Raw genomic sequence first — 111,195 nt, 5'->3', positions numbered from 1 at the left:
AGTAGGCGTCGATCAGCTTGCCGCCGACCTTTTCCACCAGCTCCGCGTTCTCCGGGGCGAGGGCGCGCACGGCTTCCTTCTTGGCCTCGACGCGCTGTTCGCGGCCGAACTGCGCATGGCCCAGGCGCAGGCGCTCTTCCGAGGCGTTGTAGAGCTCGGCGATGAGCTGGCGCTTCCACGAGTTCCAGGTGCCCGGACCCACCGCGCGGATGTCGACGATGGTGAGCAGCGTCAGCTGGCGCAGGCGGTCGAGCGATTCCATCTTCTCGACGAAATCGAAGATCGTCTTCGCATCGGAAAGGTCGCGCTTGAAGGCAGTGGCCGAGAGCAGCAGGTGCCAGCGCACCAGCCAGGAGACGAGCTCGGTCTCCTCCTCGTCGAAGCCGAAGCGCGGGCACAGCTTGAGCGCGATTTCGGAGCCCAGGATCGAGTGGTCGCCGCCGCGGCCCTTGGCGATGTCGTGGAGCAGCACCGAGGCGTAGAGCGCCCGGCGCGAGCGCACCTTGTGGACGATGTCGTGGGCAAGCGGGTGGTCGTCCTTGAGTTCGCCCCGCTCGATCTTTGCCAAGAGGCCGATGGCGCGGATGGTGTGCTCGTCGACCGTGTAGTGGTGGTACATGTCGAACTGCATCTGCGCGTTGACGCGGCCGAATTCGGTGATGAAGCGCCCGAATACGCCCGCCTCGTTGAACCAGCGCAGCACGGTCTCGGGATCGTTTCGGCTGGTCAGCAGCTCCAGGAACAGCGCGTTGGCGCGCGTGTCCTCGCGCACCTCCTCCTTGATGAGGGCGGCGTCGTGCTGGATCTGGCGCATCGTTTCGGGATGGACCTCAAGGCGCTCCTTGTCGGCGATCACGAAGATCTCGATCATGCGCACCGGGTCCTTGGTGAACCAGTCGTCCGACGGCGCCTTGATGCGCCCGCCAAAGACCTTGTAGCCCTTGACGATACGCTCCTTCGCCTTGAACCCGGCGAGCAGGCCGCGCGGCTGCTTCTTGGCGAACTGCTCGTCGAGCTGGGCGAGGAACACGCCGGTCAGGCTGCCCACCGTCTTCGCCTGAAGGAAGAACATGTGCATGAAGCGCTCGACCGCGCTCTTGCCCGGGCGGTCGGTGTAGTTCATCCGCGCCGCGACCTCGCGCTGGAGGTCGAAGGTCAGGCGGTCCTCGGCGCGATTGGCGATGGTGTGGAGGTGGCAGCGCACCGCCCAGAAGAAGTTTTCCGCGCGGCGGAAGGCGAGGTATTCCTTGCGGGAGAATAGCCCGGCATCGACCAGTTCGCCCGGATCGCGCACGTGGTGCAGGTACTTGCCGATCCAGTAGAGCGTGTGAAGGTCGCGCAGGCCTCCTTTGCCCTCCTTGATATTGGGCTCGACCACGTAGCGGCTGTCGCCCATGCGCTTGTGGCGTTCGTCGCGCTCGGCCAGCTTTTCGACCACGAACTGGCGCTCGGTTCCTTGCGCGACATCGCGCCAGAAGCGGGCCTGCGCCTCCTCGTAGACGTCCTGATCGCCCCAGACGTAGCGCCCCTCCAGCATCGCAGTGCGGATGGTGAGGTCGGATTTCGACATGCGCACCATGTCGTCGAGCGAGCGGCTGGAGTGGCCGACCTTCAGCCCCAGATCCCACATGAAGTAGAGCATCGCCTCGATGACCTGCTCGCACCAGGGCGTGTGCTTCATGGGGGTGAGGAAGGCGATGTCGACGTCCGAGTGCGGCGCCATCTCGCCGCGCCCGTAGCCGCCCACCGCCATGAAGCACAGCCGCTCCCCCTTGGAACGGTTGACCGCGGGGTAGACGTGCTTGACCACGTGGTCGTGCATGACGCGCAGCAGCTGGTCGGTGAGGAAGGCCTGCGCCTCGGCGATCTCGTGCCCGGCAGACGGCTTCTCGGTGAGACGCCTCTCGATCTCCGCACGCCCCTCGGCAAGCGCGGTGCGCATGGTCTCGACCACGAACTGCCGGGACTTGGCCGGACCATAGGCCGCCACCAGCTTGTCGATGGTCTGGACGAGTTCGCGCCGGTCGATCACGGAACGCGGGGAAGGGATACGAATGACACTCATGACGGGAAGCTTCTAAACGTCGCAAACGACAAGAGGAAGTCGGCACAAGGCATCATGTGCGCCGAACTTCTCCCGTGGTGCTGCGATTTTTGCAGGTCTGGTTTCAAATCGCGACTACCATCAAAGGGGCGGCTATGCCAGAAGGCAGCCAAATGGCCCGATCCCGTGCGCTTTTGCGCGGAAGAAAGGGCCCCGCGCTACCTGACGAATCGAAAAAGGGTCCAAGGCACTTGTCTCTGACAACTCTGGCCGCCGCTGTCGCCACGCAGGCGCACGAACCGATCTACTGGGTCAATCTGGGCCTCAAGAATGGCATCGACCTGGGCTTCTTTACCCTGCGCTATTACTCGCTGGCCTATCTCGCCGGTCTGCTGCTGGCCTATTGGCACATCAGCCGCATGATCCGCGAGCCCGGCGCGCCGATGGCGCAGCGCCATGTCGATGACCTGTTCTTCTACTGCACACTGGGTGTGATCCTGGGCGGGCGGCTGGGCTACGCGACGTTCTATACCGGCGGCGATACCGGCATTCCCAGCCTCTGGCTGCACCCGGGCGAGATGGTGAAGCTCTGGCACGGGGGCATGAGCTTCCACGGCGGGCTTATCGGCGTTACGCTGGCCATGGCCTTCGTGGCCTGGCGCAATGCGCTCAGTCTTGTGCGGGTCGCGGACTATGTCTCTGTCTGCGTGCCTTTCGGCATGTTCTTCGGACGTCTTGCGAACTTCGTGAACGGGGAGCTCTGGGGCCGCGTGGCCGGACCCGAGGTGCCCTGGGCGATGGTCTTTCCCGATGCGCCCGACCAGCTCGCGCGCCATCCCAGCCAGCTTTACGAAGCCGGGCTGGAGGGCCTGATGCTGATCCTCATCATGCTGCCGCTGTTCTGGAAGAGCCGCGCGCGGTTCCGTCCGGGGCTCCTTGTCGGGGTCTTCGTGACCGGCATTGCCTGCGCGCGTTTCATTGTCGAGTTCTACCGTGAACCCGATGCGCAGCTGGCCGAATTTGCGCACCAGACCGGCCTTTCGATGGGCCAGTGGCTGACGATCCCGCTCATCCTGCTGGGTCTTGGCCTGGTCGGGCGGGCGCTGGCACGTCCGGCTCTGGGCACGGCACCGAGCACCAAGGCGGGCCAATGACCGGGGGGGCGAACCTGGACGGCGAGAGCTTGGCCAGCATGTTCCAGCGCCTGATCGCCAACTACGGACCGATTACGCTCCAGCACTACATGGGCGAGGCGAACGCGCGCTACTATGCGGGCAAGGACCCGCTGGGCAGCGCTGGCGACTTCATCACCGCGCCCGAGATCAGCCAGATGTTCGGCGAATTGATCGGGCTGTGGCTGGCTGACATCTGGATCCGCGCCGGGCGCGATCCCGACGTCCACTATGTCGAGCTGGGCCCTGGGCGCGGGACACTGGCCAAGGACGCGCTGCGGGCGATGAAGCGCTATGGCCTGGAGCCGCGCGTGCACTTCGTGGAGACATCGACCACGCTCAAGGACATCCAGCTGGCTGGCGTCCCGCAGGCGCGTTTTCACCATGACCTTTCGAGCCTGCCGAACGACGGGCCGCTGCTGGTCGTGGGCAACGAGTTCCTCGACGCGCTGCCTGTACGCCAGCTGGTGCGCATGGCCGATGGCTGGCGCGAGCGCTGCGTCGACTTTCAGGACGGGCGCTTCCTGCCGGTGGCGGGGACCAAGCCGATGGACGCGGCGATCCCGGCGGAGCTCAAGGACAGCCCCGAAGGTACGCTGATCGAGACTTGCCCGGGCGCCGCGGCGGCGGTCTACGAACTGGCCGGACGGCTCGCCCAGCAGGGCGGGGCGGCGCTGCTGATCGACTATGGCTATGATCAGCCGCGCACCGGCTCGACGCTCCAGGCGCTGCGGGCCCACACCAAGGTCGATCCTTTCACGATGCCGGGCGAGGCCGACCTTACCTGCCATGTCGATTTCGTGACCCTTGCCAATGTCGCGCTTTCGCACGGCTGCAAGCATCTGGGCACGGTGCCGCAGGGCCGCTTCCTGCGCGATCTGGGCATTGAGGCACGCGCGGCCGCGCTCGCCAAGGTTGCGCCCCAGCACGAAGCCGCTTTACATGCGTCCAAGGATCGATTGATCGAGGAGGGCCAGATGGGGGCATTGTTCAAGGTCATGGGGCTTGCTTCGCCGGAGTGGCCCGATGGCGCGAGCTTCTGAGGCGCTGCGCGCGCGGGGCGAACTGGTCTCTACCGCGCCCGACAAGCTTGAGAAGCTGCTGGGCGCACTGGCGTTGGTCATGCTCGCCTTCGTTGCTGCGGCAGTCCTGCGCGGCATGGACGAATGGGGTCGGGTTCCCGGCGTCGTCTGGCTGCACCTTGCGACCATCGTCGTCGCGCTGGTCCTGACGCCGGTCCTCCTGTGGCGCACGCGCGGCACGAAAGGGCACCGCGTGCTGGGCTACACCTGGTGTGCGGCGATGCTCGCGACCGCGATCGACAGCTTCTTCATTCGCCTGCAGCAGCCGGGCCAGCTCAGCCCGATCCACGCGCTCTCGCTGCTGACGTTCGTACTGGTGCCGGTGCTGGTCCTCGCGGCCCGGCGCCACGATGTCTACCGCCACCGCCGCACGGTGCGCGGGCTTATCATCGGGGCGCTCTTGATCGCGGGCTTCTTTACCTTCCCCTTCCACCGCCTGCTGGGTCACTGGCTGTTCGGCTAAGCCGACAGGTCGGCCCTACTCGATGACCCGCACGCGCGGTGTCTCGGGGACCGCGCGCACCGGCACGGCGGAAAGCCAGGCTTCGAGCGCGTCGAGATCGAGCCCGCCAACCGTGGGATCGGTGCCTTCAGACAGGCCGACATAGCCGTCCCCGCCCTGATCGAGGAACGAGTTGACGGTAACCCGGTAGCGCGCGGCGAGGTCGAGCGGCTGGCCGTTGAAGGCGAGCTGCGTGATCCGATCTCCGGCGGGGCGCGTATTGTCGATGGTGTAGGTAAGGGTGGAGGAGGGCACCAGAACGCTGGCAGACGGCGTTGCGCCCACGCCGCTTTCGAGGATCGCCTTGATCTGCGCCCCGGTGAAGCTGCGCGTCATCAGCGTGTTGCCAAAGGGCTGGACGGTGAAGATCTGGCCGAAGGTCACCGCGCCGTCGGCGCCGGGCTCAATGGGCGCGCGCACGCCTGCACTGTTCATGAAGGCGATCTGGGCGCCGCTGCGCGGGTGGCGGCCAGCTGCGAATCGGCGATGAGCTGGTCCACCGGGCCACCCTTGCGGTCTTCTGTCGCATCGGGCCAGTCGCGCGGGGCACCGCCCGAGAGATGGCCGACCGTTCGCTCGGAATAGGCGCTGGCGGCATCGAGATAGCGCCCGACGTACTGCGCGATGTCGGCGCGTGCGGGATAGACAGGGACGAGATCGGTCTGGGCAACGTCCCCGCGCGAGGTCGTGTAGCCCTCCGACTGCACGGGAAGATTGCGCGCGTGGGCGGACACGACACGCTCGGAAGCCGGGTCGATGTCGAGCGTCAGGCGCGTCACCATGCGCCCGTAGGACCCCGCACTCGTCAGGAGGAGCGGGGCGGCGCCCTCGCGCGGCATCTCGCAGATGTAGGCCTGGTGGGTGTGCCCGGAAATCACGACATCGACCTTGGGATCAAGCTTGTCGAGGATGGGCTGGATGTCGCCTGTAAAGCCGTCGCAGGCGTTGGGATCGGAGGTGTCGGCCTGCGCGCCGCCCTGGTGGATGAGGACGATGACGGCATCGGCTCCTTCACGGCGCAGGACCGGGACTGCACGGTTGATCGCCTCGGCCTCGTCGCCGAAGGTCAGCCCCGCGATGCCGCCGGGCGAGACCAGCGAGGGCGTGCCCTTGAGCGTCAGTCCGACAAAGCCCAGCGTCACTTTCGCGGCACCTTCGCCAAAGCTCTTGAGGCCGGTCGCGGGGAACAGCGTGGTGCCGTCCTCGGTGTAAGTGCTGGCCGAAAGGTAGCGGAAGTTGGCGCCTGCGAACTGTTCGAGTTGGCAGGGCTCGCGCTGGGTGTTCTTCTCGCAGCCCCCGTTCTGGACGCGCAGGAGTTCAGCCCGGCCCCGGTCGAATTCGTGGTTGCCCACCGCGTTGAAGTCGAGCCCGATGCGGTTCATCACCCCGATGCTCGGCTCGTCGAGGAAGAGCGAGGAGGCAAGCGGCGAGGCCGAGATGAGATCGCCCGCCGAGACGGTGGCGGAATAGCGAAATTCCTCGCGCAGGGCATCGAGCGCACTTGCCAGATGGGCTGCGCCGCCCGCCGGGACCTTGACCGTACCGCCCTGACCGTCGGGCCAGCTGACCGTGGCCTTGGGAGCGGCGATGTTGCCGTGGAAATCGTTGAAGGCGAGGATGCCGACCTCGACCGGGGGCTGCGTCTTCGGGGAGGAGACAGAAGTCCCCTGCGGCGTGGCGCAGGCGGCCAGCAGCGGGGCGAGAAGGGCGGCGGCGCACAGCGCACGCGTGCGCGTCGAAAGGCGGGTCATGGGGCTTCTATCCAGTGGGACGATGACGGGAAAGTGACGAAAATTCAACGCGCGCCGGCTTCGAGCGCGTGCATGTCGTCGTCGGAAAGGCCGAAGTGGTGGCCGACCTCGTGGATGACGACATGGGTGACAAGGTCTTCGAGGTTCACCCCCGTCTCGCACCATTCGGCGAGGAGCGGCTGGCGGTAGAGGGTGATGCGTGGGCGCAGCTCCCCGCCGGTCCAGATGCTCTCATCGCCCAGCGGATGGCCGTGGTAGAGGCCGGTCAGGTCGAACGGCTCGCTAAGGCCGACGGCCTGCAGCGTCTCGGCATCGGCAAACTCCTCGATGTGGACGGTGATGCCCTCGAGGTGCTCTGCGAAGGGGGCGGGGATGCGGGTGAAGGCAGCCAGCGCCATCGCCTCGAACTGCGCGGGGCTCGGGGCGGGTCCGATGCGATGGGGCATGGCCGGTGTCCTTTCCTGTTCGGGCTTACTCGCCGAGGATGCGCGCGATGCCCGCGGCGGTCTCGGGGTGGTAGGTGGGACGCGCCGTCGCGAAGATCGCGCGCGCCTTGTCCGGGCCCCATCCCTCCTGCTGCATCAGGCGCTGGTAGATCGGGTAGACCAGCAGCCCGCGCCCGATCCGCCCGACGAATTCGGCCATGGCCGGGAACGCAGGCTCGTAGCGGTTGACGATGGCCAGCTCGAACCAGGCCGATTGAACGTAGGCGTTCTCCGAATTGGAGAGCGTGAGCCCTTCGTCCAGTTCGCGCAGGCGCTCCTGGCTGAGCTCGCGCGGCAGGCCGTTGAGGAAGCGCAGCCACTGCTGTGTGCTCCACCCCTGTGTGCCGATGGCGCTGACCGGGCCGCCCGCTTCAAAGCCACTCAGCAGCTCGTCGACCTGTGCGAGGGTCGTGCTCTTCACGTGGACCGCGTTGTCGGGAACGCCCGCTCCATAGGCCCAGCGGTCAAGCTGAAGTGCCAGTTCGGTGTCGGGCTTGTCCTTCAGCATCCGTTCGCGCAGGTCGGCGAGGAAGCCGGCGGTCGTCTGCGGCTGGAAGGCGTGGCGGTCGAAGTAGGAGGTGAGGTAGGCGTCCCAGGCCTTCCGGCCGAGGCGGGTTTCCAGCATGCGCAGGAAGTTCGACCCCTTGGTGTAGTCCAGTTCGCCCTCGCCGGGATTGCCGTGGAGGCGCGAAGGCGCCGCCGTCATGCCCGGCTTCATCGCATCGCCCATGGCAGCGATGTCGCGCATCATCGAATCCCAGTCGAGATCGGCGTACATTGCGGCGCGCTCCTTGCCGTAGAGCGCTTCCATGATGCGGTTCTCGAAGTAGGTGGTGAAGCCTTCGTTGAGCCACGAATCCGACCAGGTCGCGTTGGTGACGAGGTTGCCCGACCAGGAGTGCGCCAGTTCGTGCGCGACGACGTCGGTGTTCGAGCGGTCGCCGGTGACGATGGTGGGCGTCAGGAAGGTGAGCATGGGGTTTTCCATGCCGCCGTACGGGAAGGCGGGCGGGAGCAGCAGCATGTCGTAGCGGCCCCAGCGGTAGGGGCCGTAGAGTGCGCTCGCCGCATCGATCATCTTTTCGACATCGGCGAATTCGTAGGCGGCCTTCTCCAGCATCGGCGCCTCGGTCCACACGCCCGAACGGGGCCCAAGCGACTTGAACTTGAGGTCGCCCACGGCAAAGGCGATGAGGTAGGGTGGGACCGGCTTGTCCATGCGAAAACGGAAGGCGCGGCGCCCGTCGGGCAGAGCCTCGCCGGTGTCGCCCGAGAGCTTTTCGGCGCTCATCACCGCGACAAGGTTGCCCGGCACGCGCAGGGTGGCGTCCCAGGTCTGGCGGATGCCGGGGCTGTCCTGGGTAGGCACCCAGGAGCGGTTGTGGATCGCCTGGCCCTGGCTGTAGAGGTAGGGCTGCGTCTTTCCGAAGGTCATCTCGGGCGGCAGCCACTGGAGCGCGGATGCCTTGGGCGAGGTGCGGTAGGTGACGCGCACCTGCTTCGCGCCGTCCAGCTGGACGGTGAGAGCCGCGCCCAGCTCGTCGTTGTCAGGCTTACCCAGCGTATAGGCAAGCGGCGTGCCCTTGCCGTCGGTGACAGAGGCAATCGTCATGTCCTTGACGTCGAGCACGATCTCCCTGGCATCGGCGTCGGCCAGCACGTCGAGCGTGGCCGTTCCGGCGAGCGTCTTGCTGGCGAAATCGACGTCGAGATCGAGCGAGACGTGGGTCACGCGCGCGGCTTCCGGCTCGGCATGGGTCCAGACATCACGCGCCTCGGTCGTGGTCAGGATCGGGGCGGGGGCATTGGCCTCGCGCGCATTCGCCGCCAGGGCCGGGGTACTGAGAAGAGGGGCGGTCCCGGCGAGGAGGACACCGAGCAGGGAGGGGGCAAGAAGTTTACGCATCGCGGCAACTTATTGTCGCGTGTCGGATTGCGCAAGCGGCACGGATACGGGGTTCCCGTTAGGGCGTGACCTGAGGTGCCCGGCTCAGCTGCGGGACCTTTGCGGGACCGTCAGCGTAAAGTGCAGGCCTTCCGGGGCGTAGAGAAGCGCGCTCGTCCCGCCAAAATCGCCCGGAAGCATGCGCTCCAGAATTTGCGTGCCGAACCCGCGCCGGGTGGGTGGGGTAACCTCGGGGCCGCCCCGCTCGTGCCAACTGAGCACGAAGGGCAGGTCCCGGCCTCCGGTCCAGCTGAGCGCCACATGGCCTTCGTCCCGGCTCAAGGCCCCGTACTTGGCGGCGTTGGTCGCGAGCTCATGGATGGCCAGCGCAAGCGAGAGTGTCTGGCGCCCGGTCACGACACGGCGCGGGCCGGACAGCGCGATGCGGCCTGGACGGTCGATGTGGGGCGCCAGGATGTGCTCCAGGATCGTCTTCACATCGGCCTCGCGCCAGTCGGTGCGGATGAGTACGTCGTGGGTGCGAGCCATGGCCTGAAGGCGGCTTTCCAGGCGGATGCGGGCCTCGGCCAGCGAGATGTCGCCGCGCAGCGTCTGGGCGGCGATAGCCTGCGCGACCGAGAGCGCGTTCTTGACGCGGTGGACGAGTTCCTGCGCGACCACCTCGGCCTGTTGGCGCGCGAGTACGGCACCGGTGGTCTCGATCACGGTGTCGAGCATGCCGACCACGGTGCCGCGCTCGTCGCGCACCGGGCCGTAGCAGAAGGTGAACCACGCGTTCTCGGGCGCACCCTGGCGCTCCACCACGAGGGGAAAGTCCTCGATGTAGGTCGGCTCGCCTGCAAAGGCCCGGTCGGCGATGGGGCCGATCGTCGGCCAGGCTTCGGCCCAGACCGTGCTGAAAGGGAGCCCCAGCGCCGGGGGCTTGTTGCCCAGGATCGGCAGGAATGCATCGTTGGGAATGGTGGTGAGGTGCTCACCCCAGACCACGCACTGGGGAAAGCGCGAGGCGAGCACGGTGGCCACTGTGCTCTTGAGCGTGGCGGACCATCCCTCGGGCGGGCCGAGGGGATGGTCTGTCCAGTCGTGGGTGCGTATCGCTTCGGCCATACGGCCGCCGCCTGGCAGGAACTTCAGCATGGCACCGCCCGGAGGGCCAGCACCATGCCGGTGATCGTCCGCCGGATCGGCGGCGGATCAGATATCAAGATTGGCGACGTTGAGCGCGTTTTCCTGGATGAAGTCGCGGCGCGGTTCGACCACGTCGCCCATCAGGCGCGTAAAGATCTCGTCGGTCACGTCGGCATCCTCGACCTTGACCTGGAGCAGGGCGCGGTTCTCGGGGTCGAGCGTGGTTTCCCAGAGCTGCTCGGCGTTCATCTCGCCAAGGCCCTTGTAGCGCTGGATCGAAAGGCCCTTGCGCCCGGCCGCGAGCACCTTTTCGAGGAGCTGGCTGGGGCGCGCGATGGCATCGGCATCGGCGGTGGGGCGCTGGGCTTCCTCCTCGCCCTCGGTCTCGCCATCGTCGGCCGAGACGGCGGTGGCACGCACCAGACGGCTGACCGCGGAATAGACATCGGCGTGCTCGGCCGCGAGCTTGGCCAGCTTGCGCGCTTCGGCGCTGGTGAGGAAGGCGGCTTCGATCTTGTGGTTGTCGGTCACGCCGCGCCACACGCGGTTGATGTCGAGCGCGCCGCCCTCGGTCGGGGTGACGCTCCACCTGGCTTCGCTGTCGGCGAACTCAAGCCATTCGGCGGTCTTCTTGTAGGCTGCGGCGCGTTCCTCGGTCGAAAGATCGGGCGCGAAGGCTCCGGCCAGCGCGAGCGCCTCGATGATCGAGGCGTTGTAGCGGCGCGGCACGAAGGCCATGAGGTTGCGCATGCGGATCGCGTGTTCGACCAGGCTTTCCAGGTCCTGGCCCGTGCGCGCACCGCCGGCGGTCTCCAGCACACGGCCATTGAGGCCGGCCTCGACGAGGTAGCGGTCGAGCGCGGCGTTGTCCTTGAGATAGACCTCGCTGCGGCCCTTGGCGACCTTGTAGAGCGGGGGCTGCGCGATGAAGAGGTGCCCGGAGCGGATGATCTCGGGCATCTGGCGATGGAAGAACGTCAGGAGCAGGGTGCGGATGTGCGCGCCGTCGACGTCGGCGTCGGTCATGATGACGATCTTGTGGTAGCGCAGCTTTTCCAGGTTGAAGTCGTCGCGGATGCCCGTGCCCATGGCCTGGATCAGCGTGCCCACTTCCTTGGAGGAGATGATGCGGTCGAAGCGCGCGCGCTCGACGTTGAGGATCTTGCCCTTCAGGGGAAGGATGGCCTGCGTCTTGCGGTCGCGGCCCTGCTTGGCCGAACCACCTGCGGAATCGCCCTCGACCAGGAACAGTTCGCACAGCGAGGGATCGCGTTCCTGACAGTCGGCAAGCTTGCCGGGCAGGCTGGCAATGTCCATCACGCCCTTGCGGCGGGTCAGTTCACGTGCGCGCTTGGCGGCCTCGCGCGCGGCGGCCGCGTCGATGACCTTCTGGATGATGGCCTTGGCGGTGGCCGGGTTTTCCTCGAGCCATTCGACCATCTTTTCGCTCATCAGGCTTTCGAGCGGCTGGCGCACTTCGGAGGAGACCAGCTTGTCCTTGGTCTGGCTGGAGAACTTTGGGTCGGGCAGCTTGACCGAGACGATCGCGGTGAGGCCCTCGCGCATGTCGTCGCCCGACAGCGTGACCTTCTCCTTCTTCAGCAGCCCCGCGCGCTCGGCATAGCCGTTCAAGGTGCGCGTCAGCGCAGCGCGGAAGGCGGCGAGGTGGGTGCCGCCGTCGCGCTGGGGGATGTTGTTGGTGAAGGTGAGGACGTTCTCGTAGTACGAATCGTTCCACTGCAGCGCGACCTCGATGCCGATGCCGTCCTTGTCCGCGGTGATCGCGATGGGCGCTTCCATCAGCGCGCTCTTGGTGCGGTCGAGGTACTGCACGAAGGCGCCGATGCCGCCTTCATAGTAGAGGTCGTGTTCGCCCACGTCTTCGCCGCGCAGGTCGCGCAGCAGGATGCGCACGCCCGAGTTGAGGAAGGCGAGCTCGCGGTAGCGGCGTTCGAGCTTCTCGAAATCGAACTCGGTGACGTTCTTGAACGTCTCATGGCTGGCCTGGAAGGTCACGCGCGTGCCCTTCTTGAAGCCGTTTTCGTCGGGGTTGCGCTCGACCTTGGGCGCATCGCCCTTGACGATGAGAGGGGCCACCGCGTCGCCATGCTCGAAGCGCATCCAGTGCTCCTTGCCGTCGCGCCAGATGGTGAGTTCGAGCCATTCCGAGAGCGCGTTCACCACCGAGACGCCCACGCCGTGGAGGCCGCCCGAGACCTTGTAGGCGTTGTCGTCCGAGGTGTTCTCGAACTTGCCGCCCGCGTGGAGCTGGGTCATGATGACCTCGGCCGCCGAGACGCCTTCTTCCTTGTGCATGTCGACCGGGATGCCGCGGCCGTTGTCTTCCACCGAAACCGAACCGTCGGCGTTGAGCTCGATCAGGACGAGGTCGCAGTGGCCTGCGAGCGCCTCGTCGATCGCGTTGTCCGAGACCTCGAAGACCATGTGGTGCAGGCCCGAGCCATCGTCGGTGTCGCCGATGTACATGCCCGGACGCTTGCGGACTGCGTCCAGCCCCTTGAGGACCTTGATCGAATCCGCGCCGTAGGCGTTGCTGTTCTTCTGGTTTTCGGGATCGGTAGCCATGTTTCCGGCTATAGCATCGCGGCGGTCAAACCCAAGCAAAACCGCAATCCGGGGGCTGTCCTTATCCACAAGGCAGCGGCGGGGTGTGGGTCAGGTGCCGAGCCATGGCGCCATTCCATGGAAAAAGGGCGGCCCTTGCGAGGCCGCCCGTTGGTGGTTGTGTCCGGCTTTCGCGGCGCGGCGGCCACGTGGTGGCCGGGGCGTGTCCTCAGGCCAGGGTGAGCGCAAATCCCAGCGCACAGATCCCGAGCGCTGCGGCAAAGCCGATCGACTTTTCGACAAGTGTCATGACATCCTCCTCAAGATTTCCCAAAAGTGGCCGGTTTTCCCGGCTCGCCAGCAACACTACGCCACTTGACAGCAACGAACAAGGCGAGGGGCGCATCGCCACGACGTTCTTTGGTCTAATATGCGCGGCATACAATCACTGGCCAATCACTGGGTAATCACGGGACAATCACGAGGTGGCGGCCCGGGTAGCGTGGCCTCGCTCTTCGGCGGCAACCGGCGGTTTGCGGCCTGCAGAAAGTTCCTTTTGCGCGTTCGGAGTGTCTGGACAGCGCGGGCGCGCCCGACTATCGGCCAGCCATGAGCATCCAGACCACTGAATCGGTCCTGATTGTCGATTTCGGCAGCCAGGTGACCCAGCTGATCGCACGCCGCGTCCGCGAAGCGGGCGTCTATTCCGAGATCGCCCCGTTCACCAACGCGGCGGAAGCCTTCGAACGCATGAAGCCGGTGGGGATCATCCTCTCGGGCTCGCCCGCTTCGGTCCTCGATGAGGACGGCCCGCGCATTCCCGATGTGATCCTCGAGAGCGGCCTGCCGATCCTGGGCATCTGCTATGGCCAGCAGTCGCTCACCCACCAGCTTGGCGGCGAAGTGACGCTGGGCGATTCGGGTGAGTTCGGCCGGGCCTTCATCGAAATCCAGGACGAGTGCGCGCTCTTCGACGGTCTCTGGAAGGTCGGCGAGAAGCACCAGGTCTGGATGAGCCACGGCGACAAGGTGACCAAGCTCGCCGACGGCTTCCGCCCGGTGGCCTCTTCGGCCGGCGCGCCCTTCGCGGTGATCGCCAACGACGAGAAGCGCATCTACGCGATGCAGTTCCACCCCGAAGTCGTGCACACGCCCGACGGCGGCAAGCTGCTCAAGAACTTCGTGCGCCACGTGTGCGGCCTCTCGGGCGACTGGACCATGGCGGAATTCCGCAAGGCCAAGATCGACGAGATCCGCGAGCAGGTCGGCGACAAGCGCGTGATCTGCGGGCTTTCGGGCGGCGTCGATTCGGCCGTGGCCGCCGTCCTCATCCACGAGGCGATCGGTGACCAGCTGACCTGTGTCTTCGTCGACCACGGCCTCATGCGCATGGGCGAGGCCGAGCAGGTCGTCTCGCTGTTCCGCGGCGCCTACCAGATCCCGCTGGTCCACGTCGACGCCTCGACGTTGTTCCTCAAGGGCCTCGAGGGCGTCACCGACCCTGAGAAGAAGCGCAAGTTCATCGGCAAGACCTTCATCGACGTCTTCGAGGACGAGGCGAAGAAGATCGGCGGCGCCGAGTTCCTGGCCCAGGGGACGCTCTACCCCGACGTCATCGAATCGGTTTCCTTCACCGGCGGCCCTTCGGTCACGATCAAGAGCCACCACAACGTGGGCGGCCTGCCCGAGCGCATGGACATGAAGCTGGTCGAGCCGCTGCGCGAGCTCTTCAAGGACGAAGTGCGCGAGCTGGGCCGTGAGCTGGGCCTGCCTGAGATCTTCGTGGGCCGTCACCCCTTCCCGGGGCCGGGCCTTGCGATCCGCATCCCGGGCGAAGTCAGCCGCGAGAAGGCCGACATCCTGCGCAAGGCGGATGCGATCTACCTCGAGGAAATCCGCAGCGCGGGTCTCTACGACGCGATCTGGCAGGCCTTCGCCGTGCTGCTTCCAGTCAAGACCGTGGGCGTGATGGGCGACGGGCGCACCTACGACAATGTCTGTGCCCTGCGCGCGGTGACCTCCACCGACGGCATGACCGCCGACATCTACCCCTTCGACGCCGCGTTCCTGAGCCGGGTCGCCACCCGTATCATCAACGAGGTGAAGGGCATCAACCGCGTGGTCTACGACTACACCTCGAAGCCCCCGGGCACGATCGAGTGGGAATGATCGGCAAGGCCGAGCCTGCGCGCTGAAGCGCTTGGGCTTGCCACCGACGACAATTACGAAAAAGGCCGCCGCTGCAGGTTCGCAGCGGCGGCCTTTTTCGTTGGGAGGTAGAGAGAAGGAGGGGCTCAGGCCATCGTCGCTTCGCGGCGGCGCTTCCAGGCGGTCACCGCAAAGGTCGCGATGAGCGTGCCCAGGCCGACCGTGGCGATGAGCGTGCCCATCGGGCGCGGGGTGCCGTCGGCCATCCAGCCAAGGAGGGCGGTGGCAAAGACGCCGCTGCCGAACTGCATTGCGCCCACCAGCGCCGAGGTGGCGCCGGCGCGCTCGGGATGGGCGTCCATGGCACCGGCCACGATGTTGGCGATGAAGATGCCGTTGCCCGACATGAACAGGAGAAGCGCAATGACGAGGCCGGGAAGGCCGCCAAGGTCCGTATAGGTCGTCGCCAGCGTTGCCAGGCTCGCCGCGCCGATGAGGAGCGCGCCCATGCGTGCCATGCGCTCGCTGCCCAGGCGCATCACGAGGCGCGAGTTGGCAAAGCCGAGCGCCATCTGCCCGAAGATGCCAAGCGAGAACAGCAGTCCATAGGCCCGCGCATCGACGTTGTAGTATTCGATGTAGGCGAAGGGCGATCCGCCGACATAGGTGTAGATCCCGGCGTAATAGAACCCGCCCGCAATCCCGTAACCCAGCACCACGGGATCCTTGAGGAGCGTCCAGTAAACCCCGAAGGAACGGGCGAGCGGTGTGTGGTTGCGGCGCTCGGTCGGGAGCGTTTCGGGCAGGCGCAGTACGGCCAGGAACATGGCCGCGCTCACCGCCACGAGCAGCCAGAAGGAGAGGTGCCACGATCCAAAGCGCAGCAGTTGCCCGCCGATCAGCGGCCCCAGCAGCGGCGCCACGCCCATGATGAGCATCAGGATCGAGAGCATCTGTGCGGCCTTGTCGCGGCTGTGCAGGTCGCGCACCATGGCGCGGGCGAGCACGGGCCCCGCGCAGGCACCAAGGGCCTGGACCACGCGCCAGCCCAGCAGCTGGGGAAGCGTATCCGCAAGCGCGCAACCCGCCGATCCCACCATGAACAGGGCAAGCCCGGCCAAGACTGGGCCGCGCCGTCCAAGCCGGTCGCCGATCGGCCCCCACAGGATCTGCCCCAGGCTGAAGCCGATGAGGAAAGTGGAGAGGGTCAGCTCCACCCCGCGTCCGAACTCGCCCTTCATGTCGGGAAGAGCGGGCAGGTAGATGTCGGTGGACAGCGAGGCAAAGGCCATGAGCCCGGCCAGCGTGGCCGTGATCGCGGCGCCGGAGGGGCGGTGAGGCGCGGCGGCCGCAGCGGTGGACTTGGGGGAATCGGGGCGCATGATGGGCAGATAGGGCTTGAGCCCCCTGTTTGTTAAGTCCGCCGCTCTTTCACCGCAACGTTGAGATCACTTCATTTTGCGCGCTCGCGCGCGGGGGGTAGGCGGGTGGAAATTCGCAGGTGACCTTGTTGGTGTGCGGCGAGGGTAAAGCCGCCTTCGATTGTGAGGTGAATTCTTCTCATCGCGCCGTGTACCGGGCTGGGGCGACGTCAGGGGAACCGCAGGCGCCGCCCACGTCTTGGAAAACCTGTGTGCACGGACGCCGCCGTGTCCCGAAACTCTCTCAGCAATTGGAAAGACACAGATCCATGAACGTGAACTATGACTTCGCCGGCAAGGTCGCCCTCGTGACGGGCGCTGGTATGGGCATGGGCTACGCCACCGCCAAGGCCTTCGCCGCTGCGGGCGCGCGTGTCGTCGTCTCCGACGTAAGCGCCGAGCTGGCCGAGAAGGTCGCTGCGGAACTCGTCGAGGGCGGGGCCGAAGCCATCGCCGTGACGTGCGATGTCGCCAACGATGATGCCGTCGCAGCCCTCGTCGCCAAGACCGTGGAGACCTGGGGGCAGCTCGACTTTGCCTACAACAACGCCGGCGTACAGCCGACCCCGGCTGAGATGGCCGACCAGACGGTCGCCGAATTCGACCGCGTGACCGACATCAACCAGCGCGGCGTGTGGTCGTGCATGCGCCACGAACTGGCCCAGATGCGCAAGCAGGGCAACGGCGCGATCGTCAACTGCTCCTCGGTCGGCGGTCTCGTCGGCGGCAAGGCGCTGGGCATCTACTACGGCTCGAAGCACGCGGTCCTGGGCCTCACCAAGAGCGCGGCGATGGACTATGCCGCGCAGGGCATCCGCGTGAATGCGGTGTGCCCGGGCACGATCAACACGCCGATGGTCGCCAAGATGCTGAACGAGCAGCCCGAGGCGATGGACGAATTCATGAAGCTGCAGGTCATCGGCCGCCTTGGCGAAGCCGAGGAAATCGCCCAGGCTGTGCTGTGGCTGTGCAGCGACGGCGCCAGCTTCGTGATCGGGACCGCGCTGACTGTCGACGGCGGCTTCTCGATCAACTGAGCCTTTCGCGCTCCCACTTCGCGCAGGCGGCGCCCGCTCCCGGTACCTGAGGGCCCCGCCTGCGTTCTCCCGATGCCGCTCTGCGACCTCCTCCCATCGTTCGCAGGCGGCATCGGGACCTTCCTTCGTCAAACCGCATCGCGGTCCCGCCTGCCCGGCGGGTGGGGCTGCCGACAGGAGACAGGCCCGATGAACTGGACATCCGATGAACTTGAGGCACTTGCCGCCTCGGACGACTTTCGCATCGCCCCCTACCGCGAAGACGGCGCAACGCCCGGCACGCTGACCTTCATCTGGTCGGTGGTGGTGGACGGCGCGCTCTATGTGCGCGCCTATAGCGGTACGCGCTCGCGCTGGTACCAGGCCGCGCTGCGCGAGAAGGCGGGGCGCATCACCGCGGCCGGAATGGACCGCAGGGTTGCCTTTGCCCCGGTGGACGAGCCCGCCGAGCAGGACCGCATCGATGCGGCCTACCGCGCCAAGTACGGCGCCAGCAGCTACCTGGGCTCCATGATTTCCGAGCGCGCCCGCGCCGCCACGATGCGCGTTACGCCCAAGGACGCCTGACGCCGCGGGAAATCCGCACGGGGGTGGGGAGACTTCCGAAGACAATCCCAACCAAGGAGACCCTGAAATGCAGGACATGCTCAAAGGCAAGACCGCCATCGTCACCGGCGCCAGCAAGGGCATCGGCCGCGCCATCGCCGAACTCTTCGCCGAGGAGGGCGCGAACGTCGTGCTCACCGCGCGCCACCAGGACGCGCTCGACGAGGCGATCGAGGCGATCCGCACGGCGGGTGGCACGGCCATGGGGACCATCGCGGATTCGTCCGATCCCGAGGCCCCTGCGCGTGTTTTTGCCGAGGCCATCGCCGCCTACGGCCAGGTTGATATCATGGTGAACAACGCCGGGACCGGCGACATGGTCGCGGTCGAGGAGTGCTCCGACGCGCACTGGGCCAAGGTCATGGAACTGAACCTGACCGGCGTCTTTCGCTACTGCCGCGAGGCGGTCAAGCACATGATGGAGCGCAACGAAGGGCGCATCATCAACGTCTCCTCGGTCAATGGTGCGCTGCCGATCTGCGGCGTGGCCTATACCTCGACCAAGGGCGGGGTGAACATCATGACCAAGAACATCGCGATCCGTCTCTCGGGCACGAAGATCCGCTGCAACGCGATTGCGCCGGGCGTGACCGACACCGAGGCGGCGGCGGCTTGGGCGGCGGGCGAGCAGGAAGGTGGCGACACCATGCTCGAGTTCTCGGACAAGTACACCAACACCACCGTGCCGATGACCGAGGCGCGCGACCAGGCCTACGCGGCGCTCTATCTCGCCAGCGAGATGGGCAAGGCGGTGACCGGACAGGTCCTCACCGTCGACAACGGTGCCTTCCTCTAACCTTTTCTGTCCCTGGACACGAAAAAGCCCCGCATCTCGACCTGAGATGCGGGGCTTTTCTTTATGCGTGGGGGCTGTGCGTCAGGTCAGCCGGCGAAGACCGGGAACATGCTCGCATCGCCGTAGTCCTTGATGCGTTCCATGGTCTTGAGCGTCTCCATGTCCTCGGCCGAGATCTCGAAATCGACCTGGGCGTTCGATTCGATGTGCGCCTTGGTGGCCGACTTGGGCAGCGGCAGCAGGCCCAGCTGCAGCGCGTAGCGAATGCACAGCTGCGGGATCGAGACGTTGTACTTGCCCGCAAGCTCGCCGATCTTCGCGTTGTCGAGGATCTTGCCGTGGGCGACGGGGGAGTACGCCTCGACGAGGATATCCTGCGACTGGGTGTATTCGATCAGGTCGAAGGGCGTGTTGCTGACATGGGCAAGGACCTGGTTGACCATCGGCTTGACGGTGCCGTTCTCGATCAGGTTCTCAAGGTCGACCTTCTCGAAGTTCGAAACGCCGATGGCGCGCAGCTTGCCCGCCTTGTAGGCCTCTTCCATCGCGCTCCAGGCGGCGAGATTGCCTTCGAAGAAGTGCTCGCCCTTGCGGAATTCGCCCCAAGGCTGCGGTGCGTGGATCAGCAGCATGTCGATGTAGTCGAGGCCGAGCGCTTCGAGCGAGCCCTCGATGGCCGCTTTGGCGCCTTCGTAGTCCTTGATGCCAGCTTCCAGCTTGGTGGTGACGAACAGTTCCTTGCGATCAACGCCGCAGGTGCGGATGCCTTCGCCCACGCCCTTTTCGTTCGCGTAGGCCTGCGCGGTGTCGAAGTGGCGGTAGCCGATCTCGACCGCATCGCGCACGACCTGTGCGACCTTGTCGTCCTCGATCATCCAGGTGCCAAGACCCAGCTTGGGAACAGTGATCTCGTTGGCGAGGGTATAGGTTTCGGTGGTGATCATGGTCTCTCCTGATCTTTCTTTCCGGCCTGCCCCAAACATTGGCGCGCCTTCGGGGCGCGGCCGGGGAGCAAGGCATTTGCAACTGGAGCCAAGGTAGGAAGCAGGGGGCGTTTGGACTAGGTCCCTGCGATTGGACGATGTGCTGAGTAGAATTCACCGCCCCTGGTGAGGAACTTTGCCAGTACGCCCTTGTTGATGCCGGATCGGCACCGGCGATTGGTCATGCATGAATGCTTCTCACCATGGCGCCAAACAATTGCCGGCTTATGCCACGCGCAGCCAGCCTCTAGATGGCATCTTCGCGTTTGCACGGAGCGCATGCGCACCATTCGCCATTCTTCACGACAAGGTAACCCTCCAGATCATGAGCAACACGACCACGCCGGACGCGCGGCAAAGCGCGCTGGCTCTTCTCGCGCTGGGCCTGGGTGCCTTCGCCATTTCGACGTCCGAGTTTGCCAGCATGGGGCTGATGCCTCTGTTCGCGAAGGATCTGGATCTTTCGATTCCGGTCGCAACCAACGGCATTACGGCCTACGCGGTCGGCGTGACGCTGGGGGCCCCTGTGCTGACCATTGCGGCGGCCCGGCTCAACAAGAAGCGTCTTCTGATCGCCCTGATCGGGCTCGCCTTCCTGGCCAATCTTGTCACCGCGATGGCGGGTGATCTCGTCTCGCTGGTGGTGGGGCGCTTCTTCAGCGGCCTGCCCCAGGGCGTCTATTTCGGGGCGGCCTCTGTGGTGGCGACGCGGATCGTCGGTCCCGAGCGGGCAGGGCGCGCGGTGTCGCTCGTCTTTTCGGGCATTTCCGTGGCGACCATCATCGGCGCGCCGGCAGGCACCTGGATCGGGCAGCAGCTCGACTGGCGCGCAGCCTACACCGCCATTGGCCTGCTGGCGCTGGTCGCGGGACTGGTGCTGGCGTTTGCGGTTCCCCAGCGCGAGGACCTGGCCGGAGGCCCGATCCGGCAGGAACTGGCTTCGCTGCGCCGCCTCAACGTCTGGATCATGGTCCTGTTCGGCTCGTTTGCGGTCTCCAGCCTCTTTGCCATCTACACCTTCATCGGCCCTCTCGTGACCGACGTGGCGGGCATGTCGACGGGGATGACGCCGCTGGCCCAGATGCTGATCGGCTTTGGCATCGCGCTGGGCGCGCTGTGGGGTGGCGGGATGGCCGACCGCTATCGTTTCCGGGCGATGATCCTTTCGCTGGCGGGGGCAATGGCGGCCATGCTGGTCATGTATTTTGTCGCGGCGATGCCGGTCGGCCTGATGGCGATGTTCTTCGTGGCCTCGTTCCTGCTCAACGCGGCTGTTCCCTCCATCACCGTGCAGATGATGCGCATGGCGCCGGAATCGCCCACGATGATGGGGGCGCTCAACATGGCCGCCTTCAACATTGCAAACGCGGTGGGCGCCATCGGCGGGGCGCTCACGGTCGAGGCGGGGTGGGGGCTGCGTTCCCCCATCCTCGCCGGGCTGGGGCTGACCGGGGTGGCGCTCGCGATCTTCGCGCTGGCCTGGCCGCGCTTGCGCCGCGGCTGACGTGGCGCAAGCGGTACAGGAATCCGCAATCGGATAGATTTTGTTGCGTGCCTTGCGATTGCGTGGTGGGGATTGATTTCCGGCAGGCGAACACGATTTGCCCGAAACTACCGCTCAGGGAGCGATTTCGCCTCAGTCTGGCATCGGATCTGCCGATGGATCGTGAAATTTTCGAACCCACTATGATGCAAAATATACAAGCAATATTGTTGCTTTTGGATTTGCGATAATTCGGCAGAAGCCTATTTCGCACTCCTGCCGATCGCGACGAAATGCCGCGAGCGAGCGATAAAACGAAAAGCACGAAACGTGTTCGCAGGAGTATCGATTATGGCCATTCTTCACCGCACTGTCGGTGCAGCGGCGGCTCTGGGCACCAGCGCCCTGGTCTTCGCACTGACCCTGGTCTGATCTCGGATCTGACGTCAGAGTCACGCACATACCATTACCAGGCATGGGGCGGTCCTTCGGGGCCGCCCTTTGTCGTTTGGGGGCGGCGGTGTTCGGATCCTGGCAGGCAGCGGGCCGTCGCCATGGAGGGGCTGCGGGGCCTGTTGCTCACGCACATCGCGCAAGGAGCCTTGAAGCCAACACGGCAAAACGGCCACGAGAGGCTCGTGACCGTTTCGGCAAGGGACCGTCGAACAGGTGAGGGGAGGGGCTTACTTGGCCTTCTTGTAGGGCACGAATTCGCGCAGGCCCACAAAGCCGCTCCACATGTTGGGGGTCATCCGATCACGCAGCTGGATCGTATCCACGTTGCACAGCTGCGAGCCGAAGATGCGCGTCACCAGAATATCGTTGTCATCGAGCAGGTCCGCGTTGGTCGGGCGGTTGACGTAGAGCGTGCTGCCGACCTTGTAGACGATCGCGGTCTTCTCGATGATCGTGGCGTTGTTGAGGCGCGAGTAGGAGATGCACTTGACCGGTTCGCCCGCCGTGCGCCCTTCGAGCATCTTGGCGAGTTCCTCCTCGCCGGTGAGCTTCTCCTTGGCCATCGCGGCAGGCGCGGACACAAGGCTGGCGGCTGCGGCGAGGCCAGCGGCGAGTACGGCGAAACGGGCTTTCATGGCTCTGGTCTCCATCACGCATCGTGTGTTGCTGTCCAAGCTTAGCACCTGGTCCTGAACCGGGGCTGACCGTTCGTCGCGGCCCCGGCACTTTTTATCCGCCGGCACTTTTATCCCGTTGTCTCAGGCGGTGCCGCCCACCGTCAGGCCCTCGACCACCAGCGTGGGCTGGCCCACGCCCGCAGGCACGCTCTGCCCGCCCTTGCCGCATACGCCGATACCGCGGTCGAGTTCGAGATCGTTGCCGATGCCGGTCACGCGGGTCAGCACCGAGGGGCCATCGCCGATGATCGTTGCGCCCTTGATGGGCGCGCCCCGCTTGCCGTTCTCGACCATGTAGGCCTCGGTGCACGAGAACACGAACTTGCCCGAGACGATGTCGACCTGGCCGCCGCCGAAGTTCTTGGTGTAGATGCCTTTCTTCACGCCACTCAGCAGTTCGGCGGGGTCCTGCTCGCCCGCGCGCATGAACGTGTTGGTCATGCGCGGCATGGGGGCGTGGGCATAGTTCTCGCGCCGGCCGTTGCCGGTCGGCTCGACGCCCATCAGGCGCGCGTTGAGGCGGTCGTGCATGTAGCCCTTGAGAATGCCGTCCTCGATCAGGACGGTCTCCTGCGTGGGGGTGCCTTCATCGTCGACCGAAAGCGAGCCGCGCCGGTCCGCGATCGAGCCGTCATCGACGATGGTCACGCCAGGGGCCGCCACGCGCTCCCCGATGCGCCCGGCAAAGGCGGAAGTGCCCTTGCGGTTGAAATCCCCCTCGAGGCCGTGGCCGACCGCTTCGTGCAGGATCACGCCCGGCCAGCCCGGCGCCATGATGACGGTCATCTCGCCAGCGGGGGCATCGATGCTTTCGAGGTTGGTGAGAGCCTGGGCCAGTGCACCATCAATGGCGCGGTTCCAGTTCTCGGGGCGGAAGAGATCGTCGTAGAGCCAGCGCCCGCCCATCCCGAACGAGCCGGTCTCGCGCCGCCCGTTGCTTTCCGCGACGATCGAGACCGAGAGGCGCACCAGCGGGCGCACGTCGGTGGCGATGAAGCCATCGGGGCGCACGATCTCGACCACGGACCACGAGCCCGAGAGGCTGGCACTGACCTGCGCGACGCGCGGGTCACGCGCGCGCGCGGCGGCATCGATGGTCTCCAGCAGCTTCACCTTCTCGCCAAAGCCGACGAGGTCGAGCGGGGAGGCGTCGGTGTAGAGGTGGCGGTTGCTTTTCGCAGGTGGGCCAGCCTTGGGCCCGGTTGCTGGGTCCAGAAGTTGCAGCGTTTCGCCCGCGCGTCGGATGGCCTTGGCCGAAATCTCGTTGGCGTGGGCAAAGCCGGTCATCTCGCCCGAGACGCCGCGCAGGCCGAACCCGGCATCGCGCGAATAGTCGGCGGTCTTGAGGCGTCCGTCGTCGAAGCCGAAAGCCTCGCTCGCCATGAACTGCATGTAGAGTTCGCCATCGTCGCACGTGCGCAGCGTTTCGGCGGCCAGGGCTTGCGCGTCCTCGGGCGTGAGGTGGCGGTAGAGGAGCGAGCGGGGATCAACGATGGAAGACATGTCCATCATATAGGCGCCAAGTCCGACGGGCGAAAGCCATTGCGTGCGACCTGGCTGTTCGCACGGACGACGCAACTGGCGGAGCAAGCCCCGCGAGGCCATCAGGCTGGGCGCCCGCGTCCCGGCACGCGCAAGGCTTTGCGCACGGCGCTCTTCAAGGGGAGGAGTTTCGCCCGGACCGGCAAGGGCCGTTCACGGACGGGGCCTGTGGCTCAGGCCGCCTGCTGGTCGGCGGGGCCGCCCTTGAGGACGAAGCGGCGGTCGCAATAGCCGCATTCGACATAGCCCTTCTCGTCGATCTCGAGCCAGACACGCGGATGGCCAAGAGCGGCTCCGGCACGGATGTCGGTGGCTCCATCGCACTTGACGCGGTGGGAATCGGTGAAGACGGTTTCAGGCACGTTGCTCATGGGCGATGCCTTTACCAGCGGGCGTGGACGATTTCCAGCGGCAAACGCGCGCAGGTGCATGCGCAGGACGCAGCGCGCTTGCACGCGGGGCAATCTGGAGAGGGCAAGGCCTGGCTGGCGGTCCTCTTTGCGCTTTGCGCTCTTTACCTTGGGCCAAAGCTGGCCCACATGGGGCGCCATGACTGCCTCTTCTGCCCTCTCGCCCGCCATTTCGATCCGCGATCTCGTCAAGCGCTACGCGCCTGTCGGCAAGGCCGAGGCCAAGCTGGCCCTCAAAGGGGTCAGCTTCGACGTGCCGCAGGGCGAGATCTTCGGCCTGCTCGGCCCCAACGGTGCGGGCAAGTCGACCCTGATCAACATCATGGCCGGGCTCGTGCGCAAGACCTCGGGCTCGGTCGATATCTGGGGGCACGACATCGACCACGATCAGCGCAACGCCAAGCGCGCGATCGGCATCGTGCCGCAGGAGATCGTCTTCGATCCCTTCTTCACGCCGATCGAGGTGCTGGAAAACCAGGCCGGCTTCTACGGGATCGCCAAGCATCTGCGCCGTTCCGAGGACCTGCTGCGCGCGGTGCACCTGGCTGACAAGCGCGACGCCTATGCCCGCAGCCTGTCGGGCGGCATGAAACGGCGTCTGCTGATTGCCAAGGCGCTGGTTCACCAGCCCCCTGTTCTCGTCCTCGACGAGCCGACGGCAGGTGTCGACGTGGAACTGCGCCGCCAGTTGTGGGAACTCGTCACCGAGATGAACCGCGAGGGCGTCACCATCGTCCTTACCACGCACTATCTGGAAGAGGCCGAGGAGCTGTGTGACCGCATCGCGATCATCAACCACGGTGAACTCATCGCCAACAAGCCGACGAGCGAGCTGATCGGCATGGCGCGCGAGAAAGTGCTGATGCTGACGCTCGACCAGCCCGTGGCCCAGCTTCCCGAGCATCCTGGCTTCATCAAGTGCCGTACGGTCGGCGATACGGGGCTCGAGATCACGTACGACAAGGACCGTGCAAATGCAGGAGAGGTCCTCTCGGCCCTTCAGGCGCAGGGGCTTTCTGTTGTCGACGTCACGACGCGCGAGGCGGATCTGGAAGACGTGTTCGTCAGCCTTACGGCGTAACACGCAAGGAAAAGGGAAAGGGGCAGGTCCTCGGTTCGCCCGGCCCGGACTTATTTAAGGCTCGGGAGGGCGTCTTCGGACTGCTCCATCCATTCCTTGTGCCAGACATTCTTCTTGTGGCGGCGAATCGCGGCGCCGCATTGCGTGCAGGTGGAGACGAAGCTGTGCCCGTCCCAGCTGGCGTGCTGGCGGTCGGGTTGGTGGCGATTCAACCAGCAAAAGCGAAAGAGCATAGTTAATAAGCCTTTCCTGGATTTCGTGGTTCTTGTCATGGCCTGAGTGCTCTCAGTAAGCGGGTTGGGCGAAGCATGTTCTCGTGCTGTGGCGCGAAGTGGATCGGCCTTGGCCAGTGTCCTGAAGTCGCGAGAGGCTGCATGCCGGAATGTGCAGTGCCAAATTCCAGGCGAAATTATTTCGTTAGTTATTCGGCTTGACCTGCACGAGCGTGCTTTTTATCGTTAACCCGAAAGCTGAAGCTCTTCTCAACCGCAGTTGAGGGCTCCTCTGACTGCGCGAATCTAAGTATAAATACCTAGCTACTGCATTGCAACAATAGTCTCCTGCTTTCGTGAGATATCTTGCGATTGTTGCGCGCACTCGGCAATGAGGCGCGATGCAGGATAACGCCCCTAGTTCAACTTCGTATGACGTCATTGTCATCGGATCCGGCGCCGCTGGTCTGACCGCGGCTCTTGCCCTCGCCGAGAGGCTCAAGGTCCTCGTACTGGCCAAGGGCAGCCTGACCGGCGGGTCGACAGCCTGGGCCCAGGGCGGCATCGCCGCGGTTCTCGACCAGGGCGATACCTTCGACGAGCATATCCGCGACACGATGGTGGCCGGGGCGGGGCTCAACCGGCGCGAGACGGTCGAATTCGTGATCGAGCGTGCGCCCCATGCCATCGCCCGGCTGCTGGACCTCGGGGTTCCCTTCAACACCGAGGACGGGGAACTGCACCTGACCCGTGAGGGCGGGCACTCGCACCGCCGCATCGTCCACGTGAACGATGCCACGGGCTGGGCGGTGCAGGACGCGCTTCTGCGCGCCGCGCAGGCGAACCCCAACATCACGCTTCTGCCCGGACAGTCCTGCATCGACTTCATTACCGGGCGCCATGAACTGCGTTATTCGGGCTCGGGCCGGGTCTGGGGTGTCTATGCCCTTGATGAGGCGACGGGCCGGGTCGAGGCGCACACCGCGCGCGCGACCATCCTGGCAACCGGCGGGGCAGGGCGCGTCTACCGTTTCAGCACCGCGCCGCGCGGGGCGACGGGCGATGGCATCGCCATGGCCTGGCGCGCAGGCGCGCGGGTCTCCAACATGGAGATGATGCAGTTCCATCCCACCTGCCTCTACAACCTCGACGTCAAGAACTTCCTCATCACCGAGGCCGTGCGCGGCGAGGGGGGCAACTGCGCCACCCGGTGACCGGCCATCGCTTCATGCCGGACTACGACGAACGCGCCGAACTGGCCCCGCGCGACATCGTGGCGCGCGCGATCGACGATCAGATCAAGCGCTACGGCCTTGATTACGTCCACCTCGATATCAGCCACCAGCCCGCCGAATTCGTGCGCGAGCACTTCCCGACCATTCATGAGAAACTGCTCACGCTCGGCATCGACATGACGAAGGAGCCGATCCCGGTCGTGCCCGCCCAGCACTATACCTGCGGGGGCGTGCTCACCGATCTTGATGGCAGGACCGACCTGCCGGGCCTCTACGCGGCGGGCGAGTGCACTGAGAGCGGTCTGCATGGCGCAAACCGCCTCGCCTCGAACTCGCTGCTCGAATGCTTTGTCTTCGGGGATGCGGCGGCGAGCCACATCCTCGACCATTGGGATGCCTTCGATGCGCCGCCCCCGGTGCGCGCGTGGGACGCGAGCCGGGTGACCGATTCGGACGAGGAAGTCGTCATCAAGCAGAACTGGACCGAGATCCGCCGCTTCATGTGGAACTACGTGGGGATCGTGCGCACGACCAAGCGGCTGGAGCGCGCCATGCACCGCATCCAGCTGCTCAACACCGAGATCGAGGAATACTACCGCCACTTCCGCGTCTCGACCGACCTGATCGAGCTGCGCAACCTGCTGCAGTCAGCCGAGCTGATCGTGCGTTCGGCTCTCAAGCGCAATGAAAGCCGCGGGCTGCACTTCACGCTCGATTATCCCGAGACCGAACGCGAGCCGCACGACACCGTGCTCGTGCCCTGACGGGCAGGTCAGGGCAGGGCAGGGCGGCCTGGGGCCGCCCGGTTCGGGCTTGCCTACATCCCGATGCCCAGCGCGCGCCCGATGAAGATCAGCGCCATCGCGCCCAGGATGGAGGCGAGGCAGCCTGCGCGGTTGAAGTCGCGGCTCCCGCGCGAGGTGATGAGGCCGGCGGCCAGCGAGCCGCCGATACCCAGCAGGATTGTCGCGACCCAGGACATGGGCACCTCGCCCGGGTAGATCCAGCGCGCCAGAGCGCCGATGATGAGACCGCCGATGATGGCGCCGATGATATTGAACATGCCTGCTTCCTTGCGAGAACCCGGTGGCGCGCAGGTACCCCTTGCGCGCAGGAACTAAAGCCCTGATCGGCGCAGGGGTTGCACAGGAGCGGGCCACGCGCACGCGCGGCTCGGCGCAGCGCCGATGGCGCTCGACGAAGGGCGCTGCGAAAAGACGCATGGCGGCTGCAGGAAGATCAACATATGGTGTTCCGCTGGGAGCGCGTGGGGCACAGTTTGTGCTTTTTGTGTCTTGACGTTTGAGATGCGGGCCTCAGTTCGTCGTATTCCCGATTCGTTTCGTCGGCAAATTTTGTGGAAAAATAATGGCCCGGACGGCTCCAGATTTCGCTTGCGTTCGAGGAGGGTTCAGGACTTCCCACGCGTCGCGGTGGCTGGGCAATTGTCCAGCGCGGCTTCGGGCCTCGCGGCTTGCGTGTCTCCCCCCTCTTGCGCCGATGCAAAGAAACGGCACTATGGGTTGTGGCGCTTCGGCGGTCGAACCTCTAAACCTTGATGCAGCGCGGGAATGTCCCGCGTCGCCCCCGGAAGCGATTTCGGGGCAGGTTTGGGCGACTCTGCGAGGCACCACAGGGTCGAGAGCAGGGGCAAAGGTCTCCTTTTCGTGCTGAACGTGGTAGTCTGGGATTTCCCCGGCGGCCGCGCTGCGGTGCGCCTTGACCCTGCGCGGAACACTACGCGCTTGCCTGCCTTGGCAGGTGGCGCGGCAACCAATGGGGCGAACGAGTGGATTTCAGGAACGGAAGTGACAGTCGCATCGACAGCGCGGACGCTACGGAAGAAACCGTTGCCAGCCCGTCGGTAAACTCGAACAAGGAGACGGGCGCAGGCCCGGCAATCGGAATGGACAAGGCGGATACGGCCAGCGCGGACCTCGTTGCTGCAGCCGCGGCCTCGGTGGCCGCAGCGGCCCAGGCAAACTCGGCGAAGGAATACGACTCCAAGTCGATCAACCCGCGTCGCTTCACCATCGTCACGGACGACAGCCGTAACGACAAGTTGACCGCGTTCGGCAAGGAAACGCTGGAGGATCGCTACCTCCTCCCCGGTGAGAAGTACCAGGACCTCTTCGCGCGCGTGGCCGATGCCTACGCCGACGATGCCGAGCACGCCCAGCGTCTCTACGACTACATCTCCAAGCTCTGGTTCATGCCCGCCACCCCCGTTCTCTCGAACGGCGGCACTGGCCGCGGCCTGCCTATCTCGTGCTACCTGAACTCGGTCGAAGACAGCCTCGAAGGCATCGTCAACACCTGGAACGAGAACGTCTGGCTGGCCTCGCGCGGCGGCGGCATCGGCACTTACTGGGGCAACGTGCGCGGCATCGGTGAGCCGGTCGGCCTCAACGGCAAGACCAGCGGCATCATCCCCTTCGTGCGCGTGATGGATTCGCTGACCCTGGCGATCTCGCAGGGCTCGCTGCGCCGTGGTTCGGCGGCGTGCTACATCGACGTCTCGCACCCCGAGATCGAGGAATTCCTCGAGATCCGCACCACCACGGGTGACTTCAACCGCAAGGCGCTGAACCTGCACCACGGCGTGCTGCTCTCGGACGAGTTCATGGAAGCTGTGCGCGACGGCGCCGACTTCGACCTGAAGAGCCCGAAGGACGGCGCGGTGCGCAGCACCGTCAACGCCCGCGCGCTGTTCCAGAAGCTGGTCGAAGTGCGCCTGCGCACCGGCGAGCCCTACCTCGTCTTCTCCGACACCGTGAACCGCATGATGCCCAAGCATCACCGCGATCTCGGCCTCAAGGTCTCGACCTCGAACCTGTGCTCGGAAATCACGCTGCCCACGGGCCGCGATCACCTGGGCGAAGACCGCACCGCGGTGTGCTGCCTCTCCTCGCTCAACCTCGAAACCTGGGAAGAGTGGAAGGGCGAAAAGCGTTTCGTCGAAGACGTGCTGCGCTTCCTCGACAATGTCCTCCAGGACTTCATCGACCGCGCGCCCGACGAGATGGCGCGCGCCAAGTACTCGGCCGCGCGTGAGCGTTCGGTGGGCATGGGCGTCATGGGCTTCCACTCCTACCTGCAGAAGAAGAACATCGCCTTTGAAAGCGCGATGGCCAAGGCCCTCAACCTCCAGATGTTCCAGTACGTCAACCAGAAGGCCAACGAGGCCTCGATGATGCTGGCGCACGAGCGTGGCCCGTGCCCCGACGCGGCCGACCAGGGCGTGATGGAGCGTTTCAGCTGCAAGATGGCGATCGCGCCGACCGCGTCGATCTCGATCATCTGCGGTGGCACCTCGGCCTGCATCGAGCCGATCCCGGCCAACATCTACACCCACAAGACGCTCTCGGGCTCGTTCGTGGTGGAGAACCCGTACCTCAAGAAGCTGCTCGCCGAGAAGTCGAAGGACTCCACCAACGTGTGGAACTCGATCCTCGAGCACGGCGGCTCGGTCCAGCACCTCGATTTCCTCTCGCCGGAGGAAAAGGCAGTGTTCAAGACCAGCTTCGAGATCGACCAGCGCTGGCTGCTCGAATTCGCAGGGGACCGTACCCCCTACATCGACCAGGCCCAGTCGCTGAACCTGTTCATCCCGGCCGACGTCGACAAGTGGGACCTCCTGATGCTCCACTACCAGGCGTGGGAAAAGGGCATCAAGTCGCTCTACTACCTGCGCTCCAAGTCGGTGCAGCGCGCCGGTTTCGCAGGCTCGGGCGGCGTCGAGGCGGACAACACCGCCGAAGCGCCCAAGTTCGAGATCGGCGAGACGACCGACTACGACGAATGTCTCGCCTGCCAGTAAGGCTCGGCCAGTTCATATAAAAAGCCCCGGACTTCCACGAAGTCCGGGGCTTTTTTATTTCACGATGACTCCAGCCCGACATTACGCCGGACTACGCCCAAGCCAGATGCAGCAGGTTTATCAATGACTTAGGCGAGTTCAACATATGCCGGTGCTTTCTGAAACCTGACCCGGCTTGTGCTCGCATGGCTCCCATGTGGCTCTTGGAAACCGGGTCGTTCCGAGGAGTCATCATGGCAAAACTCAAGCTCACCAAGTCCGCCGTCGATGCGGCACAACCCCAGGCGCAGGCTGTCGAACTCCGGGACACGATGGTGCCCGGCTTCCTCTGCAAGATCACCCCGGCGGGCCGCAAGGTGTTCATGCTGCAATACCGCACGAATGCCGGAGAGCGGCGCAAGCCCGCCTTGGGCCTGTATGGGGAACTGACCGTCGAGCAGGCCCGCGCCTTGGCCCAGGAGTGGCTGGCCGAGGTGCGCAAGGGCGGTGATCCTGGGGCGGCCAAGGCCGCCGCCCGTGCCGCGCCTACGGTCGCGGAACTGTGCGGCAAGTTCATGGAGGACTACTCCAAGCTGCGCAACAAGCCCAGCACGCAACGCGGCTATCAGGCTGTCATAGACCGCTGCATCGTTCCGATGCTGGGCCGGATGAAGGTGCAGGACGTGAAGCGGCCCGACGTGGCCACGGTGATGAAGAAGATGGCCCACAAGCCGGCCGAGGCCAACAACGCTTTCAGCGTGATGCGCAGGATGTTCAATCTGGCCGAGGTGTGGGGCTACCGGACGGATGGAACCAACCCGTGCCGCCACGTCCCGATGTACCCCAACGGGAAGGCCACGCACCTCATCAGCGACGAGGACATGGCGCGGATCTTCCGCCATCTGGGCAAGCTGGAGGCGGAAGGGCTGGAGCCTTACGTCATTCCCCTGGCGATCCGCTTGCAATTCGAGTTCGCTGCCCGCCGTGGCGAAATCGTCACGCTCCAATGGGATTGGGTGGACTTCGAGAACCGGCGCGTGGTTTGGCCTGACAGCAAGACCGGCGGCATGTCCAAGCCCATGAGTGAGGAAGCCTACCGACTGCTTTCGACCGCGCCGAGGCAGGACGGCATTCCCCATGTGCTGCCGTCCCCAAACCATGAGGGCCAGCACTTGACCACGGGCGAGTATTACAACGGCTGGTGCCGTGCGCTCAAGGCTGCTGGAGCGGCCCACGTCGGTACGCACGGCATCCGGCATCGTTCGGCTACCGACATTGCCAACTCGGGCATCCCGGTCAAGGTCGGCATGGCGCTGACGGCGCACAAGACCGTCGCGATGTTCATGCGCTACGTCCACACCGAGGATGACCCGGTGCGCAAGGCGGCCGAACTGGTGGCGAACCGGCGCAAGACAATCACCGGGGCGCAGCGCCCCGTGAAGGTGACGACATGAACCGGCGCAAAGTATCCGTGGCGTCATCCGCAGCGCCGTCGGCGCTGCTGGGCGATATTCGGGCGCTGATCGAGGCGGCGCACAAGCGCGCTGCCTCGGCCGTCAATGCCGAGCTGACCCTGCTGTTCTGGCGCATCGGCCAGCGTATCCATACGGAAGTGCTGGCCGGTCAGCGGGCCGGGTACGGCGAGGAAATCCTGCCAACCTTGGCCGAGCAGTTGGTACGCGACTACGGGCGCAGCTTCGCGGACAAGAATCTGCGCCGGATGGTGCAGTTCGCCGCCACCTACTCGGACGAGCCAATTGTCGTGACGCTGTCACGACAATTGAGCTGGTCACATTTTCTGGCCCTACTGCCGCTCAAAGACCCGCTCCAGCGGGACTACTACGCGCAGATGGCGAGTGCCGGCCGCTGGAGCGTGCGGACGCTGCGCGAGCGCATCGACTCGATGCTCTACGAGCGCACCGCGCTGTCCCAAAAGCCGGACGAAACCATTGCGCAGGAGCTGGCGACGATGCGCGACGCGCAGCGCATGTCGCCCGCCCTGGTCATGCGCGATCCCTACATCCTCGACTTCCTCGGGCTGCGGGACACCTGGCAGGAAGGCGATTTGGAGGCCGCGATCATCCGTGAAATGGAGTCGTTCCTGCTGGAGCTGGGCGCGGGTTTCTCTTTCGTTGCCCGGCAGAAGCGCATCCAGATCGACGACGAGGATTTCCACCTCGACCTGCTTTTCTACAACCGCAAGCTGCGGCGCCTGGTGGCGGTGGAGTTGAAGGTCGGCGAGTTCAAGGCCGCGTACAAAGGGCAGATGGAGCTTTATCTGCGCTGGCTGGACAAGCATGAGCGCGAGCCGGAGGAAGCCTCGCCGCTGGGGATCATCCTTTGCACCGGCAAGAAGCGCGAACAGATCGAGTTGCTGGAGTTGGACAAGTCGGGCATCCATGTGGCCGAGTACCTGACGAGCTTGCCGCCGCGTGCGGTGTTGGGTGAGCGGTTGCAGCAGGCGACCGAGAGGGCACGTTTGCAGATCGAGCAGCGCAAGACGGATGCCGAGTAGTTCTGCCCCAGGCATTCGGGCGTCCCGGCGTGCCGCCGTCGCGCTCTCGTGCTGCGCATCAAGCCTCGCTGCGCGAGTCTCGCCCCTGCCGGGCTTCCATCACTGACGCCTCCGGCCCTGCTCGTTGATCCGGGCCTACGCGCTCCGCTTGCCCCAAAAGCAAGGTGTGTGCAGTGGGCGGGTGTGGGCGGTCTTGCTGTTCCCATCACCGTATCACGGCGTTCTCGCCGTCAAGGGCAGCGCGCGCCATGCGCGCTTGCGTCCTGGCGGCCGTCTGCGACCCCTGACTGCTTGCGCTGCGCCGTGCTGGCGACGGTTCCGGGCAATTCCGCCCGTGCAACCGGAGCACGCTCATGTCGCAATTTTCCTTTTCCTCGTTCGATGCCTCGCTGATGGTGCGCGATGCGAAGGGTCACTACCAGCCGGCGACGGCCGACCAGATTCTGGACGCTGCGCGCCAGGCCATCGAGCACAAGATGCAGCGCGGTGCATCGTTCACTTCGCCGGCGGCGGTCAAGGAGTACCTGTGCACCAAGTTGGGTGGCTTCGAGCATGAAGTGTTCGCCGTGCTGTTCCTCGATACACGGCATCGCCTGATCGAGTATGCCGAGATGTTCCAGGGCACCATCGACTCGGCCGAAGTGCATCCGCGCGAGGTGGTCAAGGCAGCCCTGCGGCACAACGCGGCCGCGGTCATCGTTTCGCACAATCATCCGAGCGGTAATCCCGAGCCGAGTGCGGCAGACCAAGCGCTGACCCAGCGGCTCAGGGAAGCGCTGGGGCTTGTGGACGTGCGCGTACTCGATCACGTCATCGTCGCCGGCAACGCAACGGCATCGTTCGCCGAGCGTGGGCTGATCTAGCTCAAGGGGCTTCGGCCCCTTTTTGCTGCGCCTGCTGGCAGGGCCTGCGCGCGGCCCTTGCCTGTCCGTGCCTTCGTTCTGAAGTTAATGCTCAAGAAGTCACAACCTGAATCATTTCGTCGTAATGCTTCTTGTCCACTTCTTCAAACCACTGAAAGATGTGTCCGATGACGCTATGGCTTTCGCCAGCCAAGTTTTCTGCCGATTCCTCGGTTATTTCAATTACATCGCTATGCGAGTATTTGTTGATAAAGCGATATATTTTTTCCTTGAGTTCCGGCGTTGTGATGGCGCAGTCTTTCAGACCAACATCCATCAGTTGACTGATGTCGCTTCTCCGCCTGGGATATTTGAAGGTAAAGAACGATTCAATGAGCTTGCGAGCGAGGTTCGCAGTCAAAAAGGCTTCATCTCTATTAAGGATCGTATGCGCCCTGTATTCATAGAGCTTTTTGAAGATGTAGTGATACTCAGAACCGTAATTTTTCAGAGAATCATCGGCATCAACAAGCAGCGAATGGCGGGGTGAACCAGGAGGCGCATCCAGTCGATAGAAGAAACAATTCTCAGCTTTTCCTTTGGCAATCCTGTTCCTGTTCGTTCCAGTGAACCAGTCTCTCACTAGCTTGAAGTAGGTGAAATTATGAGTCAGCACAAAAAGTTGCTTGGCTTCAGTGCATTGAGTTCTCAGGAACGAATAGGCATGAAACAAGTGATTTGAGTCAAAGCTTGAGACGGGATCATCAACAACCACAATCGTGTCCTTGATGTTGTTTCCGTTTTCTTTGAGCTTCGTGATGAAGTAGACGAATGCAATCGCAGTCTTCTCACCTTCGCTCAAATTCCCATCATGCTCACCCACTCCGTTTCTGATGATCTCATAGCCTTTTTTCTTTTGATTAAAGCTCAGGCAAAGCTCAGAGCGACCGATGAAACGATGCAGGATGTCATTGAACTCCTTCGCCCCAACCGTCTCATTTGAGAGCAGCGCCTCTATTGCTCCGACCTCTTGACCAAGTTTTTCAATTTCCTTGTAGTCATTCTTTGCTTCAGCCTCAAGGTCATTGCATTTCTTCTCACTTCCAGCATAGTCAAATTCTTGCACCTCAGCCGCAGCAAAGTGAAGTTCCAGTGCCACCTTGCTTTTGGATGTCTCAGATTTGAAGTTTGAAGTCTTATTGTTGTGCTTTCCGACGAGCGCAACGATCGACTTTAGGATCTCATTGAAATTCGTGACATCCTCTTCAACCACATCCGAAATCTGAATGTCTGTCTTTGCGGGGTCTGTAATTTTGGCTTTCAGAGCTTGCCGCCATCCGTCTATTTGCTGGTTGATCTTCTCAGCAGCAGATGTGTATTCTTTCTGGAGCTTATCTGCGTCAGCCGATAGCTCTTTATAAAACTCCGTCGCTGCGGGCAACTGATTGGCTGGAGCACCTTGAGATTCAATCCAAGTCGCGGCGCTCTGAAGCCGGCTTTGAAAATCCGTGAACTCTTTGCTGAAGTGAGCGGCAAGTGCCTCGGCACGAAGCTGGGTGAATGGAGAGCCGCAGAACTCGCAGGATTGCGAATCATGGTTCTTATGAATTTCCAAGCCTGTTTGAACCCAGTCACGAATGTCCGGATTATCAGTCAGCCGCTGGATAGCTTGATTGACTGCTGTAGTTCCAATCAAGTCTCTGATGCGACCTGCCGCCTTCTTAAAGTAGTCCGGCTCAATGGCCGTTGAGGCGAAAGTGATGCTTGGAAGCTGATCTGGCTTGGCGGCATTCGTAAGGTCGATGACCTTTTCATCTGGAAGAACCGAGTCAGGCTTAATAATGGCATCGCCATTACTCTGAATGAAATTAGAGAGCTTTCGGCGATCATAATTCAAGTAGTAGCTATCGCTCGTATCAATCGCCTGAAGTCCTAGCTTCATTTTCTTGGCAGCATTGGTCAGAAATTTATCCAATGCTTCACGCTGCTTCTTGATGTCACTTTGCTTTTCGTCGTGAGCTTTCTTTTTCGATTGAAGCTCGCCTTTTAGCTTCTCCAGTTTCTGCAAGTCGTCAATCTTCTCTTTCGCAATGAGAAGGATGCTTTTTACGGATTTGTCCCAATCAATGTTCTCATGCACAAAGCGTTGATTGAAGACATGGATATTTAATTGGGATGAAGGGAGTGTGGTTTCCGTGATCGTGGAGCCGTCCTCCAAAACGACTGAAAACTGGCCCGCACTGAAGCGAGGAACCATCGAGCGAAGCTCAAAGCAAGAGAATAGATTCGATAGGGTTGACTTGCCTGTTCCGTTCCAGCCATAGACAAGGTTGTACCGGCCGAACTTCTGGATCTTCGTTCCATTGAAGTCGCTGAAGATGCCGAACTGCTTGAGACGGTTAATGCAGACGATCACTTTTAGCCCCCGTGTTCTTGCTTTAGCAACATTTGCTTGCAAAACAAATAATAAACGAAGAGTTCTTTTGCGTCTCCGCTTCGCGGATCGCGCTGCTCCAGGTTCGCTAGTCGCTCATCCCTGGCGGGACTGGCTTTGCCAGCCTTTCGCATCGCTGACGCCTCCGGCCCGGCTTCCAGCTTCGGGCCTGCGCGCTTCGCTTGCCGTGCGGTCGGCGTGTGGGAGGGCCGTTGCCATGTCCAGCCGTCTCCCCTGACTTCATCACCTTGTCCGCGACTGTAGCCCGCGCCCGTGTGCCGTCAAGGCGCGCAGGGCCGTGTCCTCGGCTGCGCCTGCGGGCCGCACCAACCCTGCGCTTGTCTCCTTGACGGCCCCCGTCCGCGCGCTCCTGACCGTCGCGGGCGATGAACTCAGGAAAGACGGTGGCAACAGGGCCAACCGGGTTCCTCGTGCCGACCGCACCGAACAGCCGAAAGGCTGGGCTCTGAATCTAGGAATCCGGTGTGCGCTTTCTTCAACAGCCAAGTCAGGAGAACGACATGCTTGCAAACCGTTTCGCTTCCCATTCCCCCGCACTGCGCAGCGACACCCCGCTGTCCGATGACCAGATTCACCGGGTAGCGCCGTCCATCTTCGCGGATGCCCCGCACGAGAGCCGTTCGCAGCGATACGCCTATATCCCCACGGCGGCGGTTCTGACCGAGCTTCGCAAGGAAGGGTTTCAGCCTTTCATGGTGACGCAAACCCGCGTGCGCGATGAAGGCAAGCGCGAGCACACGAAACACATGCTGCGCCTGCGCCATACCAGCCAGATCAACGGCACGGAGGCCAATGAAATCATCCTGCTGAACTCGCACGACGGCACGAGCAGCTACCAGATGCTGGCAGGCCAGTTCCGATTTGTTTGCAGCAATGGCCTTGTGTGCGGCGACACCGTGGCGGACGTGCGCGTCCCCCACAAAGGCGACGTGGCGGGCCAAGTCATCGAAGGCGCTTTCGAGGTGCTGCGCGGTTTCGACCGTGTGCGCGATTCCCGCGATGCCATGCGCGCCATCACGCTTGACGACGGCGAGGCCGAAGTGTTCGCCCGCGCCGCGTTGACGCTCAAGTACGACGACCCGAACAAGCCTGCGCCCATCACCGAAAGCCAGATTCTGATGCCGCGCCGGTTTGAAGATCGCCGCCCCGATCTGTGGAGCGTGTTCAACCGCACCCAAGAAAACCTGACCAAAGGCGGATTGCATGGCCGCAGCGCCAACGGACGCCGCCAGCAGACCCGCCCGATACAGGGCATTGATTCCGATGTGCGCCTCAATCGCGCTTTGTGGATGCTGGCCGATGGCCTGCGCCAGTTGAAAGCCTGACCCGTCCCCCGTAGGAGGGGCGGTTTCCCCTCCATTCCTTGTTTCATTCGATTGGAGATACACCATGAACGCCGTTACCACTACCGAAGCCCGCGCCATCCAAGCCCCCGCGCTGGAAGCCGCCGACCCGACCAAGAACCTGATTCTGGTTCCGCTGTCGCGGCTGGTGTCGCGCCCTACGGGCCGCAACGTGCGCAAGACCCCGCGCATGTCCATCCCCGAACTGGCCGCAAGCATCCAGCGCGTGGGTCTGCTGCAAAACCTGATCGTGATTGCATCCGCCCGACATGGAGAAGGTAGCGAGCATTACGAAGTCGTGGCCGGTGGCCGTCGCCTCGCAGCGTTGAAGCTGCTGGCGAAAAAGCACCGCATCAGCAAGGAATGGGAGGTGCCTTGCCTGCAAGTGGCCGATGGCACGGCCCGCACCGCCAGCCTCACCGAGAACGTGCAGCGCGAGGCGATGCACCCCGCAGACCAGTTCGAGGCTTTCGCGGCGCTGGTGGCAGAAGGCCGACCAATTGAGGACATTGCGGCGGATTTCTCCGTCACGCCGCTGGTGGTGCAGCGCCGCTTGAAGCTGGCGAACGTCTCGCCGCGCCTGATGGGCGACTATCGCGCCGATGCCGTCACGCTCGATCAGTTGATGGCCTTGTCCATCACTGACGACCACGCCGCGCAGGAAAACGCCTTCTACGATGCACCGACATGGCAGCGCCAGCCGTCCGCGCTGCGCGACCGTCTCACCGAGCGCGAAATCGACGCCTACCGGCATCCACTGGTGCGTTTCGTCGGGCTGGACACCTACGAGGCCGCAGGCGGCGGCGTGCGCCGTGACCTGTTCGCGGAGGGGGACGCGGGCGTGTATCTGACCGACGCCGCGCTGCTGGAACGGCTGGCGCAAGACCGGCTGGCGGGCATCGCCGCCACGGTTCGCGCCGAGGGCTGGGCTTGGGTGGATGCCACGCCGGGCGTCACCCATGCCGACCTGCACGCCTTCCAGCGTGCGCCGAGGGAACGGCGCGAGCCGAACAAGCGCGAAGCGCAGCGCATCGAAAAGCTGCAAGAGAAGATGCAAGCCATCGGCGAAGCCGTGGATGCGGCGATGGATGCCGACGACGAGGATAAGGCCGACGCCTTGCAGGAGGAAGGCGAAGCCCTGGGCGAGCAGTTGCAGGCGCTGGAAGATGGCTTGCAAGGCTACGGCCCGAACGTGAAGGCCGCAGCCGGTGCCATCATCACCATCGACCGCAACGGCGAGGCCGTGATTCATCGCGGCCTGATGCGCGAGGCCGAGGCGAAGGCGCTACGGACGTTGGAACGGCTGCGCCAAGGTTTCGACAGCGAAGGCGAAGCCGGGAGCGACGAAGACGAGGAAGCCGACGACGCACCCAAGACCGCCGCCATGTCCGACCGGTTGGCGCAACGCTTGAGCGCCCACCGCACCGCCGCGCTGCAAATCGAAGTCGCCCGGCATCCGCAAGCCGCACTGGCTGCTGTGGTGCATGGCATGGTGCAGACCGTCTTGCAGGAACGTTACTACGGCCACGACTTCCCCCTGGGCGTGAGCCTGAAAGTGCAAGACCGGCTGGAAGGCATGGCCCCGGACTGGCCGGAATCGCCCGCCGTCGTGGCGCTGCGCGAACTGCAACAGGTGGCGGACGAAGCCTTGCCGCAGGACAGCGCCGAACTGTTCGCCGCGCTGCTGGCGAAGCCGCAAGACGAACTGGTGCGACTGCTGGCCGTGTGCGTGGCTTCCACGGTGGATGTGGTGACGCCCCGCGCCACGCCGCAGCAACCGGGCGCAGAACTCGCGCAGGCCGTGGGGTTGGACATGGCCGCATGGTGGCAGCCCACCAATGACGGTTATTTCCGGCATGTGCCGAAGGCCGCGATTCTGCAAGCCGTGGGCGAGTACGCGCCCGAGCAGGTTTCCCGGCTGGCGAAATTGAAGAAGGCCGACATTGCCAGCGAAGCCGAACGGCTGGCGGATGGCACGGGGTGGATGCCTGCGATCTTCAAGATCGCAGGCCCACAAGATGCCGCGCAGGAGGAAGGCCCGCAGCGGGACGCACCGGCGGATGCCGAAGCAATGGCGGATGAACCCGCCGAGGCGCTGGCCGCTTGACCCGCGCCGAAGGAAGCGCCCCGGCCTTGACTGGGGCGCTTCGCTGGAAGGAGAACCGCCTATGACCCGCACCACCACCCGCCGCCCGCGCATGGCTGCAATCTACGCCCCCGGCACGGTGCGCGCCCGCCGCTGGCACGGCGATGGCGACGTGCGCGGCTATCGCCCGCCCCTGGGCTGGGCGGCCCGCGCCGACCTCACCGACATTCACCCCATCACAGGCCGCGCCTTGCCGCGTGCCGTGTGGTGGATCATCGAGACGAAGGAATAACCGCGATCAGCACCGCGCCCAGGCCGTTCCGTCCTGGGCGCGGTGGACGCAAAATCCGGGCGCGGCAGTGGCCGCGCCCGGTGACGTCCACGCCTTCAATTTTCACGCTGCTGCTTTAAAATGCCTTGAATTGACCAACGTCGTATCTATCGGCATAAATCAACAAGGGAGCGCAATGGGGACATATCGGGTCGCACAAGTTTGCCCTAATGGGCATGTCGCAACAACAGCCGCTGATCAGAATCCCGAGCTTCGAGAGGCGTTCTGCTCTAAGTGCGGCGAAGCGACCATCCTGCAGTGTCCTTCGTGCAGCGCATCCATTCGCGGCGATTACTACGTTGAAGGCGTTTTTGGCTTTGGGGGTGATTACGAGCCCCCCTCGTTCTGCTACAACTGCGGTGGCCGATTCCCTTGGACTGAACGCAAGATTGCTGGCGCTGTTGAGCTAGTGGAAGCAGGCGCAGAGCTGTCGCCAGAAGAAGTCCAGCAGTTCCGTACTGATTTGACGGAATTGACCAAAGACAGTCCCAAAACTCAAGTTGCATCCCTTCGATTCAAGAAGGTGATGACGAAGGTTGGCACTTCGGTTGCATCTGGTGTGCGCGACATTGTTGTTGATGTACTCAGCGAAGCTGCGAAAAAAGCGATTTGGGGAGCTTAGAAGGAATGGCGATGACTCTCGACGAAATTAAAGCTTGCCTACAGGCCGGTAATCTTCAGATTGCGAATGAGACAGCACTTGCGAACGGCACTGGCACACAGCTTCGTTTGCAAAATGGTGCAATCGTCAATAGCTACCACACCGGTAATTTCAATGTTCAGGGCAAAAACCAAGAGGCAGTAAAGGCTTGCCTTGGCGTACAACCTGCGCAGGCTGCGGCAGCAGCTCCACAGAATGGTGCCGCTGCTAAGCCAATGCTCAGCAAGGTGTTCGTGGTTTATGGACACGATAATGCTGCTCGAACCGAGCTTGAAGCGATGCTGCGCCGCTGGAGGCTTGAGCCGTTGATCTTGGATCAACTTCCTTCGGAAGGGCAGACCATCATCGAGAAATTGGAAAAGTACACGGCAGAGGTAAATTTTGCTGTGGTGCTGGCCACGCCTGATGACGAGGGCTACCGTGCTGGTCACGAAGACGAAAAGGCGTTCCGTGCGCGCCAAAACGTTGTGATGGAATTGGGCATGATGCTCACGCTGCTCGGCCGCAAGAACGTTGCCATTCTCATGAAGCAACAAGACAATATGGAGCGCCCATCCGACATCCAAGGGTTGCTCTATATCCCGTTCAAGGACAATCTGCAAAAAGATGCAGGGCCGCTTCTGGCAAAGGAAATGGCGGCCCAGGGTTATCCCATTTCATTGGCGAATCTGTAGTTATCGGCAAATGAAATCCATTCAAAAATGGGGGTAAATATTACCTGCCATTTCCCCGAATGAACTCCTCGTTGTGCATTTAGACTTTTGAGCGTGACGGCGCAAAGCGCCGCCGTGCTTTCAGACTGCGCCCCGTGCCGCCTTTGCCGTCACGGCCATTCGGCTCCAATCCCTTACGCCTCCGCGCCTGTGGCGCTGCGCTTGCCTCCAGGGGAAGCCCTGCGGGCTATCCCCGCCGCGCGCAGCTTGGCGCCCCTCGATGCCGCCGAACCGGCTGCGCCGGATGGCCGGGCCGCTGGCGAACGCGCTGGAGCTTGCTGCGGCAGGTTGTGCGGATACGTGCCGTCCTCAACGCTGGCGGTTCCTGCCCATCACGTCACGAAGGACGGTTCACAGACAACCCGCCCGGCATCGCTATGGCGCTTCCACAGCACGCCTATAGACCGGCGCCGCACGGTGCGGCGGGTGCGTTCTCGCCTGTCGTCGGGTGGTTGACCTGGCCCGCGTCAGGGGCGAGCCGGTGCAGCCTTCGGGCGGGGATACCGAGTCGGCCCTGTCTCCTTTCGGATGGGGGGTGGTTCGGCCCAAGGCGTCCTTGTGTTGTTGTGAATCCTGGCGGTGGCACGGCTGCGCCTCGGGCTTCATGGCTGCAACCGTCCGGCGAAAACAATTTCCCCTGCTTTGTCACTGCGTTCGGCGCATTCCTCGCGGGACAAATTCTTTTCGCCTCCCGGCCCTCCACTACGTTGCGGCCGCCAGCGGTGCAGCCAGCCCGTCCCCCGCCGGCCGGATCACAACAAGGACGCGATGGGCGCGAACCTTGTTCCACCGATAGGAGAAATCATCATGGCCAACATCGGCACCTTCACCGCAGACAAAGACGGCTTCACCGGCACGCTTCGCACCCTGACGCTCAACGTCAAGGTCAAGCTGATGCCCAACGATAAGGGGGACAACGAGAAGGCCCCGGACTTCCGCCTGCAGGCGGCCGGCCACGACATCGGCGCGGCGTGGAAGAAGATCAGCGAGGCCGGGCGGGAATACATCTCCGTGACCCTCGACGATCCTTCGTTCCCGGCCACGGTCTATGCCCGCCTGATCGAAGGCGAAAACGGCACGCACGACCTGATCTGGTCGCGCAGCAAGCTCCAGGCGGCGTGACCGCCGCCGCGCCCCGCCCACGCGGCGGGGCGCAGTGCTGCTTTCGCGGCACTGTATGGAGGCAGCACCATCGCCTGGGCTGCGCCGTATCGAGTCGCTTCCGTATGCGTTGGGACTGAGGCTGCAAGAACGGCCGGGCGTGTCGGTGCGTCGCACCGCCGGGCTTTGCGGGCTGCGCCCCGTGCCGACTTCGCCGTCACGGCCATCCGGCTCCAATCCCTCACGCCTTCGCGCCTGCAGCACTGCGCGCTTCGCTTGCCCTCTGGGGGAAAGCCCGGAACGCTATCCCCGCCGGGCGTAGCTCGACGCCCCTGAATGCCCCGAACCGGTGGCGTTGACCAGAAGCGATTGGGCAGGCCAAAGAAATCGGCCCCCTCAGGCATCATGTGGAACTTATTTACCTCCTTTGGCTTCCCTCGGAGGTTTGGCTCTTTCTACGTCTCCATTAGACTTCTCGCAGCACGTAAGCTGCGCAAGTCTATTGGCATTCATTTGTAATTTTCCGTTGTGATGGGGGAGATATGGATTTCTACATAGACGAGAGTGGCAATACCGGGGATCTTGCGCGAACTAGCGCAGCGCTTGATTTCGGTGGGCAAGCTGTTTTCAGTTTGGCAGCAGTGGGAATTTCTAATGAGAGCAGCCTTGTAGCAGAGCTTGCCGCCTTAAGGCAGAAGCACAAAATTCAGGCCAACGAACTTAAACTCAGCAAAATTCTGAGGCGCAAGCCTGACTTCGCTCTTGATGCCATCAATCTCTTGGTGAAGAGCGACTTCCCATTCTTCATTGAGATTGTAGACAAAAAGTACCAACTGGCTGTAAGCATTACCAACGGCTTCATCTGGCCTCCGTATTTCAATACTCCAGAATCACAAGATACCGTTTGGATGAAAAACATCTTTGCCGATTACATTTATTACCGAGTTCCCAGCGATGTGGTTTATGAGTTCGTTCAATGCATGAACAATCCATCAAATGAAAAGATTGGCACCTACTTCGATCTTCTCAAAGATTGTGTAAGCCAACATTCCCATGAAGTTGCGCAGGGCATCGCCTCGCAGGTGGAAGAAAGCAAAGATGACTTCCGCATCATGATTGAGAAAGAGGGAGACAAAGCCCATAGACGGTTCTTGCCTCTCCCGGACATCGGCAAGCGCGACCAAGAGATTTGGCTGCTTCCGAATTTCTCATCTTTCACCAACATTTATGCCAGAATGAATCTTTACTTGTCTGGGAGTTTGGAGGGATGTCGAATTTTCCATGATGAGCAAGCCCACTTCGATGAAATCATCGCCGAAGCCAAATTCCAGGCTGAGAACGCTAAGGTAGACCCCGCACAATTCAAATTGCCTTATTCAGACTATAACTTTCAGCAAATGGCTGATTTGTTTTTTAAGGCATCACCAGAAAGCACAGGAATTCAACTCTCCGATATAGTGGCGGGTCTATCAATGCGCTGGTACCAAGCACATTTGCAAGAAGAAGGTGATACACAGGTTCTTGACGAGGCGGTCGATCTACTTTTGCATCACAGCGATAGAGATAGGGGGATAGGAATCAACGTAGTAGGCCCTCATAAAATGGCACACCAGCTATTTGGGGTGGCTGGGTACTGACCTCCCTCTGCGACTGCGACGCGGCGCGCTTCGCTTGCCTCCAGGGAAAGCCCTGCGGGCTATCCCCGCCGCGCGTGGCTTGGCGCCCCTGAACTCCCCGAACCGGCGGCGCCGGATCGGCTGGGCCGTCGCCTACGGCTGGGCCGCTGCTGCGAGCTGGCTTTCAGCCTCGCTCATCAGCACCGCCGTGCTGCATTCGAGCGCGCCGGCGATCTTGAAGATGATCGCCAGCGTGGGCATGTGCTCGCCGCGCTCGATCTTGCCCATGTGGGAACGCTCGATCCCGGCCTGGTGCGCCAGCGATTCCTGCGCGATGCCGCGCTCCATCCGCAGCGCACGCACCGCTGCGCCGAAGGCGTGAGCCAACTCGGCGTCATGGGTGGTGGAGCCGGCCGGTCGGCCGCGCTGGACGGTGCGCTTCTGCATAGACAGAAGCGTCAATTCGCAGCACAATTAAAACCACGTTATCTTTAACTCATTCATACGATTCGATCCTTTTTTGTGGTTCTACGTTTTTACGGAAATCCGCTTTTGCGGCTTCCCACAAAAGCGCAAAGCCGCATCCGTGCATATCTCCAAATCCGCCGAGATGGCTTTACGCTTTCACGTTTCGGCGGATTTGTTCCAAGAAGGGGCCGCCCATGAACCGACTCATCACCGAGGACGAGCGCAGGCAGTTGCTGGCCCACGGCCGGGCCCGTGCCGGTGGCGAGGCCATCGACCCGTTACCCGTCGTGCGGCTGTTCACCCCCGACGCGCACGCCATCTGGCTGCTGACCGCGCTCGATCCCGTTGATGCCGATACGGCCTTCGGCCTGATCGACCTGGGGATCGGTATGCCTGAGCTGGGCACCGTGAAGCTGTCCGATCTGGAGTCCATCGTCGGGCCGCGCAAGCAGCCCGTGATGCGTGATCGGTATTTCCAGGCGGCACGCCCGCTGTCGGAATATCTGCGGCTGGCCCAGGAGAACGGTTCCGTCCTCGATTGAGCGATTCGCCCTGCGGACAAGCGAGGCGTATTGAGACTATTTCCGTCTTACTCCAGACCTGTCCGGTCTGAATTCGCACTCTTGCACCAAAACCGTGCTGGCATGACCGAATCAGTCACGATCTCTGATGCGGGTTCGGGCACGGTGTTTTATGCCGCGCGACGTTTTGAGGTCAGGCGGCCGTCGCATTCGGACGGGATTCGCAATACACCGGAGCCAATCGGTCTTGACACCGCATGTTACAGCTTTGAATTGATGCAAATGATGGTTTTGATCTGGATGCGGTAGCTCCGTTTTGATCTGCCCGTGGCGGCGTTCCTGCGGTTCGACAGGAGCTTTCGCCATGATCCAGCCTCATCATGTTGCGCACTGGTATCCCACTGCCGCCTACCTCTACATCCTGTGGCTGGATGCGCTGGCGCTGGCCTGGGAGTACCTGCGCAGGCATCCCGACTACCGGCTTGACTGGCTGCGCCACCATCGCCGGCCACAGGCCGCACAGCAGGCGGCGCATCGCTGGGGCTTGCGCCTGCTGGAAGACCCGGCGCTGGATGCGCGCGACGCGCATCCGGCCTGGCTGCCCGGCCATACGGCCGTGGTGCAGCTCCATCCCGATGCCGATCCACCGCCGGATGCGGCCGTCTTCGCGTTCTGGCGCATACCCGGACACAAGCAACTGCTGCACGACGGCAAGGGACTGACGCTGATCGCGCGCAGCCCCGGCCATTGCGCGCGCTTCGCGCTCGCTCCAAGCCTTGAAGACGGCATGGCGGTCGCACATGCCCATCGCGGCGGCGCTGCCGCGCCTGCCTGTGGTCATGTGCCCGTGCTGGATGCCGCCCTGGCCCATGCCATGCCCAGGCCACCACCCGCTGCACTGCTGGAGCTGCATACCTTGCAGGCGCTCGACGCGACCCTGGCGGGCGCATCCTTGCGCGAGGTCGGCGAAGGGCTGTTCGGTGCCGACGCCGTGGCCGATTGGTACAGCGACGGCGGCCTGCGCTCCAAGGTGCGCCGCCTGGTGCGGCGCGGCGATGCGTTGATGCGCGGCGGCTATCGCCGCTTAGCACAGCTTTCACCGCTTGAGAAGGGTCGTTTTGAAGGCGACGCAAAACGACCCTGAGCACGCGGGCCGCGTTTTCTGAGACTGCCTCCATCCGGTTGCGCTGTGTGGCCGGAGCTTTGAAAGCTATGGAGGTGTTCACCATGCGTCCTGCTCCCTTGCGGCCTGCCGCTACTGTCTCGACTCCCGCTGCGCAGCCGCAGCGCTATCTCACCAACGACGAAGCCGCCGACTACCTGCGCCTGTCGCCGCGCACGCTGGAGAAGCAGCGCGTGATCGGCGGCGGCCCCAAGTTTCGCAAGTTCGGCCGGCGCGTCATGTACGCCGTGGCCGACCTCGATGCCTGGGCGGCCGACCGCAGCTTCGAGACGACCTCCGATCCCGAATACGCCGAGCACCACTCGGCCGACAGTCGTGCGCGCTGATCGGCGGCGCGCGGCAGGCCATCGCCATGTCCAGCACTGCGCTGCCCATGCGGCAGCGGCCGTTGCAAGAACGCGAACAGCTCGACCTGTTCCGCGCCTTGCCGGGCGACATGGCGCCGCGCGACAGCCAGGACTTGATGGCCTATCCGTTCTTCTCGCTCGGCAAGTCCAAGCGGGTCAAGCCCATCGACTTCCGTGCAGGCAACGTGACGATCCGCGTGGAGGGCACGCAGGAACACGGCATCGCCACGATCTGGGATTCGGACGTGCTGATATGGGCGGCCTCGCAGATCGTGGAGGCGAAGGACGCGGGCCTGCGGCCCTCACGGCTGATGCGCGCCACGCCCTACGAGATCCTGCGCTTCATCGGGCGCGGCAAGTCGCTGCGCGACTACCAGCGCCTCAAAGCCGCGCTGGATCGCTTGCAATCAACCACGGTGGCCACGTCCATCCGCGAGACGAGCGGACGACGCTTGCATCGGTTTTCGTGGATCAACGAATGGAAGGAACTGGCCGATGCCAGCGGCACGCCGCTGGGCATCGAGCTGATCCTGCCGGACTGGTTCTATGCCGGCGTGCTCGACGCCGCCCTGGTGCTGACCATCGACCCGGCGTATTTCCGGCTCACGGGCGGCATCGAGCGCTGGCTGTACCGGCTGGTGCGCAAGCACGGCGGCAAGCAGGAATACGGCTGGCAGTTCGACTTTCGCTACCTGCACCAGAAATCGGGCAGTACCGCCAAGCCCTACGACTTCGCCTGCGACCTGCGCGCGCTGGTCGCGCGGCAGTCGCTGCCCGGCTACGTCCTGGGCATCGAGCGAATGCCGGACAACGGCATGGAGCTGCTGACCTTCCGGCCCGTGCCGCATACGGCACGGGGATAACTTCGGAAAAGCCTGTGGATGGTGTCGTGCTATCAGGCGTGCGGGGTATCGTGCTATCAGGCGTGGGACTATCGTGCTATCAGGCGTGCAGATCGGCCGCAAACCCGCGCCAGCGCTGGGTTTCCTCGCCCTCTAACTTCCCTAACTTAATTTCTCTAACTTTTAGTAGGGAAACGCCGCTGCGGTGGACAACCACCACGCGGCCGCAAACGCAGCGGCAACAGCCGGGCTTTCCAACGCGGAGGGCCAGGCCATGATCGTCGCTCTGCTCAACCAGAAAGGCGGCGTGGGCAAGACCACGCTCGCCACGCACATCGCCGGCGAACTGGCGATGCGCGGCCAGCACGTCGTGCTACTGGACGCCGACCCGCAGTTCATCGCTGGACTGGACGCAGCGCAGAAGCCAGCAAGGCTTGCCACGGCTGTTCGGCGCCGTGGGCCTCGCACGCGAAACGCTGCACCAAGAGGCGCCAGAACTCGCCAGGCGGGCCGATCACGTCGTCATCGACGGGCCGCCGCGCATCGCCGCCTTGGCGCGCTCCGCGCTGCTGGCGGCCGAGCGCGTGCTGATCCCGGTGCAGCCCAGCCCTTACGACCTGTGGGCCAGCGCCGAGATGGTGGCGCTGATCCGCGAGGCGCAGGTGTTCCGGCCTGCGCTGCGCGCGGCCTTCGTCATCAACCGGCGCGTCAGCACCACCGTGATCGGACGCGAAGCACGCCAGGCGCTCGCAGACCAGCCGCTTCCTGCGCTGCGCTCGGAAGTGCATCAACGCATCGTGTTCGCCGACAGCGTGGCCGCTGGCCGGCTTACACGCGAGACGGCGCCGGACAGCGCGGCCGCGCGTGAAATCACTGCGCTGGTAGACGAACTGCTGCGGTGGCCGTCATGACAGAGAAGCCATCACCGAACAGCAAGCGCACGGCCAAGCGCGTCGGCATCGGCGCGCGTCCGCCCGCGAATCCGCATGCCGAGGCGTGGATTCGCCAGGGCGACGCGGATGCGCTGGGCAAGGGCGACCTCTACACCGCCCGCCTGACTCTCGACATCACGTCCGCGATGCGGGCGCGCATCAAGGTGTCGGCCTTCACGCAAGGCGTGACCGTGGCCGACCTGCTGCGCGGCCTGCTGGAACGGGAGTTTCCAGAGCAACGTAGGGAGAACGCACCATGACTGCATCCGCTTCGCCTGCCGCTAGCGCGGCCACGGCTGCGCTCGCAGCACCTTCCGGCCAGCCTGCCAGCGCGCCGCTGACGCGCGTGGCACTGGCCTACATCGAACCGCGCTTCAAGCTCTACCTGCGCTTCGGCGAGCCTGCGCGCACACACCAGCTCGACCGCTGGCGGCGCTGCGCGGTGTTCCAGCCGGGCGCCATGTTGTGCCGCATCCACTGGCAGGCCAACGACTACGGCACTGTGCGTTGGCAGCTCATGGTGATGCAGGCTTGCACGCCGCTGGATGCGGCGCAGCGCATCCCCGGCGTGCAGCCAGGCGCGCGCCTGCTGCTGCACGCCGAGGGCGACAACCAGGTGCGCGCCGTGCTGGAACGCATCGACGCCATCGAGGCGCTGGGCATCGCGCCCGTTGCCGTCTCGCCCGCGTACTGGCGCACGCTGGGCAATCGGCTCGCTGCGCGCCTGCCGCTGCCCGAATACACCGCCGAGCGGCACGCCGCCTGGCTGGCCGGGAGGGCATTGCCATGACCACGATGATGGCAACGCGGCCTCGCTCACGCCTGCGCGCTCGCCTCGTGCTGGCGGGCCTGTCCGCCTGCGGCCTCGCTGCGCTGGCCTGGGCGTCCTTTGTGCATCCGTTGCCGCGTCTGACCTACAACCCGTCCGACAGCGTGGCGGTCGGCTGGTATCGCGTCGATCCGCTTGACCTGCGCACCGGCGCGCTGCCACGTCCATTGGCCGTGGGCAGCATCGTCCTGACCACGCTGCCGCCTGACGCTGCCGCGCTGGCCGCGCAGCGCGGCTACCTGCCGACGCGCGTTCCACTGCTCAAGCGCGTGGGCGCGATAGCACCGCAGGAGGTGTGCATTACTGGCGGCAGCGTTCGCATCGACGGTGTGCCTTCGGCCGCTGTGTTGTCCGCCGACCGCTGGGGCCGGCCGCTGCCATCCTGGCAGCAGTGCCGCCGCCTGCGGCCCGGCGAGCTGTTCCTGCTCAGCGTCACCAACCCGGCGTCATTCGACAGCCGGTATTTCGGGCCCGTGCGCGCGTCCGCCGTGATCGGCGTTGCGCGTCCGGTCTGGCTGGAGGCCCGCCCATGATGGCGGCCAATTCGCTGCACGTTGCCGTGCATCTCATCGTGCCATCGGGCGTGCCGATCCAGTGGCTTTCTGCATGTCGTCGCGCGTGCAATGCCAGCGCATCCGCGCTGCACTTCGCGCTGCCTTCCCATGTGCAGGCGTCTTGCCTCGAACGCGCCCGGCCTATGGCCGTCGCCGCGTTCGCCGGCGCGCTGGCTGCTCACGCAGCAGCGCCGCCGGGCCGCCGCTGCCCGGAGCGCCAGCGAGGGGCAAAGGCGGAAGGCAAGATTGAAGGGCGCGGCACCACGGCGCGCGCAAAGCCAGTCTGCACGTGGGTTGGGGGCGGCACTCGCCACAAGGTGGCTTCGTGCCGCCAGCAGCCCCAAGGCCTTGCGGGCATTGGGAATACCGTGTGCCGCATGCGCTCGGGCGCGATGGGCTTGGTGGGGACTGCATCATGAGCCAGCGCGGAAATCCCGGTGACGATGACCGTTTTCGCGTGCGGCCCAGCAAGCCCAGGCAGCGCGGCGACACCTTCATTGCCCAGGTGCTGCGCCAGACGAGCAAGGCCGCTGGCGTCTCTGGCCGGGGGCGCAAGACCACCGGCAAGCCCCCCGGTTCGCGCCTGGGGCGCGGTCATGTCGCAGCCCGCTTCACGGGCCAGTCGTTGACGGCGCTTTCTCGCCGGGCCACGGTCAAGGTGCGGCTGGTGTATTTGCAGCAGGCCAGCGGCCGCTCCACCGTGCAGCACCTGCGCTACATCGAGCGCGAAGGCGTGGACCGCCAGGGTGGACAGGGCCGTGCCTATGGCGCCATCACCGACGAGGCGGACACGGCCGCCTTCGAGGAGCGTGGCAAGGGCGACCGCCACCAGTTCCGCTTCATCGTCTCGCCCGAGGATGCGGAGCAGCTCGAAGACCTGCGCACCTACACCCGGCACCTGATGCAGCGCATGGAGGCCGACCTGGGCACCCGCCTGGATTGGGTGGCGGTCGATCACTGGAATACCGACAACCCGCACACCCATGTCGTGCTGTGCGGCAAGGACGACACTGGCAAGGATCTCATCATTTCGCAGGAGTACATCACCCGCGGCATGCGCGAGCGGGCGATGGAACTGGCCACCGAATGGCTGGGGCCGCGCACCGAGCTGGAGATCCAGCGCACCCTAGCCCGCGAAGTGGAACAGGAGCGGTGGACGAGCCTGGATCGCACCCTCCAGCGCGAGGCGGTGGACGGCCTGGTGAAGGTCGAGCGCTTCAACGAACCCAAACTGCAACGCCAGCGTCTGCTGCTGGTCGGGCGCTTGCAGCGGCTTCAACGCATGGGGCTTGCCACGCAGACCCAGCCCGGCACTTGGGCCGTGCATGCCGATGCCGAGAAAACCTTGCGGGCCATGGGAGAACGTGGCGACATCATCCGCACCATGCAGCGCGCGATGGGCGGCAAGCAGCGTGACCTGGCCGTGTTCCAACCGGGCGAGGATGGACACTCCATCATCGGCCGCGTGGCGGGCAAAGGACTGGCCGACGAACTGTACGACCGGGGCTATCTGGTGGTCGATGGCATCGACGGCAAGGCCCACTATGTGGCGCTGCCGCCCAGGACGGAACTGGAGCAGTACCCCATGAGCGCAGTGGTCGAGGTGAAAGGCTCCGCCGAGGTGCGCGCAGCGGACAAGACCATCACCGCGCTGGCGACCAATGGGCTGTACCGCACCGACCATCACTTGGCCATTGCACAAGGCCAGGCCAAGGATGGCCGCGACCCGCATGAAGTGGTTGCGGCCCATGTCCGCCGCCTTGAAGCCCTGCGCCGAGCGGGCATCGTGGAGCGCGTCGCTGAGGGACTATGGAAGGTGCCCGGTGACTTGCCTGAGCGTGGCCGCCAGTACGACGCGCAGCGCCTGGGCGGCGTGGCCGTGGAGCTGAAATCGCACCTGCCCATCGAGCGGCAGGCCCGCGTGATCGGTGCCACCTGGCTGGATCAGCAGTTGATCGGCGGCGGCTCCGGTCTGGGTGACCTGGGCTTTGGCGGCGAGGCCAAGCAGGCGCTACAGCAGCGCGCCGATTTCCTGGCCGAACAGGGACTGGCCGAGCGGCGCGGCCAGCGCGTGATCCTGGCGCGCAATCTGCTGGGCGCGTTGCGCAATCGGGAAGTGGCGCAGGCCGCGAAGGACATTGCCGCTGATACGGGCTTGGAGCATCGTCCGGTAGCTGAGGGGCAGCGCGTGGCGGGTATCTACCGCCGCAGCCTCATGCTGGCCAGCGGGCGCTACGCGATGCTGGATGACGGTATGGGGTTCAGCCTGGTGCCGTGGAAGCCGGTCATCGAACAACGACTCGGCATGCTGATTTCTGCACAGATACATGGTGGCACTGTATCCTGGCAAATCCGACGCCAGTTGGGTTTATCCATTACCTGACGCCAACGGCAATTGAACTCCACCAACTGGATGCGTCTACAACCGTTCAGCGTCCGGTAAACTGAGGCACTCGCTTTGCGACGAACGCGTGGACCGCTTCCAGCGAATCCGTGGTTTTCGAGGCCCGATTCATTTCGGCCGCCTCTAACCTCAATGAGGTCACCAGACCGCTCTCGAAGGCAGCAAGTTGCAGGCGCTTGGCGCCCGCATAACCATGCGTAGGACCGGTCGAGAATTGCACCGTCATGCGCTGCGCTTCGTCCAGCAGGCTCTCGCCCGGAACTACTTTCTCGACCAATCCCCAGGCCAAGGCTTCATCCGAACCGACCACGCGGTTGGTCAGGATCATGTCGCGTGCGCGTCGTCCGCCCACTGCGCGCGGCAGGAGCCAGCTGATGCCGAAATCCCCCGCGTATCCAAGGCCGGTGTGGGCCGCCACGAATTTCGTCCCACTTGCGGCAATCAGGTAGTCAGAGGCCAATGCTAGTCCGAGGCCGCCTCCAGCGACCGCGCCTTGTACGGCGCAGACCACCGGGAATGGCAGGCTGGCGAATTGAGGAATCATGCGTTCGACCACCCTCAATTCGTCATCGACCAAGGTAGACAACGCTTCGCCTGCTGCCGCCATTTCGTCGATGTCGCCGCCGCAACTGAACATCCGGCCCTCGCCGCGCAGCAGCAAAGCGCGAATCGAGCCGTCACGTTCGACGTCTGCAATGACGCCAGCTAGCACGTTGACGACAGACGTGCTCAGCGCATTCTTTTTCTGAGGCGCATTGAGTGTGATGGTCGCAACAGCACCATGCTTTTCGAGAATGACAGAATTTTCGGACATGACGCTTCCTGATGGGCCAAGATTTCAGGCGTCAGCGCGGCGCCATGCGAATAGCGCCATCCACCCGAATGGACTCGGCGTTCATGTAGCCGCAGGTGACGAGAAACTCGACGGCCTGCGCGAATTCATCGGGATCGCCCAAACGCTTGGGAAAGGGCACGCTGGCCGCCAGCGCCTGCTTGACGTTGTCCGGCAGGCCCAGCAGCAATGGTGTTCCGAAGATCCCCGGCATGATGGTGTTGACCCGGATCCCTTCGTCCATCATGTCGCGCGCAATCGGCAAGGCCATGCCCACGATGGCAGCCTTACTGGCAGCATAGCTGGCCTGGCCAACCTGGCCATCCTGTGCGGCGGCCGACGCAGTGTTGACGATGGCGCCGCGGTCGCCATCGGCCAGCGGCGCGAGCGTCAACATGCCCGCGGCTGACTTGGCGATGCAGCGGAAGGTGCCCACTAGGTTGATCTGAATGATGCGATTGAAACGATCTGTTGGGCATGGGCGGATTTCGCCGGTTTTCTTGTCGCGGCTGACCGTCTTGACGGCATCGGCAGTACCGGCGCAGTTGACCAGAATGCGTTCCTGTCCAATGGCCGCGCGGGCCTTGGCGAAGGCGGCGTCCACTTGCTCCTCGGACGTCACGTCCACGTTGCAGTAAACACCGTCAAGTTCGCTGGCCAACGCCTGGCCGATGGCTTCGTTCATGTCAAAGATGGCGACTTTGACACCATGGCTGGCCAAGCGCCTGGCCGTGGCAGCTCCTAGGCCGGAAGCGCCCCCGGTGATGACGGCGGAGATGTCGGAATTGAGTTGCATGATTTTTGCTCGATGGATGAGAGACAGGCGCTATTGGCCCGTGAAGTGGGGGAGGCGCTTGCCGAGGAATGCGGCTTGCCCCTCCAGGTTGTCGGCCGAATGCAAAGCGACGAGGAAATTACGCTTCTCATGCTCCAGGCCTTGCGCGAGCGGAGTTTCAAAGCTGGCCAGTGCCGCATCTTTCGCCAGTGCCACGGCCAGCGGCGAATTGGATGCAATCCGGTTGGCCATCGCCAACGCCGTCGGCAGGGCCTGGCCGTCAGCCGTCACCTCGGCGACCATGCCCGCATCGCAGGCTTTGCGGGCGTCGATGAAATCGCCGGTCAGCAGCAGGGCCATAGCCTTGGACTTGCCGATGGCATGGATCAGACGCTGGGTGCCCCCGGCCCCGGGAATGGCGCCCAGCTTGACTTCAGGCACGCCGAACTTGGTGGACTCGCCAGCGATAGCAATGTCACAGGCCAACGCCAGTTCCGTGCCGCCGCCCAGCGCGAGCTTTTCCACGGCTGCGATGACGGGCTTAGGGAAGCGCTCCAGTTCCGCCCAGAAGTGGCCACCTGCCGCCGCACGGTCGCCCAGCAGCGGTTCGGCGCGCAGAGAGTCGAAGGCCGTGATGTCGGCCCCTGCACAAAACACGCCCTCGGCGCCGGTGATGATGACCGCGCGTACGGCATCGTCGTCGCGCAGTTGCACGAGCTGTGCACGCAGGCCATCGAATACTGCGCGGTTCAAGCTGTTCTTCGCGCGCGGGCGGTTGATGATCAAGGTGACGATGGCGCCTTCGCGGCTGACGAGCACTTCGCTGGCTTCGCTCATGGTGGCCTCGTTCATGCCAGGCGCTCGATGATGGTGGTGTTGGCCGTGCCCGAAGCCTCGCAGATGGTCTGCAAGCCATAGCGGCCGCCTCGGCGCTCCAGCTCGCACAGCAGGTCGGTGAGCATGCGCGCGCCAGTGGAGCCCAGCGGATGGCCGATGGCCACCGAGCCGCCATTGACGTTGAGGCGGTCGTCCGGAATGCCGAATTCCTGCTGGAACATCAGCGGCACGCCGCCGAATGCCTCATTGACTTCAAACAGGTCGATGTCGGCCGGGGTCAGCCCCGATTCCTTCAACGCCTTGCGGGTGGCATCGAGCACAGCAGTGAACTGGATGACAGGGTCGGCTGCCGCCACTGCGGTGCTGACGAAGCGCGCACGCGGCTTCAGGCCGTGCTGCTGGGCGTAGGCGCGGCTGGCGATCAGCAGCGCGGCGGCGCCGTCGCTGATCTGCGAGGAGTTAGCAGCCGTTGTAGCGCCGTCTGCGGCAAACACGGGCTTAAGCGTAGCCATCTTCTCGGGGTTGGGGTCGGCGCGCATGCCCTCGTCGGCGGTGACGAGCGGGCTGTCTGGGTCGGTCGGATCCTCATGCAGCCGCACGAGTTGGTCTTGGACACGACCAGCCCGCGAAGCCTCAATGGCGCGCCGATGGCTGCGCACGGCGAAGGCGTCCAGCGCCTCGCGCGTGAGGCCGAAGCGCTTGTTCATCAACTCCGACGAAGCGCCTTGCGGTATCAGCGGGTTGCCCTGGTAGCGCGCCAGCTCACGCGGGCTGTATTGCGCGCCGAGCGGCGCGCCGGGCTTGAATGACGGCGGCATGGGCGCCTGCGACATCGACTCTACCCCGGCGCCGATGGCCAGTTGGTAGGCGCCCGCTTGAATACCGTGCACGACAAAGCTCACCGCCTGCTGGCCGGAGCCGCATTGCCGGTCGACCGTCACCGCCGGGACGGATTCTGGCAGCCCCGCCGCCAGCACGGCATGCCGGCCCAGATTGCCGTGCTGCTGGTCCCACTGCAGCACGCAACCGACGATCACATCGTCCAGATCGGCGGGGTTGATGCCGGAGCGCTCGACCAGCTGACGCAGCGTCTCACCCAGCAGATCAACGGGGTGCCATTTCTGCAAGCGCCCGCCGCGCTTGCCCACGGGGGTGCGCAGCGCACCGACGATGACGGGTTCATGGTCATTCATGTTGTTTTCCTGTAGCAAAAGGTTGGCTCACTCGGCGTAGCGGTCCGCATGCTCAACGCGTATGCGCTTCTTGTCGAGCTTGCCGACGCTGGTCTTGGGGATGGCTTCGACGAACAGAACCTGGTCCGGCAACTGCCACTTGGCGAACGCGCTGCTCAGGTGTTCCTGCAGTTGTTCCTGGGTCGCCTGCTGACCGGGCTTCAGCACCACCAGGGCCAGCGGCCGTTCCTGCCACTTAGCATGCGGAATGCCGACCACTGCGGCGTCACGCACAGCCGGATGGCCCATGAGCAGGTTCTCCATGTCAATGGATGAGATCCATTCACCGCCGCTCTTGATCACGTCCTTGATGCGGTCGGTAACCTTGAGGTAGCCGTTCTCGTCCACCGTGCCGACATCGCCCGAGCGCCACCAGCCGCCCTCCAGGAAGCGGTCGCCTGAATCCGGCATGTCGTGATAGCTGGTCGTGATCCAGGGGCCGCGCAGGCAGATCTCGCCAGCCGACTGTCCGTCGTGCGGGAGGTCCTGGTCGTCTGCATCGAGAATGCGGATGTCCACCCCGGTAAGGATCAGGCCCTGCTTGCGCTTGAGGTTCCACTGCTCGTCCTGGGTCAGGCGCTTCTTGAGCGTGGACTTGAGGCGGTTGACCGCCACCAGCGTCGTGGCTTCGGTGGCGCCGTAGCCGTGCACCACCTCGGCACCCGTCAGTTCGTAAAAGCCGATCATCATCGACAGAGGTGGCTCGGTGGCGCCGGACAGCATGCGCATGCGGCTGAAGTCCGGCTTGACCGGCAACGTCTCGATGTACTGCAGCATAGGCTGGAAGATGGCCGGTGCGCCGTTGGTGATGGTCACGCCCTCGGCGATCATGGTGTCGACCAATGGCTTGGTGTCCTCGGCGGCGTAGCGGCCCGGCAGCACGATCTTGTCGCCCAGCAGCGTGGCCGCCTGCGGCAGGCCCCAGCACTGCCCGTGGAACATGGGCGTGATGAGCATGACGCAGTCGTCCAGCGTCATGCCCATGTTGGTGGCCATGCCCGTGGAATGCAGGTAGATGCCGCGGTGCGAGTAGTACACGCCCTTGGGCTTGCCCGTGGTGCCGGTGGTGTAGCAGGCGCTGTAAGCCGAGGTTTCGTCGATCTCGGGCCAGTCGATCTTGGCGTCGGCGGCGGCCAGCAGGTCTTCGTAGTGCAGCAGCGGCGCCAGCGTGGTCTTGACCTGGTCCAGCGGCTTTTCGGTCATAACGATCCAGCCCTTGATCTGGGGCGAGTTCGCTGCGACGGATTCGGCAATAGGCAGCAATGATTCGTCCACGCAAACGTAGGACACGTCGCTATGGCCGACAACGTAGCCCAGGTCCTCGGGGCCCAGGCGCAGGTTCATCTGCAGCATGACCGCGCCCAGGCCGGGGATGGACCAGTACAGCTCGAAGTGGCGCCGGCTGTTCCAGTCCAGGACGCCGACCCGGTCGCCCGGCTCGACGCCGAGCGCGCGCAGCGCATTGGCGCTGCGGCAGACGCGTGCGTAGCAGTCGGCATAGGTGTAGCGGTCCCAGCCGCCGCCGGGTGTGCGATACACGATCTCCTGATCCCCATGGGTGCGTGCAGCGTGGCGGATCAGCGTCGTGGTGTTCAGTTGGCGCTCGTTGCCCGTGGTGGACGGGCAGCCGCGGACAGGCTTGGTGGGCTGGACGGTTTCGGTCATGTGCTTGTCTCCTAGGTAGTTGTGTCGAGTGCCTGGAACCGTGGGGCCGGGGCCGCTTCGATGGCGCCGGAGGGGGTGATCTGGTAGATGCCCCGTGCCGCGTTATGCGGATGCTGCACCGACTCGGCGAGGCTGAGCACGGGTGCAAAGCAAGCGTCGCTGCCTTCGAGCAGCGCGCACCAGTGCGCTCGGGGCTGGCTGCGGATGAGGGCTGCGATGCGCTCTTTCAGCGCCGGCCACGTTGCCGTGTCGTACTGGTCGGCAGGCTCCACGTCCGCCAGGCCCAGCTTCGACAGCAGCAAGGCGTAGAAAGGCGGCTCGATCGCGCCGAGGCTGATGAAGCCGCCGTCGGCGCAGGCGTACACGTCATAAAACGGCGAATCGTGAAACGGACTCGGCTGCGCGCCATCGATCTGCCCATTGGCGCGAATCCAGTGCACCAGGGTGCCCAGCATTGCCACGATGTCAACGATGGCGGCGTCCACGACCCGGCCGCGGCCGGTGGCGCGCGCATCGACCAGCGCGCAGGCGACGCCGAAAGCCATGCCCAGCGCCCCGGCCGCGTCCCCGAGTACCGTGGGCGGAACGATGGGCGCTTGCCCTTTGTGTGCCGACAGCGACAGCAGGCCGGTCAGCGCGACGTAGTTCATGTCGTGTCCGGCGGCCTGGGCGAGCGGGCCGTCCTGGCCCCAGCCCGTCATGCGGCCGTAGACCAGCCTGGGGTTGCGCGCCGCACACTCGGCGGGGCCGAAGCCCAACCGTTCCATCACACCGGGGCGAAAGCCTTCGATCAAGGCGTCTGCCTGAGCGATCAGGTCCAGGGCACGCGCCTTGCCTTCGGGCGACTTCAGGTCGATGACCTCGACCGTCTTGCCGCGGCGCAGCGGGTTCTCCACCGCCCCGCCCAGCCGCCGCGCCGCAGCGGCCTGCTCGGCGCGTGTCAGCGTAATCACCTCGGCGCCCATGTCAGCTAGCATCCTGGCGGCCAGCGGGCCTGGCCCTATGCCCTCGAACTCCACCACGCGGACGCCGTGCAGCGGCATCTGCAGCGTATGCAACGTGTGCGACATGTTCACAGCTTCCTCGAAACCAGGTCTTTCAGGACCTCGTTGGCGCCGCCATAGATCTTCTGCACTCGCGAAGCGGCATACATCCGCGCGATCGGGTACTCGGCCATGTAGCCGTAGCCGCCGAACAATTGGAGGCATTCGTCCACCACGCGGCACTGCTGCTCGGTGCACCACCACTTGGCCATATAGGCGGCCTCGTTATCCAGCGTGCCGTCCAACAGGCGCTGGGTGCAGTCGTTGACGAAGCTGCGCACCACATGCGCGGTAGTGGCCACCTCAGCCAGTTTCTGGCGCGTGAGCTGCATATCGAAGAGGGGCGCACCGAAGGCCTTGCGCTGCTTCGTGTACTCCACCGTGACGGCCAGTGCCTGCTCGATAGTGGCGGCCGCCGGCACGGCAATGAGCATGCGCTCGTAGGGCAACGCGCCCATCAACTGCCCGAAGCCCTTGCCTTCGACCTCGCCCAGCAGTTGGTCGGCTGGCACGCGCACGCCGTCGAAGAACAACTCCGCCGTGTCCGATGCCTGCATGCCGATCTTCTCCAGTAGTCGGCCAACGCGAAAGCCGGGCAGATTCTCGGTTTCCAGCACAAACAGCGACACCCCCTTGCTGCCCGCGCCGCTGGTGCGCGCCGCGACGATCAGCAGGTTGCCAGTGAAGCCGTTGGTGATGAAGGTTTTGGCGCCGTCGATCACGTAGTGGTCTCCGTCACGGCGGGCCCGGGTGGAAATGGCCTTTAGATCCGAGCCGCAACCCGGCTCGGTCATCGCGATGGCGGCCAGCATCTCGCCGTTCGTCACCTTGGGCAGCCAGCGCTGCTTTTGCGCTTCCGTGCCGAAGTCCAGGATGTAGTGCGAAGCGATGGTGTGCACCGCGATATTGACTGGCATCTCGGCCTTGGCTAGCTCGTCCTGCACCACCAACTGGTAGGCAAGGCTGGCGCCGGCGCCTCCATAGGTCTCGGGCATCTCGGGCAGCAGAAAGCTCATCTCGCCGAATGGACGCCAGACCTCGCGCGGGATGTAGCCCTGACGGCGCCATTCATCGAGCCGGGGCGTGAATTCGGCGGCAACGTAGCGGCGCACCTGCTCGCGAAATGCGTCGATCTCGCCGTCCATCCAGGCGTGGCGATAAAGCTGTGGCAACATGAGAGCGTCTCCTTATATGTTGGCTTCTGTCCCCGCATCGGACGTTCCGCGCAGTGCCACTGCCGAAATGTTTTGGGGATGACACAATCGTAGTAATTGGCCCTTGCAAGGGCGATGGCGGATTACCTCAATCAACTGACAATTAACTTCTTTCGGCCTATGCGACCGGCGTTGGCCCCTTAGATCACACGCCATGCTGGAACCCGTCTTAACCGCTCCCATCTTTGCCGTGCATGGCCTGCTGGACGGTGCGCGCGGCAAGGGGCTGGCCACGCCAGAATGGCTGGTAGGTGTGCTGGGGCGCGCGGGCATCAGTGAATCGCTGCTGGAGTTGGAGGAGTCGCGCGTGACCGTGGAGCAGTTCAACGCGCTGTTCATCGCCGTCAAGGACAGCCTGAACGACGAGTGCCTGGGCTACCTGCATGGGCGGCCGATGCGCCCGGGCAGCTTCGCACTGATGGTGCGCAGTGCGTTCACTGCCCACTCATTGTCGTTCGCCCTGCGCCGCCTGGGTGAATCCTTTGCTTTGCTGCAGGACGATGTGGCGCTAGTCCCCGTGACTGAGGGCAGGCTGACGGGTGTCGCGCTCGATATGCGTGGCGGCCCGGGCGCGCATGCCGACTTCCTGCACGCACATCTGCTGCGCGTGTTCTGGCGACTGCTGGTATGGCTGCACGGCGGCCGACTGGTGCCGCAGCGCTTCGACTTCAACTTTGCGCCGCCACCTCACGCGCAGAACTACCAACGCATCTTTTCCGGCACGTTGTGCTTTGGGCAGCCGCGCACGGCCGCCTGGTTCGACGCCGATGCCTTCAAACAGCCGGTGCGGCGCGATCGGGACGCGCTGCAGTCCTTCCTGCGCGCCACGCCAGGCAACGTGGTGGGGCCGTACCTGAACGAGCGCAGCGCCAGCGCGCGGGTCCGCATGGTGCTGCAGCGGGCCAGTCCCGAATGGCCTGATCTGGCCGTCACTGCGCAGCGCCTGCACATGTCGGTGAGTGCGTTGCAGAGGCACTTGGCCTCCGAGGGCACTTCTTTCCAGGCGCTAAAGGACCAACTGCGGCGCGACATGGCGATCGTACGCCTGACCAGCAGCGAAGCCTCGCTCGCCGCCATCGCCGCTGACCTGGGCTTCACCGACAGCACCGCCTTCCAACGCGCCTTCAAGGTCTGGACCGGCAGCGCGCCGGGAGCCTACCGTGCCCGCTCGCGCACCAAGCAGTACCTTACATAGAGGTATCCGACCAATTTCAGCTTGGCCGCCGAGGAGATCGGCGCCTTCATGGCTACCGGGGCCGTGGCCTGCTTCGGGCGAGGCTCTTGTGCGCTCAAGAGACTGTTGACCGCCGTTGGGGGTTGCACCGACGGCAGCGCAGTGACTGGCTGCGCCAGGACGCAGACGTTTTCCGTCAGCCTATCGAGGTCATTCGTCATTGTCACTTGTCAGTGCTGACCTTAAGCTAAAAATGAACTCGCACAGCATAAGAGTGATGGCTGTGCACCATTGAAGCGGCATTGCCAGAATGTAAACCAAGCATCATGACCGACGCAGCCCCGGCACTCTCGTATCCGTTCTCTCATCTCCCGCTGCCTGGTCAAGCCATTGAAATCAAGCCAGGTGTGCTGTGGCTACGCATGCCGCTGCCGTTTTCCCTGGATCACATCAACCTCTGGGTATTGAGCGATGGTTCTGGTTGGGCGGTCGTGGACACCGGAATTCGTAGCGTGGACGTAATGAACGCATGGTTCGCCTTGTTCGCTCCTCAGGGGCCGCTAGCAGGCCGTCCTGTCTCCCGTGTAATGGCGACGCACATGCACCCGGATCACGTGGGCATGGCGGGATGGTTGACACGTCGCTTCGAATGCGCGCTGTGGATGACACGAGACGAGTATTTAAGCTGTCGGGTGATGCTTGCCGATTCAGGGCGGGAAGCGCCAGTCGATGGTGTTCGCTTCTACCGGAGAGCCGGATGGAGCGACACCGAGGTCGATGAGTATCGCACTCGGTTTGGTGACTTCGGCAAAATGATTCATCCTTTGCCTGACAGCTTTGTACGGCTCACGGATGGTCAGATGTTGCGGATCGGGAATCAGGAATGGGAGGTCATTGTTGGCACAGGACATTCTCCCGAGCACGCGTGCTTTTACTCGCGCGAACTGGATTTGCTGATATCGGGAGATCAGGTTCTTCCCAGGATCAGTTCCAATACCTCCGTGTACGCCACCGAGCCGCATGCTAATCCTTTGCAGGGCTGGCTCGACTCCATCGACCGATTGCTGCAACGCGTACCTGGGAGCGTCTTGGTTCTGCCTGCCCACAACGAACCTTTCTATGGCCTGCACCTACGGTTGGAGCAACTACGTGCGAGCGCCGTGAAAGGCACAGACCGTGTCAGGCAACAACTTGCGCAGCCTTTAAGGGTCATCGACCTAGTTCGCGTCTTGTACCGTTCGTCCACTGTTGCGGAGCAAATGCACCTCAACCTCGCGACCGGAGAGACACTCGCCCACCTGAACTATCTCGACCAGCGTGGGGAAATCGTGTCTGCAGAGGATGAAGACGGCGCCATGCGCTATCGGCTCGCCTGATGCGCTAATTTGCCCTCAAGGATGTAGAAGCAACCCAATCAAGCCCAGTCATTGACTGGGTTCTTTGTGGGGGGGTGTTTCGAGAGCAATGGGTATTTGCACCAGCGCGCCGTGTATGGCCTTCGGTCCTTTGAACACCTTGTTTGCGAACTGGTCTTGAAGTGGCACCTTTCACAGATGCTCGACAGGGTTCATCTCAATTTTGCTTGACGCTTGACCTCTTGGCGCACTTGACGGGGCCCTCAGAAAGGGGCCGTTTGTCATTCGATCGGGGCGCTTCGTCATCGCGGATTGCTGCACCGGCACCTACGATTCCTTGCGTGCGCTGGACGATATGTAGCGGTGCGGCGATGACCGCCGTCCCCACGATCCGGAGCCAAGTTCAAAGGAGACAAACACGTGTGCCAAATCGACATGCAGAAGCTCGCCGACGACGCTCGCTTCAACCGCTTTCATGCCAAGGTGCTTCTATGGTGCCTGTTGATTCTCATCATTGACGGCTATGACATCGCCGTGGTGGGCATCGCCCTGCCGTCCATCATGCAGCAGATGGGCGTGAACGCATCGACTGCCGGTTTCATGGCCAGTTCGGCGCTGTTTGGCATGATGTTCGGTGCTATGGTTCTGGGCACGCTGTCCGACCGGATTGGTCGTCGCTGGGCCCTCTCCATTGGTGTCATGCTGTTCAGTGTGTTCACTGCGGCCGCCGGATTCACCAAGGACCCCATCAGCTTCAGCGTGGTGCGCTTCATTGCTGGCTTGGGGATTGGTGGCGTGCTCCCGGTCATCGTGGCACAGATGGTCGAGTATTCGCCCAAGAAGATCCGCAGCCTGATGACGGCACTGATGACTTCGGGCTACGCACTGGGCGGCATCCTGGCTGCGGTGCTGGGCAAGCAACTGATCGGCGAGTATGGCTGGCAGGCCGTGTTCATCGCGGCGGGGGTGCCCGTGCTGCTAGTTCCGTTCATCCTGAAGTTGGTGCCGGAGTCCATGACCTACCTGATCGCTCAGCGTCGCAATGGTGAGCTAGCCGAAGTGGCACGCCATCTCCAGCCGGGCGGCAAGCACCCGGCGGACGCCCAGTTCTTCGTGCCGGCAGCTGACCGCATGGCAGGTGCACCGGTTACCCGCCTTTTCCAGGACGGGCGGGGCCTGAGCACGGCGCTGTTCTGGGTCGCCTTCTTCTCGGGTCTGTTCATGGTCTATGCGCTCAGTAGCTGGCTGACCAAGCTGATGGCGATGGCTGGCTACAGCCTGGGGTCTGCCCTCAGCTTCGTGATCGCGCTGAATGTTGGCGCGATCATCGGTGCCGTGTGCGGCGGGTGGCTCGCCGACAAGTTCAACATCAAGTGGGTGCTGGTGGCGATGTATGCGCTGGGCGGCGTGCTGCTGTACCTGATGACGTTCCAGACCTTGACCGAGGTGCGCTATCTGATCATTGGCGCGGTCGGCGCCTGCACCACTGGTGCGCAACTGGTGGCCTATGCCTTCTGCGGGCAGTTCTACCCGATGTCCATCCGCTCGACCGGTATCGGCATGGCCTCCGGCGTAGGGCGCCTGGGTGCTATTGCGGCGCCTCTGCTGATCGGCCAGATCGTCGCACTGGAACTACCGCTGGAACAGAACTTCCTGGTGATCGGCGGTTTCGGAGTCCTCGGCGCAATCGCCCTGGCGTTTATCAAGTACGGCGGCCCGACGTCGGCGACTCCGCAAGAGGCCGTGCCAGAACTGCGCCCGTTGCAGCCGACACCGCAAAACGCTTGATCGCTACCATCAAAGGAGTCCGCCATGTCTGTCTATACCGCGCCCTTGCGCGACATGCTGTTCACGATGAAGGAAGTCGGAGGCCTGGAAGCGATCTGCGCCCAGCCCGGCCATGAAGAGACCACACCCGACCTGGTCGAGGCCATCCTGCAGGAGGCAGCCCACTATGCCGCCGGCGTGCTGGATTCACTCAACCGTACGGGCGATGTGCAGGGCGCGCGCTGGCACGATGGCGAGGTCACGCCCGCCGATGGCTTTCGCGAGGCCTGGTCCAGCTTCTGCGAGAACGGCTGGATTGGAATGCCGGCCTCCACAGAGTGGGGCGGTCAAGGACTGCCCACGCTGGTGTCCACCGCCGTGCTGGAGATGTGGAAATCGTCCAACCTGGCCTTCAGCCTGTGCCAGATGCTCACGCTCGGTGCCGTGGAGGCGATTGCCCACCACGGCAGCGAGGCGCTCAAGCAGCGCTTTCTGGAGCCCATGGTCGCCGGCCGCTGGACCGGCACCATGAATCTCACCGAGCCGCAGGCCGGATCCGATCTGGCCGCGCTGCGCAGCCGCGCCGTGCCCGAGGGGGATCACTACCGCATCAGCGGCAACAAGATCTTCATCACCTGGGGCGAGCACGACATGACCGAGAACATCGTGCACTTGGTGCTTGCCCGGCTGCCCGATGCGCCGCCGGGCGTGAAAGGCATCTCGCTGTTTCTGTGCCCGAAGTTCCTGGTCAATGACGACGGCTCCCTGGGCGAACGCAACGACCTGGCCTGCACCTCGATCGAGCACAAGCTGGGCATCCACGGCAGCCCCACGGCCTCTATGACTTTCGGCGACAACGGGGGCGCGATCGGTTATCTCGTCGGCGAGCCGCACCAGGGGCTGGCGTGCATGTTCACCATGATGAACCACGCACGGCTGAACGTCGGGCTGGAGGGCGTGGGCGTTTCCGAGCGTGCCTACCAGCATGCCCGGGCCTATGCGCTCGAGCGCGTGCAGGGCAAGCCGGCGCTGGCCGGCAGCAGCACCATCGCTGGCCACCCCGACGTGCGGCGCATGCTGATGGACATGAAGGCGCGCACCGAGGCCATGCGCGCGCTGGCCTATTTCTGTGCCGGCCAGATGGACCGCGCCGCCGGACACCCCGATGCGCAGGAGCGCGCGCAGGCACAGGCCCTGGTTGGCCTGCTGACGCCTGTGGTCAAAGGCTGGTGCACCGACAGCGCACAGGGCATCACCTCCGATGGCCTGCAGATTCATGGCGGCATGGGCTATATCGAGGAAACCGGGGCCGCGCAGTACTTCCGCGATGCCCGCATCACGACGATCTATGAAGGTACCACCGGCATCCAGGCCAACGACCTGATCGGCCGCAAGCTGGCACGCGAGGGGGGACGCACGCTGAAGGGCTTGTTGACACGTATCGACAGCGATGCGCGCCGGTTGATGGATGCGCGCGACCCGGAGCTCTCGTCCATCGGCGACGCGTTGATGAGAGCAGTTCGGGCTCTGGAGGACGGGGCTGACTGGCAGCTGGCCCACAGTGACGCGCAGCCGCAGGACTGCGCCGCGGGGGCGGTGCCTTTCCTGCGATTGGCGGGCACCGTGATCGGTGGCTGGCTGTCGGCGCGCATGGCCGAAGCCGCCACGGCGCAGTTGGCGGCGGATTCCAGCGATGCGGGCTTTCTGCGGGCCAAGCGCATCACGGCCAGCCACTATGCGACGCACATCCTGGTGGAGGCCTCCGCGCTGCGCGACATCGTGGTCCATGGCGCGGCCAGCACGTTGGCATTGTCGGACGACCAGCTCTGAGAGATATAGACGATGAACGACCTGAATGGCTACGACGTCGAGGATCTGCAGCCGGGCATGAACGCCTGCTTCTCGAAGACCATTACCGAAGCGGACATCGTGATGTTTGCTGGCGTCTCCGGCGATACCAATGCGGTACATCTCAACGAAGAGTTCGCGGCCACGACGCGATTTGGCGCACGCATCGCGCACGGCTTTCTGACGGCCAGCGTGATTTCTGCAGCGGTCGCAAACCGGCTGCCGGGGCCAGGTACGGTCTATCTGGGGCAGCAATTGCGCTTCAAGGTGCCTGTCAAACCGGGCGACACCGTTCATGCCGCGGTCACCGTACTGTCGGTGGAGGTGGCCAAGGCACGGGCAGTGCTGTCCACGGTCTGCCGAGTCAAGGACACCGTAGTCATCGAGGGCGAGGCAACGGTGATGATCACTTCGCGTGCGCAGCGCGCAGCAAGCGAGCTCCAGGCCATGCCCTCGGTGGCCTGAACCTCAATAGGAAATCCTCTCATGAAAATTCTCGTATCCGTAAAACGCGTGGTGGACTACAACGTCAAGGTGCGTGTGAAGTCCGACGGCAGCGGCGTGGACATCGCCAACGTCAAGATGAGCATGAACCCCTTCGACGAGATTGCTGTTGAGGAAGCCGTGCGCCTGAAAGAAAAAGGCGTGGTCACCGAAGTGATCGCCGTCTCCTGCGGCGTGGCCCAGTGCCAGGAAACGCTGCGCACTGCCATGGCCATCGGCGCCGACCGCGGCATCCTGGTCGAGACCAATGAAGAACTGCAGCCGCTGGCCGTGGCCAAGCTGCTCAAGGCTCTGATCGAAAAGGAACAGCCCGGCCTCGTGATCCTGGGCAAGCAGGCCATCGACGACGACTGCAACCAGACGGGTCAGATGCTGGCGGCGCTGGCCGACCTGCCGCAAGCCACCTTCGCCTCCAAGGTCGAGATCGCTGGCGACAAGGTGAACGTGACCCGCGAAGTGGACGGCGGCCTCGAAACCCTGGCGCTGAACATACCTGCGGTCATCACCACCGACCTGCGCCTGAACGAGCCGCGCTACGTCACGCTGCCCAACATCATGAAGGCCAAGAAGAAACAGCTGGACACCTTCAAGCCCGAGGAACTGGGCGTGGACGTGGCACCCCGCATCAAGACGCTGAAGGTCAGCGAGCCGCCCAAGCGCGGCGCCGGAGTCAAGGTGCCCGACGCGGCCACCCTCATTGACAAGCTCAAGAACGAAGCCAAGGTCATCTAAGGCTCATCACAACAACATCGAAAGGACACCAGCCATGACCGCACTCGTTATTGCAGATCACGACAACGCAAGCATCAAGAGCGCCACCCTCAACACCGTCACGGCCGCCAAGGCCTGCGTCGGTGACGTGCACGTGCTCGTCGCCGGCGAGAACGCCGCCGCCGCTGCTGCCGCCGCCGCCCAGATCGCTGGCGTCGCCAAGGTCATCCACGCCGACGGCGCGAGCCTGAAGCACGGCCTGGCCGAGAACATCGCCGCCCAGGTGCTGGCCATCGCGGGCAACTACAGCCACATCCTGTTCCCAGCCACCGCCGGCGGCAAGAACGTGGCCCCCCGCGTGGCCGCCAAGCTCGACGTGGCGCAGATCAGCGACATCACCAAGGTCGACGGCCCCGACACCTTCGAGCGCCCCATCTACGCCGGCAACGCCATCGCCACCGTGCAATCGGGCGACGCCACCAAGGTCATCACCGTGCGCGGCACTGGCTTCGACGCCGCGTCCGCCACCGGTGGCGCAGCAGCGGTCGAGACCGTCGCCGCCGTCGCCGACTCCGGCAAGAGCAGTTTCGTGGGTTCCGAGATCGTCAAGAGCGACCGTCCCGAGCTGACGGCCGCCAAGATCATCGTCTCGGGTGGCCGGGCGCTGGGCAGCGAAGAGAAGTTCAAGGAAGTCATCACCCCGCTGGCCGACAAGCTGGGCGCCGCCATCGGTGCCAGCCGCGCCGCGGTGGACGCGGGCTACGCCCCCAACGACCTGCAGGTCGGCCAGACCGGCAAGATCGTGGCGCCGCAGCTGTACATCGCCTGCGGCATCTCGGGCGCCATCCAGCACCTGGCGGGCATGAAGGACTCCAAGGTGATCGTGGCGATCAACAAGGACCCGGAGGCACCGATCTTCTCGGTGGCCGACTACGGGCTGGAGGCGGACCTGTTTGCCGCCGTGCCGGAGATGACAGCAATTATCTAAATAGGAGCATGACTATGGCCTTGCTGCGCCAGTATTTGTTCGAACTGCGAGCGGCCCTTGAGGCAGGCGCGGCAAGTTGCGATAGCCAAGAAGTGCCGAGTATATTGAATCCCTGTTTTACCGAAATTGCTGCTATCGATCCATCAACCATGGCGGAATCAAATGTGCTATTCAGACCATCTTCGATTGTCAACAAGGTACCACTAGTTCAATGAAGCGGGTCTTGTAGTAATCGCACTCAGTCGCTAACTCGCCGACAACGACTTACAGGCTCGATATATTGGTACATCGGCATTACGACCGGTATTCTCCGCCTTCAAAGTCCCAAGAATCCGGGGGGGGGGCTTGCGTGTCGCAGGAATGGAAAATTTTCCAATGGAGCTTAGACATTTACGCTACTTTCTCACGGTCGCCGAGGAGCTTCACTTTGCTCGGGCTGCAGAAAAACTGCATATGGATCAGTCACCTCTATCCCGTGCCATCAAAGATCTGGAAGACGAACTAGGAGCAAAGCTATTCACCCGTACCACACGCAACATTCGACTGACTCATGCCGGCAAAGTATTTCTGGAGCGGGTTCCACGTATCTTTGAGGCACTGGAACAAGCGCGCGATGGTGCGAAATCGGCCGCCAGTGGGTTTCATGGCCAGTTGCGCATTGCCCTGTCCGACGGTATCACGCCATCGCGGCTGCCTGCCTTGCTGGCCCGTAGCCGCGAGGAAGAGCCCGAAGTAGAAATCCGCCTGTTCGAGGTACCACTGGATCAGCAGATCAGAGGCTTGCAAGAAGACCTGTACGACGCGGGCTTGTCTATGGCGGACGAGGTAGGCGACGGCATCGTGACGACTCCCGCGTGGGATGACGAATTGATGGTGGCGCTGTCTTTGCGCCACCCCTTGCTGGAGCACCGGCGCATTCCGCTGGAGATGGTGTTGCAGCAACGGTTGGTGCTCGGCGACCCGGCCGCATGCCAGGGGCATACTCGCCAGATAGACCGCATCCTGCAGAAGCGGGACGAGGAGTTGCAGATCCTCCAGCGCGTTGCCACCTTCGACGTGATGATGGCCCTGGTATCCGCAGGACTGGCGGTTGGTCTGGCAGGTGCAGCGCATATCGCATCCAGTAAAGAGCCTGGAGTCAAGGCCCGTCAGTTGGCGGGAACGCCACCCATGCTGACAACTTATCTGCTGCGTCGAGATACTGAACCGTCACCGATGCTGACCCGGTTCATTCAACGTGTCGTCACCATGGATTCGGCTGGTGCCGATAACGTGACCGATTCGTGAATCCGAAATCCAAAGGACGCTCGCCATGAACAAAATCGTGATGTCCGTGATTGCCGTTGTGATGACGGCCTGTGGTCCTGCCAATCCTACAGAGACAGTGGATGAGCTGGTGGCGAACCCCGCACGCATCAAGGAAATCCAGCGCCAATGCAAGGAAGATCGCGCGAAGATCGGCGATGAACTTTGCATGCGCGCAGCCGCAGCCGCCGAACGGCGCTTCTTCGGCGACAGGCCGGAGCAGAAGAAAGCCCCGTAGCCCACGCAAGGCGCACCGGCGTCGCGCTTCTGCGACAGCTTGCGCACTGTTACCTCGATACGCCGCAGCGCCTTTGTGCCTGCGGCATTTTTATTGTCTTCGCCACAGCAAGAACTATGGCTTTTTAAGCCTTAATCCCGGCGATTTCAGTCTTTGACCGGTACTCCCTATGGCATTGATCCTGATAGGGGCGGCACGTTGTTGTGCCGTTCTCGGAGGCAGGATCATGCAAGGGACGAACGTGCTGTTCGGTCAGATTGCCGTCGTATTCGGCATCGTGATCGCCGGAGTGTGGAGCGCCACGCAATGGACGGCAGCGGCTCTGGGGTACCAGCTACGCCTGGGATCGCCGTGGTTCGATTTCCTCGGCACGCCGGTCTATCACCCGTGGCGCCTGTTCGAGTGGTGGTTCTTCTTCGATGCCTACGCGCCGCATGTCTTCGACGTGGGCGGGGTCATTGCAGCGGGCAGTGGCCTGTTCGCGGTGCTGGTCGCCATCGGCATGTCGATCTGGCGCTCGCGCCAGTCCAAGCTGGTCACGACCTATGGCTCTGCGCGCTGGGCCAACGCGGAGGACATTCACAAAGCGGGCCTTGACCAGTCCGCGGGCGTGTTCCTCGGCCTGCATCGCCAGCAGTACCTGCGCCATGAAGGCCCGGAACACGTCCTGACCTTCGCGCCCACCCGCTCGGGCAAGGGTGTGGGCCTAGTGGTGCCGACCCTGCTGTCGTGGCCCGCATCCGCCGTCATCCACGACATCAAGGGCGAGAACTGGAGCATTACCGCAGGTTGGCGTTCGCGCTTCTCGCACTGCCTGCTGTTCAACCCGACGGATAGCCAGTCGGCGGCCTACAACCCGCTGCTCGAAGTGCGGCGCGGCGGGCATGAGGTGCGCGACGTGCAGAACATCGCGGACATCCTGGTCGATCCAGAAGGCGCACTGGAGCGGCGCAACCACTGGGAGAAGACTTCGCATGCGCTGCTGGTTGGAGCCATCCTGCATGTGCTCTACGCGGGCGAAGACAAGACGCTGCGCGGCGTGGCGAACTTCCTTTCCGATCCTGCCTGCCCATTCGATCTGACCTTGCACCGCATGATGACCACGCCCCACCTCGTGAATGAGGAGGGTGGTGGCCCGCATCCGGTGGTGGCTTCAGCGGCGCGCGAAGTGCTCAACAAGAGCGACAACGAGCGCTCGGGCGTGCTGTCCACGGCCATGTCGTTCTTGGGCCTCTACCGCGACCCTACGGTGGCCGAAGTCACGTCGCGCTGCGACTGGCGCATCGCTGACCTGATCGCGGCCGAGCATCCGGTGTCGCTGTACTTGGTGGTGCCGCCTTCGGACATTTCGCGGACGAAGCCGCTGATCCGCCTGATCCTCAACCAGATCGGGCGACGCCTCACCGAATCGCTTGACGGCTCCGATGGCATCGAGCGCCGCCACAAGCTGCTGCTGATGCTCGATGAATTCCCCGCGCTCGGGCGGCTGGATTTCTTCGAGACGGCGCTGGCCTTCATGGCGGGCTACGGCATCCGCAGCTTCCTGATCGCGCAGAGCCTGAACCAGATCGATAAGGCCTACGGCCAGAACCATTCGATCCTGGACAACTGCCATGTGCGCGTGACCTTCGCCACCAACGATGAGCGCACCGCCAAGCGGATATCCGAGACACTGGGAACCGCCACCGAACTGCGCGCGCAGCGCAACTATGCCGGCCATCGGCTCGCGCCCTGGCTGGGGCACCTCATGGTGTCACGGCAGGAGACAGCCCGCCCGCTGCTGACGGCCGGCGAAGTCATGCAGCTACCGCCCGACGAGGCGGTGGTGATGGTCTCCAGCGTGGCGCCGATCAAGGCCAGGAAGCTGCGCTACTACGCGGACGCCAACTTCAAGCGACGGGTGCTGCCGCCGCCGGTGCTCGCCGCGGGGCGCTATGCCGACGTGCCGCCGGCCCGTGCGGATGACTGGAGTGGGCTGGCGATTCCCGCCGTGCCCGTCGCACCGGCCGCGGCATCGGCCGATGGCCTGGAGCACCTGGGTTCGACCGATGACGGCGGCCCGCGCCGTCAGCCCGAACTCTCCGAGACCGTCGCCTACGACCCCGACCTGGTTGCGCCCGCAGCCGACCTCGGGCTGCTCGATGACGACGACATGCCTTTGCCTCTTTCGGTCTCCCTCCCGCGCCAGCTCGACCCGGCCCTGCAGCGCACGGCCCGGCTGGCATCCCTCGACCCTGACGACGGAATCGCGCTATGAGTCAGCACCGCTTGAATCTCTTCATCCAGCCCGAGCACGCCAGGCGGCTCGACGAACTGGCCGCCGCCAAGGGCGTGTCCAAGTCCAGCATCGTCGCGGCAGCGCTTGCATCGTGGCTGTCGCCCGACGCTGGCGACCAGCGCGAAGCCGCCATCGCCAAGCGACTGGATCGCCTGTCGCGCCACGCCGAGCGCCTGGAGCGCGACCAGAACATTGCCATCGAAACGCTGGCGCTGTTCATCCGCTACTTCCTGACCGTCAGCACACCTGTTCCCGAGGCCCATCAGGACGCCGCCCGCGCCCAGGGCAAGGCCCGCTTCGAGCAGTTTGTCGAACAGCTTGGCCGCCACCTGCTGCGTGGGCGCAGTCTGGTGCGCGACGTGGTGGACGAACTGAATCCCGATCCGATGCGGATGGCGGACACGGCCGAAGCACAGGAGCGAGCCTCATGAGCGCCGTTCCTTCCTCCTTCACGGCCACATCGCTGGATCGCCGCATCCAGATGCTGCGCACGGCAATGGGGCCGCTGATCGCTGCCGCGCTCGAAGACCCGGACGTGGTGGAAATCATGCTCAATCCCGACCGGACGCTCTGGGTGGATCGCCTGTCCACGGGCCGCGCGCCGATGGGCGTGGAGCTGTCCGAGGCCGATGGCGAACGCATCATCCGCCTCGTGGCTGCCCACGTCGGCGCCGAAGTGCATCGGGGTCAGCCACTGCTGACAGCCGAGCTGCCGGAAACCGGCGAACGCTTCGAGGGCATCCTGCCGCCCGCTGCACCGGGGCCAGCCTTCGCGCTGCGCAAGCGCGCCTTCGGCGTGATCCCGTTGTCGCGCTACATCGAGGACGGGATGATGACCGCCGCACAGGCGGGCCTGCTGGTGCGCGCTGTGCGCGAGCGCCAGAACATCCTGATCGCCGGTGGGACGAGTACCGGCAAGACCACCCTGGCCAATGCGTTGCTGGCCGAGATCGCCGCCACCGGCGACCGCGTGCTGGTGCTCGAAGACACGGTGGAGCTGCAATGCGCAGCCCGCGACCACGTACCGCTGCGCACACGCCAGGGCGTGGTGTCCATGACCGAGCTGGTGCGGTCTTCGATGCGCCTGCGCCCGGATCGTGTCGTCGTCGGCGAGGTGCGCGGCGCCGAGGCGCTGGATCTCATCAAGGTCTGGGGCACCGGCCATCCAGGCGGCGTCGCCACCATCCACGCCGGCTCCGCGCTGGGCGCATTGCTGCGCCTGGAGCAACTGATTCTCGAAGTGGCGGTGAACCCGCCCCGTGCGCTGATCGCGGAAGCGGTCAATGTGGTCATCCACATCGCCGGGCGCGGGCGCAAGCGCCGCATCGAGAGCATCGCCCGCGTCGTCGGCTTCGATGGCGTGGGCTACCAACTGGCGGATGCACTGGAGGCTCCATTCCCGGAGCTGCTGCCGCAGTCCGACCTTTCCTCCCCGTCCCCTGACCACTCTGGAGAACTGCCATGACGCAGATGATCGTTCCTGCTTTCCGTACTTCCGCAAATCCTCTTCGCCGGCCCGCGCGGCTGGATAACCTGGCTCGCCCGGCCATGCAAGGCTTGATGCTCGCGGCGCTGATGCTGCTGCTTGCGGGCACCGCCCAGGCCGCGGGTTCCTCGATGCCCTGGGAAGGGCCGCTGCAATCCATCCTCGAATCCATCCAGGGGCCGGTGGCCCGGATCATCGCGGTCATCATCATCATCGCCACGGGCCTGGCGCTGGCCTTCGGCGATACCTCGGGCGGGTTCCGCAAGCTGATCCAGATCGTCTTCGGTCTGTCGATCGCGTTTGCCGCGTCCTCGTTCTTCCTGTCGTTCTTCAGCTTCTCGGGCGGGGCCGTCGTATGAACGCGGCCCACGATGGCGTGCAGGGCTTCGCTCCCGGCTTTGAGGTGCCGCTGCATCGCTCGCTGACCGAGCCGATTTTGATGGGCGGCGCTCCGCGCACCGTGGCCATCACCAACGGCACCTTGGCCGCTGCCGTGGGCCTGGGCTTGCAGATGTGGATTCCCGGCGTGGTGCTCTGGATCGTCGGTCATGCGCTGGCGGTTTGGGGCGCGCGCGTCGATCCGCAGTTCATGCAGGTCTTCGCCCGCCACATCAAGCACCGGCCGCTGCTGGACGTGTGAGGGGAATGCCATGCTGAACCTTGCCGAATACCGCCAGCGGCCCGCATTGCTGGCCGACTGGCTGCCCTGGGCCGGGCTGGTTGCGCCGGGCGTCGTGCTGAACAAGGATGGCTCGTTCCAGCGCACGGCGCGCTTTCGTGGCCCCGACCTCGACAGTGCCACGCAGGGCGAGCTGATCTCTACGTCAGCACGATTGAACAACGCGTTGCGCAGGCTGGGTTCGGGCTGGGCCTTGTTCATCGAAGCCGAGCGCCGGCCCGCCGCCAACTACCCGCACTCGGAGTTTCCCGAGCCGCTGTCGTGGCTGGTAGACGAGGAACGCCGCGCCGCCTTCCAGGACTCGGGCAACCACTTCGAGAGCGGCTACCACCTGACGCTGATGTATCTGCCGCCCGAGGAGGCACGCGCCCGCGCGGCGGGCCTGCTCTACGAGAACCGTCCGACCGAAGGCGTGGACTGGCGCGAGCGCCTGACGGCCTTCGTCGCGGAAACGGATCGCATCTTTGACCTGCTCGATGGCGTGATGCCGGAGATCGCGTGGCTCGATGACAGCCAGACGCTGACCTACCTGCACTCGACCATCTCCACGCGGTGCTATCGCGTCGGTGTGCCGGAAGTGCCATTCCATCTCGATGCGCTGCTGGCCGATTCCGCGCTCATTGGCGGGCTGGCGCCCATGCTGGGCGATCAGCACCTGCGCGTGGCGACGGTGCGCGGCTTCCCGACCTCGACCTGGCCGGGGATTCTGGATGACCTCAACCGCCTCGGCTTTGCGTATCGCTGGTCAACCCGGTTCCTGTGCCTCGACAAAGCCGATGCGGAAAAGGAGCTTTCCCGCCTGCGCCGCCAATGGTTCGCCAAGCGCAAGAACGTCATCGCATTGCTGCGCGAAACCATCTTCCAGCAGGAAACCCCGCTGGTCGATACCGACGCGAGCAAAAAATCGGCGGATGCCGATGCGGCGTTGCAGGAGCTGGGCAGCGACCAAGTGGCCTTCGGCTATGTCACCACCACGGTGACGGTGCTCGATGCCGACCCGGCGAAGGCCGATGAGAAGCTGCGCATGGTGGAACGCGTCATCCAGGGGCGCGGCTTTGTGACGATCCCCGAAACGCTCAATGCCGTGGATGCCTGGCTATCGTCGATTCCGGGGCACGCCTACGCGAACGTGCGCCAGCCCATCATCTCGACGCTGAATCTGGCACATCTGATGCCGGTGTCCGCCGTATGGGCCGGGCCGGAGAAGAACGACCACCTCGACGGCCCGCCGCTGATCGTCACGCGCACCGAGGGGGCAACGCCGTTCCGGCTGGTGACGCACATTGGCGACGTGGGCCATACCTTGGTGGCCGGCCCCACGGGCATGGGCAAGTCGGTCTTGCTCGCCACCTTGGCGATGCAGTTCCGTCGTTATCGCGGCTCGCGCATCTTCGCCTTCGACATGGGGCGCTCGATGCGCGCCACCATCCTGGGCTTGGGCGGCGAGCACTACGACCTGGGCACGGATGGAGAAATTGCCTTCCAGCCGCTCGCCCGCATCGACCGCGAGGGCTATCGCACCTGGGCGGCCGAATGGCTCGAAGGCCGCTTGCGGCATGAGGGTGTCGCGGTCGGCCCCGACGAGAAGGTGGCCATCTGGTCGGCACTCGGCAGTCTCGCCGGTGCTCCGCTGGAGCAGCGCACGATGACCGGGCTTTCCGTCTTGCTGCAATCGAACGCACTGCGGCAAGCGCTGGCGCCCTATGTGCTAGGTGGCGCACACGGCAAGTTGCTGGATGCGGATTCGGATCGCCTGGGCGCTGGTTCCGTGCAGTGCTTCGAGATGGAGGAACTGATGCACAGCAAGGCCGCTGTCATGGCCGTGCTGCATTACCTCTTTGCGCGCTTCGATGAACGCTTTGACGGTGCGCCGACGCTGCTGATCCTCGACGAAGCGTGGCTGTTTCTCGATGACCCGGTGTTTGCGGCGCACATCCGCCAGTGGCTCAAGACGCTCAGGAAGAAGAACGTCAGCGTCATCTTTGCCACGCAGAGCCTGGCGGACATCAAGGATTCGAGCATCGCGCCGGCCATCATCGAGAGCTGCGCGAGCCGCATCTTCCTGCCCAACCCGCAGGCGACCGAGCCGCAGATTCGCACGATCTACGAAGGCTTCGGGCTCAACAGCCGCCAGATCGAGATCGTGGCGACTGCACAGCCCAAGCGGGACTACTACTACCAGTCGCGTCTCGGCAATCGCCTGTTCGACCTCGACCTGGGCGCCGCGACCTTGGCCTTCGCGGGTGCGTCCACGCCGCAAGACCAGCGCGACATCGACGCGGTGCTCGCTGCCGCCACCACCTCCACATCTTCCGCTTCCACCCCGTTCGCGGCCACCTGGCTGCGCCATCGCGGCCTGCATTGGGCCGCCGAACTGCTGTCCTCGTTTCCTTCCCACCCGCAGGAGAACTCACCATGAAAACCCGCATCCTTCCCGCCGCAATCGCCGCCGTCCTGACCGGCTCCCTGATGTTCGCCCAGCCCGCGGCGGCCCTCATCGTGTTCGATCCGTCCAACTTCGTGCAGAACATGCTGACGGCCATCCAGACGCTGCAGCAGCTCTACAACCAGATCAAGCAGTTGCAGAACGAGGCCAAGATGTTGGAGAACCAGGCGCGCAACCTGGCGAGCTTGCCATCCAGCGTGGTCGGTCAGTTGCGCGCCAACCTGGCGTTGACCCAGCGGCTGATCGACCAGGCCAAGGGCCTGGCCTACGACGTGACGAACATGGACAAGGAGTTCAAGCGCCTGTATCCCGAGCAGTACGCTGCCACCGTGAGCGGCGACCAGATGTACCGGGACACGCAGGAACGCTGGAAGAACACGCTCACCAGCCTGCAGACCGCGATGCAGATGCAGGCCCAGGCCTCGCAGAACCTCAAGGATGACGAGGCCGTGCTGGCTGACCTCGTGGGTAAGAGCCAATCGGCCGTGGGCGCGCTGCAAGCGATGCAGGCCATGAACCAGTTGCTGGCCCTGCAGGCCAAGCAGTCGATCCAGACGCAACGCTTGCAGCTCACGCAGGATCGCGCCGTATCGCTGGAGCAGGCGCGGCAGGCCGCGGCCACGGAGCGCGGGCGCGAAATCACGCGGCGCTTTCTGGGCTCTGGAACGCCATACACGCCGCACCCCGTCGATTTCTACAACCGCTGACGGGGCCGGGCCATGAACGACGTATCGGTCATCGACCGCTTTCTCGATGTTTTCTCGCGCTACATCGACTCGGGCTTTGGGCTGCTGCAGGGCGAGGTGGCGTTTCTGACAGCCACGCTGATCGTCATCGACATGACGCTCGCCGGACTGTTCTGGGCGATGGGCCATGCCAGCGGCCAGGGCGAGGACGTGATCGCCAAGCTGATCCGCAAGGTGCTCTATGTGGGCGCCTTCGCCTACATCATCGGCAACTTCAACATGCTCGCGGGCGTGGTGTTTCGCTCTTTCGCGGGGCTGGGCCTGACGGCCAGCGGTTCCAGCGTGAGCATGGGCAACTTCCTGCAGCCGGGGCGGCTGGCCAAGACCGGCATCGACGCGGCGGCCCCCATCCTGGAGCAGATCAAGCAGATGGCGGGCTTCCCGGAGGTGTTCGTCAACATCACCTCCATCGTGGTGCTGTTCCTCGCGTGGGGCATCGTCCTCCTGTGCTTCTTCGTGCTGGCGGTGCAGCTCTTCGTGACGCTGATCGAGTTCAAGCTGACCACGCTCGCGGGCTTCGTGTTGGTGCCGTTCGCCCTCTGGAACAAGACGGCGTTCCTGGCCGAGAAGGTGCTGGGCAATGTGGTGTCTTCGGGCATCAAGGTGCTGGTGCTCGCGGTCATCGTGGGGATCGGCACCGGGCTGTTTGCCGAGTTCAGGATTCCCGCAGGTGCCGAGCCCTCCATCGACCAGGCGCTGGTCATCATGCTGGCTTCGCTGTCCATGCTGGCCCTGGGCATCTTCGGGCCGGGCATTGCCACCGGGCTGGTGTCCGGCGGGCCACAGCTTGGAGCCGGTGCGATGGCCGGAGCAACGCTGGGGGCCGCAGGCGCTGCCATTGGCGTCGGGGCTGCGGCTGCTGGCGTCGGCAGCGCCGTGGCTGCAGGGGCGCGGATGGCACCTGGTGCAGCCCGCCTTGCGGCCGGCGGCGCGCGCGGCGCCAAGGCGGCTTTCGATGCTGGCTCTACGGCCGCAGGCAGTGGCATCCAAGGCGCTGCCGCTGGCGCGGGCAACGTGGCCAAGACCGCCGGGCAAAAGGTAGCCGACGGCGCACGCTCGATGAAGGAGCGCGTGGCAGCGGCCTTCCGGCCGGATGAGGCGCCGGCATCTGGCGCTGATGCCGCAGATGCGCCTCCATCCAACGAACAGCCTGCCTGGGCCAAGCGCCTGCACCGCAGGCAGCAGCTCACCCATGCCGCGACCACGGCCGCCCACACGCTGCGCGGCGGCGACGGCGGCAGCTCCAGCCAGGGGCCAAGCCTTCGTGATTCCGATTCATAAGGAGAACTCCCATGCGATTCAAACGACCGCAGGTGCGCTACGCCGATACGCCGCAGCCTGCCACCCCGTACCAATCCGCCGCCCAGGTCTGGGACGACCGCATCGGCTCGGCCCGCGTGCAGGCGAAGAACTGGCGGCTTATGGCCTTCGGCTGCCTCACGCTGGCGGTGCTGATGGCCGGCGGCCTGGTCTGGCGCTCGGCGCAGTCCATCGTCACGCCCTACGTGATCGAGGTGGACAACGCGGGCCAGGTGCGCGCTGTCGGCGAAGCCGCCACGCCGTACCAGCCCAGCGATGCGCAGATTGCTTACCACCTGGGCCGCTTCATCGGCCTGGTGCGCTCGCTGTCCATCGACCCCATCGTGGTGCGGCAGAACTGGCTCGATGCCTATGACTACACCACGGACAAGGGCGCCGTGGTGCTCAATGAGTACGCGCGGGTGGCTGATCCGTTCTCGCGCATCGGCAAGGAGTCGGTGACGGTGCAGGTGTCCAGCGTGACCCGCGCCAGCGACCAGTCCTTCAACGTGCGCTGGACCGAGACGCGCTTCGTCAACGGCGCGCTGGATCGCACCGAGCGCTGGAACGCGGTGATCTCCACGGTGCTGCAGACCCCGCGCACGGAGCAGCGCGTGCGCAAGAACCCGCTGGGTATCTACGTCAACGGGCTGGCGTGGAGCCGCGAGCTGGAAGGAAACGAAGGAGCAAAACCATGAATGGACATTTCCGTAAACCCGCCTTGCCTGTGATCCTACTGGCATCCACCGTTTTGTTCTCGGGCTGCGCCACGCAGGGGACTCCGCCGCCATCCATCTCGTTGGATGGGCCGGTGCAGGCCCAGCCGCTGCCCGAGGCGCCGAAGCCCGTGGAGGTCGTGACCGTGCCCGAGGTGCTGGCACTGCCTGGACAGATGAAGCCGCTGGCCGGTGATGCCAAGGCCACACTGGAATCGCCCGACGAGAAGGTGCGCGTGACCCGTGCGAACACGGAGGCCCGTGTTGCGCCCACACGCGAGGGCTATGTGAACGCCATCCAGGTCTGGCCGTTCACTGATGGCGCGCTGTACCAGGTCTATGCGGCCGTGGGTCGCGTGACCGTGATCGCGCTCCAGCCGGGCGAGGAACTGGTGACGGTGGCTGCCGGTGACACGGTGCGCTGGATCGTGGGCGACACATCGAGCGGCAGCGGCGATGCGCTGCGCGTCAATGTGATGGTCAAGCCCATCCGCTCGGGCCTCAAGACCAATTTGGTCATCACGACCAGTCGGCGCACCTACCTGCTAGAACTGACTTCGACCGAGAAGACATGGATGGCTTCGGTGTCCTGGGAATACCCCAAGGACAGGATGCTGGCCCTGCAGCGCCAGGCACAAGCGGCCAGCGCCGCCGCGCCGGTCGATGCCGGGCTGTCGCTGGAGAAGATCCGTTTCCGCTACGCGGTCAGCGGCAGCAATCCGCCGTGGAAGCCGTTGCGGGCCTTTGACGATGGCGAGAAGGTCTATATCCAGTTTCCGGCGGGCATCGCTCAAGGCGAGCTACCGCCAATGTTCGTGATCGGCGCGCAAGGCGACGGACAACTGGTGAACTACCGCTTCCGCTCGCCGTACTACATCGTGGATCGGCTGTTTGGTGCGGCCGAGCTGCGCCTGGGTGGCGATAAGGGCGCCGTGGTGCGAATTGAGCGCACCGATGGCGTGGCACGGAGGAATTGAGCATGAGCCAAGACAACACCCCCGACCATGCCACTTCTCAGGGGGGCAAGGCGGCGCCCGAAGCGATGGCGTTGCGCGCCCAGCCGCGCCCGGTCACGCGCCTGAACCGGCGCACGCTGGCCATGCTCACCGGCGGCCTGTCGGTCGCCGTGCTCGGGGCCACGATCTGGGCCCTGCAGCCGCACCGGCGCGGCGCAGGCTGGCAGAACGAGCTGTACAACGTGGATCGGGTCTCAAAGTCCGAAGGGCTGGATGGGTTGCCGTCCGATTACTCGAAACTGCCGAAGGTGCCCGAGCTGGGGCCGCCGCTGCCGGGCGACCTGGGGCCGGCCATCGTGGCGGCGCAGCAGCCCACCTACATGCCGCCGGGACATGATCCCAACGACGCCTTGCGCAAGGAGGCCGAAGCGGCGGCGGCTTCGGCGGTGTTCTTCCGCTCGGGAAAGCCGGGCCAAGCCGCTGGCGCTGTCGCGCAGGCGGCGCCCGGAGCACCCGGCATGGCCAACGCCTTGGCAGGGTTCGATCCGCTGGCGGCCGGTCCGGCCTCGACGGCGGCCCAGCCCAGTGATCCCACCACCGTGCAGAACCGGCAAGACCAGAAAGAGGCGTTCCTGAAAGGCGGCTCCAAGGAGACTCGCAATTCCGGCAATCTCCAAATGCCAGCCTCGCCGTACCAGGTGATGGCCGGGACGGTGATCGCAGCGGCGCTGGTCACAGGCATCAAGTCCGACCTGCCGGGCGATGTGATCGCCACGGTGACGGAGCCGGTCTATGACACGGCTACGGGCAGGTTCCTGCTGATTCCGCAGGGCTCGCGCATTTTGGGCAAATACAACAGCCAGGTGAGCTTCGGGCAGAGCCGGGTGCAGATGGTGTGGAACCGGATCATCTTGCCAGACACATCCTCGCTGACGCTCGACAACCTTGTCGGCACCGATCCTGCGGGCTACGCAGGGTTGGAGGATGAAGTGGATCAGCATTGGGGCCGCATCTTTGCCGGGGCGGCGCTGACCACGCTGCTGGGTATCGGCGCCGAGTTGGCCGCGCCGGAGAATCGGCAGAACGGCAACCGCATCGTCATTGCCGGGCGCGATGGTCTGCAGGACAGTGTGAACCAAGTGGGGCAGGAGATGACCCGGCGCAACATGAACATCCAGCCGACGCTGACAGCGCGGCCGGGGTTGCCGGTGCGGATCATCGTGGCAAGGGATTTACAGGTTCGAGCTTACCAGCCGCTCTTTCTTCAGCGTGGAGGTGCCCGATGAACATGGCCAGAAAACTCCGGCTTGGGCCGCTGCCATCGACCAGCAGCACCAAGCTGACATTCGCTTGTCCAGCCAGCCTGAAAATGGATCTAGACCGGTACGCCGCTCTTCATGCGCAGACCTATGGCGAAGCGGTCGATGCGGCCACGCTGATCCCGCACATGCTCGAAGCCTTCATGGCGGGGGATCGGGGATTCAAGCGGGGTGGCAAGGCCAAGGCCGTCGCCACCCCGAAGTCAGGATGACGATGCTCCGACATAGATTTAATGAAGAACGCGCGGCTCCAGGCCGTGCGTTCTTCGTTTGGGAAGCCGGTAATATGGGAGTTCAGGTCGGTTGCCGACGCTGCACTCCGTGTCCGATGTAGCGCGATCCGGCTTTCTCTCCCAACGCTCTCATGTGGCACCTAGCCCACACCGCCGAGGTGCCATCGGGTGGCACGATACAGAGCTAACTTGCTGTCTCGTATAAGGTTTCAGGCCAAATGGGATGCCTTGAAAATACTTGACACCGAACATTTTTTAATGGTGCCGTTCCCTCAGCGAATGAGGGACGCGGGGGGCGTGTCAGTTGGCGCCAGCGCCCACCGGAATGGCGGTTCCCTGCTTCAGGTAGACGCGGTTGTCGTCGATCTTGTCGACATTGCCGAGGTCGAGGAAGTGGTGCTGGCCATCCGAACTGTCGGTGCGGGTCAGCTTGATGCGATCATCCTCGATTCCATCGACGGTGCCCACGTGCTGGCCATTGGCATCGGTAACTTCCATGTGTTCGCGGATACGGAGCTTCTCGAGCATATCTCTCTCCTTTCGCTCTGTTTTGCTGCGTTGTTACCCCTGATAACGCGCATCCCCCCGGGGGGCGTTCCGGCGTCCATCGCATCATGGGCACGGTTGATGGAGGCGGGAGCGTGCGAGCGGCGCGCTTTGCCGCGGGGCGTGCGTGGAGAGGCTTCGGGCGTGCGCGGATCGCACGGGAACGGCTCGGGTGCCTTGCGTATTCTGTTGATTGAAAAGCCTAATCAGGAGAATACGAACGTGTTTCGCAGGAATGCCATCATGGCCGTCTCGCTCGCCGTCGCCGCATCGGTCGGCCTTTCGGCCTGCAACCAGTACGGCCATCCGCGCCCCGGCCACCACCGCCCGCACGACCGCTACGAGAAGCGCCACGACCGGGGACACCACGGCAAGCGCCGCCACGACCGTCGCCATGACCGCCGTCACGACGACCGGCGCGGCCCTTGGTAAGAGGCAGAAGAATAGGTCCGAGGGCCATCGCCCTCGGGCTCCCAAAACAGTCGACCTCACCTTTCTCGGCCATCGCGGCGCGCGAAAGGTGAGGTCGCCCGTTCTGGGGTCAAGGGGTGATGACCCCTTGAAACGTCCTTCTTCCGGGTCCTGTTTACCTGTCCCGTTACCGCGTGTGACAATTTGCGGCTTGAGCGCGTGCGCGTCCTGCGCTTTGCAGTTGAGCGATTCGTAATTGTTCAAAGGGACACGCTTCTCACATGCGCAAGTGGCACCGCTGGCTCTCGCTCTTCTTCGGAATCTTCATGCTGTGGATCGCGGTCACCGGCGTCCTCAGCCAGGTTGCGGTGCTGTGGCCGGCAGGGACCCCCGATCCGGCCGTGGAGGCGCTCGCAACGCCGCCGGAAGGTTTCGAATGCCCCGAGGGCTGGCGCTGCATGCCGCCGCGCGCTTCGGGCGGTATCCGCTCGATGGTCGGCCTGTTCCATCACCTGCATTCGGGCGAGACCTTCGGTGCCATCGGTACCGCGATCTCGGTGCTGTCGGGCCTGGCTCTGGTGTTCTTCTCGATCTCGGGGATCTGGCTCTACGTCCAGATGTGGCGCTTCCGGACCAAGCGCAAGCTGGCCCCGCGCTGGTTCTGGAAGTGAACCCGCGGCGGCAATAGCGCGCGACGCAAGAAGGGCCCGGGTCATCATGATCCGGGCCCTTTTCGTATCTGGCAAGTGTGCCGGGGCTCAGGTCGAGCTGGGCATGCCGAAGGTGATGTCGCCGCGATCGGAAAGGAGCACGCCTTCCTCGCCCACGCCGTCGATCTGGCTGAGCGCGATGAAGGAGTGCCCGCCATCTCCCGCGAGCATGACTTCGTCGCCTTTGACTTCGGAAACCCGGCCAAGGCAGGTCCCCTCGGCGTCGATCACCTTCATGTCCTTGTGAATGGTTCCCAGGCTCGTCGTCCAGAATGTCCCTTCGGCAGCGCGAGGGCGGCTGGCGGTGGTGGTCATGGCGTCTCTCCTGTTGGGCCCGGTAAGGGCCGGAATGTTCCTGCTGAAAGAACGCGCAAGGAGGCTACGCAGTTCCCCGCAAAGCCCCGGATGCGGCGGGGTTTGCAGGCCCGGGTCGCGTTCGTGCTGCACGTGCGAAAACGGCGGTCCGGGCACTAGGTGTGGGGTGTGGCTCGGCGGTCATGCCCCAAATCTATGATTCACAAGCGATTCAAAGCTGTGTAAAGTTCGAGAAATTTTGGCCGTTGGGCTGCACAAGGAGGGGCCATTTCGTCTATCCGCTTGGGTCCCGGGCGCGACTCTCGTTGCACCGGGCCAGATCATGCGGATTGCGAAAGACGGACCACCTCTTTCGCCCTTCGCCAACAACGCACCACGTTAGACATCCAACGGAGTCAGTCGCCCATGCCTCTTCTCGACGCGCGCAAGACCTACAAGCCTTTCGAGTACCCTTGGGCCTACGACTACTGGAAGCGCCAGCAGCAGCTGCACTGGCTGCCCGAGGAAGTGCCGCTGGGCGAGGATTGCCGCGACTGGGCGCAGAAGCTTTCCGAGCATGAGCGCAACCTGCTCACGCAGATCTTCCGCTTCTTCACGCAGGCCGACGTGGAAGTGCAGGATTGCTATCACGAGAAGTACGCGCGCGTCTTCAAGCCGACCGAGATCAAGATGATGCTCACCGCCTTCTCCAACATGGAGACGGTGCACATCGCGGCCTATTCGCACCTGCTCGACACCATCGGCATGCCCGAGAGCGAATACGGCGCCTTCCTCGAATATGCCGAGCTGAAGGACAAGCATGACTACATGCAGAACTTCGGCGTCGACAACGACGAGGACATCGCGCGCACGCTCGCCATGTTCGGCGGCTTCACCGAGGGCGTGCAGCTCTTCGCCAGCTTTGCCATGCTGATGAACTTCCCGCGCTTCAACAAGATGAAGGGCATGGGCCAGATCGTCACCTGGTCGATCCGCGACGAATCGCTGCACTGCGAGGGCATCATCAAGATGTTCCACGCCTTCACCAAGGAGCGCGGCTGCCTGACCAAGGCCGTGCGCGACGACATTGCCGATGTCTGCCAGACCACGGTGCGCCTCGAAGACAACTTCATCGACCTCGCCTTCGAGATGGGCCCGGTTCCGGGCATGACCGCCAAGGACATCAAGAAGTACATCCGCTACATCGCGGACTGGCGCCTCGACCAGCTGGGCCTCAAGCCGATCTACATGATCGACGAGCACCCGCTGCCCTGGCTCACCCCGCTGCTGAACGGTGTGGAGCACGCCAACTTCTTCGAGACCCGCGCGACCGAATACTCGAAGGGCGCGACCCGTGGCGACTGGAACACGGTGTGGGCGAACTTCGATTCGCGCCGCAAGGTGAAGCCGGATGACGCGGCGCAGGCCGACGACGGCAGCGAGCCCGGCCTCTTCGAGGACACCCAGGCCGCCGAGTAAGCGGTATCGGGAAAAGGGCCCAGCAAAGGCGCTCTTCGGCACGGCCGATGCGAAATGAACACGGCCCGGCGGGAAACCTGCCGGGCCTTTTGTGTTAGATGGGTAACACAGTCTTTCCATCGAAGGAGTGACCGCATGCGCCATCTGCCTGTTTCCCGCTCTCTCCGGATGGCCTTTCTGGCCATGCCCATCCTGTTTGCAGGGGGCGTGTCCGGCGCGCTTCCGGTCGCCGCGCAAAGCGGTGTCATCGCGCGCACCGACGCCGAGATCGCGAAGGCCATGCAAAGCCCCTATCTCAAGATGGTGCGCAACATATCGCCAAGCGAACTCGTGCCCGGCACGCCCATCGTCGAAGGGGACGGGGCTGTCATCGGTACGGTCGAGGGGCGCGATGGAGCGACCGTGGTGCTGGTCGATGAGCGCTATCGCTACCGCGTGCCCGTCACCGAGATCTACGCTTATACCAGCGGCGACGTGGACCACTTCGCGAGCCGTGTACCCCGCAAGGACATGGCGCGCGCGAAGCTGGAGACGGGAGAACGGCGCGGCGGCTAGGTGCAGGCGTCGCGGGGCCTGATCAGATCGTCCAGGAATTGGGATCGGGCATGGCTTCGCGCTTCTGCGCCTTGAGCAGGCTCATCACCGTGCGCACGATCACCCAGATCGAGACGGCCGGCAGGATCAGGAAGCCGATCAGCACGATCATCAGCACGACGCCCAGAATCCCGCCGACAAGGCCGATCCAGAACGTGTTGATGAGATACTGGTAGTGGGACAGTTCCCAATCGGCCTTGGCCTCGCCGCGCCACACGAAAGCAAGGACAACGCCAATGATGGCGGTCACCCCGGTCAGGAACGAGGCGAAGTAGAGAAGGCAGATTACGGTCGGGTTGTTGAGCTCGAAGCTCGAGTTCGAGGCTGCGGGCCTGTTTTCGCTGTCGTTCACGGGCTCTCTCCTTACCGAAGCCTCCGTAAGGTGACCTATCGGGCCGCGTGCCGCAAGTGCGCTCGCCGAGCGGTGTGGCGCACTTGCAGAATGGCCGCGCCTCAGACGAGCCCGAGGAAGAGCCCGGCGAGCGCCGCGCTCATCAGGTTCGAGAGGCTGCCTGCGGCCAACGCGCGTACGCCAAGACGGGCAATATGGGGGCGCTGGTTGGGCGCCAGGCTCCCCGTCACCGCCATCTGGATCGCGATCGAGGAGAAGTTGGCAAAGCCGCACAGCGCGAACGTGACGACCGCCACGGTGCGCGGCGAGAGACCGGCGTCGTTGCCCAGTTCGATGAAGGCGACGAACTCGTTGAGGACGATCTTGGTGCCGAACAGGCTGCCCGCCTGCATGGCCTCGGCCCAGTCGGGGGTGGCGAGCAGGTAGAAGACCGGGGCAAAGACATAGCCGATGAGGCCCTGGAAGGTGATGTCCGCAAAGCCGAAGAGCCCGGCCGCCCATCCGATGATGCCGTTGGCCAGCGCGATAAGGGCGACGAAGGCGAGCACCATCGCGCCCACCGCGACGGCGAGCTTCACGCCGGTCTGTGCGCCTTGCGAGGCAGCCATGATGATGTTGGCCGGGCGCTCTTCCTCGTGCTCGACGGGCTCGACCTCATCGATGTGGACGCCGGGCTGGTGGGTTACGTCATCGCGGTTGAGGGCGGCAGCGGTCATTCCCGCTGGCGGCGTCGCGCCCTCGTGGATGTCGAGCTGCGTGGCCTCGTCGTGGCGCGGGTCGGGCATGATCATCTTGGCCATGAAGATGCCGCCCGGCGCCGACATGAACGCGGCGGCGACCAGATAGTCGATGCGGATACCCATCGAGGCGTAGGCGGCCAGGATCGTGCCCGCGACACCGGCAAGCCCCACGCTCATCACGCAGAACAGCTGCGAGGGATTGAGGTTGGCAAGGTAGGGGCGGATCACCAGCGGGCTCTCGCTCTGCCCGACGAAGATGTTCGAGGCCGCGCACAGGCTTTCCACCTTGCTGATCCCGGTCACCTTCTCCAGCGCGCCGCCGATCCAGCGGATCACCAGCGGCATGATGCCCAGGTAATAGAGGACCGAGATCAGCGAGGCGAAGAAGATGATGACGGGAAGGGCCGAGATCGCAAAGCTCGCACCGCCGATTTCGGGGGCCGCGAGGGGGCCAAACAGGAAGTTGGTGCCCGCAGCGCGTAGCCCAGCAGGCTCTCCACGCCCAGCGCCGCGCCGCGCAGCAGGCGGTTGCCGAAGGGAATGTAGAGCACCAGCGCGGCAAAACCGGCCTGAAGCGCGAAGGCCGCTCCCACCACGCGCAGCCGGATTGCCCTGCGGTTGGTGGAAAGTAGAAATGCCACGGTCATGATGAGAACAATGCCGAGAAGGCTGTAGGCGACTTGCATTGAGCGGCGCTGCTCCGAAACGAGGGAAGATCGAGTAAACGCCGGAACCTAGAGGGCGATGTCCAATACGGCTAGTGCAATTGTCCAAGGCCGGTTAGAGCATCCCCATGCAGTCCCATGATCCCGCGTCCCTTTCGCTTCCGCGCTCCCTGTTCATCTTCTCGCTGCTGTACGGCGGGCTCGTGGTGCTGGCGGGCGTGCTCGGCACCAAGCTCGCCTCACTCGGGCAGTGGCCGGTGGTGGGCGAACTGGCGGTCGAATCGGGCATCTTCGCCTTCCTGTTCCTCGTCGTCCTGTCGAGCGCGGTGGCCGAACTGCACGGGCGATCCATTGCCAATCGCCTGATTCGTTATGGCTTCATTCCGCTCATCGTCTCGATGGTGCTGATCACGCTGGTCATCAACGTGGTGCCGCCCGCCGCGATGTGGGGGGACCAGGAAGCCTTCGCGCGGCTCCTGGGGCAGGGCGCGCGCATGCAGTTTGCAGGACTGGTCTCGTACGGCGTGTCGCAGACGCTCAACGTCTACCTTTTCTCGAAGCTGGCGGGCAATTCGCTGGGGCACGAGCGCGGCGCGGTGCTGCTGTTCCGGGCCTGGCTGGCGAGCATGCTCTCGCAGGCGGTCGACACCGTGCTGTTCATCTCGATCTCGTTCTTCGGCCAGGACCTCCCGCTGCTCGCGATCATGGAGGGGCAGATCATCTCCAAGCTGGTGCTCTCCACCATCATGGTGCCCCCGCTGATCCTCTTCTTCGTGCGCTTCGGGCAGTGGCTCGACCGACCGAAAACGGCCTGAGCAAAGCCACCTGCACACCAAGTGTTGCGTGTGCTTGACGAAAAAGGGCACAAAATACCTTCAATTCCGCGTCAGGGAAGCTAAAGCGGGCTCATGCCGAATCCTCATGATCCCGCCATGCTTGCGAAAGCCGAAACCCTCGTCGATGCGCTGCCCTACCTGCAGCGCTACGCTGGCCGTACCTTCGTGGTCAAATACGGCGGCCATGCGATGGGCGATCCCGAGCTTGCGCAGGACTTTGCCGAGGACATCGTTCTGCTCAAGGCCGTGGGTATCAATCCCGTCGTCGTGCATGGCGGTGGCCCGCAGATCGGGGCCATGCTGAAGAAGGTCGGCGTGGAGAGCCAGTTCGTCGACGGCCTTCGCGTGACCGACCGCGAAACCGCGCAGGTCGCCGAGATGGTTCTGTCGGGCGCGATCAACAAGGAGATCGTGGGCTGGATCGCGCGGGCCGGTGGCCGCGCGATGGGCATTTCCGGCAAGGACGGCAAGATGGTCACCGCGCGCAAGGTGCAGCGCACCAAGAAGGACCCGGACAGCCTGATCGAGAGGGTTCTGGACCTGGGCTTCGTGGGCGAGCCGGAAACGATCGACACGACGGTGATCGAATCGATCTCGGCCTCGGGCATGATCCCGGTGATCGCGCCGATCGCGGCGGGCGCGGACGGAGAGACCTACAACGTCAACGCTGACACCATGGCCGGATCGATTGCGGCGGCGCTGGGCGCGGCGCGGCTCTTCCTCCTCACCGACGTGCACGGCGTGCTCGACAAAGAGGGCGAACTGCTGACCGACCTTCGCCCCTCGGACATTGCCCGCCTGCAGGACGACGGCACGATTTCGGGGGGAATGATCCCCAAGCTGGAAACCTGCGTGCACGCGGTCGAAGCGGGCTGTGAGGCGGCGGTCGTCCTTGACGGGCGTGTCTCGCATGCCATGCTTCTGGAAATATTCACACAGGAAGGTGCAGGCACCTTGATCCGCACGGATCCTGCGGCCATCTGAAGATAACAACGGGCAAGAAAAGGCAAAAATCCACCGTCATGCGTACCCAGTTCGTCATCGCCGCCGCTGTGTGCAGTGCCGCCCTGCTGCTTGCGGGATGCGAATCGAATGCACCCGAAGCCATTCCGAGCGACGGTGCGACAGGCGTGGGTTCGGAACTTCTTGTCCCCGAGATGCTCCCCACCGATGCCGCGACCGGCGCGGTGAGCGGGGGCATCGCCAATGACCTCGACATGGAAGCGCTGACCGAGCGCCGCGACCCGGAACGCCTGCTGCGTTATTACACCAGCGCCATCCGCCTGGGCGACTGGATCGATGCGGCCAAGGCTGGAGCCTAGATGCGCAGATGAGCCCGGAAAAGCTGCGTGACGAATTTGGCGGCAAGGCCGGCCCCAAGATCGCGGTCGGCAAGGGGGACATCGCAGGCGCTGCAGGTTCGCTCTATTACGAGGCCCCGATCGTCGTCGATTTCGCCGACGGGCGCCCCTCGCGCCGGGGCACGATCGTGCTGCGCCGCGTGAACGATGTACCCGGTGCCAGCGAGGAGCAGCTCAACTGGCGCATCGAGCGCACCTCGACGCTGACCCAGTAAGGGCCTTCGGGGCCTCCTCTCGCTATCCCTTTGTCGATGCAGGATGGTTCATTGCAGAGCCACCCTTGCCGGAATCGGTCTGCCTCGGCTATCAGCGCGGCAACGCGTGACCGCGCGGGCGTTTCTGTCCGTGCGGGCACTGGCCAGTTCCAGCAGGAAAGGAGCAGGGCTTGCTCTTCTTAACGCTCTACCAGATCATCGATTACCTCGTTAACATCATCGTCTTCGTCGTGATCGTGCAGTTCGTGCTGGGACTGCTCATCGCCTTCAACGTCGTGAACATGCACAACCAGTTCGTGGCGACGATCTACCAGGCGCTGAACGCCATCCTCGAGCCCCTCCTGCGGCCGATCCGCAAGTTCATGCCCAACACCGGCGCGATCGATTTTTCGCCCATGGTGCTGATTATCGGGCTCACCATCCTCCAGATCATTCTCGCAAACCTGGCAAGGGCTTACGCATAACATGACCGCTCAGATCATTGACGGAAAGGCCTTCGCTGCGGGCCTGCGCGAACGTGTCGGCACGGTAGCTGCCGATTTCGAGGCGAAGGCTGGCCGCAAGGCGGGTCTCGCCGTGGTGGTGGTGGGGGAGGACCCGGCAAGCCAGGTCTACGTGCGCAACAAGGGCAAGCAGACAATCGCTTGCGGCATGGAAAGCTTCGAGCACAAGCTTGCCGCCGACACCAGCGAGGCGGATCTCCTTGCCGTGGTGGAGAAGCTCAACGCCGATTCGGCCGTGGACGGCATTCTCGTCCAGCTTCCGCTGCCCAGCCACATGAACGAGCAGAAGGTGATCGCGGCGATCAACCCGGACAAGGACGTCGATGGCTTCCACGTCGTCAACGTCGGTCGCCTGTCGACCGGCCTGCCCGGTTTCGTGCCCTGCACGCCGCTGGGCTGCGTGATGCTCCTCAAGGACCAGCTCGGCTCGCTTTCGGGCCTCGATGCGGTCGTGGTGGGACGCTCGAACATCGTGGGCAAGCCCATGGCCCAGCTTCTGATCGCGGAGAGCTGCACGGTCACCGTCGCGCACAGCCGCACCCAGGACCTGCCTGAGGTCGTGCGCCGCGCCGACATCGTGGTGGCTGCCGTGGGCCGTCCCGAAATGATCAAGGGCGAGTGGATCAAGCCGGGCGCAACCGTGATCGACGTGGGCATCAACCGTGTGGCTGGTGCCGAGGAAGGCAAGACCAGGCTGGTCGGCGACGTCGACTTCGGCTCGGCCAGCGAGGTCGCGGGGGCAATCACGCCGGTGCCGGGCGGGGTTGGTCCCATGACTATTGCGGTCCTCCTGCGCAACACCATCGTGGCCGCGCACCGCAACGCCGGTATCGCACTGGACGAGAGCACGATTTGAGCGCCGCGCGGCGCCTCCTGGCGCTGAGCGTCCTTTCGGCAGCGCTGCTCGCCACGCCGCCGCTGGGCGCGCGCGAGCGGCGCATGCCGGGCGGGCGCCCCGGTGCGGGCACGGCCAATCCCAGCGCGCTTGTCGCCGCCGAGATCGCGCTCAACCGGCGCGCTCGGGAGAAAGGCCGCTACGAGGCCATGCGCAAGTTCGCCGCCGACGAGGCCGTTCTCTTCGCGCCGACCCCGGTCCTCGCCGAGGATTGGCTGCGAGGCCAAGAGGAGCCTGCCGATGGCCTGAAGTGGGACCCGGCCGAAATCTGGATGAGCTGCGATGGCACGCTCGGCCTCACGCAGGGTGGCTGGACACGCGCGGACGGCAGCTTCGGGGCCTACGCCACGATCTGGAAGAAGCGCGAGAAGAAGTCGGAATACCGCTGGGTTCTCAACCTCCGCCTGCCCAGCGACGAGCCGGTCGCGGTTCCCGACTTCCTCACCGGCAAGGTGACCGACTGTCCCGCGCCTCAGCCCTGGAACGGGCCGGGGAAAAAGGCCGAGGACGAGATCAAGGTGACGGCGGACGGGCCACCCACGCAGGGTCGTTCGGACGACGGCACGCTGCGCTGGCGCTATGCGACGGCGCCTTCCGGAAAGACCGTGCTCACCGTTTCGCTTCTGACGGGCGGCGGGCTCAAGCAATTTGCGTTCGAGGCCGGGGCCCGGACAGGGGATACACGGCCATGATCGAATTGTTCATCAGCGCGTTCACCGCTTTCTTCGTGGTGATCGACCCGCTGGGCTGCGCGCCGATCTACGCAGGGCTCACGGCAGGGGCCAGTCGCCAGCAGGCGGTCAGCATGGCCGCGCGGGCCTGCGCCATTTCGGTGGCGATTCTCCTTGTCTTCGCGCTCTTCGGCAAACAGCTCCTGGGCGCGCTTCACATCGAACTCGACGCCTTCCGCATTGCAGGCGGCATCATGCTCTTCATGATCGCCATCGAGATGGTCTTCGAGAAGCGCACCCAGCGCCGTGAGGAACGCGCCGAGAAGATCATGGCACAGAACGCGGAAACGCCCGAGGTCGAGGACGTCTCGGTGTTCCCGATGGCGATGCCGATGATCGCAGGGCCCGGCTCGATCGCGACGATCATGCTGCTCATGTCGCGCGCGCAGGGCTCGGAGCAGACCTTCGCGGTGCTCGGCGCGATGCTGCTGGTGCTGGCTCTGACCTTCGCGGCGCTGGCGGCGGCAGGTCCCCTGATGCGCATTCTGGGTGAGAACGTGGAAGCGGTCATTACCCGTCTCCTGGGTGTCCTTCTGGCCGCGCTCGCCACCCAATACGTGATCGACGGGATCAACTCCGCGCTGCTGAGCTAGGAGGCATCTGTCCAGCAGTTCACCTGGCATTCATGCTAGGGGCCGTTTCCTGTCGTCTCCGCACGAGCGATGGGAGGTGCGCGATGCCCCGTCTGAACTGGCTTTCCTGCTTTGCTGCCCTGGCGCTTGTGCCGGGAGCGCAGGCCCACGCGGCCGACGCAGTGTCCGCCGATCCGGCCGCGCAGTCTGATGCCGAAGCCCCCACGACGGCGGAGCGGGTCGACCCCAATCACCGCGATCCCGCGACCAGGGGAACAGGCTACGACGTGCGGGTCTCGCTGCAGGTCCGCGAGACGCGGCGCGATATTCGCGCGATGCGGCGGGATGGCAGCATGAGCCGTGGGCAGGCAAAGGCCTTTCGCAAGCAGGCCAGCGTTGTGTCCGCCGCAAGCAATCGGGCACAGAGGCGGGCTGGCGGCATGAGCGCTTCGGAGGCGCGTGACATGGGTATGCAGGCGGCGATGCTCGACAGCCTCGTCAATGCCCCGATGGCGCAGGACGGTTCGGGGCGGCGCTGAGGCGCCGCGCTCACCGCCAGGGTCCGCGATCTACTGGAGAGTCGCGCCGTCTTCGTCGCTGTCGCCGTGCTTGCCATAGAACTGCATGAGCTGCACCAGCATCTCGCAGCGCTCGGCGAGGGACGGGGACTCGAGCAGGCCCTGCTTGGAGGCCGGATCGAAGGGGGCGATCTGCGAGACACCGTTGATCAGCGCCTGGTCATCGAGCCGGGAAACCTGCTCCCAGTCCACCGCATAGCCCTGCCGTTCGGCAAAGCGGCGCGCTTCGCGTTCGAACGAGGCGCGCTCGACGGGCGCAAGCACTTCATCGAGCGGTTCGGGAAGGAGCTCGGCTTCGATCTGGCGGAAGGGGGTCGTGACATTGAGCTCGCGCGTCATGCGGAACAGCCGCTCGCCTTCCAGGATGATGTTGTAGCGCCCGTCCTGCAACGCCTCGACCTCGCCGATACGCCCAAGGCACCCCACCTGAAACAGCGGGGCACCTTCGGTCGGGCGCTGGGGCTGAATCATGCCGATCATGCGGTCCCGGGCGAGCGCATCGCTCACCATCGCGCGGTAGCGCGGCTCGAAGATGTGCAGCGGCAGTTGCAGGTTGGGATAGAGCACCGCGCCGGAGAGGGGGAATATGGTGATGCGCGGCACGGTGTCGGTATCCTCTCTTGGGCTCAGCCGAACAGGATCGTCGAGAGCTTGCGGCGCGTTGCCGAAACCCACGGATCTTCCAGGCCGACCGCCTCGAAGATCTCGAGCAGCTTGGTACGTGCAGCGCTGTCGTTCCACTCGCGGTCGATTGCAACCATTTTCAGGAGCGTTTCGGCGGCAATATCGCGCTCGCCCGCGGCAAAGGCGGCGTTGGCGAACGCGAACTGCGCCTCCATGTCGGAGGGGTTGGTTTCCGCTGCACTGCGCAGGGCGGCGAGTTCGCTGTCATCGGGCTTGTCCTTGGCAAGCTCGAGGGCCTTGCGGGCGCGCTCGATCTGCGGGTCGCTGGAAAGCTCGACCGGAAGGGTCTCGAGCATCTGGGCCGCCTCTTCCAGGCGGTCTGCGGCCACCAGCGCGCGGATGAGACCGGACGCGGCCTCGGCGCTGTCGGGCACGACCTGGAGGATCTGCATGAAGACGCCCGCGGCTTGTTCGGCATCGCCCGCCGCTAGAGCCTCTTCGGCCATGGCAAGGTGGGGGGCAATATCGGGCTTGGGCGGCTGCCCGCCGGGCTGGACGGGAAGCTGTTCGAGCAGCTTGTCGAGCGTGGCCTTCAGCTGCGATTCGCTGCGCGCCTGCGTCAGGTCGGCCACCGGCTGTCCCTGGAACATCGCGTAGACGGTCGGGATCGAGCGGACCTGGAACTGCGAGGCGATGAACTGCTCTTCATCGACGTTGATCTTGGCGAGCACCACGCCCTTGTCGGCGTACTCGGCCGCGACCTTCTCGAGCACCGGGGTCAGCGCCTTGCAGGGGCCGCACCACTCCGCCCAGAAGTCGAGAATGACGAGCTGGGTCATCGAGGGTTCGGCAACCTCCTTGCGGAACCGCTCTGCTGCCTTCTGCTCTTCGATGTTCAGACCCATGCTGGCCACTGCACTGCTCCCGTCGGTCGCGATTTCAAGAGCGGCCTAGATCGACATTCTGGGGGCGTTTGTGAAGGGGGGAATGCGGGAAAGCGGCGGGAATCCGCAATTTGTATTTTTTCTTTCATTTTGCGCTTGCAGGGTCCGAAACCCACTGCTAATGGGCCGCCTCCACCCCGGAAGGGCGGCGCGGACATCCGCTTCCAACCTTCCGAACGGACGCCAGAGCGGGCGTAGCTCAGGGGTAGAGCACAACCTTGCCAAGGTTGGGGTCGAGGGTTCGAATCCCTTCGCCCGCTCCAGTTTCCATCGGTAGTGCAAGGGCACTCTTCCATGCAGGCATGGCAAGAGCGCGGAAGTATTGGCTTCGTCTTGCAAGGGGTTGGGCCGAAATACATTTTAGGGTCTTGCGGTGGTTTCGAAGCGCTGCTAATGGCCCGCCACCCCAGACACGATGGTGGTTCACCAGAGTGTTCCGGAAAAACGCCAGAGCGGGCGTAGCTCAGGGGTAGAGCACAACCTTGCCAAGGTTGGGGTCGAGGGTTCGAATCCCTTCGCCCGCTCCAGTTTTTACATGACATTGTCGGTATATCGCAGGACGCCGGGCATTTTGCTGCGGCGTTTTTCGTGTGTGCGGCGTTTGCAGCGCCTTGCGGCGGCGGGCTATTCGCCCGCCACCGTCATGCCGTCCACGCGGATCGTGGGTACGTTGATCGCGCGGTGCCATTCCAGGTCATTGGCCGGAGTGAGCTGGGCGTACATGGCCATGAGATTGCCCGCGACCGTCAGCTCCGAGATGGCGCCCGCAATCTGTCCGTCGATGATCCGGAAGCCCGAGGCCCCGCGGCTGTAGTCGCCTGTCACCCCGTTCACGCCCTGGCCGATCAGTTCGGTGACGTAGATGCCGTCCTTGATGTCGGCCATCAGCTCCTCGGGCGAAAGCGTGCCCGCAGACAGGTGAACGTTGCCGACCGAAACGGAGGGCGATCCGCCGCCCGCGCGCGCGGCATGGCCGGTCGGGGCGAGGCCAAGCTGGCGGGCCGAGGCGGTGTCGAGCAGCCAGCCCGTGACGCGCCCGTCCTCGACCAGCGTGGTGGGACGGGTGGCGAGCCCCTCGCCATCGAAGGGGCGCGAGCGAAGGCCGCGCTTGAGGTGCGGATTGTCGCCGATCTCGATGCCCGCTTTGAAGATGCGTTCTTCGATCCGGTCGAGGAGGAAGCTGGAGCGGCGGGTTATCGCGCTGCCCGACATTGCGCCCAGCAGGTGCCCGATGAGCGTGCCGCCCACGCGCGGGTCGAAGACGACCGGGAGCGGTCCGCTTCTGACGCGGCCCGGGTTGAGACGGCCGACGGCGCGGGTGCCGGCCAGTGTGCCGATCTCGGCGGCGGAAGGCAGGTCTTCGCGGTGGTGCGACTGGCGCCAGGCGTTGTCGCGCTGCTTGGCGTTGCCTTCGCCTGCGACGACCGAGACGCTGAGCGAATGGTTGGTCGAGGCATAGCTTCCGGCAAAGCCGTGGCTGGTGGTGAGCGCGAAGACGCCGCTGCCCGAATGGGCCGAGGCGCCGTCCGAATTGGTGACCCCGGCAACGGCGCGCGCGGCATCCTCGCCTTCCTCGGCCATCGTGCGCAGGGTCTGCGGGCTGAGTTCGCCGCTGTCGATCATGTCGAGATCGGGCCAGGGCGCCTGGCTCAGCAGTTCCTCGGGAGCGAGCCCGGCGTAGGCATCTTCCGGCGCGAGGCGCGCCATGCTGATCGCGCGTTCGGCCAGTTCGTCGAGCGCGGCGGGCGACATGTCGGAGGAGCCGATCGAGGCCGAGCGCTTGCCCGCGAAGACCCGCAGCGAGATATGCTCGCTTTCGGAACGCTCCACGTCCTCCAGGTTGCCGAGGCGTATCTGGATCCCTTCGGAGGCGTTCGCGGCGTAGATCGCATCGGCGGCGTCCGCTCCGGCGCGGCGGGCGCGCTCCACCAGATCCTGCGCGCGGTCCTGGGCCTGCTGCGGGCTAAGCATGTCGGTTCGTACTCCAATGGCTCGGGCGCGGTTGCGCCTTTGTCATCGGGAGTTAGTGCGCCCCTGCGCCAAGCGCAAATGAAGCTGAGCGATTGTACCCGAAAGCGGGAGGTTATCCGGTTTGGCGAAGAGCTCAGGCAAAGAGCAGGCCGAGCACCTTGAACAGGCCGGTGAGGGCAAAGGGCAGACCGATCGCGATCCCCCACAGGAGCAGGCAGTCACGGCGGCAGGCGGGCGCGAGCGCCGGATCGCGGGCCTCACGGTCGGTCAGGCTGTTCCAGCGCGCTTCGAAACGGCGGCAGGCCGGGATGATGGCCAGAACCAGCACGATCAACGCGAAATAGGGGAGCAGCGAACCTTCACCGGCCTTGAGTGCGCCAATGGTCACGAAGATCTGGAGCGCGGTATAGACGAGGAGGGCATAGGCGATGTGGTCGCTCATGCGGCGGCGCCAGTCGAGCGTGGCAGCAGGACGGCCACTGGCAGGGGCGGCCTCGTGGGCCTTGTGGTCGGGAAAGGCGGCGCTGGCCTTGGGGGAGTTGCTGTCCATTGGCTGAAAGCCCCATATGTCCTCGTGAGAGGCCAATTAGACCACTCTTGGCGCGGCGAATCAAGATTGCGGGAACTTTTCCAAGCTGGAAACGTGCCGCCTCGACATATTCGTGCGTTGGAAGGCACGCTGCGCGTATCGTCGGCCACAAACATGCACGAATCCTGCCATTTGCACGGCGACGGTCCAAAACCGCCCTTGCCGAGCCCCCGCGCTCCGCTTACATCCGGCAGGTAATGACTGCACCTACCGATCTGGACGCCGCCCCCGCGCAGGCGATGCGCGCCGAGGCCGCGGGCGATGGCCTCGAAGTGATCTCGATCGCCAAGAGCTACGACAAGCGCACGGTTCTCAGCGATATTTCCCTCTCGGTCGCCAAGGGCGAGGTTCTGGGCCTGCTGGGCCCGAACGGTGCGGGCAAGACCACCTGCTTCTATTCGATCATGGGACTGGTGAAGCCGGACTCCGGGCGAATCCTGATGGACGGCGTCGATGTGACGCGCCTGCCGATGTACCGCCGCGCGATCCTCGGTCTGGGCTACCTGCCGCAGGAAACCTCGATCTTCCGCGGCCTCACCGTGGAACAGAACATCGGCGCGGTGCTCGAGCTGAACGAGCCGGACCGCGACGTGCGCGCGAGCGAACTGGAACGCCTGCTCGACGAGTTCGGCCTGACTCGTCTGCGGGGAAGTCCGGCGATGGCGCTTTCGGGCGGCGAACGCCGCCGCGCCGAGATCGCCCGCGCTCTTGCCGCGAAGCCCTCGATCATGCTGCTGGACGAGCCGTTCGCCGGCATCGATCCGCTCTCGATCTCGGACATTCGCCACCTCGTCGCCGATCTCAAGACGCGCGGCATCGGTGTGCTGATCACCGACCATAACGTGCGCGAGACGCTCGACATCGTGGACCGCGCCTGCATCATCTATGGCGGGCAGGTCCTCTTTGCTGGTAGCCCCGAGGCGCTTGTCGCCGATGAGAACGTGCGCCGGCTCTACCTGGGTGAGGGTTTCACGCTGTGAGGCCCCTGCCAACAGGAACCTGATCCATGGCGTTGGGGCCAAGGCTGGACTTACGCCAGACCCAGTCGCTCGTCATGACGCCGCAGCTCCAGCAGGCGATCAAGCTGCTGGCGCTGTCCAATCTCGAAATCGAAGCTTTCATCGGCGATGCGCTCGACGCCAACCCGCTGCTCGACGTCGGCCGCGATCCCGCGCCTACGGGCGAGGATGGGGGGGGCTCTGCCGAGGCGGACGTGCGGCGCACTTCGCTTGAGCAATCGCCGGCCGACCGGCTGATTGGTGAGGGGCGCGGCGGCGAGGACAATCCTCTCGACATCGATACAGGTGCCATCGACCGTGATGTCGACACCGGCGATGGCGAGCGTCTGTCCCTGTCCGACGGCGTCGTGTCCGGTGCCGCGCCATCGGGCGAGGCTGACTGGGGCGCGGCGCTCGTCGGCAGCGTGGGCGAGGACGGCCCGGGCATCGACGAACGCGCGGGCGGCGAGGAGAGCCTCTTCGACCACCTCGATGCGCAGGTCGGCGCCGTCACCGGCGATCCGGTGCGGGCGGGCATCGCGCGCTATATCATCGGGCTTCTGGACGAGGCTGGCTACCTGCCGGTCCGCCTGGAGGACGTGGCGCACGATCTGGGGGCGGAGATGGACGAGGTCGAGCAGGGACTGGCCCTGGTGCAGTCGCTCGATCCGACCGGGGTGGGCGCGCGCAGCCTGTCCGAATGTATCGCGCTGCAGGCCATCGAGGCCGACCGCCACGATCCGTGCATGGCGCGCCTGATCGCCAATCTCGACCTTGTCGCGCGCGGTGACCTCACCCGGCTCAAGCGTATGTGCGGGGTGGACGATGAGGACATGGCCGACATGCTGGCCGAACTGCGTTCCTACGATCCCAAGCCGGGCCTGCGCTTTGGCGGGGAACCGGGCGGGGCGGTGACCCCGGACATCCTGGTCAGCGGGCGGGACGATGGGGGCTGGGATATCCGGCTCAACGAGGCGACCCTGCCGCGTCTGGTGGTCAACCGGGGGTACTACGTCGCGCTCAAGGGAAGCTGCGAGGACAAGACCTCGCGCGCCTGGCTCTCGGAGAAGCTGGGCGATGCGAACTGGCTGATCAAGGCGCTCGACCAGCGCCAGAAGACGATCCTCAAGGTCGCGAGCGAACTGGTGAAGCAGCAGGACGGCTTCTTCCGCAAGGGCGTCTCGCAACTGCGCCCGCTCACCTTGCGGGCCGTCGCCGAGGCGATCGGCATGCACGAATCGACGGTGAGCCGGGTCACTTCGGCCAAGTTCCTCAACTGCGCGCGCGGGACCTTCGAGCTCAAATACTTCTTCTCCTCGGGTGTCGCCTCGGCGAACGGGGAGGGCGGGGCGTCTGCCGAAGCGGTCAAGGCCGCGATCCGCCAGTTGATCGACGCGGAAGATCCCAAGGCGGTGCTCTCCGACGACACCCTCGTCGAACTTCTCAAGGAAAAGGGGTTCGAACTCGCCCGGCGCACCGTGGCGAAATACCGCGAGGCAATCGGCCTTGGCAGTTCGGTGCAGCGCCGCCGTCAGAAGAAGATCGCAGGCGCGGGCTGACGCGAATCCTGCGCTGACGCGTCCTTTGCAAAACGCCTTTCCCCAGCGCGCTGCGGGTAAGGATTGCCATTTGTGCATGACCCTGTCTAAACGGCGCAACGAAACGCCCCCACCCGGGCGGCTGACACCTGCCCCCTTCACCCGGATGGCGCCGTGCTGGAATGCGGCGCCTGTTCGGGAAGGGGGGCTCTTTCGCGCTCTTACCTAGGCGCCTCTTTCCACCTCCTTGACCGTCCTTGCCTAGCCTTCGCGGCGCGCCGCAGTTCCGGCGCCGAGGCCATGGGGGAGGCGCGCGCATGATACCCAAGACATTCCATTTCATCTGGGTAGGCGATGAAAGCCGTCGTCCGGACAACTGCATCGAGACCTGGCGCAAGGCGCATCCGGACTGGGGCTTTCGTCTCTGGGGCAACGCCGATCTCGACGGGCGCGCGTGGATCAACAAGCGCCACATGGACGCCATGCGCGAGCGCGAGTGGAACGGGGTTGCCGACATGCTGCGCTGGGAGATCCTCTACGAACACGGAGGGATCGTCTTCGATGCCGATTCGGTCTGCACCCGGCCGCTTGACGAGGACCTGCTCGATTGCCCGGCCTTTGCCTGCTGGGAAAGCGAGATCGCCCGGCCCGGCCTGATCGCGGCGGGTTACTTCGGCTGCCAGCAGGGCAATCCGTTCGTGAAGGGCATCATCGATGCCATCGCCGCGCAAGCCTCGGTCGTCGAGGACATGGCCTGGAAGACAGTCGGCCCACTGCGCCTGACCGAGGCTATCGCAGCTTTGGCTACACGCCCTTGCGCATCTACCCCAGCCATTACTTCATTCCGCGCCATTTCACCGGCGTGACCTACCAGGGCAACGACCCGGTCTACGCGCACCAGCTCTGGGGAACCACCGCGCGGCAGTACGACACGCTGCACACGGTGGATGTGAGCACGATCGGGCGCGAGGGCGGGCAGGAGGCGGCCCCCGAGGTGGCGGAGGCACCCGCAGCCGAGCCGGCACCTGCGTCTCCTGCGCCCGAGCCTGCTCCCGCTGCGCAGGCGCACGCCGATGCGTCCGCCGTGCCGCTGGGCGCGCCGACCTCCCCGCTGGAAAAGATCCATGCGCCCTACTTCCTCCAGTGCGTGCCGGTGGGATCGGAGCTGGCACGCCTGCCGCGCATGGACGTCTTTGCCAGCCTCCTCCAAGGGCAGCGGGTGCTCCACGTGGGCTGCGCGGACTGGCCGATCACCGATCCGGCAACCTCGCTACACGTCCGCTTGCAGGCGCACTGCGCGCACCTCGACGGGCTCGATCCGCATGGTGAGGCGCTCGAGCAGCTGCGCCCGCACGTGACCGGGGAGCTCTTCACCGACTTTGCGCAGGTTCACGCCAGTTACGATGTGGTCCTTGCCCCGGAAGTGATGGAGCATGTGCCCGACGTCGAACTGTTCCTGGCCCAGCTCGAGAGCGTCGATGCCAAGATGTACCTGATTTCGGTGCCCGACGCCTTCCAGTGCCGCGCGCGCCATTTCGATTACCAGGCCGAAACCGAGATATTCCTGGAGGGCGTCCATCCCGACCACAACGTCTGGTACACGCCCTACACCTTTGCCAACACGCTGCGAAAATACAGCCACCTCGACCTTCAGCGCATGTGGTTTTTCAATGGTATATCGCTGCTGGCCCTGCTCAGTCGACGCGAACTGGCGCAGGCCGCCTGACCGGGCGCTTGCCTCGATAGGGTCTGCCGCGTACCATGAGCGGACCAATACGCGTGAGGAGCCGCACCGCCGTGAACATCTGACACACAGCAATACACCCTGTCTGTCATTTTACCGTGCGAGTGCATCCCATGTCTTTTCTCACGCTGGACGGCGTGGCGTTCCGAACCCCGGAAGGCCGCGCTCTCTTCTCCGAACTTTCGCTTTCCATCGGCCGCGAGCGCATGGGCCTCGTCGGGCGCAACGGGTGCGGCAAGTCCACCCTGCTGGGCGCGATTGCCGAAGGGCGCAGCGCCTCGGCGGGGCACATCGTGCTTTCTGGAACTACGGGACTTCTGGCGCAGGACTGGCCAGGAGATTGGACCCTGGGCCACGTGCTCGGCGTGGCCGAACCGCTCGCCTGCCTTGCGCTTGTCCTCGCAGGAGAGGGGCGCGAAGAGGACTTCGCGGCGGCCGACTGGACACTGGAGGAGCGCCTCGCGGCGATTCTCGATCGGTTGGGTCTGCCGGGCCTTGCGCTGGAACGGCGGGTCGCCAGCCTGTCAGGCGGCGAGCGGACACGGGTAGGTCTTGCCCGGCTGCTGCTCGAAGCGCCCGATCTGCTCCTGCTGGACGAGCCGACCAACAATCTGGATGCCGCAGGACGCAATCTGGTGGCCCAGGTCCTTGCCGACTGGCCGGGCGGCGCACTTGTGGCCAGCCACGATCGTGCTCTGCTGGAGGGAATGGACCGGATCGTCGAGCTTGCGCCCACCGGCGTGCGCACGGTCACGGGCGGCTGGTCGCAGTTCGCCACGATCCGCGATGCCGAACGCGTGCGGGCCGAGGCCGAGCTGGAGCGCGCCGAGGCGGACCTGGGGCAGGTGCGCCGGGCGGCGCAGGCGCAGAAGGAGGCCAAGGCGACTCGCGACAAGGCTGGCCGCGCCTTTGCCGCAGGCGGCTCGCAGGCCAAGGTCCTGCTCGGGCGGCAGGCCGAGCGTGCGCAGAACAGCGGTGGGGCCCAGAGCCGTCAGGCCACGCGCCAGAGGGACGAGGCCGAGAACCGCCTTGCCCAGGCACGCGGGCAGGTGGAGGTGCGCGTTCCCGTGCGCATGGACGTGCCGTCCTCCGGTCTGCCTGCGAATGCGCAGGTCCTCTCGCTACAGGCGGTTACCCTCGTGCGGGAGGGAAGGGCGTTCGGGCCGTGGTCGCTCGACATCAAGGGGCCGCGCCGCATGGCTGTCATCGGACCCAACGGGGCGGGCAAGACAACTCTGCTGCGCCTCGCAGTGGGTGAACTGGCTCCGCAGACAGGTGGGGTCACGAGGGCGGAGGGGCGCGTGGCCTGGTTCGACCAGCACCTGGGACAGCTGGCGGGCGATGCGGATATCCTTGCCAACTACCGTCGCCTCAATCCGGGCGCGCAAGAGGAAAACGCGCGCGCGGCGCTCGCCCGCTTCGGCTTCCGGGGCGAGGCCTCACGCCAGTTGGTCGGCACGCTGTCCGGAGGCGAGCGCCTACGCGCCGGGCTCGCCTGCATACTGGGCGGAGCGAGGGCGCCCTGGCTTCTGGTCATGGACGAGCCGACCAACCACCTCGACATCGAATCGGTCGAACTGCTCGAAGATGCCTTGCGCGACTACGATGGGGCTCTCTTGGTGGTCAGCCACGACCGGGCGTTTCTCGAGGCCATAGGTATCGAGGAGCAGGTGGAAATAGGGAGATGATACAAGGGGCCATCGCCCCTTGACCCCAAAATGGGCAACCTCACCTTATTCAGCCAAGGCTGCGCGCGGGAGGTGAGGGTGACGGGTTCGGGGAGCCCGAGGGCAATGGCCCTCGGAACTCTTCTTCCTGTCTTCTTCTATTCCACGAAGAACGATGCCGGTGCCTCTCCATCAAGATGGCGTTGGTGCATCATCTCCAGCGCGCGTTCAAAGCGGCGGGCATAGGCGGGCGTGTCGAAGAGGGCGCAGCTCATCCGCGCCTCGGCGAGGCGCTGGCGCAGCGCGGCCAGGCGCTCGGGATGGCGGGCCAGAGCCAGGGCGCAGGCCTCGTATTCGCCGGGACTGGTCGTGGCCAGTTCGGGGAGACCGGCGGCTGTCACCAGACTTGCCGCTACGCGCGCGGCGAACTGGCGGCCGGCCAGCGTCAGGACCGGGAGCCCAGCCCAGAGCGCATCGCTCGCGGTCGTGTGCGCGTTCACCGCGAAGGTGTCGAGGAACAGGTCGGCGAGCGCGAGCCGTCCCAGATGCTCGGCGTGGGGGAGTGAGGGGGCGAAGACAAGGCGGGCTGGATCGACGCCGCGCGCCTCGGCCTCGCGCCGCAGGTTCGCTTCGGCCCATGCGTTCGAGCGCAGCAGCCAGAGTACGGAGCCGTCCACCTGGCTCAGGAGGCGCATCCAGATGTCCCATTCGGCGGGCGAGATCTTGTAGGTGTGGTTGAAGCTGGCGAAGACAAAGCCCTGTTCGGGCAGGCCATGGCCCGCGCGCCCCTTCGTGTCGGGGACGATCACGCGCTGGTTGTCGTTGGCCTGGTAGCTTCCGGCCAGGCGTACGATAGCTTCGGAAAAATGGGCCTCCGCGCTCTCGGGAAGCGCGACCTCGTCGGCCACGAAATAGTCCATGCAGGCGTGCCCCAGCGTTCCGGGATAGCCCATGTGGGCCACCTGCACAGGCGCCAGACGGTGCCCGAACATGCGCGTGCGGGTGCCGCGCGTGTAGCCCTTGAGGTCGATCGCGATGTCGAGGTTGTCCGCGCGGGCGCGGCGCATGACCTCCTCGTCGGTCAGGCTGCCGATCTCGGTGAAGGCATCGACCTGGCCTTTCAGCACGGCGCGGTGGTGGTCCTCCTCGCGCTCGGGGCCGTAGCTGTAGAGGTGGACCTCGAAGCGGCCGCGGTCGTGTTCACGAAAGAGCCCGCTCATCAGGTAAAGCGTGGCGTGGTTGTGAAAGTCGGCCGAGAAGTAGCCGATGCGGATGCGCCCGTCGCGGCTGGGATCAGGCACGGGCAGGCTGGCGGGTTTGGCGGGATAGACGTGCGCCGCGCAGGCGCGCGAGCGCTGGTGCTGGTGGGCAGGATCGTCGCGGAAGGGCAGGGAGGCGAAGGGCTGCACCGCCCCCACGTCTGCGCCCAGGGTCAGGGCGTATTCGCCGCGCGCACGCCAGTCGCACATGTGGCTTCCTCGAAGAGCGCCTGGAGCCGTGCGGATGCGTCCGAAGGGGCCAGGGCCAGCGCGCCGCGAAACGAGGCGACGGCTTCGGGCAGGCGGTTCATGAGGATCAGCGCCTTGCCGCGGTTGACCAGAGCCTTGCCGTTGTCCGGGGTGATCGCGAGGGCCTTCTCGAAACACTCGAGGGCTGCGTTCACCCGGTCGAGCGCGAGCAGTTCGCCGCCCATGTTGTTGATGGCATCGGCGTGTTCGGGGCGCAGGTGGATGGCCCATTCGTAGCAGGCGATGGCGTCGTCGCGCCGGCCCATCTTCGCGTTGAGATTGCCCAGGTTGTAGTAGGCGTCGACATAGCTGGGATCGATGGCGAGGGCCTGGGCGAAAAAGTAGCCGGCCTCCTCGTCGCGGCCGGACTGTTCCAGCAGATTGGCCAGGTTGTAGCGCGCATCGGCGTAGGTCGGGGCGCGGGCGATGACCTCGCGGTAGAGCTCTTCCGCCTCGGCGTCGCGGCCCTGGCGGCGCAGCGCGATGGCAAGGTTGTTGCAGCTGGCATGGGCGCTCGGGTCGGCGGCGATGGCGGCGCGAAAGGCGGTCTCGGCGCGCGGGTTGTCGCCCAGCGCGAGAAGCGCGGCGCCGTAGAGGTTCTGCACGCCGTGGGAATGCGGGAAGGCGCGCGCCAGCGCTTCGCCCTCGCGCACGGCAAGGCCCATGTTGCCATCGCGATAGGCCGCGACCAGGGTGTCGAAGCGGCGCTGGGCCGAGGTGCCGCTGGGTTCATCGAGGGCCTTGAGCGCGGCGCGTACACGGGTGTTGTTGGGGTGGCGTTCGAGGACATCGTGGTAGATCGCGCGCGCGGCATCGGCGTCGCCGCGCTTGGCCGCGCCCTTGGCCTTGATCAGGAGGGTTTCCAGTCCGCTCATGGTTCCTCGTGCTCTTCCCAGGATCTGACCTGGACATAACCGGACGTGGTGGACGTTCGGTGACCTGGATCCCCGGTAGAGTTGCGTAGGAGCCCCCCTCGGGTTGCGGGGCTTGCAAACGTTCGCATACCCGCTGGGAGGACGCTTTCATTGCGGCGGGGAAGGTTACTTTCCACTGTGCAAGGGGAGTGGCCGCAAAGGGCGGTGATCCCCCGGCAAGATGCTCGTTTTCCCGTATGTTTCCCAGGTTTGGCACACCTCTTGCTGAACTTGCCGGCATTGGAACCGCACATTTCGACACGGACGCGGGAAAGGTCAGCCGGATGGCAATCGAAACATTCTACGACGTGATGCGTCGGCAGGGCATCACCCGCCGCAGCTTCAACAAGTTCTGCAGCCTGACGGCCGCGGCGCTCGGGCTCAGCCCGGCCCATGCCCAGGACATCCGCCACGCCATGGAGACCAAGCCGCGCATTCCCGTGCTCTGGCTGCACGGCCTTGAATGCACCTGCTGTTCCGAAAGCTTCATTCGCTCCGCGCATCCGCTGGCCAAGGACGTAATCCTGTCCATGATCAGCCTCGACTATGACGACACGATCATGGCCGCGGCGGGCGAGCAGGCCGAGGCGATCATCGCCGAGACCATCGAGAAGTACGATGGCAACTTCATCCTCGCGGTCGAGGGCAATCCCCCGCTCAACCAGGAAGGCATGAGCTGCATCATCGGCGGCCGGCCTTTCCTCGAGCAGCTCAAGCACGCAGCCGACCACTGCAAGGCGATCATCTCGTGGGGCAGCTGTGCCTCGTGGGGATGCGTCCAGGCCGCGCGCCCCAACCCGACCCAGGCGACGCCTGTCCACAAGGTCCCGGGGCTTGCCGACAAGCCGATCATCAAGGTCCCCGGCTGTCCCCCCATCGCCGAAGTCATGACCGGCGTCATCAGCTACATCCTGACCTTCGACCGCTTCCCCGAACTGGACAACCAGGGGCGGCCCAAGATGTTCTATTCCCAGCGCATTCACGACAAGTGCTACCGCCGACCGCACTTCGATGCGGGCCAGTTCGTCGAGGAATTCGACGATGAGGGCGCGCGCAAGGGCTATTGCCTCTACAAGGTCGGCTGCAAGGGCCCGACCACCTACAACGCCTGTTCGACCGTGCGCTGGAACGGCGGCCTCTCCTTCCCGATCCAGGCCGGGCACGGCTGCATCGGCTGTTCCGAAGACGGCTTCTGGGACAAGGGCAGCTTCTACGAGCGCCTCTCCGACATCCAGGGCTTCGGCATCGAGGCCGACGCGACCAGATCGGTGGTGCCGCCGCCGCCGCCGTGGGGGCAGGGGTGATCGCCCATGCCGCCGCGAGCGCGGTCAAGCGCGCCCGCTCGGGCAGTTCCCCGGCCCCCGCCGACACCACGACCACCCATGAGGACGCCTGAGCATGGCCACGCTGGCAACCCCTAACGGCTACACCCTCGACAACACCGGCAAGCGCGTCGTCGTCGATCCCGTCACCCGCATCGAGGGGCACATGCGCTGCGAGGTCAATCTCGACAGCAACAATGTGATCCGCAACGCGGTCTCCACCGGCACCATGTGGCGCGGGCTGGAAGTGATCCTCAAGGGCCGCGATCCGCGTGATGCCTGGGCCTTTACCCAGCGAATCTGCGGCGTGTGCACCGGCACCCACGCGCTGACCTCGGTGCGCGCGGTGGAGAATGCGCTCGGCATCGAGATCCCGGAAAACGCGAACTCGATCCGTAACATCATGCAGCTTTCGTTGCAGGTGCACGATCATCTGGTGCACTTCTACCACCTCCACGCGCTCGACTGGGTGAACCCGGTCAATGCGCTGAAGGCCGACCCGAAGGCGACGAGCGAGCTCCAGCAGATGGTCTCGCCCGCGCACCCCAACTCCTCGCCCGGCTACTTCCGCGACATCCAGACGCGCCTCAAGAAGTTCGTCGAGAGCGGCCAGCTTGGCCCTTTCAAGAACGGCTACTGGACCAACCCTGCCTACCTGCTGCCGCCCGAGGCGGATCTCATGGCCGTGACGCACTATCTGGAAGCGCTCGACTTCCAGAAGGAGATCATGACCGTGCGCACGATCTTCGGGGGCAAGGACATCCACCCCAACTGGCTGGTGGGCGGCGTCCCGTGCGCGATCAACATCGACGGCGACATGGCCGCGGGCGCGCCGGTCAACATGACCTCGCTCAACTACGTGCGCAAGATCACCGACAAGTGCATCGACTTCGTGAAGAACGTCTACGTTCCCGACGTCATTGCCATCGGCAAGTTCTACAAGACCTGGCTCTATGGTGGGGGCATCGCGAACAAGTCGCTGATGGCCTACGGGGACATTCCCGACCGCGCGAACGACTACAGCCCGGAAAACCTGATGATGCCGCACGGCGCCATCGTCGACGGCAAGCTGACCGACATCCACCCGGTCGACCTCACCGACCCTGAACAGATCCAGGAATTCGTGCCGCACTCCTGGTACAAGTACCCGGACGAGAGCAAGGGTCTGCACCCCTGGGACGGCATCACCGAGCCGCACTACGAGCTGGGCCCCAAGGCCAAGGGCACTTCGACGCGGATCGAGGAGCTCGACGAGGGCGCCAAGTACTCGTGGATCAAGGCGCCGCGCTGGCGTGGCCACGCGATGGAAGTGGGCCCGCTCGCCCGCTACATCATCGGCTACCAGCAGGGCCGCAAGGACATCCAGGAGCAGGTCGATGGCTGCCTCTCCGCGCTCGGGCTGCCGATGGAGGCGATGTTCTCGACGCTCGGCCGTACCGCGGCGCGCGCGCTGGAGGCGCAGTGGGCCGCCGAGAAGCAGGCCTACTTCCTCGACAAGCTCATCACCAATGTGAAGAACGGCGACACCGCGACCGCCAATACCACCAAGTTCGATCCCAAGACCTGGCCCGACGAGGTCAAGGGCGTGGGCTTTACCGAGGCTCCGCGCGGAGCGCTGGCGCACTGGATCCGCATCAAGGGCGGCAAGATCGAGAACTACCAGTGCGTGGTTCCCACCACCTGGAACGGCACGCCGCGCGACAACGAGGGCAATATCGGCGCCTTCGAGGCCTCGCTGCTGGACACCAAGGTGGAGCGCGCCGAAGAGCCGGTGGAGATCCTGCGCACGCTGCACAGCTTCGATCCCTGCCTCGCCTGCTCGACCCACGTGATGGGGCCCGACGGGCAGGAACTGGCCGAAGTCAAAGTGCGCTGAGGAAAAGGAAGATGACGATGTTCGAACGCACCTCGCCTGCGCGCACCGCAGCACTTGCCGCCGCTCTGGCCGCGGGCCTGGCCGCTACCCCCGCCCTGGCCCATCCCGGCCACCTGGGCGATGGGCTGGTCGCGGGTCTGGCGCACCCCTTCCTGGGGCTCGATCACCTGCTCGCCATGCTGGCGGTGGGCCTCTGGGCGGCGACGCGCAAGGCCGCACAGGCCTGGCAGGCCCCGGCCGTGTTCCTTGCCTGTCTTGCGCTGGGCGGTGTCCTTGGCCTGGCAACCGGCGCCATCGGCGCGCTCGAGAGTGTGGTGGTGGGCTCGCTCGTCGTGCTAGCCGCGCTGCTGGTCGCCGCGCCCTTCGTCGGCAACCGCGCGGGGCTTGCGCTGATCGGTCTCTTTGCACTGGCCCATGGTCATGCCCATGGCGGGGAAGCGAGTGGTCTTGTCCCCGCCTACTTCGCCGGGTTCCTGGCCGCATCGGCCGCGCTGCACCTCATCGGCTGGAAAGTGGGTTGCCACCTCTTCGCCTCGCCGGTCGGGCGCTGGGCGGCGGGTCTTGGCATTGGCGGTGCGGGGCTGGCCCTCGCCTTTAGTTGAGCGGCTTCGGCCAGGAGAAGGGACGCGTCATGGCGAGCACGACCTCCAAACCCCACACCGAGGAAACGGTCTACGTCTACGAGGCGCCCGTGCGCCTGTGGCACTGGATCAACGCGCTGGCGATCCTCGTCCTGTGCCTGAGCGGCTATCTCATCGGCAAGCCGCTGCCTGCGATCGGCGGCGAGGCTTACGACCACTTCATGTTCGGCAAGATCCGCTTTGCGCATTTCGTCGCCGGACAGATCCTCGTCGTGGGCTTCGTCTTTCGCTTCTACTGGGCCTTCGTGGGCAACGCGCACGCGCGTGAGATCTTCCACGTACCGTTGACCCGCGGCTCGTACTGGAAGGAAATCTGGCACGAAATCAAATGGTACGCGATGATGGAGAAGTCGCCTAAGAAGTACACCGGGCACAACCCGCTGGCGCGCATCTCCATGCATATCCTGTTCGTGTGGGGCATCGTCTTCATGATCCTGACCGGTTTCGCGCTCTCCGGCGAGGGCGAGGGGCCGGGCGTGATCCATACCCTCTTCACCAGCTGGGTGATCCCGCTCTTTGGCCAGAGCCAGGACGTCCACACCTGGCACCACATGGGCATGTGGGTGATCGTGATCTTCGTCATCGTCCATATCTACGCCGCCGTGCGGGAAGACATCATGAGCCGCCAGTCGATCATCTCCTCGATGTTCTCGGGCTGGCGGACGTTCAAGGATGACGGGTCCCCGGACTGAGGTCCGCCCCGTCCTCCCCCTAGAAGCGCCGGCGGCCGAACTTCCGCCCATCTCTCTCCCAGGTTGCCGGCGCTTCCCTTTCTGTGTGGAAAGATACTTTTCTAAGGAAACTTTCCGATATGGAAGGTTTCTGTCCATAGGGCGTGCGCGTAAGCCGTGCGCCGTCACCAAGGAGTGCGCCTTGTCACGGTTGTAGGGCACTTGGCACGGGCTTTGCTGTGCATATTGGCAAGACACTTTCCAATCGGGTCGGGGTGAAGCCGGAGCACACGGCCAGCCCCACGGAGAAACGGCAAGACATGGCATCCCCCCCTGACAGCACACCTTCCGTTCTGGTGCTGGGCATCGGCAATCTCCTGTGGGCCGACGAAGGCTTCGGCGTGCGCGCGGTCGAGCACATGCACCGCCACTGGGCCTTCCCGGATAACGTGCGTCTGATCGACGGCGGCACCCAGGGGGTCTACCTCGTTCAGAACATCCGCGAGGCCGACATCCTCGTCGTCTTCGATGCGGTCGACTACGGCCTCGAACCGGGCACGATGAAGCGCGTGGAAGGCGAGGAAGTCCCCCGCTTCCTCGGCGCCAAGAAGGTCTCTTTGCACCAGACCGGCTTCCAGGAAGTGCTGATGATGGCCGAGATGTTGGGCGATCCGCCCGCGCACCAGCTCCTCATCGGCGTGCAGCCGGTCGAGCTGGAGGACTACGGCGGCTCGCTGCGTCCGCAGGTCAAGGACAAGATCGAGCCTGCCATCGCGATGGCGCTCGACTATCTGGC

Annotated in this window: 106 protein-coding genes, 2 tRNA genes and 3 pseudogenes (2 of these 111 cut by a window edge); 79 read left to right on the top strand and 32 right to left on the bottom strand. The window is 64.6% G+C overall.

Going from position 1 to position 111,195, the window contains the following annotated elements:
• On the bottom strand, positions 1-2,065 hold the 5' portion of the coding sequence (locus MBENS4_RS04200; protein WP_039388975.1) for a [protein-PII] uridylyltransferase. 698 nt of this gene lie to the left of the window's left edge; the window shows 2,065 of its 2,763 coding nt (coding positions 1-2,065); the start codon lies at positions 2,063-2,065; its stop codon lies off the left edge, out of view.
• A gap of 230 nt (positions 2,066-2,295) precedes the next feature.
• On the opposite strand from MBENS4_RS04200, the gene lgt reads away from it, so the two are divergent.
• The 3 genes from lgt to MBENS4_RS04185 are packed head-to-tail and all read left to right on the top strand — an operon-like array spanning position 2,296 to position 4,761.
• A complete protein-coding gene (gene lgt / locus MBENS4_RS04195) occupies positions 2,296-3,198 on the top strand; it encodes a prolipoprotein diacylglyceryl transferase (RefSeq protein ID WP_039388974.1) in 903 nt (300 codons plus the stop codon).
• Positions 3,195-4,259 carry a class I SAM-dependent methyltransferase gene (locus tag MBENS4_RS04190; protein WP_039388972.1) on the top strand — a complete coding sequence of 355 codons (1,065 nt, stop codon included), beginning with the start codon at positions 3,195-3,197 and terminating at the stop codon, positions 4,257-4,259. The genes lgt and MBENS4_RS04190 overlap by 4 nt, the downstream gene beginning before the upstream one ends.
• Positions 4,243-4,761, top strand: coding sequence for a DUF2306 domain-containing protein (locus MBENS4_RS04185; protein ID WP_039388970.1), 519 nt, complete (start codon positions 4,243-4,245; stop codon positions 4,759-4,761). The genes MBENS4_RS04190 and MBENS4_RS04185 overlap by 17 nt, the downstream gene beginning before the upstream one ends.
• A gap of 15 nt (positions 4,762-4,776) precedes the next feature.
• On the opposite strand, the gene MBENS4_RS26385 is transcribed toward MBENS4_RS04185, so the two are convergent.
• The 6 genes from MBENS4_RS26385 to gyrB form a co-directional block, all read right to left on the bottom strand.
• Entirely contained in the window at positions 4,777-5,235 is a 459-nt protein-coding gene (locus MBENS4_RS26385; protein WP_242404769.1) for a 5'-nucleotidase C-terminal domain-containing protein, read from the bottom strand.
• Positions 5,232-6,551, bottom strand: coding sequence for a metallophosphoesterase (locus MBENS4_RS04180; protein WP_242404768.1), 1,320 nt, complete (start codon positions 6,549-6,551; stop codon positions 5,232-5,234). The genes MBENS4_RS26385 and MBENS4_RS04180 overlap by 4 nt, the downstream gene beginning before the upstream one ends.
• A 44-nt stretch (positions 6,552-6,595) precedes the next feature.
• On the bottom strand, positions 6,596-6,997 hold the full coding sequence (locus MBENS4_RS04175; protein ID WP_039388969.1) for a metallopeptidase family protein: 402 nt from the start codon (positions 6,995-6,997) through the stop codon (positions 6,596-6,598).
• Positions 6,998-7,022: 25 nt separating this feature from the next.
• A complete protein-coding gene (locus tag MBENS4_RS04170) occupies positions 7,023-8,942 on the bottom strand; it encodes a M1 family metallopeptidase (RefSeq protein ID WP_039388967.1) in 1,920 nt (639 codons plus the stop codon).
• A gap of 84 nt (positions 8,943-9,026) precedes the next feature.
• A complete protein-coding gene (locus tag MBENS4_RS04165) occupies positions 9,027-10,049 on the bottom strand; it encodes a sensor histidine kinase (RefSeq protein WP_199904338.1) in 1,023 nt (340 codons plus the stop codon).
• 87 nt (positions 10,050-10,136) lie between these two features.
• Positions 10,137-12,656: a DNA topoisomerase (ATP-hydrolyzing) subunit B gene (gene gyrB, locus MBENS4_RS04160; protein WP_039388963.1), complete on the bottom strand. Its 2,520-nt coding sequence runs from the start codon at positions 12,654-12,656 to the stop codon at positions 10,137-10,139.
• Between the two features lie 588 nt (positions 12,657-13,244).
• On the opposite strand from gyrB, the gene guaA reads away from it, so the two are divergent.
• Positions 13,245-14,804: a glutamine-hydrolyzing GMP synthase gene (gene guaA, locus MBENS4_RS04155; protein WP_039388961.1), complete on the top strand. Its 1,560-nt coding sequence runs from the start codon at positions 13,245-13,247 to the stop codon at positions 14,802-14,804.
• A 125-nt stretch (positions 14,805-14,929) separates the two neighbouring features.
• Here the strand turns inward: guaA and MBENS4_RS04150 are convergent, their stop codons facing one another.
• The gene (locus MBENS4_RS04150) at positions 14,930-16,165 is read right to left on the bottom strand and encodes a multidrug effflux MFS transporter (protein ID WP_052321988.1); all 1,236 of its coding nucleotides are present in this window, start codon (positions 16,163-16,165) and stop codon (positions 14,930-14,932) included.
• Between the two features lie 308 nt (positions 16,166-16,473).
• Between MBENS4_RS04150 and MBENS4_RS04145 the strand changes: the two genes are divergently transcribed.
• The 3 genes from MBENS4_RS04145 to MBENS4_RS04135 all read left to right on the top strand — a co-directional run bounded on the left by MBENS4_RS04145 (position 16,474) and on the right by MBENS4_RS04135 (position 18,643).
• Positions 16,474-17,241: a glucose 1-dehydrogenase gene (locus tag MBENS4_RS04145; RefSeq protein WP_039388960.1), complete on the top strand. Its 768-nt coding sequence runs from the start codon at positions 16,474-16,476 to the stop codon at positions 17,239-17,241.
• Positions 17,242-17,430: 189 nt separating this feature from the next.
• On the top strand, positions 17,431-17,808 hold the full coding sequence (locus tag MBENS4_RS04140) for a DUF2255 family protein (RefSeq protein WP_039388959.1): 378 nt from the start codon (positions 17,431-17,433) through the stop codon (positions 17,806-17,808).
• Between the two features lie 67 nt (positions 17,809-17,875).
• The gene (locus MBENS4_RS04135) at positions 17,876-18,643 is read left to right on the top strand and encodes an SDR family NAD(P)-dependent oxidoreductase (RefSeq protein ID WP_039388958.1); all 768 of its coding nucleotides are present in this window, start codon (positions 17,876-17,878) and stop codon (positions 18,641-18,643) included.
• 86 nt (positions 18,644-18,729) lie between these two features.
• Here the strand turns inward: MBENS4_RS04135 and MBENS4_RS04130 are convergent, their stop codons facing one another.
• Entirely contained in the window at positions 18,730-19,587 is an 858-nt protein-coding gene (locus MBENS4_RS04130; protein WP_039388957.1) for an aldo/keto reductase, read from the bottom strand.
• Between the two features lie 364 nt (positions 19,588-19,951).
• Here MBENS4_RS04130 and MBENS4_RS04125 point away from each other — a divergent pair, with 364 nt between their 5' ends.
• Positions 19,952-21,130: an MFS transporter gene (locus tag MBENS4_RS04125; protein WP_039391717.1), complete on the top strand. Its 1,179-nt coding sequence runs from the start codon at positions 19,952-19,954 to the stop codon at positions 21,128-21,130.
• A gap of 662 nt (positions 21,131-21,792) precedes the next feature.
• Here MBENS4_RS04125 and MBENS4_RS04120 read toward each other — a convergent pair.
• From MBENS4_RS04120 to MBENS4_RS04110, 3 genes are all read right to left on the bottom strand, one after another.
• Positions 21,793-22,200 carry a hypothetical protein gene (locus tag MBENS4_RS04120; protein WP_039388955.1) on the bottom strand — a complete coding sequence of 136 codons (408 nt, stop codon included), beginning with the start codon at positions 22,198-22,200 and terminating at the stop codon, positions 21,793-21,795.
• A gap of 123 nt (positions 22,201-22,323) precedes the next feature.
• A complete protein-coding gene (gene tldD, locus MBENS4_RS04115) occupies positions 22,324-23,745 on the bottom strand; it encodes a metalloprotease TldD (RefSeq protein ID WP_039391715.1) in 1,422 nt (473 codons plus the stop codon).
• Between the two features lie 212 nt (positions 23,746-23,957).
• On the bottom strand, positions 23,958-24,155 hold the full coding sequence (locus MBENS4_RS04110; RefSeq protein ID WP_039388953.1) for a zinc-finger domain-containing protein: 198 nt from the start codon (positions 24,153-24,155) through the stop codon (positions 23,958-23,960).
• A 178-nt stretch (positions 24,156-24,333) separates the two neighbouring features.
• Here MBENS4_RS04110 and MBENS4_RS04105 point away from each other — a divergent pair, with 178 nt between their 5' ends.
• Both MBENS4_RS04105 and nadB read left to right on the top strand, forming a co-directional pair.
• Positions 24,334-25,275: an ABC transporter ATP-binding protein gene (locus tag MBENS4_RS04105; protein WP_039388951.1), complete on the top strand. Its 942-nt coding sequence runs from the start codon at positions 24,334-24,336 to the stop codon at positions 25,273-25,275.
• A gap of 613 nt (positions 25,276-25,888) precedes the next feature.
• Positions 25,889-27,486: pseudogene (nadB, locus tag MBENS4_RS27530) on the top strand (L-aspartate oxidase).
• 53 nt (positions 27,487-27,539) lie between these two features.
• Here nadB and MBENS4_RS04090 read toward each other — a convergent pair.
• On the bottom strand, positions 27,540-27,785 hold the full coding sequence (locus MBENS4_RS04090) for a GlsB/YeaQ/YmgE family stress response membrane protein (protein ID WP_039388947.1): 246 nt from the start codon (positions 27,783-27,785) through the stop codon (positions 27,540-27,542).
• 843 nt (positions 27,786-28,628) lie between these two features.
• Between MBENS4_RS04090 and MBENS4_RS04085 the strand changes: the two genes are divergently transcribed.
• From MBENS4_RS04085 to radC, 4 genes are all read left to right on the top strand, one after another.
• Complete coding sequence (locus tag MBENS4_RS04085; protein WP_144400928.1) at positions 28,629-30,542, top strand: ribonucleoside-diphosphate reductase subunit alpha; 1,914 nt, start codon at positions 28,629-28,631, stop codon at positions 30,540-30,542.
• Between the two features lie 233 nt (positions 30,543-30,775).
• Positions 30,776-31,975 carry a tyrosine-type recombinase/integrase gene (locus tag MBENS4_RS04080; protein ID WP_039388945.1) on the top strand — a complete coding sequence of 400 codons (1,200 nt, stop codon included), beginning with the start codon at positions 30,776-30,778 and terminating at the stop codon, positions 31,973-31,975.
• Positions 31,972-33,036 (top strand): PDDEXK nuclease domain-containing protein, encoded by a 1,065-nt coding sequence (locus MBENS4_RS04075; protein WP_039388943.1) that lies wholly within the window; start codon positions 31,972-31,974, stop codon positions 33,034-33,036. The genes MBENS4_RS04080 and MBENS4_RS04075 overlap by 4 nt, the downstream gene beginning before the upstream one ends.
• Before the next feature lie 353 nt (positions 33,037-33,389).
• On the top strand, positions 33,390-33,899 hold the full coding sequence (gene radC / locus MBENS4_RS04070; RefSeq protein ID WP_039388941.1) for a RadC family protein: 510 nt from the start codon (positions 33,390-33,392) through the stop codon (positions 33,897-33,899).
• Positions 33,900-33,990: 91 nt separating this feature from the next.
• Here the strand turns inward: radC and MBENS4_RS04065 are convergent, their stop codons facing one another.
• A complete protein-coding gene (locus tag MBENS4_RS04065) occupies positions 33,991-36,294 on the bottom strand; it encodes an ATP-binding protein (RefSeq protein WP_039388940.1) in 2,304 nt (767 codons plus the stop codon).
• Between the two features lie 539 nt (positions 36,295-36,833).
• On the opposite strand from MBENS4_RS04065, the gene MBENS4_RS04060 reads away from it, so the two are divergent.
• The 7 genes from MBENS4_RS04060 to MBENS4_RS04035 all read left to right on the top strand — a co-directional run bounded on the left by MBENS4_RS04060 (position 36,834) and on the right by MBENS4_RS04035 (position 44,205).
• On the top strand, positions 36,834-37,658 hold the full coding sequence (locus MBENS4_RS04060; RefSeq protein WP_039388939.1) for a DUF932 domain-containing protein: 825 nt from the start codon (positions 36,834-36,836) through the stop codon (positions 37,656-37,658).
• Between the two features lie 64 nt (positions 37,659-37,722).
• Positions 37,723-39,783, top strand: a complete 2,061-nt coding sequence (locus MBENS4_RS04055) for a ParB/RepB/Spo0J family partition protein (RefSeq protein ID WP_039388938.1) — start codon at positions 37,723-37,725, stop codon at positions 39,781-39,783.
• Between the two features lie 61 nt (positions 39,784-39,844).
• On the top strand, positions 39,845-40,054 hold the full coding sequence (locus MBENS4_RS04050; RefSeq protein ID WP_039388937.1) for a hypothetical protein: 210 nt from the start codon (positions 39,845-39,847) through the stop codon (positions 40,052-40,054).
• Positions 40,055-40,121: 67 nt separating this feature from the next.
• On the top strand, positions 40,122-40,715 hold the full coding sequence (locus MBENS4_RS24575) for a DUF2321 domain-containing protein (protein WP_225247913.1): 594 nt from the start codon (positions 40,122-40,124) through the stop codon (positions 40,713-40,715).
• A gap of 11 nt (positions 40,716-40,726) precedes the next feature.
• On the top strand, positions 40,727-41,428 hold the full coding sequence (locus MBENS4_RS26060) for a TIR domain-containing protein (protein WP_223148854.1): 702 nt from the start codon (positions 40,727-40,729) through the stop codon (positions 41,426-41,428).
• An 846-nt stretch (positions 41,429-42,274) separates the two neighbouring features.
• Positions 42,275-42,589, top strand: a complete 315-nt coding sequence (locus MBENS4_RS04040; protein ID WP_039391711.1) for a DUF736 domain-containing protein — start codon at positions 42,275-42,277, stop codon at positions 42,587-42,589.
• A 521-nt stretch (positions 42,590-43,110) separates the two neighbouring features.
• On the top strand, positions 43,111-44,205 hold the full coding sequence (locus tag MBENS4_RS04035; protein WP_039388936.1) for a DUF3800 domain-containing protein: 1,095 nt from the start codon (positions 43,111-43,113) through the stop codon (positions 44,203-44,205).
• A gap of 132 nt (positions 44,206-44,337) precedes the next feature.
• On the opposite strand, the gene MBENS4_RS04030 is transcribed toward MBENS4_RS04035, so the two are convergent.
• Complete coding sequence (locus MBENS4_RS04030) at positions 44,338-44,631, bottom strand: helix-turn-helix domain-containing protein (RefSeq protein WP_011516230.1); 294 nt, start codon at positions 44,629-44,631, stop codon at positions 44,338-44,340.
• 215 nt (positions 44,632-44,846) lie between these two features.
• Here MBENS4_RS04030 and MBENS4_RS04025 point away from each other — a divergent pair, with 215 nt between their 5' ends.
• From MBENS4_RS04025 to MBENS4_RS03980, 11 genes and pseudogenes are all read left to right on the top strand, one after another.
• Entirely contained in the window at positions 44,847-45,194 is a 348-nt protein-coding gene (locus MBENS4_RS04025) for a DUF2958 domain-containing protein (RefSeq protein ID WP_039388932.1), read from the top strand.
• A gap of 343 nt (positions 45,195-45,537) precedes the next feature.
• The gene (locus tag MBENS4_RS04020; protein ID WP_039388930.1) at positions 45,538-46,317 is read left to right on the top strand and encodes a DUF2285 domain-containing protein; all 780 of its coding nucleotides are present in this window, start codon (positions 45,538-45,540) and stop codon (positions 46,315-46,317) included.
• An 83-nt stretch (positions 46,318-46,400) separates the two neighbouring features.
• A complete protein-coding gene (locus MBENS4_RS04015) occupies positions 46,401-46,682 on the top strand; it encodes a helix-turn-helix transcriptional regulator (protein WP_039391709.1) in 282 nt (93 codons plus the stop codon).
• A 26-nt stretch (positions 46,683-46,708) separates the two neighbouring features.
• On the top strand, positions 46,709-47,566 hold the full coding sequence (locus MBENS4_RS04010; RefSeq protein ID WP_039388929.1) for a replication initiator protein A: 858 nt from the start codon (positions 46,709-46,711) through the stop codon (positions 47,564-47,566).
• Positions 47,567-47,819: 253 nt separating this feature from the next.
• Positions 47,820-47,897 (top strand): annotated as a pseudogene (locus tag MBENS4_RS27525) (AAA family ATPase); the annotation flags it as partial.
• Positions 47,898-47,979: 82 nt separating this feature from the next.
• Positions 47,980-48,456, top strand: coding sequence for an AAA family ATPase (locus MBENS4_RS04005; RefSeq protein ID WP_445321501.1), 477 nt, complete (start codon positions 47,980-47,982; stop codon positions 48,454-48,456).
• On the top strand, positions 48,453-48,737 hold the full coding sequence (locus MBENS4_RS04000; protein WP_039391707.1) for a hypothetical protein: 285 nt from the start codon (positions 48,453-48,455) through the stop codon (positions 48,735-48,737). The genes MBENS4_RS04005 and MBENS4_RS04000 overlap by 4 nt, the downstream gene beginning before the upstream one ends.
• Positions 48,734-49,267: a DUF2840 domain-containing protein gene (locus MBENS4_RS03995; protein WP_039388927.1), complete on the top strand. Its 534-nt coding sequence runs from the start codon at positions 48,734-48,736 to the stop codon at positions 49,265-49,267. Before MBENS4_RS04000 ends, MBENS4_RS03995 begins: the two co-directional genes overlap by 4 nt.
• Positions 49,264-49,839, top strand: coding sequence for a S26 family signal peptidase (locus tag MBENS4_RS03990; RefSeq protein WP_039388925.1), 576 nt, complete (start codon positions 49,264-49,266; stop codon positions 49,837-49,839). Before MBENS4_RS03995 ends, MBENS4_RS03990 begins: the two co-directional genes overlap by 4 nt.
• Positions 49,836-50,279 carry a hypothetical protein gene (locus MBENS4_RS03985; RefSeq protein ID WP_039388922.1) on the top strand — a complete coding sequence of 148 codons (444 nt, stop codon included), beginning with the start codon at positions 49,836-49,838 and terminating at the stop codon, positions 50,277-50,279. Before MBENS4_RS03990 ends, MBENS4_RS03985 begins: the two co-directional genes overlap by 4 nt.
• Positions 50,276-52,243: a relaxase/mobilization nuclease domain-containing protein gene (locus MBENS4_RS03980; protein WP_008642578.1), complete on the top strand. Its 1,968-nt coding sequence runs from the start codon at positions 50,276-50,278 to the stop codon at positions 52,241-52,243. Before MBENS4_RS03985 ends, MBENS4_RS03980 begins: the two co-directional genes overlap by 4 nt.
• Positions 52,244-52,289: 46 nt before the next feature.
• On the opposite strand, the gene MBENS4_RS03975 is transcribed toward MBENS4_RS03980, so the two are convergent.
• Genes MBENS4_RS03975 through MBENS4_RS03945 form a run of 7 tightly spaced genes read right to left on the bottom strand, consistent with a single transcriptional unit; the run spans position 52,290 to position 59,823 of the window.
• On the bottom strand, positions 52,290-53,078 hold the full coding sequence (locus tag MBENS4_RS03975) for an enoyl-CoA hydratase/isomerase family protein (RefSeq protein ID WP_008642579.1): 789 nt from the start codon (positions 53,076-53,078) through the stop codon (positions 52,290-52,292).
• Between the two features lie 31 nt (positions 53,079-53,109).
• Positions 53,110-53,892 carry an SDR family oxidoreductase gene (locus tag MBENS4_RS03970; protein ID WP_008642580.1) on the bottom strand — a complete coding sequence of 261 codons (783 nt, stop codon included), beginning with the start codon at positions 53,890-53,892 and terminating at the stop codon, positions 53,110-53,112.
• A gap of 30 nt (positions 53,893-53,922) precedes the next feature.
• Positions 53,923-54,723 carry an enoyl-CoA hydratase/isomerase family protein gene (locus MBENS4_RS03965; RefSeq protein ID WP_008642581.1) on the bottom strand — a complete coding sequence of 267 codons (801 nt, stop codon included), beginning with the start codon at positions 54,721-54,723 and terminating at the stop codon, positions 53,923-53,925.
• Positions 54,720-55,901: a thiolase family protein gene (locus tag MBENS4_RS03960; RefSeq protein WP_008642583.1), complete on the bottom strand. Its 1,182-nt coding sequence runs from the start codon at positions 55,899-55,901 to the stop codon at positions 54,720-54,722. The genes MBENS4_RS03965 and MBENS4_RS03960 overlap by 4 nt, the downstream gene beginning before the upstream one ends.
• Positions 55,902-55,928: 27 nt before the next feature.
• The gene (locus MBENS4_RS03955; RefSeq protein ID WP_008642585.1) at positions 55,929-57,605 is read right to left on the bottom strand and encodes a long-chain-fatty-acid--CoA ligase; all 1,677 of its coding nucleotides are present in this window, start codon (positions 57,603-57,605) and stop codon (positions 55,929-55,931) included.
• 11 nt (positions 57,606-57,616) lie between these two features.
• Positions 57,617-58,675 carry a CaiB/BaiF CoA transferase family protein gene (locus MBENS4_RS03950; RefSeq protein WP_008642587.1) on the bottom strand — a complete coding sequence of 353 codons (1,059 nt, stop codon included), beginning with the start codon at positions 58,673-58,675 and terminating at the stop codon, positions 57,617-57,619.
• A 2-nt stretch (positions 58,676-58,677) separates the two neighbouring features.
• Positions 58,678-59,823 (bottom strand): acyl-CoA dehydrogenase family protein, encoded by a 1,146-nt coding sequence (locus MBENS4_RS03945; protein ID WP_008642589.1) that lies wholly within the window; start codon positions 59,821-59,823, stop codon positions 58,678-58,680.
• Positions 59,824-60,016: 193 nt separating this feature from the next.
• Between MBENS4_RS03945 and MBENS4_RS03940 the strand changes: the two genes are divergently transcribed.
• The 22 genes from MBENS4_RS03940 (at position 60,017) to MBENS4_RS03840 (ending at position 81,889) form a co-directional block, all read left to right on the top strand.
• A complete protein-coding gene (locus tag MBENS4_RS03940) occupies positions 60,017-61,057 on the top strand; it encodes an AraC family transcriptional regulator (RefSeq protein ID WP_008642592.1) in 1,041 nt (346 codons plus the stop codon).
• Positions 61,058-61,362: 305 nt separating this feature from the next.
• Entirely contained in the window at positions 61,363-62,412 is a 1,050-nt protein-coding gene (locus tag MBENS4_RS03935; protein ID WP_021025934.1) for an MBL fold metallo-hydrolase, read from the top strand.
• Positions 62,413-62,811: 399 nt separating this feature from the next.
• Positions 62,812-64,179 carry an MFS transporter gene (locus MBENS4_RS03930; RefSeq protein WP_017234568.1) on the top strand — a complete coding sequence of 456 codons (1,368 nt, stop codon included), beginning with the start codon at positions 62,812-62,814 and terminating at the stop codon, positions 64,177-64,179.
• Positions 64,180-64,203: 24 nt separating this feature from the next.
• On the top strand, positions 64,204-65,988 hold the full coding sequence (locus MBENS4_RS03925; RefSeq protein ID WP_008642602.1) for an acyl-CoA dehydrogenase: 1,785 nt from the start codon (positions 64,204-64,206) through the stop codon (positions 65,986-65,988).
• 12 nt (positions 65,989-66,000) lie between these two features.
• Positions 66,001-66,471: a MaoC family dehydratase gene (locus MBENS4_RS03920; protein WP_008642609.1), complete on the top strand. Its 471-nt coding sequence runs from the start codon at positions 66,001-66,003 to the stop codon at positions 66,469-66,471.
• Between the two features lie 21 nt (positions 66,472-66,492).
• Positions 66,493-67,242, top strand: a complete 750-nt coding sequence (locus tag MBENS4_RS03915) for an electron transfer flavoprotein subunit beta/FixA family protein (RefSeq protein ID WP_008642611.1) — start codon at positions 66,493-66,495, stop codon at positions 67,240-67,242.
• A 34-nt stretch (positions 67,243-67,276) separates the two neighbouring features.
• Positions 67,277-68,209, top strand: coding sequence for an electron transfer flavoprotein subunit alpha/FixB family protein (locus MBENS4_RS03910; protein ID WP_008642612.1), 933 nt, complete (start codon positions 67,277-67,279; stop codon positions 68,207-68,209).
• 14 nt (positions 68,210-68,223) lie between these two features.
• On the top strand, positions 68,224-68,424 hold the full coding sequence (locus MBENS4_RS25225; RefSeq protein WP_124988613.1) for a hypothetical protein: 201 nt from the start codon (positions 68,224-68,226) through the stop codon (positions 68,422-68,424).
• Positions 68,425-68,584: 160 nt separating this feature from the next.
• Positions 68,585-69,496 (top strand): LysR family transcriptional regulator, encoded by a 912-nt coding sequence (locus MBENS4_RS03905; protein WP_008642614.1) that lies wholly within the window; start codon positions 68,585-68,587, stop codon positions 69,494-69,496.
• Positions 69,497-69,521: 25 nt separating this feature from the next.
• The gene (locus tag MBENS4_RS03900; protein WP_008642615.1) at positions 69,522-69,752 is read left to right on the top strand and encodes an EexN family lipoprotein; all 231 of its coding nucleotides are present in this window, start codon (positions 69,522-69,524) and stop codon (positions 69,750-69,752) included.
• A gap of 226 nt (positions 69,753-69,978) precedes the next feature.
• Entirely contained in the window at positions 69,979-72,009 is a 2,031-nt protein-coding gene (locus MBENS4_RS03895; protein WP_008642616.1) for a conjugal transfer protein TraG, read from the top strand.
• Complete coding sequence (locus MBENS4_RS03890) at positions 72,006-72,461, top strand: ribbon-helix-helix protein, CopG family (protein WP_008642617.1); 456 nt, start codon at positions 72,006-72,008, stop codon at positions 72,459-72,461. The genes MBENS4_RS03895 and MBENS4_RS03890 overlap by 4 nt, the downstream gene beginning before the upstream one ends.
• Positions 72,458-73,495: a P-type conjugative transfer ATPase TrbB gene (gene trbB / locus MBENS4_RS03885; RefSeq protein WP_008642618.1), complete on the top strand. Its 1,038-nt coding sequence runs from the start codon at positions 72,458-72,460 to the stop codon at positions 73,493-73,495. Before MBENS4_RS03890 ends, trbB begins: the two co-directional genes overlap by 4 nt.
• An 83-nt stretch (positions 73,496-73,578) precedes the next feature.
• Entirely contained in the window at positions 73,579-73,875 is a 297-nt protein-coding gene (locus MBENS4_RS03880) for a TrbC/VirB2 family protein (RefSeq protein ID WP_015014587.1), read from the top strand.
• Positions 73,872-74,156, top strand: a complete 285-nt coding sequence (locus MBENS4_RS03875) for a VirB3 family type IV secretion system protein (protein ID WP_008642620.1) — start codon at positions 73,872-73,874, stop codon at positions 74,154-74,156. The genes MBENS4_RS03880 and MBENS4_RS03875 overlap by 4 nt, the downstream gene beginning before the upstream one ends.
• Before the next feature lie 10 nt (positions 74,157-74,166).
• Positions 74,167-76,614, top strand: a complete 2,448-nt coding sequence (trbE, locus tag MBENS4_RS03870) for a conjugal transfer protein TrbE (protein ID WP_008642621.1) — start codon at positions 74,167-74,169, stop codon at positions 76,612-76,614.
• Positions 76,611-77,348, top strand: a complete 738-nt coding sequence (trbJ, locus tag MBENS4_RS03865; RefSeq protein WP_008642622.1) for a P-type conjugative transfer protein TrbJ — start codon at positions 76,611-76,613, stop codon at positions 77,346-77,348. The genes trbE and trbJ overlap by 4 nt, the downstream gene beginning before the upstream one ends.
• Before the next feature lie 12 nt (positions 77,349-77,360).
• Positions 77,361-78,668, top strand: a complete 1,308-nt coding sequence (trbL, locus tag MBENS4_RS03860) for a P-type conjugative transfer protein TrbL (protein ID WP_034201269.1) — start codon at positions 77,361-77,363, stop codon at positions 78,666-78,668.
• 11 nt (positions 78,669-78,679) lie between these two features.
• Positions 78,680-79,384: a conjugal transfer protein TrbF gene (gene trbF, locus MBENS4_RS03855; RefSeq protein WP_008640769.1), complete on the top strand. Its 705-nt coding sequence runs from the start codon at positions 78,680-78,682 to the stop codon at positions 79,382-79,384.
• On the top strand, positions 79,381-80,379 hold the full coding sequence (gene trbG, locus MBENS4_RS03850; protein ID WP_008640770.1) for a P-type conjugative transfer protein TrbG: 999 nt from the start codon (positions 79,381-79,383) through the stop codon (positions 80,377-80,379). Before trbF ends, trbG begins: the two co-directional genes overlap by 4 nt.
• Positions 80,380-80,381: 2 nt before the next feature.
• Entirely contained in the window at positions 80,382-81,644 is a 1,263-nt protein-coding gene (locus tag MBENS4_RS03845; RefSeq protein ID WP_039388913.1) for a TrbI/VirB10 family protein, read from the top strand.
• Positions 81,641-81,889: a DUF2274 domain-containing protein gene (locus MBENS4_RS03840; RefSeq protein WP_008642645.1), complete on the top strand. Its 249-nt coding sequence runs from the start codon at positions 81,641-81,643 to the stop codon at positions 81,887-81,889. Before MBENS4_RS03845 ends, MBENS4_RS03840 begins: the two co-directional genes overlap by 4 nt.
• Positions 81,890-82,210: 321 nt before the next feature.
• Here the strand turns inward: MBENS4_RS03840 and MBENS4_RS03835 are convergent, their stop codons facing one another.
• A complete protein-coding gene (locus tag MBENS4_RS03835) occupies positions 82,211-82,438 on the bottom strand; it encodes a DUF2171 domain-containing protein (protein ID WP_039388908.1) in 228 nt (75 codons plus the stop codon).
• 240 nt (positions 82,439-82,678) lie between these two features.
• Between MBENS4_RS03835 and MBENS4_RS03830 the strand changes: the two genes are divergently transcribed.
• Positions 82,679-82,888, top strand: coding sequence for a hypothetical protein (locus MBENS4_RS03830; protein ID WP_144400842.1), 210 nt, complete (start codon positions 82,679-82,681; stop codon positions 82,886-82,888).
• A 260-nt stretch (positions 82,889-83,148) separates the two neighbouring features.
• Positions 83,149-83,538: a PepSY-associated TM helix domain-containing protein gene (locus MBENS4_RS03825; RefSeq protein ID WP_039388905.1), complete on the top strand. Its 390-nt coding sequence runs from the start codon at positions 83,149-83,151 to the stop codon at positions 83,536-83,538.
• An 87-nt stretch (positions 83,539-83,625) separates the two neighbouring features.
• On the opposite strand, the gene MBENS4_RS03820 is transcribed toward MBENS4_RS03825, so the two are convergent.
• Positions 83,626-83,892 (bottom strand): DUF2171 domain-containing protein, encoded by a 267-nt coding sequence (locus MBENS4_RS03820; protein WP_039388902.1) that lies wholly within the window; start codon positions 83,890-83,892, stop codon positions 83,626-83,628.
• A gap of 405 nt (positions 83,893-84,297) precedes the next feature.
• On the opposite strand from MBENS4_RS03820, the gene MBENS4_RS03815 reads away from it, so the two are divergent.
• Positions 84,298-85,350, top strand: a complete 1,053-nt coding sequence (locus MBENS4_RS03815) for a ribonucleotide-diphosphate reductase subunit beta (protein ID WP_039388900.1) — start codon at positions 84,298-84,300, stop codon at positions 85,348-85,350.
• 135 nt (positions 85,351-85,485) lie between these two features.
• Positions 85,486-85,905 carry a hypothetical protein gene (locus MBENS4_RS03810; protein WP_039388898.1) on the top strand — a complete coding sequence of 140 codons (420 nt, stop codon included), beginning with the start codon at positions 85,486-85,488 and terminating at the stop codon, positions 85,903-85,905.
• Positions 85,906-85,927: 22 nt separating this feature from the next.
• On the opposite strand, the gene MBENS4_RS03805 is transcribed toward MBENS4_RS03810, so the two are convergent.
• On the bottom strand, positions 85,928-86,296 hold the full coding sequence (locus tag MBENS4_RS03805) for a DUF4870 family protein (protein ID WP_039388896.1): 369 nt from the start codon (positions 86,294-86,296) through the stop codon (positions 85,928-85,930).
• A 101-nt stretch (positions 86,297-86,397) separates the two neighbouring features.
• Positions 86,398-87,722 (bottom strand): annotated as a pseudogene (locus MBENS4_RS03800) (NupC/NupG family nucleoside CNT transporter).
• Between the two features lie 107 nt (positions 87,723-87,829).
• Between MBENS4_RS03800 and MBENS4_RS03795 the strand changes: the two are divergent.
• From MBENS4_RS03795 to MBENS4_RS03760, 9 genes are all read left to right on the top strand, one after another.
• A complete protein-coding gene (locus MBENS4_RS03795) occupies positions 87,830-88,516 on the top strand; it encodes a queuosine precursor transporter (protein ID WP_039388894.1) in 687 nt (228 codons plus the stop codon).
• 93 nt (positions 88,517-88,609) lie between these two features.
• The gene (gene argB, locus MBENS4_RS03790) at positions 88,610-89,521 is read left to right on the top strand and encodes an acetylglutamate kinase (protein WP_039388888.1); all 912 of its coding nucleotides are present in this window, start codon (positions 88,610-88,612) and stop codon (positions 89,519-89,521) included.
• 38 nt (positions 89,522-89,559) lie between these two features.
• Positions 89,560-89,859, top strand: coding sequence for a hypothetical protein (locus MBENS4_RS26370; RefSeq protein ID WP_242404766.1), 300 nt, complete (start codon positions 89,560-89,562; stop codon positions 89,857-89,859).
• Between the two features lie 8 nt (positions 89,860-89,867).
• Positions 89,868-90,113, top strand: coding sequence for a hypothetical protein (locus MBENS4_RS26365; protein WP_242404765.1), 246 nt, complete (start codon positions 89,868-89,870; stop codon positions 90,111-90,113).
• Positions 90,114-90,283: 170 nt separating this feature from the next.
• Positions 90,284-90,577, top strand: a complete 294-nt coding sequence (locus MBENS4_RS03780) for a YggT family protein (protein ID WP_039388887.1) — start codon at positions 90,284-90,286, stop codon at positions 90,575-90,577.
• 1 nt (position 90,578) lies between these two features.
• Positions 90,579-91,472 carry a bifunctional methylenetetrahydrofolate dehydrogenase/methenyltetrahydrofolate cyclohydrolase FolD gene (gene folD / locus MBENS4_RS03775; protein WP_039388886.1) on the top strand — a complete coding sequence of 298 codons (894 nt, stop codon included), beginning with the start codon at positions 90,579-90,581 and terminating at the stop codon, positions 91,470-91,472.
• Positions 91,469-92,203: a hypothetical protein gene (locus MBENS4_RS03770; protein ID WP_052321986.1), complete on the top strand. Its 735-nt coding sequence runs from the start codon at positions 91,469-91,471 to the stop codon at positions 92,201-92,203. Before folD ends, MBENS4_RS03770 begins: the two co-directional genes overlap by 4 nt.
• Positions 92,200-92,835 (top strand): MarC family protein, encoded by a 636-nt coding sequence (locus MBENS4_RS03765; protein WP_039388885.1) that lies wholly within the window; start codon positions 92,200-92,202, stop codon positions 92,833-92,835. The genes MBENS4_RS03770 and MBENS4_RS03765 overlap by 4 nt, the downstream gene beginning before the upstream one ends.
• A gap of 83 nt (positions 92,836-92,918) precedes the next feature.
• The gene (locus MBENS4_RS03760) at positions 92,919-93,353 is read left to right on the top strand and encodes a hypothetical protein (protein ID WP_039388884.1); all 435 of its coding nucleotides are present in this window, start codon (positions 92,919-92,921) and stop codon (positions 93,351-93,353) included.
• Between the two features lie 30 nt (positions 93,354-93,383).
• Here MBENS4_RS03760 and MBENS4_RS03755 read toward each other — a convergent pair whose 3' ends face one another.
• Both MBENS4_RS03755 and MBENS4_RS03750 read right to left on the bottom strand, forming a co-directional pair.
• On the bottom strand, positions 93,384-93,995 hold the full coding sequence (locus MBENS4_RS03755; RefSeq protein WP_039388883.1) for an LON peptidase substrate-binding domain-containing protein: 612 nt from the start codon (positions 93,993-93,995) through the stop codon (positions 93,384-93,386).
• Positions 93,996-94,018: 23 nt separating this feature from the next.
• Entirely contained in the window at positions 94,019-94,921 is a 903-nt protein-coding gene (locus MBENS4_RS03750; protein ID WP_039388882.1) for a tetratricopeptide repeat protein, read from the bottom strand.
• A gap of 227 nt (positions 94,922-95,148) precedes the next feature.
• On the opposite strand from MBENS4_RS03750, the gene MBENS4_RS03745 reads away from it, so the two are divergent.
• Positions 95,149-95,223, top strand: a tRNA-Gly gene (locus tag MBENS4_RS03745).
• A gap of 189 nt (positions 95,224-95,412) precedes the next feature.
• A tRNA-Gly gene (locus MBENS4_RS03740) sits at positions 95,413-95,487 on the top strand.
• A 97-nt stretch (positions 95,488-95,584) separates the two neighbouring features.
• Here the strand turns inward: MBENS4_RS03740 and MBENS4_RS03735 are convergent.
• Positions 95,585-96,931 (bottom strand): TldD/PmbA family protein, encoded by a 1,347-nt coding sequence (locus MBENS4_RS03735; protein WP_039388880.1) that lies wholly within the window; start codon positions 96,929-96,931, stop codon positions 95,585-95,587.
• Between the two features lie 133 nt (positions 96,932-97,064).
• The gene (locus tag MBENS4_RS03730) at positions 97,065-97,481 is read right to left on the bottom strand and encodes a hypothetical protein (protein WP_242404764.1); all 417 of its coding nucleotides are present in this window, start codon (positions 97,479-97,481) and stop codon (positions 97,065-97,067) included.
• Between the two features lie 236 nt (positions 97,482-97,717).
• Between MBENS4_RS03730 and lptB the strand changes: the two genes are divergently transcribed.
• From lptB to MBENS4_RS03710, 5 genes are all read left to right on the top strand, one after another.
• Complete coding sequence (lptB, locus tag MBENS4_RS03725; RefSeq protein ID WP_039388878.1) at positions 97,718-98,500, top strand: LPS export ABC transporter ATP-binding protein; 783 nt, start codon at positions 97,718-97,720, stop codon at positions 98,498-98,500.
• 26 nt (positions 98,501-98,526) lie between these two features.
• Positions 98,527-100,077 carry an RNA polymerase factor sigma-54 gene (gene rpoN, locus MBENS4_RS03720; RefSeq protein WP_039388876.1) on the top strand — a complete coding sequence of 517 codons (1,551 nt, stop codon included), beginning with the start codon at positions 98,527-98,529 and terminating at the stop codon, positions 100,075-100,077.
• Positions 100,078-100,373: 296 nt separating this feature from the next.
• Positions 100,374-100,922 carry a glycosyltransferase family 32 protein gene (locus tag MBENS4_RS26050; RefSeq protein ID WP_199904336.1) on the top strand — a complete coding sequence of 183 codons (549 nt, stop codon included), beginning with the start codon at positions 100,374-100,376 and terminating at the stop codon, positions 100,920-100,922.
• Complete coding sequence (locus MBENS4_RS26045; RefSeq protein ID WP_199904335.1) at positions 100,871-101,782, top strand: class I SAM-dependent methyltransferase; 912 nt, start codon at positions 100,871-100,873, stop codon at positions 101,780-101,782. The genes MBENS4_RS26050 and MBENS4_RS26045 overlap by 52 nt, the downstream gene beginning before the upstream one ends.
• Positions 101,783-101,913: 131 nt before the next feature.
• Positions 101,914-103,488: an ABC-F family ATP-binding cassette domain-containing protein gene (locus tag MBENS4_RS03710; protein WP_039388875.1), complete on the top strand. Its 1,575-nt coding sequence runs from the start codon at positions 101,914-101,916 to the stop codon at positions 103,486-103,488.
• Between the two features lie 137 nt (positions 103,489-103,625).
• Here the strand turns inward: MBENS4_RS03710 and MBENS4_RS03705 are convergent, their stop codons facing one another.
• Positions 103,626-104,936 carry an O-linked N-acetylglucosamine transferase, SPINDLY family protein gene (locus tag MBENS4_RS03705; protein WP_052321985.1) on the bottom strand — a complete coding sequence of 437 codons (1,311 nt, stop codon included), beginning with the start codon at positions 104,934-104,936 and terminating at the stop codon, positions 103,626-103,628.
• A complete protein-coding gene (locus MBENS4_RS23870) occupies positions 104,900-105,850 on the bottom strand; it encodes a tetratricopeptide repeat protein (protein WP_052321984.1) in 951 nt (316 codons plus the stop codon). The genes MBENS4_RS03705 and MBENS4_RS23870 overlap by 37 nt, the downstream gene beginning before the upstream one ends.
• Before the next feature lie 323 nt (positions 105,851-106,173).
• On the opposite strand from MBENS4_RS23870, the gene MBENS4_RS03700 reads away from it, so the two are divergent.
• The 5 genes from MBENS4_RS03700 to MBENS4_RS03680 form a co-directional block, all read left to right on the top strand.
• A complete protein-coding gene (locus tag MBENS4_RS03700; RefSeq protein WP_144400841.1) occupies positions 106,174-107,193 on the top strand; it encodes a hydrogenase small subunit in 1,020 nt (339 codons plus the stop codon).
• Positions 107,194-107,287: 94 nt separating this feature from the next.
• Entirely contained in the window at positions 107,288-109,087 is a 1,800-nt protein-coding gene (locus MBENS4_RS03695) for a nickel-dependent hydrogenase large subunit (RefSeq protein ID WP_039388873.1), read from the top strand.
• An 11-nt stretch (positions 109,088-109,098) separates the two neighbouring features.
• Positions 109,099-109,689 carry a HupE/UreJ family protein gene (locus tag MBENS4_RS03690; protein WP_052321983.1) on the top strand — a complete coding sequence of 197 codons (591 nt, stop codon included), beginning with the start codon at positions 109,099-109,101 and terminating at the stop codon, positions 109,687-109,689.
• A gap of 29 nt (positions 109,690-109,718) precedes the next feature.
• Positions 109,719-110,420 carry a Ni/Fe-hydrogenase, b-type cytochrome subunit gene (gene cybH, locus MBENS4_RS03685; RefSeq protein WP_039388871.1) on the top strand — a complete coding sequence of 234 codons (702 nt, stop codon included), beginning with the start codon at positions 109,719-109,721 and terminating at the stop codon, positions 110,418-110,420.
• Between the two features lie 299 nt (positions 110,421-110,719).
• A protein-coding gene (locus MBENS4_RS03680; RefSeq protein WP_052321982.1) for a HyaD/HybD family hydrogenase maturation endopeptidase crosses the window boundary here: on the top strand, positions 110,720-111,195 show its 5' portion. The gene runs 253 nt beyond the window's last position; only the first 476 of its 729 coding nucleotides appear in the window; the start codon lies at positions 110,720-110,722; its stop codon lies beyond the right edge, outside the window.

Source organism: Novosphingobium sp. MBES04 (genome assembly GCF_000813185.1).
GTDB lineage: Bacteria > Pseudomonadota > Alphaproteobacteria > Sphingomonadales > Sphingomonadaceae > Novosphingobium > Novosphingobium decolorationis.
The sequence above is the reverse complement of the archived record's forward strand: the minus strand, read 5'-3'. Positions and strand labels throughout refer to the sequence as shown.

Bases quoted from the DNA above. Each gene is read 5' to 3' on its own strand.
- MBENS4_RS04105 (WP_039388951.1), top strand. From the start codon at position 24,334: ATGACTGCCTCTTCTGCCCTCTCGCCCGCCATTTCGATCCGCGATCTC.
- argB (WP_039388888.1), top strand. From the start codon at position 88,610: ATGCCGAATCCTCATGATCCCGCCATGCTTGCGAAAGCCGAAACCCTC.
- MBENS4_RS03905 (WP_008642614.1), top strand. From the start codon at position 68,585: ATGGAGCTTAGACATTTACGCTACTTTCTCACGGTCGCCGAGGAGCTT.
- MBENS4_RS03960 (WP_008642583.1), bottom strand. From the start codon at position 55,901: ATGAATGACCATGAACCCGTCATCGTCGGTGCGCTGCGCACCCCCGTG.
- trbJ (WP_008642622.1), top strand. From the start codon at position 76,611: ATGAAAACCCGCATCCTTCCCGCCGCAATCGCCGCCGTCCTGACCGGC.
- MBENS4_RS03980 (WP_008642578.1), top strand. From the start codon at position 50,276: ATGAGCCAGCGCGGAAATCCCGGTGACGATGACCGTTTTCGCGTGCGG.
- trbB (WP_008642618.1), top strand. From the start codon at position 72,458: ATGAGCGCCGTTCCTTCCTCCTTCACGGCCACATCGCTGGATCGCCGC.
- MBENS4_RS04090 (WP_039388947.1), bottom strand. From the start codon at position 27,785: ATGTTCAATATCATCGGCGCCATCATCGGCGGTCTCATCATCGGCGCT.
- MBENS4_RS03965 (WP_008642581.1), bottom strand. From the start codon at position 54,723: ATGAACGAGGCCACCATGAGCGAAGCCAGCGAAGTGCTCGTCAGCCGC.
- MBENS4_RS03730 (WP_242404764.1), bottom strand. From the start codon at position 97,481: ATGGACAGCAACTCCCCCAAGGCCAGCGCCGCCTTTCCCGACCACAAG.
- MBENS4_RS04180 (WP_242404768.1), bottom strand. From the start codon at position 6,551: ATGACCCGCCTTTCGACGCGCACGCGTGCGCTGTGCGCCGCCGCCCTT.
- MBENS4_RS03825 (WP_039388905.1), top strand. From the start codon at position 83,149: ATGCGCAAGTGGCACCGCTGGCTCTCGCTCTTCTTCGGAATCTTCATG.
- MBENS4_RS23870 (WP_052321984.1), bottom strand. From the start codon at position 105,850: ATGAGCGGACTGGAAACCCTCCTGATCAAGGCCAAGGGCGCGGCCAAG.
- MBENS4_RS04015 (WP_039391709.1), top strand. From the start codon at position 46,401: ATGCGTCCTGCTCCCTTGCGGCCTGCCGCTACTGTCTCGACTCCCGCT.
- trbL (WP_034201269.1), top strand. From the start codon at position 77,361: ATGAACGACGTATCGGTCATCGACCGCTTTCTCGATGTTTTCTCGCGC.
- trbF (WP_008640769.1), top strand. From the start codon at position 78,680: ATGCGATTCAAACGACCGCAGGTGCGCTACGCCGATACGCCGCAGCCT.
- MBENS4_RS04035 (WP_039388936.1), top strand. From the start codon at position 43,111: ATGGATTTCTACATAGACGAGAGTGGCAATACCGGGGATCTTGCGCGA.
- MBENS4_RS03750 (WP_039388882.1), bottom strand. From the start codon at position 94,921: ATGGGTCTGAACATCGAAGAGCAGAAGGCAGCAGAGCGGTTCCGCAAG.
- lptB (WP_039388878.1), top strand. From the start codon at position 97,718: ATGACTGCACCTACCGATCTGGACGCCGCCCCCGCGCAGGCGATGCGC.
- MBENS4_RS26050 (WP_199904336.1), top strand. From the start codon at position 100,374: ATGATACCCAAGACATTCCATTTCATCTGGGTAGGCGATGAAAGCCGT.
- MBENS4_RS04025 (WP_039388932.1), top strand. From the start codon at position 44,847: ATGAACCGACTCATCACCGAGGACGAGCGCAGGCAGTTGCTGGCCCAC.
- MBENS4_RS03945 (WP_008642589.1), bottom strand. From the start codon at position 59,823: ATGTTGCCACAGCTTTATCGCCACGCCTGGATGGACGGCGAGATCGAC.
- MBENS4_RS03815 (WP_039388900.1), top strand. From the start codon at position 84,298: ATGCCTCTTCTCGACGCGCGCAAGACCTACAAGCCTTTCGAGTACCCT.
- cybH (WP_039388871.1), top strand. From the start codon at position 109,719: ATGGCGAGCACGACCTCCAAACCCCACACCGAGGAAACGGTCTACGTC.
- MBENS4_RS03840 (WP_008642645.1), top strand. From the start codon at position 81,641: ATGAACATGGCCAGAAAACTCCGGCTTGGGCCGCTGCCATCGACCAGC.
- MBENS4_RS03985 (WP_039388922.1), top strand. From the start codon at position 49,836: ATGATGGCGGCCAATTCGCTGCACGTTGCCGTGCATCTCATCGTGCCA.
- MBENS4_RS04000 (WP_039391707.1), top strand. From the start codon at position 48,453: ATGACAGAGAAGCCATCACCGAACAGCAAGCGCACGGCCAAGCGCGTC.
- MBENS4_RS04085 (WP_144400928.1), top strand. From the start codon at position 28,629: ATGGACAAGGCGGATACGGCCAGCGCGGACCTCGTTGCTGCAGCCGCG.
- MBENS4_RS03820 (WP_039388902.1), bottom strand. From the start codon at position 83,892: ATGACCACCACCGCCAGCCGCCCTCGCGCTGCCGAAGGGACATTCTGG.
- MBENS4_RS04175 (WP_039388969.1), bottom strand. From the start codon at position 6,997: ATGCCCCATCGCATCGGACCCGCCCCGAGCCCCGCGCAGTTCGAGGCG.
- folD (WP_039388886.1), top strand. From the start codon at position 90,579: ATGACCGCTCAGATCATTGACGGAAAGGCCTTCGCTGCGGGCCTGCGC.
- MBENS4_RS03910 (WP_008642612.1), top strand. From the start codon at position 67,277: ATGACCGCACTCGTTATTGCAGATCACGACAACGCAAGCATCAAGAGC.
- rpoN (WP_039388876.1), top strand. From the start codon at position 98,527: ATGGCGTTGGGGCCAAGGCTGGACTTACGCCAGACCCAGTCGCTCGTC.
- MBENS4_RS03735 (WP_039388880.1), bottom strand. From the start codon at position 96,931: ATGCTTAGCCCGCAGCAGGCCCAGGACCGCGCGCAGGATCTGGTGGAG.
- MBENS4_RS04125 (WP_039391717.1), top strand. From the start codon at position 19,952: ATGAGCAACACGACCACGCCGGACGCGCGGCAAAGCGCGCTGGCTCTT.
- MBENS4_RS26060 (WP_223148854.1), top strand. From the start codon at position 40,727: ATGACTCTCGACGAAATTAAAGCTTGCCTACAGGCCGGTAATCTTCAG.
- MBENS4_RS03950 (WP_008642587.1), bottom strand. From the start codon at position 58,675: ATGTCGCACACGTTGCATACGCTGCAGATGCCGCTGCACGGCGTCCGC.
- MBENS4_RS03705 (WP_052321985.1), bottom strand. From the start codon at position 104,936: ATGTGCGACTGGCGTGCGCGCGGCGAATACGCCCTGACCCTGGGCGCA.
- MBENS4_RS04010 (WP_039388929.1), top strand. From the start codon at position 46,709: ATGTCCAGCACTGCGCTGCCCATGCGGCAGCGGCCGTTGCAAGAACGC.
- MBENS4_RS03895 (WP_008642616.1), top strand. From the start codon at position 69,979: ATGCAAGGGACGAACGTGCTGTTCGGTCAGATTGCCGTCGTATTCGGC.
- MBENS4_RS03920 (WP_008642609.1), top strand. From the start codon at position 66,001: ATGAACGACCTGAATGGCTACGACGTCGAGGATCTGCAGCCGGGCATG.
- trbG (WP_008640770.1), top strand. From the start codon at position 79,381: ATGAATGGACATTTCCGTAAACCCGCCTTGCCTGTGATCCTACTGGCA.
- trbE (WP_008642621.1), top strand. From the start codon at position 74,167: ATGCTGAACCTTGCCGAATACCGCCAGCGGCCCGCATTGCTGGCCGAC.
- MBENS4_RS04165 (WP_199904338.1), bottom strand. From the start codon at position 10,049: ATGGCCGAAGCGATACGCACCCACGACTGGACAGACCATCCCCTCGGC.
- MBENS4_RS26385 (WP_242404769.1), bottom strand. From the start codon at position 5,235: ATGAACAGTGCAGGCGTGCGCGCGCCCATTGAGCCCGGCGCCGACGGC.
- MBENS4_RS03835 (WP_039388908.1), bottom strand. From the start codon at position 82,438: ATGCTCGAGAAGCTCCGTATCCGCGAACACATGGAAGTTACCGATGCC.
- MBENS4_RS03935 (WP_021025934.1), top strand. From the start codon at position 61,363: ATGACCGACGCAGCCCCGGCACTCTCGTATCCGTTCTCTCATCTCCCG.
- gyrB (WP_039388963.1), bottom strand. From the start codon at position 12,656: ATGGCTACCGATCCCGAAAACCAGAAGAACAGCAACGCCTACGGCGCG.
- MBENS4_RS03875 (WP_008642620.1), top strand. From the start codon at position 73,872: ATGAACGCGGCCCACGATGGCGTGCAGGGCTTCGCTCCCGGCTTTGAG.
- MBENS4_RS04130 (WP_039388957.1), bottom strand. From the start codon at position 19,587: ATGATCACCACCGAAACCTATACCCTCGCCAACGAGATCACTGTTCCC.
- radC (WP_039388941.1), top strand. From the start codon at position 33,390: ATGTCGCAATTTTCCTTTTCCTCGTTCGATGCCTCGCTGATGGTGCGC.
- MBENS4_RS04075 (WP_039388943.1), top strand. From the start codon at position 31,972: ATGAACCGGCGCAAAGTATCCGTGGCGTCATCCGCAGCGCCGTCGGCG.
- MBENS4_RS04145 (WP_039388960.1), top strand. From the start codon at position 16,474: ATGAACGTGAACTATGACTTCGCCGGCAAGGTCGCCCTCGTGACGGGC.
- MBENS4_RS25225 (WP_124988613.1), top strand. From the start codon at position 68,224: ATGGCCTTGCTGCGCCAGTATTTGTTCGAACTGCGAGCGGCCCTTGAG.
- guaA (WP_039388961.1), top strand. From the start codon at position 13,245: ATGAGCATCCAGACCACTGAATCGGTCCTGATTGTCGATTTCGGCAGC.
- MBENS4_RS04080 (WP_039388945.1), top strand. From the start codon at position 30,776: ATGGCAAAACTCAAGCTCACCAAGTCCGCCGTCGATGCGGCACAACCC.
- MBENS4_RS26365 (WP_242404765.1), top strand. From the start codon at position 89,868: ATGAGCCCGGAAAAGCTGCGTGACGAATTTGGCGGCAAGGCCGGCCCC.
- tldD (WP_039391715.1), bottom strand. From the start codon at position 23,745: ATGTCTTCCATCGTTGATCCCCGCTCGCTCCTCTACCGCCACCTCACG.
- MBENS4_RS03890 (WP_008642617.1), top strand. From the start codon at position 72,006: ATGAGTCAGCACCGCTTGAATCTCTTCATCCAGCCCGAGCACGCCAGG.
- MBENS4_RS03995 (WP_039388927.1), top strand. From the start codon at position 48,734: ATGACTGCATCCGCTTCGCCTGCCGCTAGCGCGGCCACGGCTGCGCTC.
- MBENS4_RS03940 (WP_008642592.1), top strand. From the start codon at position 60,017: ATGCTGGAACCCGTCTTAACCGCTCCCATCTTTGCCGTGCATGGCCTG.
- MBENS4_RS04185 (WP_039388970.1), top strand. From the start codon at position 4,243: ATGGCGCGAGCTTCTGAGGCGCTGCGCGCGCGGGGCGAACTGGTCTCT.
- MBENS4_RS04040 (WP_039391711.1), top strand. From the start codon at position 42,275: ATGGCCAACATCGGCACCTTCACCGCAGACAAAGACGGCTTCACCGGC.
- MBENS4_RS26370 (WP_242404766.1), top strand. From the start codon at position 89,560: ATGCGTACCCAGTTCGTCATCGCCGCCGCTGTGTGCAGTGCCGCCCTG.
- MBENS4_RS03925 (WP_008642602.1), top strand. From the start codon at position 64,204: ATGTCTGTCTATACCGCGCCCTTGCGCGACATGCTGTTCACGATGAAG.
- MBENS4_RS03700 (WP_144400841.1), top strand. From the start codon at position 106,174: ATGGCAATCGAAACATTCTACGACGTGATGCGTCGGCAGGGCATCACC.
- MBENS4_RS04170 (WP_039388967.1), bottom strand. From the start codon at position 8,942: ATGCGTAAACTTCTTGCCCCCTCCCTGCTCGGTGTCCTCCTCGCCGGG.
- MBENS4_RS04110 (WP_039388953.1), bottom strand. From the start codon at position 24,155: ATGAGCAACGTGCCTGAAACCGTCTTCACCGATTCCCACCGCGTCAAG.
- MBENS4_RS03765 (WP_039388885.1), top strand. From the start codon at position 92,200: ATGATCGAATTGTTCATCAGCGCGTTCACCGCTTTCTTCGTGGTGATC.
- MBENS4_RS04030 (WP_011516230.1), bottom strand. From the start codon at position 44,631: ATGCAGAAGCGCACCGTCCAGCGCGGCCGACCGGCCGGCTCCACCACC.
- MBENS4_RS04055 (WP_039388938.1), top strand. From the start codon at position 37,723: ATGAACGCCGTTACCACTACCGAAGCCCGCGCCATCCAAGCCCCCGCG.
- MBENS4_RS03845 (WP_039388913.1), top strand. From the start codon at position 80,382: ATGAGCCAAGACAACACCCCCGACCATGCCACTTCTCAGGGGGGCAAG.
- MBENS4_RS03900 (WP_008642615.1), top strand. From the start codon at position 69,522: ATGAACAAAATCGTGATGTCCGTGATTGCCGTTGTGATGACGGCCTGT.
- MBENS4_RS03975 (WP_008642579.1), bottom strand. From the start codon at position 53,078: ATGTCCGAAAATTCTGTCATTCTCGAAAAGCATGGTGCTGTTGCGACC.
- MBENS4_RS04020 (WP_039388930.1), top strand. From the start codon at position 45,538: ATGATCCAGCCTCATCATGTTGCGCACTGGTATCCCACTGCCGCCTAC.
- MBENS4_RS03690 (WP_052321983.1), top strand. From the start codon at position 109,099: ATGACGATGTTCGAACGCACCTCGCCTGCGCGCACCGCAGCACTTGCC.
- MBENS4_RS03880 (WP_015014587.1), top strand. From the start codon at position 73,579: ATGCAAGGCTTGATGCTCGCGGCGCTGATGCTGCTGCTTGCGGGCACC.
- MBENS4_RS03990 (WP_039388925.1), top strand. From the start codon at position 49,264: ATGACCACGATGATGGCAACGCGGCCTCGCTCACGCCTGCGCGCTCGC.
- MBENS4_RS03810 (WP_039388898.1), top strand. From the start codon at position 85,486: ATGCGCCATCTGCCTGTTTCCCGCTCTCTCCGGATGGCCTTTCTGGCC.
- MBENS4_RS03955 (WP_008642585.1), bottom strand. From the start codon at position 57,605: ATGACCGAAACCGTCCAGCCCACCAAGCCTGTCCGCGGCTGCCCGTCC.
- MBENS4_RS03915 (WP_008642611.1), top strand. From the start codon at position 66,493: ATGAAAATTCTCGTATCCGTAAAACGCGTGGTGGACTACAACGTCAAG.
- MBENS4_RS04060 (WP_039388939.1), top strand. From the start codon at position 36,834: ATGCTTGCAAACCGTTTCGCTTCCCATTCCCCCGCACTGCGCAGCGAC.
- MBENS4_RS04050 (WP_039388937.1), top strand. From the start codon at position 39,845: ATGACCCGCACCACCACCCGCCGCCCGCGCATGGCTGCAATCTACGCC.
- MBENS4_RS04150 (WP_052321988.1), bottom strand. From the start codon at position 16,165: ATGCGCCCCGATTCCCCCAAGTCCACCGCTGCGGCCGCCGCGCCTCAC.
- MBENS4_RS03970 (WP_008642580.1), bottom strand. From the start codon at position 53,892: ATGCAACTCAATTCCGACATCTCCGCCGTCATCACCGGGGGCGCTTCC.
- MBENS4_RS04135 (WP_039388958.1), top strand. From the start codon at position 17,876: ATGCAGGACATGCTCAAAGGCAAGACCGCCATCGTCACCGGCGCCAGC.
- MBENS4_RS03795 (WP_039388894.1), top strand. From the start codon at position 87,830: ATGCAGTCCCATGATCCCGCGTCCCTTTCGCTTCCGCGCTCCCTGTTC.
- MBENS4_RS04140 (WP_039388959.1), top strand. From the start codon at position 17,431: ATGAACTGGACATCCGATGAACTTGAGGCACTTGCCGCCTCGGACGAC.
- MBENS4_RS03710 (WP_039388875.1), top strand. From the start codon at position 101,914: ATGTCTTTTCTCACGCTGGACGGCGTGGCGTTCCGAACCCCGGAAGGC.
- MBENS4_RS04120 (WP_039388955.1), bottom strand. From the start codon at position 22,200: ATGAAAGCCCGTTTCGCCGTACTCGCCGCTGGCCTCGCCGCAGCCGCC.
- MBENS4_RS03695 (WP_039388873.1), top strand. From the start codon at position 107,288: ATGGCCACGCTGGCAACCCCTAACGGCTACACCCTCGACAACACCGGC.
- MBENS4_RS03760 (WP_039388884.1), top strand. From the start codon at position 92,919: ATGCCCCGTCTGAACTGGCTTTCCTGCTTTGCTGCCCTGGCGCTTGTG.
- MBENS4_RS04190 (WP_039388972.1), top strand. From the start codon at position 3,195: ATGACCGGGGGGGCGAACCTGGACGGCGAGAGCTTGGCCAGCATGTTC.